103 protein-coding genes (2 of these 103 cut by a window edge) are annotated in these 115,343 nt (G+C 40.9%); 52 read left to right on the top strand and 51 right to left on the bottom strand.

The window, feature by feature from the left end; all coding sequences use genetic code 11:
- Both BM386_RS10260 and hemL read left to right on the top strand, forming a co-directional pair.
- Nucleotides 1–78, top strand: the final stretch of a protein-coding gene (locus BM386_RS10260) for an ABC transporter substrate-binding protein (protein WP_091693426.1). 1,572 nt of this gene lie to the left of the window's left edge; only the last 78 of its 1,650 coding nucleotides appear in the window; its start codon lies off the left edge, out of view; it ends in the stop codon at nt 76–78.
- Between the two features lie 3 nt (nt 79–81).
- The gene (gene hemL, locus BM386_RS10255) at nt 82–1,377 is read left to right on the top strand and encodes a glutamate-1-semialdehyde 2,1-aminomutase (protein WP_091693424.1); all 1,296 of its coding nucleotides are present in this window, start codon (nt 82–84) and stop codon (nt 1,375–1,377) included.
- Here hemL and BM386_RS23630 read toward each other — a convergent pair.
- From BM386_RS23630 to BM386_RS10245, 3 genes are read right to left on the bottom strand one after another with little or no spacing between them, the layout of a single operon-like run.
- On the bottom strand, nt 1,372–1,518 hold the full coding sequence (locus BM386_RS23630) for a hypothetical protein (RefSeq protein ID WP_170857074.1): 147 nt from the start codon (nt 1,516–1,518) through the stop codon (nt 1,372–1,374). The genes hemL and BM386_RS23630 overlap by 6 nt on opposite strands.
- Before the next feature lie 42 nt (nt 1,519–1,560).
- Entirely contained in the window at nt 1,561–1,770 is a 210-nt protein-coding gene (locus BM386_RS10250; protein ID WP_091693421.1) for a type II toxin-antitoxin system HicB family antitoxin, read from the bottom strand.
- The gene (locus tag BM386_RS10245; protein ID WP_091693418.1) at nt 1,767–2,024 is read right to left on the bottom strand and encodes a type II toxin-antitoxin system HicA family toxin; all 258 of its coding nucleotides are present in this window, start codon (nt 2,022–2,024) and stop codon (nt 1,767–1,769) included. The genes BM386_RS10250 and BM386_RS10245 overlap by 4 nt, the downstream gene beginning before the upstream one ends.
- Nucleotides 2,025–2,204: 180 nt before the next feature.
- Between BM386_RS10245 and BM386_RS10240 the strand changes: the two genes are divergently transcribed.
- A complete protein-coding gene (locus tag BM386_RS10240; protein ID WP_091693416.1) occupies nt 2,205–2,558 on the top strand; it encodes a Spx/MgsR family RNA polymerase-binding regulatory protein in 354 nt (117 codons plus the stop codon).
- Nucleotides 2,559–2,759: 201 nt separating this feature from the next.
- Here the strand turns inward: BM386_RS10240 and BM386_RS10235 are convergent, their stop codons facing one another.
- From BM386_RS10235 to BM386_RS10215, 5 genes are all read right to left on the bottom strand, one after another.
- Nucleotides 2,760–4,142 (bottom strand): c-type cytochrome domain-containing protein, encoded by a 1,383-nt coding sequence (locus BM386_RS10235; RefSeq protein ID WP_091693413.1) that lies wholly within the window; start codon nt 4,140–4,142, stop codon nt 2,760–2,762.
- Nucleotides 4,135–5,007: a sugar phosphate isomerase/epimerase family protein gene (locus BM386_RS10230; RefSeq protein WP_091693410.1), complete on the bottom strand. Its 873-nt coding sequence runs from the start codon at nt 5,005–5,007 to the stop codon at nt 4,135–4,137. The genes BM386_RS10235 and BM386_RS10230 overlap by 8 nt, the downstream gene beginning before the upstream one ends.
- Nucleotides 5,008–5,014: 7 nt before the next feature.
- Entirely contained in the window at nt 5,015–6,520 is a 1,506-nt protein-coding gene (locus BM386_RS10225; protein WP_091693407.1) for a DUF1501 domain-containing protein, read from the bottom strand.
- A 93-nt stretch (nt 6,521–6,613) separates the two neighbouring features.
- On the bottom strand, nt 6,614–9,352 hold the full coding sequence (locus tag BM386_RS10220) for a DUF1553 domain-containing protein (RefSeq protein WP_091693404.1): 2,739 nt from the start codon (nt 9,350–9,352) through the stop codon (nt 6,614–6,616).
- Between the two features lie 255 nt (nt 9,353–9,607).
- Nucleotides 9,608–10,555: an NAD-dependent epimerase/dehydratase family protein gene (locus BM386_RS10215; protein ID WP_091693402.1), complete on the bottom strand. Its 948-nt coding sequence runs from the start codon at nt 10,553–10,555 to the stop codon at nt 9,608–9,610.
- A 155-nt stretch (nt 10,556–10,710) separates the two neighbouring features.
- Here BM386_RS10215 and kbl point away from each other — a divergent pair, with 155 nt between their 5' ends.
- Nucleotides 10,711–11,907: a glycine C-acetyltransferase gene (gene kbl, locus BM386_RS10210; protein WP_091693399.1), complete on the top strand. Its 1,197-nt coding sequence runs from the start codon at nt 10,711–10,713 to the stop codon at nt 11,905–11,907.
- 191 nt (nt 11,908–12,098) lie between these two features.
- On the opposite strand, the gene BM386_RS10205 is transcribed toward kbl, so the two are convergent.
- A complete protein-coding gene (locus BM386_RS10205) occupies nt 12,099–12,821 on the bottom strand; it encodes a DUF5715 family protein (RefSeq protein WP_091693396.1) in 723 nt (240 codons plus the stop codon).
- Between the two features lie 311 nt (nt 12,822–13,132).
- Here BM386_RS10205 and BM386_RS10200 point away from each other — a divergent pair, with 311 nt between their 5' ends.
- Nucleotides 13,133–13,738, top strand: a complete 606-nt coding sequence (locus BM386_RS10200; protein WP_170857073.1) for a helix-turn-helix domain-containing protein — start codon at nt 13,133–13,135, stop codon at nt 13,736–13,738.
- Between the two features lie 15 nt (nt 13,739–13,753).
- Here BM386_RS10200 and cdaA read toward each other — a convergent pair whose 3' ends face one another.
- Both cdaA and folP read right to left on the bottom strand, forming a co-directional pair.
- Nucleotides 13,754–14,635, bottom strand: a complete 882-nt coding sequence (gene cdaA, locus BM386_RS10195) for a diadenylate cyclase CdaA (RefSeq protein ID WP_091693390.1) — start codon at nt 14,633–14,635, stop codon at nt 13,754–13,756.
- Nucleotides 14,632–15,516, bottom strand: a complete 885-nt coding sequence (gene folP / locus BM386_RS10190; protein ID WP_091693388.1) for a dihydropteroate synthase — start codon at nt 15,514–15,516, stop codon at nt 14,632–14,634. Before folP ends, cdaA begins: the two co-directional genes overlap by 4 nt.
- Before the next feature lie 14 nt (nt 15,517–15,530).
- Between folP and BM386_RS10185 the strand changes: the two genes are divergently transcribed.
- Genes BM386_RS10185 through BM386_RS10175 form a run of 3 tightly spaced genes read left to right on the top strand, consistent with a single transcriptional unit; the run spans nt 15,531 to nt 17,702 of the window.
- Nucleotides 15,531–16,076 carry a DUF1599 domain-containing protein gene (locus BM386_RS10185; RefSeq protein WP_091693386.1) on the top strand — a complete coding sequence of 182 codons (546 nt, stop codon included), beginning with the start codon at nt 15,531–15,533 and terminating at the stop codon, nt 16,074–16,076.
- Nucleotides 16,069–17,169, top strand: coding sequence for a BT_3928 family protein (locus BM386_RS10180; RefSeq protein ID WP_091693383.1), 1,101 nt, complete (start codon nt 16,069–16,071; stop codon nt 17,167–17,169). Before BM386_RS10185 ends, BM386_RS10180 begins: the two co-directional genes overlap by 8 nt.
- Nucleotides 17,170–17,171: 2 nt before the next feature.
- On the top strand, nt 17,172–17,702 hold the full coding sequence (locus tag BM386_RS10175) for a shikimate kinase (RefSeq protein ID WP_091693381.1): 531 nt from the start codon (nt 17,172–17,174) through the stop codon (nt 17,700–17,702).
- On the opposite strand, the gene BM386_RS10170 is transcribed toward BM386_RS10175, so the two are convergent.
- Together BM386_RS10170 and BM386_RS10165 are read right to left on the bottom strand one after the other, a co-directional pair.
- Nucleotides 17,692–19,197, bottom strand: coding sequence for an OmpP1/FadL family transporter (locus BM386_RS10170; protein WP_091693378.1), 1,506 nt, complete (start codon nt 19,195–19,197; stop codon nt 17,692–17,694). The two genes, BM386_RS10175 and BM386_RS10170, sit on opposite strands and share 11 nt — an antisense overlap.
- A gap of 176 nt (nt 19,198–19,373) precedes the next feature.
- Nucleotides 19,374–20,699, bottom strand: a complete 1,326-nt coding sequence (locus BM386_RS10165) for a hypothetical protein (RefSeq protein ID WP_091693376.1) — start codon at nt 20,697–20,699, stop codon at nt 19,374–19,376.
- A 122-nt stretch (nt 20,700–20,821) separates the two neighbouring features.
- Between BM386_RS10165 and proS the strand changes: the two genes are divergently transcribed.
- The 3 genes from proS (at nt 20,822) to floA (ending at nt 23,882) form a co-directional block, all read left to right on the top strand.
- A complete protein-coding gene (proS, locus tag BM386_RS10160) occupies nt 20,822–22,303 on the top strand; it encodes a proline--tRNA ligase (protein WP_091693373.1) in 1,482 nt (493 codons plus the stop codon).
- A gap of 99 nt (nt 22,304–22,402) precedes the next feature.
- Entirely contained in the window at nt 22,403–22,861 is a 459-nt protein-coding gene (locus tag BM386_RS10155; RefSeq protein ID WP_091693370.1) for an NfeD family protein, read from the top strand.
- A gap of 28 nt (nt 22,862–22,889) precedes the next feature.
- Nucleotides 22,890–23,882: a flotillin-like protein FloA gene (floA, locus tag BM386_RS10150; RefSeq protein ID WP_280141007.1), complete on the top strand. Its 993-nt coding sequence runs from the start codon at nt 22,890–22,892 to the stop codon at nt 23,880–23,882.
- A 12-nt stretch (nt 23,883–23,894) separates the two neighbouring features.
- Here floA and BM386_RS10145 read toward each other — a convergent pair whose 3' ends face one another.
- The gene (locus BM386_RS10145; protein WP_091693364.1) at nt 23,895–25,460 is read right to left on the bottom strand and encodes a WG repeat-containing protein; all 1,566 of its coding nucleotides are present in this window, start codon (nt 25,458–25,460) and stop codon (nt 23,895–23,897) included.
- Nucleotides 25,461–25,554: 94 nt separating this feature from the next.
- A complete protein-coding gene (gene hemA / locus BM386_RS10140) occupies nt 25,555–26,820 on the bottom strand; it encodes a glutamyl-tRNA reductase (protein ID WP_091693361.1) in 1,266 nt (421 codons plus the stop codon).
- Nucleotides 26,821–27,014: 194 nt separating this feature from the next.
- Between hemA and BM386_RS10135 the strand changes: the two genes are divergently transcribed.
- The 18 genes from BM386_RS10135 to BM386_RS10050 all read left to right on the top strand — a co-directional run bounded on the left by BM386_RS10135 (nt 27,015) and on the right by BM386_RS10050 (nt 44,364).
- The gene (locus BM386_RS10135) at nt 27,015–27,698 is read left to right on the top strand and encodes a ComEA family DNA-binding protein (RefSeq protein WP_091693359.1); all 684 of its coding nucleotides are present in this window, start codon (nt 27,015–27,017) and stop codon (nt 27,696–27,698) included.
- Nucleotides 27,699–27,741: 43 nt separating this feature from the next.
- Nucleotides 27,742–28,215, top strand: a complete 474-nt coding sequence (locus BM386_RS10130) for a type I restriction enzyme HsdR N-terminal domain-containing protein (protein ID WP_091693356.1) — start codon at nt 27,742–27,744, stop codon at nt 28,213–28,215.
- A 51-nt stretch (nt 28,216–28,266) separates the two neighbouring features.
- Nucleotides 28,267–28,980 carry a Crp/Fnr family transcriptional regulator gene (locus BM386_RS10125; protein ID WP_091693354.1) on the top strand — a complete coding sequence of 238 codons (714 nt, stop codon included), beginning with the start codon at nt 28,267–28,269 and terminating at the stop codon, nt 28,978–28,980.
- Between the two features lie 36 nt (nt 28,981–29,016).
- Complete coding sequence (locus tag BM386_RS10120) at nt 29,017–29,529, top strand: rhodanese-like domain-containing protein (RefSeq protein ID WP_091693351.1); 513 nt, start codon at nt 29,017–29,019, stop codon at nt 29,527–29,529.
- 88 nt (nt 29,530–29,617) lie between these two features.
- Entirely contained in the window at nt 29,618–30,382 is a 765-nt protein-coding gene (locus BM386_RS10115) for a DUF547 domain-containing protein (RefSeq protein WP_091693349.1), read from the top strand.
- 51 nt (nt 30,383–30,433) lie between these two features.
- Nucleotides 30,434–31,786, top strand: coding sequence for an NAD(P)/FAD-dependent oxidoreductase (locus BM386_RS10110; RefSeq protein ID WP_091693346.1), 1,353 nt, complete (start codon nt 30,434–30,436; stop codon nt 31,784–31,786).
- Entirely contained in the window at nt 31,783–33,327 is a 1,545-nt protein-coding gene (locus BM386_RS10105; RefSeq protein WP_091693343.1) for a 4Fe-4S binding protein, read from the top strand. The genes BM386_RS10110 and BM386_RS10105 overlap by 4 nt, the downstream gene beginning before the upstream one ends.
- A complete protein-coding gene (locus BM386_RS10100; RefSeq protein ID WP_091693341.1) occupies nt 33,328–34,794 on the top strand; it encodes a cellulose synthase family protein in 1,467 nt (488 codons plus the stop codon).
- A gap of 4 nt (nt 34,795–34,798) precedes the next feature.
- On the top strand, nt 34,799–35,491 hold the full coding sequence (locus tag BM386_RS10095; RefSeq protein ID WP_091693337.1) for a glycosyltransferase family 2 protein: 693 nt from the start codon (nt 34,799–34,801) through the stop codon (nt 35,489–35,491).
- A 128-nt stretch (nt 35,492–35,619) separates the two neighbouring features.
- On the top strand, nt 35,620–35,910 hold the full coding sequence (locus BM386_RS10090; protein WP_091693334.1) for a hypothetical protein: 291 nt from the start codon (nt 35,620–35,622) through the stop codon (nt 35,908–35,910).
- 103 nt (nt 35,911–36,013) lie between these two features.
- The gene (locus tag BM386_RS10085; RefSeq protein WP_091693332.1) at nt 36,014–36,892 is read left to right on the top strand and encodes a hypothetical protein; all 879 of its coding nucleotides are present in this window, start codon (nt 36,014–36,016) and stop codon (nt 36,890–36,892) included.
- A complete protein-coding gene (locus BM386_RS10080) occupies nt 36,889–38,232 on the top strand; it encodes an MptA/MptB family glycosyltransferase (RefSeq protein WP_139235884.1) in 1,344 nt (447 codons plus the stop codon). Before BM386_RS10085 ends, BM386_RS10080 begins: the two co-directional genes overlap by 4 nt.
- On the top strand, nt 38,222–38,818 hold the full coding sequence (locus tag BM386_RS10075; protein ID WP_091693326.1) for a hypothetical protein: 597 nt from the start codon (nt 38,222–38,224) through the stop codon (nt 38,816–38,818). Before BM386_RS10080 ends, BM386_RS10075 begins: the two co-directional genes overlap by 11 nt.
- Nucleotides 38,819–38,879: 61 nt before the next feature.
- Nucleotides 38,880–39,608, top strand: a complete 729-nt coding sequence (locus BM386_RS10070; RefSeq protein WP_139235883.1) for a hypothetical protein — start codon at nt 38,880–38,882, stop codon at nt 39,606–39,608.
- A gap of 31 nt (nt 39,609–39,639) precedes the next feature.
- Complete coding sequence (locus BM386_RS10065) at nt 39,640–40,389, top strand: DUF6503 family protein (RefSeq protein WP_091693320.1); 750 nt, start codon at nt 39,640–39,642, stop codon at nt 40,387–40,389.
- A gap of 6 nt (nt 40,390–40,395) precedes the next feature.
- A complete protein-coding gene (locus tag BM386_RS10060) occupies nt 40,396–41,613 on the top strand; it encodes a bifunctional alpha/beta hydrolase/OsmC family protein (RefSeq protein ID WP_091693319.1) in 1,218 nt (405 codons plus the stop codon).
- Nucleotides 41,610–42,650: a glycoside hydrolase family 113 gene (locus BM386_RS10055; protein ID WP_244545499.1), complete on the top strand. Its 1,041-nt coding sequence runs from the start codon at nt 41,610–41,612 to the stop codon at nt 42,648–42,650. The genes BM386_RS10060 and BM386_RS10055 overlap by 4 nt, the downstream gene beginning before the upstream one ends.
- A gap of 301 nt (nt 42,651–42,951) precedes the next feature.
- Complete coding sequence (locus BM386_RS10050) at nt 42,952–44,364, top strand: Gfo/Idh/MocA family protein (protein WP_091693316.1); 1,413 nt, start codon at nt 42,952–42,954, stop codon at nt 44,362–44,364.
- A 123-nt stretch (nt 44,365–44,487) separates the two neighbouring features.
- Here BM386_RS10050 and BM386_RS10045 read toward each other — a convergent pair whose 3' ends face one another.
- Nucleotides 44,488–45,339, bottom strand: coding sequence for a 3-keto-disaccharide hydrolase (locus BM386_RS10045; RefSeq protein ID WP_091693312.1), 852 nt, complete (start codon nt 45,337–45,339; stop codon nt 44,488–44,490).
- On the bottom strand, nt 45,336–46,145 hold the full coding sequence (locus BM386_RS10040; RefSeq protein ID WP_091693309.1) for an endonuclease/exonuclease/phosphatase family protein: 810 nt from the start codon (nt 46,143–46,145) through the stop codon (nt 45,336–45,338). The genes BM386_RS10045 and BM386_RS10040 overlap by 4 nt, the downstream gene beginning before the upstream one ends.
- Nucleotides 46,146–46,504: 359 nt before the next feature.
- On the opposite strand from BM386_RS10040, the gene BM386_RS10035 reads away from it, so the two are divergent.
- Nucleotides 46,505–48,049 (top strand): hypothetical protein, encoded by a 1,545-nt coding sequence (locus BM386_RS10035; RefSeq protein WP_091693306.1) that lies wholly within the window; start codon nt 46,505–46,507, stop codon nt 48,047–48,049.
- 143 nt (nt 48,050–48,192) lie between these two features.
- Here BM386_RS10035 and BM386_RS10030 read toward each other — a convergent pair whose 3' ends face one another.
- Entirely contained in the window at nt 48,193–48,567 is a 375-nt protein-coding gene (locus BM386_RS10030) for a PRC-barrel domain-containing protein (RefSeq protein ID WP_091693303.1), read from the bottom strand.
- Between the two features lie 341 nt (nt 48,568–48,908).
- Between BM386_RS10030 and BM386_RS10025 the strand changes: the two genes are divergently transcribed.
- Together BM386_RS10025 and BM386_RS10020 are read left to right on the top strand one after the other, a co-directional pair.
- On the top strand, nt 48,909–51,167 hold the full coding sequence (locus tag BM386_RS10025; RefSeq protein WP_091693300.1) for a helix-turn-helix domain-containing protein: 2,259 nt from the start codon (nt 48,909–48,911) through the stop codon (nt 51,165–51,167).
- Nucleotides 51,168–51,340: 173 nt separating this feature from the next.
- Nucleotides 51,341–52,042 carry an NUDIX hydrolase gene (locus BM386_RS10020; protein ID WP_091693295.1) on the top strand — a complete coding sequence of 234 codons (702 nt, stop codon included), beginning with the start codon at nt 51,341–51,343 and terminating at the stop codon, nt 52,040–52,042.
- 57 nt (nt 52,043–52,099) lie between these two features.
- On the opposite strand, the gene BM386_RS10015 is transcribed toward BM386_RS10020, so the two are convergent.
- The 8 genes from BM386_RS10015 to BM386_RS09980 all read right to left on the bottom strand — a co-directional run bounded on the left by BM386_RS10015 (nt 52,100) and on the right by BM386_RS09980 (nt 62,592).
- The gene (locus tag BM386_RS10015; protein WP_091693292.1) at nt 52,100–52,666 is read right to left on the bottom strand and encodes a pentapeptide repeat-containing protein; all 567 of its coding nucleotides are present in this window, start codon (nt 52,664–52,666) and stop codon (nt 52,100–52,102) included.
- 220 nt (nt 52,667–52,886) lie between these two features.
- Nucleotides 52,887–53,480, bottom strand: a complete 594-nt coding sequence (locus BM386_RS10010; RefSeq protein WP_091693288.1) for a hypothetical protein — start codon at nt 53,478–53,480, stop codon at nt 52,887–52,889.
- A 240-nt stretch (nt 53,481–53,720) separates the two neighbouring features.
- Nucleotides 53,721–54,854, bottom strand: coding sequence for a carbon-nitrogen hydrolase family protein (locus BM386_RS10005; RefSeq protein WP_091693283.1), 1,134 nt, complete (start codon nt 54,852–54,854; stop codon nt 53,721–53,723).
- Nucleotides 54,855–54,939: 85 nt separating this feature from the next.
- Nucleotides 54,940–57,276 carry a glycoside hydrolase family 95 protein gene (locus BM386_RS10000; RefSeq protein WP_091693279.1) on the bottom strand — a complete coding sequence of 779 codons (2,337 nt, stop codon included), beginning with the start codon at nt 57,274–57,276 and terminating at the stop codon, nt 54,940–54,942.
- Between the two features lie 165 nt (nt 57,277–57,441).
- Nucleotides 57,442–58,713, bottom strand: coding sequence for a cation:proton antiporter domain-containing protein (locus tag BM386_RS09995; protein WP_091693274.1), 1,272 nt, complete (start codon nt 58,711–58,713; stop codon nt 57,442–57,444).
- Nucleotides 58,713–59,411 (bottom strand): hypothetical protein, encoded by a 699-nt coding sequence (locus BM386_RS09990; RefSeq protein WP_091693270.1) that lies wholly within the window; start codon nt 59,409–59,411, stop codon nt 58,713–58,715. Before BM386_RS09990 ends, BM386_RS09995 begins: the two co-directional genes overlap by 1 nt.
- A 5-nt stretch (nt 59,412–59,416) precedes the next feature.
- Complete coding sequence (locus tag BM386_RS09985) at nt 59,417–61,807, bottom strand: P-loop NTPase family protein (RefSeq protein WP_091693265.1); 2,391 nt, start codon at nt 61,805–61,807, stop codon at nt 59,417–59,419.
- A gap of 197 nt (nt 61,808–62,004) precedes the next feature.
- A complete protein-coding gene (locus BM386_RS09980; RefSeq protein ID WP_091694461.1) occupies nt 62,005–62,592 on the bottom strand; it encodes a TlpA family protein disulfide reductase in 588 nt (195 codons plus the stop codon).
- Nucleotides 62,593–62,894: 302 nt separating this feature from the next.
- On the opposite strand from BM386_RS09980, the gene BM386_RS09975 reads away from it, so the two are divergent.
- A complete protein-coding gene (locus BM386_RS09975) occupies nt 62,895–65,159 on the top strand; it encodes a Tex family protein (protein ID WP_425285308.1) in 2,265 nt (754 codons plus the stop codon).
- 92 nt (nt 65,160–65,251) lie between these two features.
- On the opposite strand, the gene BM386_RS09970 is transcribed toward BM386_RS09975, so the two are convergent.
- Nucleotides 65,252–66,448 (bottom strand): ATP-binding protein, encoded by a 1,197-nt coding sequence (locus BM386_RS09970; RefSeq protein WP_091693259.1) that lies wholly within the window; start codon nt 66,446–66,448, stop codon nt 65,252–65,254.
- 288 nt (nt 66,449–66,736) lie between these two features.
- On the opposite strand from BM386_RS09970, the gene BM386_RS09965 reads away from it, so the two are divergent.
- Nucleotides 66,737–69,154 (top strand): ABC transporter permease, encoded by a 2,418-nt coding sequence (locus BM386_RS09965; RefSeq protein ID WP_091693255.1) that lies wholly within the window; start codon nt 66,737–66,739, stop codon nt 69,152–69,154.
- 158 nt (nt 69,155–69,312) lie between these two features.
- On the opposite strand, the gene BM386_RS09960 is transcribed toward BM386_RS09965, so the two are convergent.
- Nucleotides 69,313–70,305, bottom strand: a complete 993-nt coding sequence (locus BM386_RS09960; RefSeq protein WP_091694456.1) for an LLM class flavin-dependent oxidoreductase — start codon at nt 70,303–70,305, stop codon at nt 69,313–69,315.
- Nucleotides 70,306–70,520: 215 nt separating this feature from the next.
- On the opposite strand from BM386_RS09960, the gene BM386_RS24195 reads away from it, so the two are divergent.
- The gene (locus tag BM386_RS24195) at nt 70,521–70,943 is read left to right on the top strand and encodes a four-helix bundle copper-binding protein (protein ID WP_483066923.1); all 423 of its coding nucleotides are present in this window, start codon (nt 70,521–70,523) and stop codon (nt 70,941–70,943) included.
- A gap of 46 nt (nt 70,944–70,989) precedes the next feature.
- Here BM386_RS24195 and BM386_RS09955 read toward each other — a convergent pair whose 3' ends face one another.
- On the bottom strand, nt 70,990–73,737 hold the full coding sequence (locus tag BM386_RS09955; protein ID WP_091693249.1) for an outer membrane beta-barrel protein: 2,748 nt from the start codon (nt 73,735–73,737) through the stop codon (nt 70,990–70,992).
- 346 nt (nt 73,738–74,083) lie between these two features.
- Here BM386_RS09955 and BM386_RS09950 point away from each other — a divergent pair, with 346 nt between their 5' ends.
- Nucleotides 74,084–74,341, top strand: a complete 258-nt coding sequence (locus BM386_RS09950) for a hypothetical protein (protein ID WP_091694453.1) — start codon at nt 74,084–74,086, stop codon at nt 74,339–74,341.
- Entirely contained in the window at nt 74,338–75,111 is a 774-nt protein-coding gene (locus tag BM386_RS09945; RefSeq protein WP_091693244.1) for an XRE family transcriptional regulator, read from the top strand. Before BM386_RS09950 ends, BM386_RS09945 begins: the two co-directional genes overlap by 4 nt.
- On the opposite strand, the gene BM386_RS09940 is transcribed toward BM386_RS09945, so the two are convergent.
- The 5 genes from BM386_RS09940 to BM386_RS09920 form a co-directional block, all read right to left on the bottom strand.
- The gene (locus BM386_RS09940; RefSeq protein WP_091693241.1) at nt 75,101–76,189 is read right to left on the bottom strand and encodes a toll/interleukin-1 receptor domain-containing protein; all 1,089 of its coding nucleotides are present in this window, start codon (nt 76,187–76,189) and stop codon (nt 75,101–75,103) included. The genes BM386_RS09945 and BM386_RS09940 overlap by 11 nt on opposite strands.
- A complete protein-coding gene (locus tag BM386_RS09935; protein ID WP_091693238.1) occupies nt 76,176–76,943 on the bottom strand; it encodes a toll/interleukin-1 receptor domain-containing protein in 768 nt (255 codons plus the stop codon). The genes BM386_RS09940 and BM386_RS09935 overlap by 14 nt, the downstream gene beginning before the upstream one ends.
- 69 nt (nt 76,944–77,012) lie before the next feature.
- Nucleotides 77,013–77,774 (bottom strand): hypothetical protein, encoded by a 762-nt coding sequence (locus BM386_RS09930; RefSeq protein ID WP_091693234.1) that lies wholly within the window; start codon nt 77,772–77,774, stop codon nt 77,013–77,015.
- Nucleotides 77,775–77,809: 35 nt separating this feature from the next.
- Nucleotides 77,810–78,238 carry a DUF2141 domain-containing protein gene (locus BM386_RS09925; RefSeq protein ID WP_091693231.1) on the bottom strand — a complete coding sequence of 143 codons (429 nt, stop codon included), beginning with the start codon at nt 78,236–78,238 and terminating at the stop codon, nt 77,810–77,812.
- On the bottom strand, nt 78,235–79,302 hold the full coding sequence (locus tag BM386_RS09920) for an AMP-binding protein (RefSeq protein WP_091693229.1): 1,068 nt from the start codon (nt 79,300–79,302) through the stop codon (nt 78,235–78,237). The genes BM386_RS09925 and BM386_RS09920 overlap by 4 nt, the downstream gene beginning before the upstream one ends.
- A 108-nt stretch (nt 79,303–79,410) precedes the next feature.
- Between BM386_RS09920 and BM386_RS09915 the strand changes: the two genes are divergently transcribed.
- Complete coding sequence (locus BM386_RS09915; RefSeq protein ID WP_091693226.1) at nt 79,411–80,244, top strand: 1,4-dihydroxy-2-naphthoyl-CoA synthase; 834 nt, start codon at nt 79,411–79,413, stop codon at nt 80,242–80,244.
- Nucleotides 80,245–80,456: 212 nt separating this feature from the next.
- Here the strand turns inward: BM386_RS09915 and BM386_RS09910 are convergent, their stop codons facing one another.
- On the bottom strand, nt 80,457–81,032 hold the full coding sequence (locus BM386_RS09910) for a DJ-1/PfpI family protein (protein WP_091693223.1): 576 nt from the start codon (nt 81,030–81,032) through the stop codon (nt 80,457–80,459).
- A gap of 205 nt (nt 81,033–81,237) precedes the next feature.
- On the opposite strand from BM386_RS09910, the gene BM386_RS09905 reads away from it, so the two are divergent.
- Nucleotides 81,238–82,074: an alpha/beta hydrolase gene (locus BM386_RS09905; protein WP_091693221.1), complete on the top strand. Its 837-nt coding sequence runs from the start codon at nt 81,238–81,240 to the stop codon at nt 82,072–82,074.
- On the opposite strand, the gene BM386_RS09900 is transcribed toward BM386_RS09905, so the two are convergent.
- Together BM386_RS09900 and BM386_RS09895 are read right to left on the bottom strand one after the other, a co-directional pair.
- On the bottom strand, nt 82,071–82,556 hold the full coding sequence (locus tag BM386_RS09900; protein WP_091693218.1) for a VOC family protein: 486 nt from the start codon (nt 82,554–82,556) through the stop codon (nt 82,071–82,073). The two genes, BM386_RS09905 and BM386_RS09900, sit on opposite strands and share 4 nt — an antisense overlap.
- Before the next feature lie 124 nt (nt 82,557–82,680).
- Complete coding sequence (locus BM386_RS09895) at nt 82,681–84,834, bottom strand: alpha-glucuronidase family glycosyl hydrolase (RefSeq protein WP_091693217.1); 2,154 nt, start codon at nt 84,832–84,834, stop codon at nt 82,681–82,683.
- 174 nt (nt 84,835–85,008) lie between these two features.
- Between BM386_RS09895 and BM386_RS09890 the strand changes: the two genes are divergently transcribed.
- Both BM386_RS09890 and BM386_RS09885 read left to right on the top strand, forming a co-directional pair.
- Nucleotides 85,009–88,269, top strand: a complete 3,261-nt coding sequence (locus tag BM386_RS09890; protein WP_091693214.1) for a UvrD-helicase domain-containing protein — start codon at nt 85,009–85,011, stop codon at nt 88,267–88,269.
- A complete protein-coding gene (locus tag BM386_RS09885) occupies nt 88,266–91,103 on the top strand; it encodes a PD-(D/E)XK nuclease family protein (RefSeq protein ID WP_091693212.1) in 2,838 nt (945 codons plus the stop codon). The genes BM386_RS09890 and BM386_RS09885 overlap by 4 nt, the downstream gene beginning before the upstream one ends.
- 43 nt (nt 91,104–91,146) lie before the next feature.
- Here BM386_RS09885 and BM386_RS09880 read toward each other — a convergent pair whose 3' ends face one another.
- Together BM386_RS09880 and BM386_RS09875 are read right to left on the bottom strand one after the other, a co-directional pair.
- On the bottom strand, nt 91,147–91,770 hold the full coding sequence (locus BM386_RS09880; protein ID WP_091693208.1) for a hypothetical protein: 624 nt from the start codon (nt 91,768–91,770) through the stop codon (nt 91,147–91,149).
- Nucleotides 91,771–91,777: 7 nt separating this feature from the next.
- Nucleotides 91,778–93,019 carry an LVIVD repeat-containing protein gene (locus tag BM386_RS09875; RefSeq protein WP_139235882.1) on the bottom strand — a complete coding sequence of 414 codons (1,242 nt, stop codon included), beginning with the start codon at nt 93,017–93,019 and terminating at the stop codon, nt 91,778–91,780.
- A 288-nt stretch (nt 93,020–93,307) separates the two neighbouring features.
- On the opposite strand from BM386_RS09875, the gene BM386_RS09870 reads away from it, so the two are divergent.
- From BM386_RS09870 to BM386_RS09845, 6 genes are all read left to right on the top strand, one after another.
- Nucleotides 93,308–95,971 (top strand): PQQ-dependent sugar dehydrogenase, encoded by a 2,664-nt coding sequence (locus BM386_RS09870; RefSeq protein WP_091694447.1) that lies wholly within the window; start codon nt 93,308–93,310, stop codon nt 95,969–95,971.
- A 121-nt stretch (nt 95,972–96,092) separates the two neighbouring features.
- Complete coding sequence (locus tag BM386_RS09865; RefSeq protein ID WP_091693205.1) at nt 96,093–97,145, top strand: BF3164 family lipoprotein; 1,053 nt, start codon at nt 96,093–96,095, stop codon at nt 97,143–97,145.
- A 36-nt stretch (nt 97,146–97,181) separates the two neighbouring features.
- A complete protein-coding gene (locus BM386_RS09860) occupies nt 97,182–97,550 on the top strand; it encodes a hypothetical protein (protein WP_170857072.1) in 369 nt (122 codons plus the stop codon).
- A gap of 52 nt (nt 97,551–97,602) precedes the next feature.
- Entirely contained in the window at nt 97,603–98,928 is a 1,326-nt protein-coding gene (locus BM386_RS09855; protein ID WP_244545498.1) for a DEAD/DEAH box helicase, read from the top strand.
- Nucleotides 98,929–99,166: 238 nt separating this feature from the next.
- Nucleotides 99,167–99,586 carry a VOC family protein gene (locus tag BM386_RS09850; protein ID WP_091693202.1) on the top strand — a complete coding sequence of 140 codons (420 nt, stop codon included), beginning with the start codon at nt 99,167–99,169 and terminating at the stop codon, nt 99,584–99,586.
- A gap of 5 nt (nt 99,587–99,591) precedes the next feature.
- Complete coding sequence (locus BM386_RS09845; protein WP_091693199.1) at nt 99,592–99,882, top strand: GNAT family N-acetyltransferase; 291 nt, start codon at nt 99,592–99,594, stop codon at nt 99,880–99,882.
- Nucleotides 99,883–99,893: 11 nt separating this feature from the next.
- Here BM386_RS09845 and BM386_RS09840 read toward each other — a convergent pair whose 3' ends face one another.
- Nucleotides 99,894–100,154, bottom strand: coding sequence for a hypothetical protein (locus tag BM386_RS09840; protein ID WP_091693196.1), 261 nt, complete (start codon nt 100,152–100,154; stop codon nt 99,894–99,896).
- 25 nt (nt 100,155–100,179) lie between these two features.
- On the opposite strand from BM386_RS09840, the gene BM386_RS09835 reads away from it, so the two are divergent.
- Together BM386_RS09835 and BM386_RS09830 are read left to right on the top strand one after the other, a co-directional pair.
- Nucleotides 100,180–100,587 (top strand): GNAT family N-acetyltransferase, encoded by a 408-nt coding sequence (locus BM386_RS09835; RefSeq protein ID WP_091693194.1) that lies wholly within the window; start codon nt 100,180–100,182, stop codon nt 100,585–100,587.
- An 84-nt stretch (nt 100,588–100,671) separates the two neighbouring features.
- On the top strand, nt 100,672–101,784 hold the full coding sequence (locus BM386_RS09830) for a serine hydrolase domain-containing protein (RefSeq protein WP_091693191.1): 1,113 nt from the start codon (nt 100,672–100,674) through the stop codon (nt 101,782–101,784).
- An 8-nt stretch (nt 101,785–101,792) separates the two neighbouring features.
- Here BM386_RS09830 and BM386_RS09825 read toward each other — a convergent pair whose 3' ends face one another.
- From BM386_RS09825 to BM386_RS09815, 3 genes are all read right to left on the bottom strand, one after another.
- Nucleotides 101,793–102,185, bottom strand: a complete 393-nt coding sequence (locus BM386_RS09825) for a response regulator (protein ID WP_091693189.1) — start codon at nt 102,183–102,185, stop codon at nt 101,793–101,795.
- A gap of 176 nt (nt 102,186–102,361) precedes the next feature.
- Nucleotides 102,362–103,990, bottom strand: coding sequence for a chaperonin GroEL (groL, locus tag BM386_RS09820; protein ID WP_091693187.1), 1,629 nt, complete (start codon nt 103,988–103,990; stop codon nt 102,362–102,364).
- A 38-nt stretch (nt 103,991–104,028) separates the two neighbouring features.
- The gene (locus BM386_RS09815) at nt 104,029–104,307 is read right to left on the bottom strand and encodes a co-chaperone GroES (RefSeq protein ID WP_086542933.1); all 279 of its coding nucleotides are present in this window, start codon (nt 104,305–104,307) and stop codon (nt 104,029–104,031) included.
- 233 nt (nt 104,308–104,540) lie between these two features.
- Between BM386_RS09815 and BM386_RS09810 the strand changes: the two genes are divergently transcribed.
- On the top strand, nt 104,541–105,251 hold the full coding sequence (locus BM386_RS09810; protein WP_091693184.1) for a hypothetical protein: 711 nt from the start codon (nt 104,541–104,543) through the stop codon (nt 105,249–105,251).
- A 64-nt stretch (nt 105,252–105,315) separates the two neighbouring features.
- Here the strand turns inward: BM386_RS09810 and secG are convergent, their stop codons facing one another.
- From secG to miaB, 5 genes are all read right to left on the bottom strand, one after another.
- Nucleotides 105,316–105,687, bottom strand: a complete 372-nt coding sequence (secG, locus tag BM386_RS09805; RefSeq protein WP_091693182.1) for a preprotein translocase subunit SecG — start codon at nt 105,685–105,687, stop codon at nt 105,316–105,318.
- 12 nt (nt 105,688–105,699) lie between these two features.
- On the bottom strand, nt 105,700–106,998 hold the full coding sequence (locus BM386_RS23940; RefSeq protein WP_244545497.1) for a hypothetical protein: 1,299 nt from the start codon (nt 106,996–106,998) through the stop codon (nt 105,700–105,702).
- A 96-nt stretch (nt 106,999–107,094) separates the two neighbouring features.
- Nucleotides 107,095–107,634 (bottom strand): LPS assembly lipoprotein LptE, encoded by a 540-nt coding sequence (gene lptE / locus BM386_RS09795; RefSeq protein ID WP_091693179.1) that lies wholly within the window; start codon nt 107,632–107,634, stop codon nt 107,095–107,097.
- Entirely contained in the window at nt 107,618–108,907 is a 1,290-nt protein-coding gene (locus BM386_RS09790; protein ID WP_091693176.1) for a sigma-54 interaction domain-containing protein, read from the bottom strand. The genes lptE and BM386_RS09790 overlap by 17 nt, the downstream gene beginning before the upstream one ends.
- Complete coding sequence (gene miaB / locus BM386_RS09785) at nt 108,904–110,382, bottom strand: tRNA (N6-isopentenyl adenosine(37)-C2)-methylthiotransferase MiaB (protein WP_091693173.1); 1,479 nt, start codon at nt 110,380–110,382, stop codon at nt 108,904–108,906. The genes BM386_RS09790 and miaB overlap by 4 nt, the downstream gene beginning before the upstream one ends.
- A gap of 213 nt (nt 110,383–110,595) precedes the next feature.
- Here miaB and BM386_RS09780 point away from each other — a divergent pair, with 213 nt between their 5' ends.
- Together BM386_RS09780 and BM386_RS09775 are read left to right on the top strand one after the other, a co-directional pair.
- A complete protein-coding gene (locus BM386_RS09780) occupies nt 110,596–111,585 on the top strand; it encodes a cadherin repeat domain-containing protein (protein WP_091693171.1) in 990 nt (329 codons plus the stop codon).
- A 35-nt stretch (nt 111,586–111,620) separates the two neighbouring features.
- A complete protein-coding gene (locus BM386_RS09775) occupies nt 111,621–112,301 on the top strand; it encodes a hypothetical protein (RefSeq protein WP_091693168.1) in 681 nt (226 codons plus the stop codon).
- A 296-nt stretch (nt 112,302–112,597) separates the two neighbouring features.
- Here the strand turns inward: BM386_RS09775 and dinB are convergent, their stop codons facing one another.
- From dinB to BM386_RS09760, 3 genes are all read right to left on the bottom strand, one after another.
- Complete coding sequence (gene dinB / locus BM386_RS09770) at nt 112,598–113,647, bottom strand: DNA polymerase IV (protein ID WP_211482900.1); 1,050 nt, start codon at nt 113,645–113,647, stop codon at nt 112,598–112,600.
- Between the two features lie 46 nt (nt 113,648–113,693).
- Complete coding sequence (locus tag BM386_RS09765; protein WP_091693165.1) at nt 113,694–114,944, bottom strand: anthranilate synthase component I family protein; 1,251 nt, start codon at nt 114,942–114,944, stop codon at nt 113,694–113,696.
- 62 nt (nt 114,945–115,006) lie between these two features.
- On the bottom strand, nt 115,007–115,343 hold the final stretch of the coding sequence (locus tag BM386_RS09760; RefSeq protein WP_091693162.1) for a YceI family protein. It continues 386 nt past the right edge of the window; the window shows 337 of its 723 coding nt (coding positions 387–723); its start codon lies off the right edge, out of view; it ends in the stop codon at nt 115,007–115,009.

Here is a 115,343-nt window from a genome sequence, read left to right as displayed (position 1 = left end):
AATTTCCAAGGAGGACACAACAATCAATATGTGCCGCTGTTTGAGTTAGAAGCAGGCGAATTGAAACCTTTAGATTAAACAATGAATATTTCTAAGAGTAAAGAGCTTTTTTCAAAAGCCCAAAATTTCATCCCAGGAGGCGTGAACTCACCCGTTCGTGCCTTTAGAGCTGTAGGCGGAGAGCCACTTTTTATCAAAAGAGCTGAAGGAGCTTTCTTGTATGATGAGGATGGAAATCAATTTATAGAACTGATCAATAGCTGGGGTCCAATGCTTTTGGGTCACAACCATCCGAAGGTGAAGCAGGCGGTAATTGAAGCGATGGAAGATGGAACTTCCTTCGGTGCTCCTACTGCCCGTGAAGTGGAAATTGCTGAGTTGATTGTAAGCATGGTGCCATCCATCGAGAAAGTTCGTATGGTGAACTCAGGTACGGAGGCGACTATGTCTGCTATTCGTGTTGCCAGAGGCTTTACCGGACGCGATAAGTTTATCAAAATGGAAGGTCATTACCATGGACATGGTGATTCATTTTTGATAGCAGCAGGTTCTGGTGCAATGACAATGGGGGATCCTGATTCTCCGGGAGTGACCAAAGGAACAGCTAAGGATACCTTGATTGCTCCATATAATAATTTGGAAGCTATCGAAGAATTAGTAGCTGCAAATCCAGGAGAAATTGCGGCTTTGATATTGGAACCTGTTCCTGGAAATATGGGGCTTTGCTTACCAAAGGAAGGTTATCTGCAAGGACTACGTGATATTTGTACCAGAGAGGGGATTGTCCTGATCTTTGACGAAGTGATGACAGGATTCCGTTTGGCAAAAGGTGGAGCTCAGGAAGTTTTCGGTGTAACTCCGGATATGACCACCTTGGGTAAAATCATCGGAGGAGGAATGCCAGTTGGTGCTTACGGAGGAAAGAGAGAAATCATGGAGTTTGTTTCTCCAGCTGGGCCGGTTTATCAGGCCGGAACGCTTTCAGGAAATCCAATTGCAATGGCTGCTGGTTTGACGATGCTGAATCACCTGAATACGGATCCAACTGTATATGACGAGCTAACTCACATAGGAAGCAAATTAGCAGAAGGAATCAAAAAGATTAATCAGGAATTAGGGTTGAATTATACGGTAAACAGTTTTGGGAGCATGTATTCCTTGTTCTTCACTGATAAGCCAGTGTATGACTTTGAAAGTGCAAAGAGCTCCGATACGGCGTTATTTGGCAAATATTTTCAAGCAATGCTGAAAAGAGGAGTTTATTTGGCGCCTTCTCAGTTTGAGAGTTTGTTCTTATCTACCGCCTTGAAAGATGAGTTGATCGACCAGATCTTGGTTGCTCATAAGGAAGCAATGGTGGAAATATTGGGGCTATAAAGTTCTATTTGTTGACCTATCAATTCTGCTTTCAGAAACATATTCTTGAAGCTTTTCAGCAACTGTAATTGGGGGTTTTCCAGCATATTTAGTTGAGATTTTCTGAGATTTGTTTGGAGTAGTTGGATTACTTTTCTTCATAGCAGAAAATTGATTTAAATCTTTTAAAAACCAAAAGGCAGGCTAAGCATACTGTAGCTTGCCTTTTGGTTTTGGTATTTTCATCCCATCCTCTTTAGCTATTTTGACCCAAAGTTCAATTGCTTGCTGAGCATTTTCCAATGCCTCTTTTTGGTTTTCACCATGTGCTTTGATGGAAGGTAATTCAGGTACCTCAGAAACAAAACATTCATCCTGATCACTCCAGTAAACGAAGATTCCGTATTTGCTCATTGTTTTGAAAGTTTATAACCGATAATGATTTCTCTAATTTGCTTTACTTGATAAGGTTTTGCTTTTCCATCTTTGGTAGATTGAATGTTGATCATTTCAGGTACATCTTCTCTTTTGTAAATCGTATGACTACCCGCACCACCTCTTTCTTGAAAGCCTAGCTGAGTAAGTAACGTTTTTAAATCCGAAATGGATAAATTTTTATCAGATTTACCAGATAGAACCTTAAGTAAAAGTTTTTCAAACTTACTCATTTTGAAAAAGTTAATATTAAATGTAACACGAAAAGTCTTTTAAATAACAAAGTTACACCTCGTAAGATAATCACTAAGATTTGAATTTTGAACAGAGATATTGACTGTTTTTTTAAGTATTAAAAGTTGATTCCCGTTCTTTTTAGAATCAAATTCGCTGTCATAAAAAACTATTAAGATATGTCTATCAAAGTTTACGGAATTAAGAATTGCAATACGATGAAGAAGACCTTCGATTTCCTAGGGGAAAAAGGAGTGGAATATGACTTTATCGATTATAAAAAGCAGAAGCCTAGCGCACCACTTTTAGAAGGTTTTTTAGAGAAAACTGAACTGAATTCCTTGGTCAATAAGAAAGGAATGACTTACCGAAAAATGACCGACGAACAGAAAATCGACTTGGAAAAGCAAGAAACAGCCCTGCCGATTTTGATTGAAAATTCCAGTATGATCAAGCGCCCGGTAATTGTTTACACTGATGGAAGCTTAAGTTTGGGGTTTGATGCGGAAGAGATCGAGGGGAAGTTGAAGTGAGATAGCTCGCGGCGGTGCGGCGTTTTTGTCTCCCGCTAAGTCCCAAAGGCGCGGATTTCTTACTTTTGAGGGGGGTAACCCATTTAACTTTGATTTATTCTTTATTCAGTTTGGTTAAAAAATGAAAAGAAATATAAAGAGTAATGGTTGCTAAATAAATCAAAAGCTTAGCGCCTTTGCGCCTTGGCGGGAGATTGTTTTTTAATAAACAATCGTATCCGTTGGCAATGGAGGTAAGGTGAAATCTCCTGTTTCCAGATAAAAGCTGAACTGAGCAGAACTTCCAGAATCTGCCGCTGGAGATTCAAAAGCAAATACTTTTTCCAGCATTGGGTGGCCATCAAGCACTGAAAGCTTCTCTCGCGTCACCTGCGTATTGTTGATGTAAAGCAGTTTTAGAGTTTTGTTTTCCGCTAATTTCCCTAACCCAGATCCTTGGATATCAGTCTGATTAAGTTTCAATACTGTCAAGTTTGGAAGGGTAGCAATCTGCTCTAAAATGGCATCACTGATTGCGGTTCCTGTCAAGTCTAAGTACACAATTTGGTCTTTCGCCGATTGAAGCATTTGCCAATCGGAATCAGAAAATGCAGGGAAATTGATACAGCTGATCTTCAGTAAAGGAGAATCCTCTTTTATCACTTCGGCAAAGAAACCCTCATCTCTCAATTTCGAAATGGAATCCGGAGGAAGTCTAGCTACCTCAACTGCCGGGTAAAATGGGATCTCATTCTTTTTGAAAAATGGCTCTAGCAAACTCACGCTTATCGCTGATTCTCCTAGCTTGGCGTTTTCCGGAGATCCTGATTCTATCCAAGCTTTGATCAATTCAATCTCCTCTTTTCTGGGTTGTCGCTTATCCTTTGGTGGCATGTGATCATCATGGTCTTCCGGCAAAACTAGTCGAGCAAATAGCGCACTTTCTTCAGGGGTTCCAGCTTCCAGGACTGCTCCATCTTCACCGCCTTTATGGATTCCTTGGAAAGAACTCAGATCTAATTCTCCCTTAAGTTTATTCGGATTATGGCAGCTTTTACAGTTTTGATCCAAAATAGGTTGGATCGCCCCGGTATAAAACTCCACTTCTTCCCAGTTATCCGCGGGTAGTTCGAGCGGTTCATTAATGCTGGTTTCCCCTCCCAAGAAGGCTTGAAGTTCTGGAGGTAAAACCTCGGTGAAGTAATCGTCTCCATGTGTAATATTGCCGCCAAGATGACCTGTGATTGTTAAAATCACCAAAAGCACAGCTCCCTTTATTTTTAATTTCGCAGGAGTGGAAGTGGAATTTTTCAGATGATACCAAAGTCCTAAAGAAAGGAGCGTGGTAAGAATCCCCAAGATCAAGTGGAACTGCACAGTGTCCCAACCATAGCCTTCTCCTTGGTATTGAAGAAAGCCACTTACGCTGGCAAAACCTGCTGAAATTCCACCAAGCAAAAATGCTAATTGGATTATGGGTGAATAAACCGGATACTTTTTTCCCGTCCAAAAAATCAAAATCACCCCAAAAACCAAAAAGCCAATGGGCAAGTGAACCAAAACCGGGTGAAATCGCCCGAACAGCGGTAAAATAAAGTCAATCATTTGCGAAGCGGGCTTGAATGGCTTTCATGATAAATACATTGGCTTCCCATTGATCTGCGATGGGTACGTTGGAAAAGGGCACGGTAGGCAAGTAGGGTGGAGGTCCAAATTCGGTGGTAATCGTATAGACTTCCTGACCGGAATTCCGGATAATATGCTCCCAAACATCCAAGTGAGTATTTAATGCGGATTTCCATTCTGGAGCAGCTGGATTATTCACTTGAGGGCCTTCGGCAAAGCCAATCCGTGCATGAATATGATCTACACGTGGAATGATTTGCTGTAGCAAGGGATCTTTCAAACCAATCAATCGCTCATGAACCACCATCCAGTGGCTGATGTCCAAATTCAAACGTAAATCAGGGACGGCATTCACCATTTCCACAGTGAGCGGAACATTGAAGGAAAACCTACTTCGGTGAGTCTCATGAACAATTGGAATTCCGGATGCTTTGCTTGCCTTGGTTGTCACATCGATAAACGCCTTGTTTTGCACCAATGTCCAGTAATCCGAACCCGTGTGTGAGTTGATTTTGACTGGATTCCAAGCTATTATCTTTTGCAGATTTTCTTCATAGACCTTTAGTGCTTCTTCATAAGGAAGCCCCTTATTTGTTCCATGAAGGAAAATCACCTTCAAATCGTATTTTTCCAGCCCGGCTTTTAATTCTTTTTGGACGGTTTCATCGTATGGAAACCATGTTTCGATTCCATCATAACCATCATTTTTAGTGCGTTTTAGAAATTCGTCCAAGGGGAGTTTGTTTCCCCAGTCAGTTTGAAAAAATTGAAGTTGAGTTTGTGAGAAAACAGGGTGTAGCATGAGGCTGAATAGCACAGCGACCAAGGATATTCTTTTAAGCATGGAAAATCTAAGCTAGTATTTTATTGATTAATTCACCTTCCACATCGGTGAGACGGAATGGTCGGCCCTGGAAATCATAGGTGAATTTCTCATGGTCAAAACCCATCAAATGTAGAATGGTGGCATGAATATCATGTACTGATACTCTCTCCTCAACTCCTGAAAATCCAAAATCATCTGTGATCCCGTAGCTCACTCCTGGCTTGATGCCACCACCTGCCATCCACATGGTGAATGCATCCACGTGGTGGTCTCTCCCTAAGAAACCTTGAGTTTTGCCTCCTCTATTTTCCTGCATAGGAGTCCTTCCAAATTCACCTCCCCAGACAACCAGCGTGTCCTCAAGCATTCCTCTTTGCTTTAAATCCAGAAGCAAAGCTGAAATAGGCCTGTCTATTTCCCGGCATTTATTTCGAAGTCCCATGTCGATGGAGCCATCGTGATCAGTTCCATGCGAATCCCATCCCCAGTCGTAGAGCTGAACAAATCTTACTCCTTTTTCAACCATTTTTCTAGCCAAAAGGCAGTTGTTGGCGAAGGATTCTGCACCTGGCTTGGTTCCATATAATTCATGGATAGATTCTGGCTCATCATTGATGTCCATCACCTCTGGTACCTCGATCTGCATTCTGTAAGCCATCTCGTATTGGTTGATTCTCGAGAGAATCTCAGGGTCACCATAGTTATTGAACTCCTCCTGATTCACCGTATTGATGGCGTCAATTACATTTTTCTTTAAGTTTCTGCTCATTCCTTCCGGATCATCCAGATACAAAACCGGGTCACCTTTGGACCTACACTGCACTCCTTGATAGACAGAGGGCAAAAATCCTGAACCCCATACACTTTTGCCTGCATCAGGAGTTTTTCCACCAGAAGTAAGCACGACAAAGCCAGGAAGATTCTGATTTTCAGTACCCAGACCGTAGGTGACCCAGCTTCCCAAACTCGGTCTGCCAAGTCTTGCACTGCCAGTTTGCATGAAAAGCTGCGCTGGACCATGATTGAACTGATCTGTATGAACTGCCTTTATGAAAGAAACGTCATCAGCAAGTTTGGAGAAATGCGGCAAGTAATCGGAGATCCAGGCACCGGATTGTCCATGCTGAGCAAAATTCGCCTGTGGGCCAAGAATGTTAGGAGTTCCTTGGATAAAGGCGAATTTTCGACCTTCCAGCAGTGACTCAGGGCATGGCTGATTATGGTATTTTACGAGTTCTGGTTTGTAATCAAAAAGCTCCAGTTGCGAAGGTGCTCCTGCCATGTGGAGGTATATGATTGACTTTGCCTTAGCTCCGAATGGAGGAGGCAGGGGAGACAGTGGATTCAAATCCCTGTCAGTAAGATTGAGCCCTTTGCTAGTGGTGGCTGAGCCCGTATCACAACCAAACATCAAGGGAGCCAAAGCTAGCCCACCTACTTTGGAAACGCAATCCATCAGGAAGTGTCTTCTAGTTTGTTTGGAAAGCTTTTGCTGCGCAAACTCTGCGAGCATTTTGTCTAGGCTATTCATCTGATTATGATCTTATTTTTAAAGGCCAGATGGAATCTCGCATTTTCATTCTTCATCCAGCTAGTTGACGATTTACTCTTCCTCGATTTCATATCAGGGTTTGGTTATAAATTCATCCAAATTAAGCATGGCGTTTGCCACAACTGTCATGGCGGCTTGCTTTGAGGTTATTTTTTGATCTTCCCAGCCAAAGAAAGATTCAAGTTCTTCAGGGTTCTTTTGGTACTGAGCTAAAGCTTCCTCATGCAATGTTTCCAGCGCAGCTAGCTTCGGTTCAGAGATCGGTGTTAAAATCATTTTTTCGTAGCCATAGCTGATCGCTTTCTCAGGATTGGAACCTCCATTTGCCAGCATATCTTCAGAGAGATGAAAGGCAGCTTCCAGATAAACAGGATCGTTTAATGTGACTAAAGCCTGAAGAGGTGTATTGGTTACCAATCTTCTGCTTAGACATACTTCCCGACTTCCTGCGTCAAAAGAAAGGAAAGAGGGGTATGGGCTGGTTCTTTTTAGAAAAGTATAGACACCTCGACGGTGGGCATCCTCTCCTTGACTTTCTGTCCATGTTCCACCGTTATAAACCGTTTGCCAGATGCCCTCTGGTTGGGCAGGCATTACTCCTGGTCCATACATTTTGTCACTCAACAAACCTGAAACTGCTAATGCTTGATCCCGAACTTGCTCCGCACTCAACCTGAACCTTGGGCCTCGTGCATACCATTTGTTTTGTGGATCTTTGGTGTAAAGCTCTGGAGACACTACTGACGATTGTTTGTAGGTTTTGGAAGTTACGATTTCACGGATCAGGCTTTTGATGCTCCATTCGTAATCATTCATGGTTTTCCAGGCCAGGTAATCCAATAACTCTGGATGCGAAGGAGGGTCAGATTGTGTCCCCATGTCTTCTAGCGTACTCACAATTCCTCTCCCCATAAGCTGATCCCAAACACGGTTGACCAGTGTTCTTGACGTTAATGGATTTTCTTTGTCCGTAAGCCAGTAAGCAAAGCCAAGTCTGTTTTGTGGCCATTCCGGTTTCCAGGGATTGAGTTCTTTTGGAGTTTCGGGCTGGACTTTGTCCCCTAGCATCATCCAATTTCCCCGCTCGAAAACTCGGGTTTCCCGGGCCATATAGGCCGGGTTTTCAATCATAATCGGAAGCTTTGTGCCTCCGAAATTCAGGATTTCTTCCCAGCTCTTTTGTATAGAAGCATAGCCAGGTTTGTCCTCACCTTTCAGTTTTGGTACGAAGGCAAACCATATAAATCTAGCTGCAGTTTGGTCTGGTTTTGAGTTTGGATTTTTGATTTCTAAATACAAATCAATATTTCCTTCAACCTGCTCGAAAGGAATCGGACGGATGATTGTCCCGGTTTTATTAATTGGAAAGGAAGCGAGTAGTTCGCCTTCTGGTCCCCCATTTCGAATAGTCATTTTGCTTCCATCCAGACCAGCTGAATATTCTAGTAGGAGTTGATCGGATCCTTGGGTATTTACATTTCTCAGATAAGCAGAACCATTACCTTCTATCCCTAGCCATTTACTATCCAAAAGGGTGGCGTTAACAAAATCCACCGCGCTATGCGAAGGGTATTTGGGTTCCAGGAAAGTCATGAAGTCTTCCTTTGCTTCAGCTGCTTTTATACCTTCATTTTCTTTCACCCATGCTGTGATGGATTCGATTTTCGTTTTTTCCTCTGGTGAATAAAAGCGAAGCCTAGGTTCTTCGTCATTGGTGTCCTCGTCCCGGGTGTTATTGAAAAATGCAGCTGACTGATAAAATTCTTCATGCCTGATCGGATCGTAGGTATGACTATGGCACTGTACGCAAGCCATGGTAGTACTTTGCCATACTTCGTAGGTAGTGCTGACTCTATCAAGGACTGCCGCTACACGGAATTCCTCGTCTTGTGTACCACCTTCATCGTTGTTCATGGTATTGCGATGAAAAGCTGTAGCTGTTAGTTGATCCTCGGTAGGGTGTGGAAGTAAATCTCCAGCCAGTTGCTCTATAGTGAATTCATCGTAAGGCTTGTCAGCATTGAATGCCCGGATTACCCAGTCACGATATGGCCACATGGTTCGGTTTACATCTCGCTCATAGCCCTTGGTATCGGCATATCTCGCCATATCCAGCCACCAGGTCGCCCATTTTTCACCATAAGTGGGCGCAGCCAGCATTTTGTCTATTGCCTCTTCATAGGTGATATCCTTTGCGGAATAAGCTTCTATGATTTCCGGACTAGGAGGCAGGCCGGTAATGTCTAGCGCAGCTCTTCGAAGTAGTTTCAAGGAATTTTCCTCTGGAGAAAAATTTAACTCCATTTCTTCCAGCTTTTTGCCCACAAAAAAATCAATGGAATTGGACGATTCAGCGTCCTCATTTGGAGAAAGTCCAGCGGTATGTTTAGTATCAATTTCCTCAGGTTTTTGAACGGTCTGGTAGGCCCAGTGCTTACCCCATTTGGCTCCCTGCCTGATCCAGGTCTTCAAAAGTTCTATTTCATCCTTTGAAAGGGGTTCCTTTTCATAAGGCATCCTCAATTCTGGGTCAGATGAAGTCAGGCGCTTAATTAGCTCACTACCATTAGGATCTCCGGGAATAATGGCCGCATGTCCTGATTCCGTAGTGGCAAAGGCTTCCTCTTCAAAAAGTACCGAAAAGCCACCGCTTTTTTTTACACCACCGTGGCAGGTAATGCAATTCTTATTTAGGATTGGTTTGATCTCTGTGCTGAAGTCAACTTCTCTTTCATTTCCAAAAAAGAAAAAGCCGGCTATGGTAATAAGAACTGCAACCGTAAGAAAAAGAGTGATTTTTAGCTTGTTCATTTGGATAGTAATGAATCCTTAAAGTAATGAATAATTGATTGTTTAAAAAGATATCAATCAGTTATTAGTGCATAAGGACTAATACTTACGAAATAGGTATGAGCAGGAATGAATTAGAATAAAAATATCTACCAGTTGATCTGGCTCAATAGGGGCAGAAAGAGGGTGGCAATGAACCCTGACCTTTGTGTGTTTCTCTGTGCACACAGTGGTTAAAAACAAACACCCTGCTTAAGCGGGAGCAGGGTGTTAAAACTAGAACTTGTAATTAGGTAAGTTTTCCAAAATATCCTTGGTCATGGCGTCTAGATCATAGTCATGTTGCCAACCCCAATCTTTCCTGGCACAGGAATCGTCAATGCTATCTGGCCAGCTATCTGCGATAGCTTGTCTGAAATCAGGATTGTATTCGATTTTGAAGTCTGGAATATGTTTTAGAATGCTTTCATAACTCTCCTTAGGAGTGAAATTCATGGCAGCCAAGTTATAGCTAGATCGGATTTTTACCGATTCACGAGGTGCATTCATCAAATCCAATGTCGCTTTGATTGCATCCGGCATGTACATCATCGGAAGGGAACTGTCTTCGCGTAGGAAACAATCAAATTTTTCTCCAGCTAAAGCTTTGTGATAAATATCAACTGCATAATCTGTCGTACCCCCACCAGGAAGAGATTTATAACCAATCAATCCAGGGTAACGCAGACTTCTGACGTCCACATTATATTTCTGGAAATAATATTCACACCATCTTTCGCCCGCCTGCTTCGAAATACCATAGATGGTATTCGGCTCTTTGACGCAGTATTGAGGAGTATTGATTTTTGGAGTATTTGGTCCAAAGACCGCAATGGATGATGGCCAATAAACTTTGTTAAGGTTGAATTCTCTGGCAAGCTCAAGGACATGAAGCAAACTTTCCATGTTTAGTTCCCAAGCGAAAAGTGGTTTTTTCTCTCCTACAGCGGATAGAACAGCTGCTAAATGATAAATCTGAGTGATCTTTTCCTGTTTGACCAGGTTTCTTAAACCTTTCTTGTCCATCACATCGAGGACTTGAAATCTACAAAAGTCAAATTTTGATTTTGCTGCTTCGTTGAGATCTGTAGCGATTACCTGCTCTGTACCAAACTGATCTGCCAACGAACGAGTGAGTTCTGAACCCAACTGCCCTGCGGCGCCTATTACCAGGATTTTTTCCATTAATATTTCTTTCAAAATCTACCTAAAGACGAGCTCTAGGTTTTTGTTTATATTTGGGTTTGCGACTGCAAAAGTAAGAAAAAACTGCTTCCTGAGTAGGTTTTTTGATCAAAGGAATCAGACGTTTTTGAATAATATAAAATCAACTAGCTATCATGTACGATCAGTTCAGACCCAAATTACAAGAGGAACTTAAAGGAATAGAAGATGCCGGTCTTTTTAAGAAAGAACGTGTAATTACCTCTCCGCAATCAGCAGAAATCACCATCGCCGGTGGACAGAAAGTCTTGAATTTTTGTGCAAACAATTATTTAGGACTTTCTTCCCATCCAAAGGTAATCGATGCGGCTAAAGCTGCGATTGATTCGCATGGATTTGGAATGTCGTCCGTACGATTTATTTGCGGGACGCAGGATATTCACAAGGAGTTGGAGAAGAAAATATCTGAGTTCTTAGGCACCGAAGACACCATACTTTACGCAGCAGCTTTTGATGCAAACGGTGGTGTATTTGAACCGATTTTGGGACCAGAAGATGCAATTATCTCTGATGCATTGAATCATGCATCTATCATTGATGGTGTTCGCCTGTGCAAGGCTATGCGTTTCAGATACCAGCACAATGATATGGCAGATCTTGAAACTCAGTTGAAGGATGCAATCGCTAAAGGTGCAAAGCAAAAAATCATCGTAACCGATGGAGTTTTCTCCATGGACGGGACCATTGCACAATTAGATAAGATTGTCGAATTGGCTGAGAAATATGAGGCACTAGTAATGACTGACGAATGTCACTCCACAGGTTTTATGGGTAAAACTGGTCGTGGTGTCCACGAGCATTGTGGAGTAATGGGCAAAATTGACATTATCACTGGTACGCTAGGAAAAGCTCTTGGAGGTGCTTCAGGAGGATTTACTTCCGGAAGAAAAGAGATTGTGGAATTACTTCGCCAGCGTTCTAGACCATATTTGTTCTCAAATACTTTAGCACCATCGATCACAGGTGCATCCATAGCTGTATTTGATTTGCTTTCGGAAACTACCGAGTTGAGGGATAAATTGGAGGAAAACACCAAATACTTCCGAGAGAAAATGACCGTTGCAGGATTTGATATCAAGCCAGGCGAGCATGCTATTGTGCCGATCATGCTGTATGATGCAGTTTTATCCCAGAAAATGGCTGAAAAGGTGCTGGAAAAAGGTATTTATGTAATTGGATTCTATTATCCTGTTGTCCCAAAAGGTCAGGCAAGAATCCGGGTTCAGATCTCAGCAGGTCATGACAAAACGCATTTGGATCAGGCAATTGCAGCTTTCACTGAGGTAGGGAAAGAATTGGGAGTGATTGATTAACAGGACTGTCCGCAAGGAGAGTAGTTATATTATTTGTTGGATGTCCGATGTTAGGTGTCCGATGCAGAAAAGCCGGGTTTCTAATTTAGATTCCCGGCTTTTTTTTCACAAAGGATTTGTTAGAAGAATAAAGTGCGGAACTACCCTGTCCCTGATCATTGAGTTTGAATTTTGATCATTGATGATTTAAGTTACCTTACCGTCACGTGATAGCAACTTTGCTTTCTTTCTTTGATGAAGACAATTTTGTCCGACGCTTCAAATTCCTTCAGAATACTTTCGATTTTATTCTGTAGCGGCCTGCTGAAGCGTTTTTTGCCGTTCAATCGAATGTAGGAGATGTCAAATGAAACTCCATAGGAGTGTGAGCTGATTCCTTCTGTTGCATTTTTATTTCTTCTCCTGAGGCTTTTCTGCTGTTCGGGAGTCCTGGTGACAGAAGTCAATGTAAAGTAACTTTCTTTATCTGTAAGTGCTTGGAAAGCAGCGCCAAGTTCTTCTAGGACAGTTTTAGAATATGGGGTGATGTAAGGATGGCTATGTGTCAATGGCATTACTTCGTATCCAGCACCTTTATCTACGAAAACTAGTTTTTCTTCTTCTATAAGTTGTTTGAAATGACTTTCTGAATCAATTAAACCAATGCCATTGTGCTCGGCTGCAAATAAATGTTTGTCGTATTCTTTAGTAATCAGGTTCTTTGGAATAGGAGGGATTACTCTTGGAGTGGGAGTTTCCAGCTCAATTGGAGCCGCATCTTCAGGCTGAATAGTCGATTCTGGGGTATCGGAAAAAGTAGAAAAAGTATCTTTTAATTGCTTTTTCAAATCAGGGATGTATGCCTGTGTTGCCCAAGCTCCTGCCGAAAAAAGTATGAATATGGCGGCAAGCTGGATTAAAGGAAGTTTTTTCATAGGTGATTCGTACTCGTTTTTTTAGCTAGTCAGAATGGGAAGCAGCAAAGATTAAACCACAAAGACCTCTTGAAACTAATTTAATGGAATATTGGCCTGATTTCCCAGTTTTCATTTGCTTAGAAATTCCAACTTGTGTTTTTACCGAACAAATCCCAAAAGTTCTTTTCCATAAGGTGAAATGGTTTTATAAAAGGTATTTCAGGAAGAATTGGGCACTATGACGCAAGTGACATAAGAATGACGTATCCAAGTCGCAATTATTGTGGTGGCGTAAAACTACTTTTGAATTCTACAAAATGAAAATGAAAATGGATAGCAAAGCACTTGGTGTAAAATTGAAAACACTTCGGTTAAAGAATGGCTTTTCACAGGATGAATTGGCAGAATCTGCAAGAGTTAGTTTAAGGACGGTTCAGCGATTGGAAAATTCAGAAGCAATTCCAAGGATGGATACTGTGAAACGTATATTCCAGATTTTCGGTATGAGTCCTGATGAGGTACTTGACTGGGATCAAAAAGAAGATAAAAGTTTTTTGCTAGGAATGAATATTTCAGGTTTGATTTTTATAGTCTTACCACTTCTTGGTGTTGTTTTGCCTCTAATACTCTGGATGAGTCGGAAGGATAAAATTGCTGGTGTGAGTGAATTAGGACGAACTTTGGTGAATTTCCAACTTACTTGGGCTTTAGTGTATTACTTATGGACTGCTTTTTGTCATTGGTTAATTAGTTATTTTAAACTTTCTGGCAGTGGTGACGTGAGTCCTGATATTGTATATAATTATTTACATATCAGAGTTTGCGTAATATTTTTCATATACCTGATGGAGATCCTAATGGTCTGCTTGAATACCTATAGAATTAACAAGGGATTAAAAGTGAAGTATTTCCCAAAAATCAATTTCTTAAGATAAAAGAATTAGGATTGGTTATGAAGCCGACTTACTGGTCATCGCGAGCTTTCTTCGTTTTTTCAATTCGTATTCTTCAAGATCTTCGAAGCGGGAATCTACATCCAGGTTATTGAGGTAATCATTGATGGTTTCTCTGATCTCTTGGAAAGACATGTTATGAAGGATCTTTCCATTTTTGGACATAGATAATTGACCGGTTTCCTCTGAGACGATTAATACAATTGCATCGGTCGTCTCGGACATGCCAATAGCGGCGCGGTGACGAAGGCCAAATTGTGCCGGAACCTCACGCTCTGTAACTGGAAGGATGCAGCGAGCGGCTTTGATTTTGCCATTGTGAATGATTACAGCCCCATCGTGTAGCGGGCTGTATTTATTGAAAATAGAAATGAGTAGTCTTTTGGACAATTCAGCATCTAGGATATCTCCACTTTCAGCGTAAAACTTCAGTTCTGTGCTTTTTGAAATCACCATCAAAGCACCTGTATTACTGCCTGCTAAAGTTTTTGATGCATCAATAATAGGACTGATGTTGAAAAGGGAATTGTCCTTTTTTCTCCAGAAGAAAAGCATGTCTTTCCAGACATTATCATCTGATAGGAGAGAAGAGCGGCCTATGAGAAGCAAAAATTTCCTTATTTCCGGAGCAAAAATAATGATGGCTGCAATCACACCGACTCCCATGAACTGTCCTAAAATGGCAGTAAGGAGTTCCATTCGTAATGCCCGAACCAATAAATAGATTAGGTAGATGGACAAGAACCCAAGAAAAATTTTGATGGCAACACTGCCTTTTAGCAGTTTATAAACCTGATACAATAGGGCAGCCACCAGAGCAATATCAATGATATTGACTATGGAGATGTCTAAAAATCCTATTTTGAAAAGTAAGGTCAAGGGTATAAAGTGTTGTATAATTTTAATGTTTCGTTAGCTTCTTTTACGTCATGAACTCGCAGTATGTTTGCACCATGACATAAAGCAAACATATTTAAAGCCGTGGTTCCATTCAGCGCATCTCCTGCATTTATTTCAAGCGCTTTCGATATCATCGATTTTCTAGAAATACCTACTAGTATTGGTAATGAAAGCGATTGAAACTGACTAAGGTTCCTAAGTATGAAATAATTTTGTTCTAGGGTTTTAGCAAATCCAAATCCAGGGTCGATTATTACATCTATGATGCCAAACTTTCTGAATTGTTCCAGTTTTTCAGCGAAATAATACAATATTTCTCCTAAAATATCTGAATAATTCGTTTTTTTCTGCATGGTTTGGGGATTTCCTCGCATGTGCATTGCGATATAAGGCACTTTTAGGTTGGCCACCGTTTGAATCATGTCCCGGTCCAGGTCCCCTGCCGAAATATCATTTATGATATGAGCACCGGATAGGATTGCTTCTTCAGCAACTTTTGCCCGAAAAGTATCTACTGAAATTAAAATATCCGGATAGTTAGACGCGATCCATTTTATGGCAGGAATAACTCGATCTATTTCTTCCTGCACACTTACTTCTGCAGCTCCAGGTCTTGAGCTGTAACCTCCAAGATCCAGGATGCTAGCTCCATTAGAGATGTGCGAAGATGCCAATGCAGCAACTTTCTCCAGAGACTTCTCTGCTCTACTTCCTTCAAAAAAGGAATCTGGAGTCAGATTGACAATTCCCATTAGCTGAGGTTTATCCCAACTGATTAGCCTTCCATCTATTTGAAGGGTGTTTTTATGGCGAAATGATTTATCTTCGATTTCAGAAGACTTGCCCGGAAGAGGAAACATTAAATTAAAAGACTTTGGAGACGAAAACGAGTAACGAATATAAGGAAGTTATCAGCCGTTGTAAAGAACTATTTCGTAAGAAGACTATAGATTATGGTACAGCATGGAGGATTTTTCGCTTACCGTCAATTACCGATCAGATTTTCATCAAAGCACAGCGAATAAGGTCAATTCAAGAGAAGGGAAATCAAAAAGTACATGATCCAATAGAAGATGATTTTGTAGGGATTATTAATTATTGCCTGATTGCTTTACTTCAAATCAGTTATTTGAAAGATGAGCGAATGGAGATTCCTTTTGAAGAATTGGAGCCTGCCTATGATCATTGGGTGGATGAAACCCGTGGCCTGTTGGAAAATAAAAATCATGATTACGGTGAAGCTTGGCGTGAAATGCGGATAAGCTCGATTACAGATATTATTTTAATGAAATTGCTTCGTACCAAACAAATCGAAGATAATCAAGGCCAAACCTTGGTATCTGAAGGTATTGAAGCTAACTATCAGGATATGATCAATTATGCAGTGTTTTGTTTGATTAAATTAAACTACCATGGTTAAGCAAGGGTTTTTGTGGGTTATTCGGTTTCTTGTCGGAGGCCTGTTTATTTTTTCCGGACTTATTAAAGTCAATGATCCGGTGGGCACTTCTATCAAACTGGAAGAGTATTTTGATGTGTTTTCTAATGACATCGCTGGGTTCTTTGCTTACTTGAAGCCTTTTGCATTAGAGCTTGGGATTTTCTTGGTAGTTCTCGAAGTAGTCCTTGGGATAATGTTAATCCTGGGAGTCCGAAGTAAGTTTACAGTTTGGGCGCTAAGCCTTTTGATCTTGTTTTTCACATTCTTAACGTTCTACTCGGCTTATTTCAATAAAGTGACCGATTGTGGTTGCTTTGGGGATGCAATTAAATTGACTCCGTGGGAATCATTCTATAAAGACTTGATTCTCTTAGTGCTGATAGCAATTCTATTCTTGTTTCAGGCGGATTTGCCTAGAAGTTCTCCTCGCTGGGCTAAAATAGTCGCGATGTCAGCATTGATATTGTCTTTTGTTCTTGCAATCACGGCAGTTCGAAATCTTCCATTTATTGACTTCAGAGCTTATAAAGTGGGAGTTAATATCCCTAGGAATATGCAGCCTTCCGCCACTCTTGAGTATTCTTATGTGATGAAAAAGGGTGATGAGCTGGTGACTTTTGATCAATATCCTTCTGATGAAAGTCTGGAGTTTATAGAAATGAACTTGAAGAATCCTGATGCATTACCAAAGATTTCTGACTTCGCAGTGTGGAATGATGAAGGTGATTTTTCAGAAGAAGTTTTCACCGGGAATAAAGTATTGATTCTGGTCAGTAGCATGGCAAAAATAAGTGAGGCCAATCTGGATGAGATTGACCAGTTGGTTAAATCGCTTTCCGGATCTCCAGTTCAGCCGGTTTTTGTAGCGGCAGCATCTCAAGAAGAAATTAAAAATTTTACTTCAACTAGAGGCTGGGATGTGCTTTCACTTCAAGCCGATGCAACAGTTGTAAAAACTATGATTCGATCTAACCCAGGCATTATGGTTTTAAAAGATGGGGAGGTACTGGCCAAGTACCACCATAATAATACTCCTGAAGCTACTGATGTGTTAGATTTTTTTATGAAGTAGAAATGGGGAAGGAACTCAAAATAGTTTTGGTGGGGCTACCAGGATCTGGGAAAAGTACCTTTGGAAAGCAATTGGCTTCCGAGTTAAATTTCCCTTTTTATGACTTGGATAGCTTGATAGAAAGTAGATTTCACATGAGTATTCCAGAGATTTTCTCCCTTCATGGTGAGGGCGAATTCCGAAAAAGAGAGTCGAAAGTACTTCAAGAATTTTTAGATCGAGATGATTCTTTTGTTTTAGCTTCTGGAGGTGGTTGTCCTTGTTTCAATGATAACATGGATCTGATAAGTGAAAAAGCAGTGTCAGTATATCTGGATGTTCCGATTGAAGAGATTTCTATTAGACTTCGCATGTCAAAGGCTCAAAATCGGCCAATGTTTATGGATCTTGATCAGGCGGGAATTGCCCAGAAGTTAAAAAGTCTGCTAGTGGAAAGGGATTATTTTTACAGGCAATCAAAAATAAAGCTCAGCGGTGAAGATTTCTCCGCTGAGCTTTTGGTGTCTGAGTTGATTCGTTTGCTTAAAAACTGAGACCTATAGTAAGCACCCCATTGATGATATTGTTTCTGATTTCTGTTATCGGGCCTATATTTGATCCTTGTGCATCTAGTACCTGGTAGCTACTATATAGGGTATTAAACTTATCATTGACTAGTGCAAAATCAATGTTAAACTTATTTAGTTTAACACCCAAGCCCCCAGTGATTTGCTGCGAGCTACGGTCGTAATCTGAATTTGCAATAGGGTCTCCATAGTGGCCATACCCACCTCTAAGGCGGAAATTATTGATGCGATACTCTGCCCCAAACCTGAAGTTGATCGTGCTACCGTACAGGTTTCGAATTTCTAGATTATCTGGACCTTCATCAAAATCATTTGAATTTAGTCTGGCAGCACTATAGTCCACCCAATCAACATCTGCTGAAAGGAAGCCGTTTTTACCTAAGAAAACTGTGGCTCCTCCTCCGATTTTAAGTGGAGTATTTAGACTATATGAACTAATAAACACATCTGTAAAATCCTCTACTTGTCCAAGTACAATGTCCTCAGGTTCATAAGTGTAATTGTCGTAATTAGCTAGCATACTGGCATTGTATTCATCATTTAAAGCATACCAGGTTGGTGTTTGTAGGGTAAAACCAAAGTTTAGATAATCTATGGGTTTATAGATAACTCCCAAATTCACATTCACCCCGCCGCCGTTTATAAATAAATTTTCTTGCAGGTTGGTATTAATGAGAGGTCCTTCAGGAAATTCTTCATTATAAATCTTTCTTGAACTGTAATTCAACGATCTAATTCCTAGAGATCCACCGATGAATAATTTATAGTTGAAATTGGCTCCGTATGCAAAGGTAATCTGACTGGAACTCCCTTCTTGGGTAACATTCTCATCCTGAAATGGCGCAATAAACCCATTGATAGGTTCATATTCGCCTACGATTGCATTTCCATTACTATCTAATCGTGGGTTTATTTGATAGGTATTATACGCCATACCTGTTAGACCAAAATTTGCAACTTGATTTTCTGGAAAACCATTAGCATCCTGTAAGTAAAAATCGATAATGGAAGTTTCTCCTAATTGATCTGAGAAGTAACCATATTCAGTATTGAAATTAGCTATTCGTTGAATGCTTATTCCAAATGAGCCTCCCTTGAATGACCCTCGATCAAATTCGCCTTTAGGATTAGCGATCACGAAGCTTACATTTGGCAAGGAGAAATTTGTCGTATTATAGTTTCTATCTTGACCTAAGTAAGTTGTTTCTACACCCCAGTCTGAATATCCGAGTGAGACACTACCTTCTGAAGATCTAAAAAAGCCAAGTCCTGCTGGGTTTCCAGCGATATTGGAAACGTCACCGCCAAGTGACCATTGGGTTCCGCCCACTCCCATTATTCTCGCGGAGCCAGCGGGTTTAACAAGACTGAATCTGTAAGCATCTTCGTAATACCCGCTTTGAGCGAATAGTGATGAAGTTGAAATTAAGCATAGGGATAAAACCAGAATGGATATTCTCATTTAGATTTGATTTGGGTGTATGGGATAAACGTAATTAGTAGATGAAAATGTTGCCAGATCTTCTTTTTCTTTCTTCAAAATTACTCAATAAAAGGATTTTTGTGAGGGGAAGAAACGGCTAGAAACAACTAAGGCAGTGAATACACTGCCCTATAGTTGTAATATGCTTTGATTAATTAATTTCCTCTTCCACCTCTTGAGCTTCCACCTCCGCTACTTCTTGTAGCTCCACCAGTTGAACCTGAACTTCTACTTGGAGCACTCATAGTAGGAGAACTGCTTCTCATTGGTGTAGTCCTAGTTGGAGTTACTGTTCTTGTATTTGTATTACCTCTATTATAGGATGGAGACGAAGATCTTGAAGGTACGTTGCTTCTGTTATAAGATGGACTCATAGATCTTGTGCTTGGATAAGAAGATCTTACAGAACTAGGTCTTCCTGAATTAATAGATCGAGAATTTGTAGTCCCTACACTAGGTCTAGCTGATGGCATGGCACTTCTAGTTCTAGAACCTGATCTATCCATAGCAGCTGAACTAACGTTTCTACTATTTCCTTGACGAATACCTGAATTGTAATAATCATTTTGAGAGGAACTGAAATCTCTTGCTGTTACTCTTGAATTATCAGAATTTGAAATTAATCGTCTTGAGGAAGAACCATTATTTAAAACGTCTCTTCTCGCTTGAGCTCTAGCTGTACTTGGCTGAAGCGCTGCGGAAGAAACTCCTGCACCACGCGGAGATGCTGCAAGGGATGATCCACGAGTTGCTCTAGCACCTCTTACAACTCTTCGGTCACCATATTCTCCACCTGGAAGTACATAAATTGGATTGCCAGGATAAACTGGAATACCGTATATAGGATATCCAAATCCGCCCATTCCATACATTGGCATACCCCAAGGGCTCCATGGGTCATAAAATCCTCCATAGCCAAAGCCTGGTCTCATGAAAGGACTACCGAAGCCGAAACCGAATCCAATGCTCATACTAAACCCAGGTCTGAAACCATATCCCATGTATGGATTGTAAAATCCACCAATGCCCCATGGACTCATGCCGTACATCATACCCATTCCCATATTCATGCCCATGTTAAAGGCCATATTGGAATTGAAATTTGATCCGGTGTTATTTACTCGATAATTATCGTATGCATTGATATCAGCATTATCTGATTCAACAGACCCTTCATCAAAATAAACCACATCATCTTCAGAACTGAGATCTTTTGATTGATATCTTGCGATATAATCTGGATTCACATTTCTCGAACTGAAGCTTTCTTGTGGTAAAGCCTCATTAGATGTGGAAGAAAGGGTTTGGAATTGCTCCGGATTGTTGTTTTGAACAGCATACTCGGTAGCAACCTTAGCATCTGACGCCATGAAATATAAGTTGTCAGAAGTATCTGTAGTAGCTAATTTATTAGTGCTACAAGAAGCCAAGACAGCTGCTCCGAGGATAAATGATGATGTTTTGATTAAGGAATTCTTCATAGTAGAAGTTTAATAGTTACTTTCTTATACGGGTACCTGGGTGAAGGGTTATACTTTTTACTTTATATTTGCCCCGCATAAGTTAGCAAAAATAACTATAATCTGTATCTCAACCAATCACAATGAGTAAAGGACTACCTAAGAGAAGCGAGGATTATTCGCTTTGGTACAATGAATTAGTGAAAAAAGCCGATTTGGCAGAGAATTCAGCCGTTCGAGGTTGCATGGTGATCAAACCTTACGGCTATTCTATATGGGAAAAAATGCAAGCTGAGCTAGATCGCATGTTCAAAGAGACCGGTCATTCGAATGCCTATTTTCCGCTTTTTATTCCAAAATCATTTTTGAGTAAAGAAGCTAGCCATGTGGAAGGCTTTGCAAAGGAATGTGCAGTAGTTACGCACTATAGATTAAAAAATGCTGAGGATGGCAGTGGAGTAATAGTTGACCCAGAAGCAAAATTAGAGGAAGAGTTAATCGTTCGTCCAACATCAGAAACTGTCATCTGGAGTACTTATAAAAATTGGATTCAATCTTATCGAGACCTTCCGTTACTAGTTAATCAATGGGCAAATGTCGTTCGTTGGGAAATGAGAACCAGGCTTTTTCTCCGAACTACAGAATTCCTTTGGCAGGAAGGACATACTGCTCACGCTACTAAAAAGGAAGCTGAAGCAGAGACATTGCAAATGATGAATGTTTACGCCCAGTTCGCTGAAGACTTCATGGCATTGCCCGTTGTCAGAGGCAGGAAAACTGAGACGGAGCGTTTCGCAGGAGCTGATGATACACTGTGTATAGAAGCGATGATGCAGGATGGAAAGGCGCTACAGGCAGGAACTTCTCACTTCTTAGGGCAAAATTTTGCAAAAGCTTTTGATGTGAAATTCGCTACCAAAGAAGGTGGACTGGATTACGTTTGGGGTACTTCTTGGGGGGTAAGTACACGGCTAATGGGAGCGCTGATAATGGCTCACTCCGACGACAATGGCTTAGTATTGCCTCCGAAATTGGCACCTATACAAGTAGTGATTATTCCTATTTATAGAAAGGATGAGGAATTTGATGCAATCACTGAGAAGGCGAATGAAATCATGACTGAGCTTCGCAAAGCTGGGGTTTCAGTGAAATATGATAGCCGAGATACTTACAAACCAGGTTTCAAATTTGCAGAGCATGAATTGAAAGGGGTTCCATTGAGAATCGCGATTGGGCCAAGAGATTTGGAAAATGGCACTTTAGAAATAGCAAGAAGAGATACGCTTACCAAAGAGCAATTTGAATTGGCTTCTCAACCTATCTCTGAGAAGATAACAGCTATGCTAGAAGAAATTCAAGCTAGCATTTACTCAAAAGCTTTCAATTTCAGAACTGAAATGACTACTGAAGTCAATTCATGGGATGAGTTTAAAGAACAGCTGGAAGAAAAAGGCGGATTCTTATCTGCGCATTGGGATGGCACCGCTGAGACAGAGGAAAAAATCAAGGATCTCACAAAAGCGACGATACGCTGTATTCCTTTGGATAGAAAAGAAGAAGCAGGTGTTTGTGTCTTTTCAGGCAAACCCTCCAATGGTCGAGTCCTTTTTGCAAAAGCCTACTAATCAACAAGCCCGGATATTTCCGGGCTTTTTTTGGTTTATTTAGTTAGGGGTAACAAGGAAACTTGTATTTTAGACACCTATTCTTTTTCTATAAAGTCTATGACCATCTTAGTTCTATCAAGTCTATTAATTATCGGCCTAGTCCTTTTACTGGCAGAGGTACTATTTGTCCCGGGTACTACTGTTGTCGGGATCTTTGGTATGGTGGTGAGTCTGGCAGGAGTAGCCTATGCCTTCCTGAGTTTTGATTCCGAAATAGCGTGGTGGATTACTTCCATCGCCGTGATTCTTAACCTTGCTGCCATAGTCTATGGATTTAACTCTGGAGTTTGGGATCGTTTCTCACTTAAATCAGCAATGGAAGGAGGGGCTTTCGATGGTAGAACAGATGCTTTACAGGTTGGAATGCCAGGAAAAGCAATTTCAGATCTTAAACCAATTGGAAAAGCTAGCTTTGGGGAGGTCATTTATGAAGTAAAGTCTGAAAATGGATTTATTCCAGTAGAGACAGAAGTCACTATTATAAAAATTGAAAACAATAAAATTTTAGTAAAATAATATGGAGGCACTAGACCCATCAAGTTCAATGTTTATTCTCATAGCAGCCGTTGCGGGAATTGTCTTACTTTTCATCTTCTTATATTTTGTGCCAGTTAACCTCTGGATTACTGCACAATTTTCGAATGTCCGAGTAGGAATAGGAGAGCTAATCGGAATGAGAATCCGAAAAGTACCACCAAGTATTATTGTCAATTCGTTGATCACTGCCACTAAAGCGGGATTGCAGTTGACTACAAATGATCTGGAAACACACTACATGGCAGGAGGTAATATTCCCAATGTAATTAGAGCATTGATTTCAGCTGATAAGGCTAATATTAACTTGACCTTCAAGCAAGCTACCGCAATTGATTTGGCAGGTAGAGATGTGTTTGAAGCTGTTCAAATTTCTGTTAATCCAAAGGTTATCAATACACCTAATGTTGCTGCGGTGGCAGCAGATGGGATTCAGTTGATTGCAAAAGCTAGAGTTACTGTTCGAGCTAACATCGCGCAGTTAGTAGGTGGAGCAGGTGAGGAAACCATTCTTGCCAGAGTAGGTGAGGGGATCGTTACCTCTATTGGTTCTGCAGCTACACATAAAAGTGTGTTGGAAAATCCTGACAAAATATCCAAGCTTGTTCTACAAAGAGGTTTGGATGCTGGAACGGCTTTTGAAATTCTTTCTATTGATATCGCAGATATCGACGTGGGAACAAACATTGGTGCGAAACTTCAAATTGATCAGGCTTCTGCAGATCTAAAAGTTGCTGAAGCAAGAGCTGAAGAGAGACGTGCAATGGCTGTCGCTCTGGAGCAAGAGATGAAAGCTAGAAATGTAGAAATGAGAGCGAAGGTAATTGAAGCTGAGGCTGAGGTTCCAAAAGCTTTGGCGGAAGCTTTTAGAAGCGGGAAACTCGGTGTGATGGATTACTATAGAATGGAAAACATCAAGTCAGACACCTCCATGAGGGAATCAATTGCGAATCCGGATTCGGAATCAAAAGACTCCTCAAAAGGGAAAAGTGATAAGAAATAAATAAAGAGGGGTTTAGGCCCCTCTTTTGTTTTTCTTGCTTGGTTCTTCTATAATTTGAATCACGGTTGGAGTGAAGCTGTTTTTAGTGAAAATCTTATCATTTGCCCAATCAACAAGGATTTTTTCATAGGCTACTGGAATGATAATTTCCCCAGTTTCATTAATTACTCCAGTTAGACCATCTTTTTGAACTATCACAAAATCCTTTCTCTCTCTGCGTAATCCTTCAAATTCAGTTGGGATCACTTCCTTAGCTTCGCTGTCAAGAAGACCGGATTTACCCGATCTTTCAACCATGAAAAATCCGTCCGTAGTGCGATATATATCATCAAACCCTTCAGTGTTTAAGGTCGTTCCAAAGGTGTTTAGTAAGAAGTATTTGCCATTAGCTTTAGCAATAGCTAGGCCTTTCTGAAAAGGTTTTATTTCTTCCCAAGAAGCATTTGCTACTTGCTCACCGGATGAGTTTATTACCCCCCAATTATGCGTATTACGATAGGCAGCAAAATTTTCTGAAAATAGAGTTGTTTCAGCATATTGAGCTGGAATCACCCAAGTTCCTGCAGAATTCACAAATCCAAACGCTCCATTTGAACTAGCTGGGAAAAGTCCTTCGCTGCCATTTTTTATTTCTTCCACTTCCAGCATAGGTTGAACTAGCCAGCCCTTTTTACCCAATAATCCTACTTTTTCGTCGCGGAAATACACATTATAAAGATCTTTACCGACTTTTTCCACCTTGGTCATACCCACATCATCTAGTAAAATACCATCGTCTTCCATCACACGACGCAGCTTGCCGTGAATGTATTCCAGCATGATATCATTTTCAAAAGTGATCTTGTGAAATGAGTTATAGCGGATATTCGACTGAATGTCGTTTCCTTCGATCAGCAAGTACTGATCTTGGTTAAAACCGTAATAGAAATTACCATGGGTATGCTGTAATGTCTCAATAATTGGATCCAGAACATAATCACCCTCTCTATTGATCAAGCCAAATCCACTTGGCTCTTTTGCCAAAACAAACTCGCCATCATTATCCGATAGAAGTTCAAAAGTCTTGTCAGGGTTCGTTGATAAAGGCATAGAATACTCATCTCCTTTACGAATGATGATCAGCCCAGTATTAGTAATCTTTGCTTCATCCAATTCTCCCAAATAGGTTGTTTTGTTGAAACCTCTTTGAAATAGCCAGTACTCATTTCCTTTGCTTGCCAAAAGCATATTGAAGTAGGTCTGAATTTTTTCATATTCCAAAGGCAAAACCTGCTGCCCATATTCATGAAATGCACCGATCCCATTTGGTCCTTTCACCAGAATCCAAGGCTCTAAATATTGGTAGATTTCCGTTCCCACCAACGAAACAGCGGGTTTAAAATCATTCGATAAAAGCGAAAGCTCATTGCCTCTTTTACCAATTCTTACAGTTTCGCTTAGGAGATCGATTTCATCGTAAATCAAACGCGATTGAAGCTGAAGCTGTGTGTTGTAAACTTCCCAAGACTGGGCAGTGGAAGTTTCAGAAATAAAAAATGTAAGAATGAAGCTTACGAGTAGCGTAAAGTTTTTATTCATTTATGTGTAGGTTATTCGGAATGGCCTTAAAGGTAAAATGACCAAAGGTTTGATTCAATCCTTTGGTCATTTTTATTAGATATTGTAGTGCTTGCTACTCTGTTTTTACTTTTTCCAGATCAAATAGATCAGAGATAATTTGGATCATTTCCTCTGCCTGATCGCGCTGGCAAGCTGCGCGAAGTTGTACCACGGGTACTTTAAGGACCTTCTGCATCATGCTTTTCGTGATTTTGTCGATCACGGCATATTCCTTTTTATCTGCGTTTTTCATAAATCTCGCCATTTCCTCCTGACGGATTTGCTCCAGAGACTGCTTGAGCTTATTTATAGTAGGAGAAGCTATCATTTCCTTTTTCCAATCGAAAAATTCCTTGATTGTTTCTTCTATGATTTCTTCCACCTTTGGGACGGACGCAAGCCTTTTCTCAAGTGTTTCAGAAGCTTTGCTTCGAATATTGTCCACATTGTAAAGTACTACTCCGGGGACATCTTCTACGGAAGTTTCTATACTTCTCGGTACAGAAAGATCTACGAGTAGCTTATAGCTATTGATCTGAAATTTCCTCACCAGCTCCTTAGTAATAAATGGCTCAGAACGCTGAATGGATGAAACGATAACATCAGCTTCTTCCATAGCCTCAAGACAATTTTCAAAAGGAACTACCTCAAATCCCATTTCCGCTGCAATAGTTTCCGCTTTAGACAGGGTTCTGTTAGTTATCTTGACCTTTGCATTTGGCAGGTGAACCATATTCTTGGCCACATCTTCTCCAATTTCGCCAACTCCAATAAGTATTATTCTTGGTTCGAACGTATTCGAAGTTAAGCTTTCGATTAATTCTATTGCAGCATAGGATAAGGAAGCGGCACCATCTCTGAAAGCCGTTTCCTGCACGATACGCTTATTGGTGAAAAACACCGTATGCATCAATCTATGAAGGAAAGGTCCCGTCATATTCAAATCAGCAGAGGCTTGATAAGCTCTTTTTACTTGATTTGAAATCTGGATATCACCTACTACTTGGGCTTCCAATCCCATCGAAACTCGGAACAAATGCCTGATCGCGGCTTTGTCGTCATTGATGATTTCAAAATATTCAAGATAGTTTACGATATCAGCCAGACCATTTTCAAGTCCTATCAACTTGATTATCTCTGTGCTGATGTCCTGATCGTGGCTGTAGTAAACTTCAGTCCGATTACAGGTAGAAAGGATCAACGCATCATTTAAGCTAAAAAAATCCTTGATTTTCAGTAGGATACCATGTACCGCCTTTTCGTCCAGAGAAATTATCTCACGGATTTGAACGGGTGCATTTTTATGTGATAAACTGAGTGCTCTAAATTTGACTTGCATCATGCTTAAGCTTGAACTGCAAATTTAACAGACAAAGACCCGGGAAGTGTTCATTTCAGGAATCTATCTGGTAATTTGTAATCTGTCTAAATAACTATTCGCTTTTACAATGCAATACTAAGACCTATTGATTTAAAGATCCAATACTATTAACTTATGTGTTATTGATAGGGTCTATCACTTTTTGGAATATTATGAAAGCTAGATTTTTGTATTGGCTGAAAGTTTACCTGGGGTTTTCTCGCAAAGAGTCAAAAGGCTTTATTATGCTTATCCCAGTTTTGCTAGTTATTGTAATCATTCAGGTCGTTTTGAAGGAAATCAAGACAAACAAAGCGGAAAGTTTCCATCTTCGCTACGTGCAAAAAATAGACAGCCTAGAAGCTATCGGAATAACACTGGTGAGTTCGCCTCATCCTGTATTCAACCCCCAAGACACAATTATAAACAAGTCAAATTCCAAGCAACTGGAAAATTTGAATCGAATACCCTTTTCTGAGGCTGACTCTGTTACGCTGCAAATAGTGCCAGGGGTTGGTCAAAGCACGGCGAGCCGAATAGTGAAGTTTAGAGAAAGTCTTGGTGGGCTGCACAGCAAAAGTCAACTTATAGAAGTTTATGGATTGAAACCTGAAACGATAGCTGCGATTTGGGAATATTTTGACTTTACTCCGTCTATTTTCCGGCAACTAAAAATCAATGAAGTGGAAGTGGATGAGTTGAGGAATCATCCCTATTTTAGCTATGCAGAAGCTAAAGTAGTAGTTGCTTACAGAAAGCAACATGGAAATTATAAGTCTTCGGATGATTTGAAGCAAATCAAGATTTTCAAACAGGAATGGATCGATAAAATATCACCCTACCTGGACTTTCAGTAGTTGTTTCAAAATCATATTTCTAAAATTTCCCCATCTTTGATCCATGGATTCCAATCTGGATCAGATACAATTACCCAAACTCAATTTGCCGCATTTCGAGCCTCAACTTCAAGAAAAGGAGGGGAAGATGTGGATTTTTGATTCGCTTCGCAAAAAACAATTGGTCCTGACCCCTGAAGAGTGGGTTAGGCAGCATTGGATCAATTTCCTGATCAACCAGTTGAAATTTCCCAAGGGACTTTTGGCAATGGAAAAGGGGCTACTTTATAATAAACTACTCAAAAGGACTGATTTGGTGGTCTGGAATAAAAGTGGGAACCCTTACCTGCTTATTGAATGTAAAGCTCCCAAAGTGAAGTTGACACAAAAAACGATCGAACAAGCCTGTATTTATCACAAGGAATTAAAAACTCCTTTTCTGCTTATTAGCAATGGCCTGCAGCATATTTGCCTCAGTTTTGATGGCAATAGTGAAAAGTTTACCCAAGAGAAAAGCTTTCCTGAACCTCCAGTTTAAATCCTGTAGTGTAAATTTGAACTACTCCTATCTGAAATTACCTCTTTTGATATGTCTAAATCTTCTTCTTTGAATCCCTGTGATCTTTGCGCCAGCCGGAAATTTTCTATGTTTTCTGAGCTCACTGATGAGCAGGCTTGCAATATCTCAGACAACAAGAATATGATTTCCCATCGCAAGGGGCAAATGCTTTATTACGAAGGTGCAAAGCCTCTTGGCGTATTTTGCGTGAATTCTGGGGTGATTAAAGTGTTCAAAACCGCTTCAAATGGAAAAGAACAGATTATTCATTTGGAGAAAAAAGGTGGGCTTTTAGGCTATAGCGCATTACTTGGTGAGGAAAACTACACCAATTCTGCCATGGTGATCGAGGATGCCAAAATCTGTTTTATTCCTAAAGAACCATTTCTAAAAACGTTGATCAGCAGCGGACCATTTTTCAAAAGACTCACTAAAGCACTTTCTCATGAAATAGGGGTGATGGAGGAGAAGTTGGTAGATGCTTCGCAAAAGAGTATTCGTGAGAGACTGGCTTACTTACTTTTGCAATTGGCGAATTCTTATGGGTTGGATGGTGGAGATCAACAACAGATTGATTTGGTTCTCAGCCGGGAGGAAATTGCCAGCTTGATTGGTACGGCTACTGAATCTGTGATCCGGCTTCTTTCTGAGTTTAAAAAGGATAAACTGATTGAGTTGAAAGGGAAAAAGATTGTCATTCTTGATAAAAAAGGGTTGATAAAGCTTTCAGATTTTTATGCCTGAAATGAACAGCTTGATGCGTTTTCGAGTTGTGGCAATATGAATGCACCTAAAAAGACTCACTTCTTTTTTGTTTTAATATTCCTCATAAGTATTTGTGGCGTTTCACCCGAAGCTGTTGGGCAGTCCACCGCTTATAAAGCATTATTATCTACACTTTACGATTCTGATTTTCCCGTAGTCAAACCTGCTGAACTCACAGACTTGAGTAGTTATCAGGTGGTGGATACCCGGGAAAAGGAAGAATTTGAAGTCAGTCATTTGCAGAATGCGATTTGGGCCGGCTACGATACTTTTTCTATGGAAAATGTAGCAGAGTTGGATAAGAATCAACCGGTTTTGGTTTATTGCACGGTAGGAGCCAGATCACAGGAAATCGGTAAAAAGTTAAAAGAGGAAGGTTTTAAAAAGGTTTACAACCTATACGGCGGCTTGATAGAATGGGCGAATGAGGAAAAGCCGATTTATCACGGAGACTCTCTGACCAATCAAGTTCACACCTATTCCCGTTCTTGGGGCATCTGGCTGACCAAGGGAGAAAAGGTTTATTAACCGAATTTTGGTCTCGCACCCGACCAAATCTTATTTCTCTACATCTTTACTTAGCCTCTGATCGTAAATCAGTTCAAAACCCTTTCTCATGAAAACTATTAAAACCCATATTCTTCTCTTTTTGAGCATCATACTTTTCAGTTGCCAAAGTTCGGTTCCCGGAATGGCGGGCACCACTCCGCCAAGCCATAAATCCTGGAATGAATTGCTCAAAGCAAATGTGAGCGCAGATGGAATAGTGAATTATAAAGGATTTATTAAAGAAAAAGCGAAGTTGGATGCCTACTTGGAAAGTATCAGCGAAAATGCTCCAGATAGAAAAACTTGGTCAAAAGACGAGCAGCTCGCTTATTGGATCAATGCTTATAATGCCTTTACGGTGAAGTTAATCGTAGATAATTATCCAGTAGAAAGTATCAAGGACTTGGGTCCAAAATTGAAAATCCCATTGATCAAGGATGTTTGGCACTACAAGTTTTTCAAAATTGGCGGTCAGGAATCTAGCTTGGATGAGATTGAGCATTCCATTTTGAGAAAGGAATTTGAAGAACCGAGAATCCACTTTGCGATCAATTGTGCTTCCGTTTCCTGCCCGCCTCTGTTGAATGAGGCTTTCGAAGCGGCTACTATTGAGTCACAATTGAATAAGGTTGCCAAAAGGTTTATCAATGACTCTTCCAGAAATAAAATCACCCCAAACTCAATTCAGATTTCTTCCATTTTCTCCTGGTTTAAAGGTGATTTTACGAAGAATGGAAGTCTAATTGACTTTTTGAATAAGTATAGCAATGTTAAAATTAAGTCCGATGCAAAAGTTTCACATTTGGATTATGATTGGAATCTGAACGAATAGAACCAAGTTTTTGGTAAATTTCAATTTGAGTCTTATTTCAACCCCCGCCCAATGAGTTCAAATCGCCATGTAGTCATCATCGGCAATGGAATAGCAGGAATTACCTGTGCTCGACAGCTGAGAAAACTTGATGATTCGGTCAGGATTACCGTGATTTCAGGAGAATCAAAATACTTTTTTTCCAGAACTGCCCTGATGTATGTATTCATGGGGCATATGAAATTTGAGCATACTCAGCCTTATGAGAATTGGTTTTGGGAGAAAAATCGAATCGAACTAAAAGAAGAATGGGTAAAATCAATCGACTTCTCTACCAATAATCTGCTTTTCCAATCGGGTGAAAATATGAGTTATGATGATTTGGTGATTGCCACAGGATCCAAGCCTAATAAATTTGGTTGGCCGGGAGAAGATCTGCAAGGTGTACAAGGTTTGTATTCCAAACAGGATTTGGAGCTCATGGAGGAAAACACCAGAGAGGTGCAGCGAGCTGTGATCGTTGGTGGAGGATTGATTGGGATTGAGATGGCGGAAATGCTTGCTTACAAGAAGATTCCGGTGACTTTTCTAGTTAGAGAATCGGGCTTTTGGAGCAATATATTACCAAAGGAAGAATCAGAATTGGTGGGACGTCATATTCGTGAACATCACATCGACTTGAGGCTGAATGAGGAATTGGAAGAAATCATCTCCGATCCAAATGCCCGAGTAAAAGCTATCCGAACCAAGTCAGGAGAAGAAATCCAATGTCAATTTGTTGGGCTCACTGCCGGAGTAACTCCAAGTATTGATTTTCTCAGAAATACAGATTTGGAAGTCAATCGTGGTGTGAAGATCGATTTTGGTTTTAGAACCAATATTCCACATGCGTACGCTATTGGTGATTGTGCGGAATTTCATGAGGCTCCAGCTACCGACCGCAAACAAGTCGAGCAGGTATGGTACACTGGTAGAATGCATGGCGAGACGTTGGGATACATTTTATCAGGTAATAAGGTCACTTACAAACCTGGGATTTGGTTTAACTCTGCCAAGTTCCTGGATATAGAATATCAAACCTACGGGACAGTTCCAGCAAAGTGGGATACCGAAAACGTCAAATCCTTTTATTGGGAGCATGCTGATGGAAAAGTGGCTTTTCGTATGCTGATGGATCTGGAAGGAAAGATTCTTGGCGTGAATAATTTCGGTTTTCGCCTGAGACATGAGTTTTTTGATCAGGCCATCAAAGAAAAGTGGGAGGGTTCCAAAATGATTTCCAAACTGGACAAAGCGAACTTCGATCCCGAGTTTTTCGCGCCTTATTACATAGAAGTCCAAAAGGCTTTCAAGAGTCAATTCGGGGGAGAATTTAAAGTTTCCAAGAAGACATTTATCCAAAAACTATTCGGAGCAAACGTATGAAGGTAATTCAAAGTTTAGGTATTCTGTTGTTTTTGATTGGCTTGACCATATTCACAGTGATGCCTTTTTTGGGCAATTACACACTTTCACAAGAGTTGGTTTTGGCCAATACCAAGGAGATTCACCAAGAGAAAATGGCTGAAATTCTCAAGCCTATGTATGGAGAAACTTACGCTACAAACTTTTCCTTTATTTCTGCTTTCAACGAAAATTTCAGCGCCTACAATGATGCGTTAAAGGACGAGTCCAAATGGGATGAAGTTATTTGGGATGACTATAGCTTTCCCTTGGCGCAAAGTTCTCTGAGTAGTCCAGTTCGGGATAATCCTTGGCTTTTCTTCGGTTTGTCCATAGGACTTGCTGTGCTAGGTGGTTTGATGTATAATCTTCCAAAACATCAAGACGAGCCTGCAGGAGTTAAAAACAATGGAATTTTCCATTCTTCCATGAAAAACCGGGGTTGGATGGGAATGATTACAGGGGCGTACCTGATTCTTTTCTACATTATTTTGTATTGGTTCCCAGCCTATATCGTGAACCAAGTGTGGATGGTCACGCCTTTAAGCATGATTCTGAGTGGCAATCCCGCTAGTCAATGGTTTCTCTACGGCACGATTTACACGCTGGCGATTATCGTGATGGGCGTTAGGATGTTTAGAAAATACAAGGGTAATAAATACCAGCAATTACGAACTGCATCGGTGATGTTCTTCCAAACAGCCTTTGCTTTCTTGATTCCAGAAATACTCGTTTTGCTGAATCAACCCTATTTTGATTTCAAAAACATCTGGCCACTTGATTATGATTTTTTCTACGATTATCAGATTGCAACATTTTTGAGTTCGGGTGGAGTAGGGATGTTTATGTTGATTTGGGGGATATTACTGATCGTGATCGGAGTGCCTACTTTTACTTATTTCTTTGGGAAAAGATGGTACTGCTCCTGGGTTTGCGGCTGTGGAGGTTTGGCTGAAACAGTTGGAGACCCTTACCGCCAACTTTCTGACAAGTCTTTGAAAGCTTGGAAATATGAGCGCGTGATTGTTCATAGTGTATTGGTTTTGGCTGTGGTGATGACTGCGTTGACGATCGCCAATTACTTTTCCGGTTTCGCACTTTTGGGGAACGCAACGAACCAATTACATTCGTTCTATGGTTTTGCGATTGGTTCGGTCTTCGCAGGCGTAGTCGGAACGGGCTTTTATCCATTCATGGGCAACCGAGTTTGGTGTAGATTTGGATGTCCTTTGGCTGCGTATTTGGGATTGGTTCAACGGTTCAAATCCCGGTTCAGAATCACCACCAATGGAGGTCAGTGTATCTCCTGCGGGAATTGCTCTACGCATTGCGAAATGGGAATAGATGTTCGCTGGTATGCGCAACGGGGTCAGGAAATCGTAAGAGCAAGTTGTGTGGGATGTGGAGTTTGTTCTTCTGTTTGCCCTCGTGGGGTGCTGAAATTAGAAAATGGCTTGACAGAAAACCGAATCAATGAAATGCCAATAATCATTGGAAATGATTCCATCAAGATAAATGCGTAAATGATCTTCTTATATATTTTGATTGGGATTTATGCCCTGGGAATGCTGTTTATTTTCCTTTACAGCCTTGCTCAAGGGCATTTGCTTTTGAGCTTTCTTCGTTCAAAAAAGCACATGAAAGATGTAGCTCATGAAATCCCGGAATCATGGCCAAAAGTCACTATTCAACTTCCTGTTTACAATGAACTGTATGTTGTTGATCGCTTGTTGGACTCGGTTGCCAAGATGAATTATCCGGCAGATTTGCTGGAAATCCAGGTCTTAGATGACAGCACCGATCAGACGGCTGAGTTGATTCAGCAGAAAATCCAGGAGTTCCCAAATCTAAATTTCAAATACATTCATCGTATTGATCGAACTGGCTTTAAAGCCGGAGCCTTGAAAGAAGGCTTGGCAAAAGCCAGCGGAGAATTCATTGCGATTTTCGATGCGGATTTTGTTCAGGATCCGGATTTTTTACAAAAGACCATTCCTTATTTCTCTTCAGAAAAAGTTGGAATGGTGCAAACGCGATGGACACATTTGAATAAAAACTATTCCCTGCTGACGCGCTTGCAAGCTTTTGCATTGGACGCACATTTTCTGATCGAGCAAATCGGAAGAAATAGCCAGCATGCCTTTATCAATTTCAATGGAACCGGTGGTATTTGGCGGAAGTCCTGCATCATTGATGCTGGAGACTGGCAAGACGACACGCTCACTGAGGATTTGGATTTGAGTTACCGCGCGCAGCGCAAAGGTTGGGAGTTTGTCTATAGACCGGAAATAGAATCTCCTGCTGAGTTACCGCCAATTATGTCGGCAGTGAAGTCCCAGCAATTCCGCTGGACCAAAGGAGGTGCGGAATGTGCAGGAAAGCATGCTCGGGCAGTTTTGGGGGAGGATTTCTCGCTTTCTACTAAGTTTCATGCAATGGCGCATTTGTTCAATAGTAGCATTTTCATTGCAATTCTACTGGTGAGTTTAAGCAGTATTGGCGTGTGGTGGGCGGGATTGCAGGGAATGATTTCAGACGATTTATTTAGAATTGCCGGGCTATTTATGATAGGTTTTGTAATCATAGCTGGCGTGTATTTAGTGGCTTATTTCTACGAAAAGAGAAGTTTTCTCAGAAGCCTGATCCAGGCAATTTACATGTTGCCGCTTTTTCTTTCAGTTTCCATGGGTTTGGCCTTGCACAATGCTCAGGCAGTTTGGGAAGGGCTTTCTGGTAAAAAATCACCTTTTATCCGCACCCCAAAGTTCAATCTGGAAGGAGGTTCCGGCCTTGAAAGCAATCCATATATCAAATTCAAAATCCCGGCTACTACATGGATGGAAGGAGTCTTAATGCTCCTGTTTTCAGCCATGGTCGGGCTTCATGTTTATTGGGGTACTTTCGAGATGCTACCTTTTCACCTGATGCTTGCGGTAGGGTATGGCTTGGTTTTCTTTTCTTCATTTAAAGCTTATAGTTTAGGTAAATAGTCTAATGCATAATCCTCCAATTATTGATGTAATTATCCCTGCTTACAACGAGGAAAAGTCCATTCCAAAAGTCATTGGTGATATTCCAGCTTTAGTGAGAAACATCGTAGTTGCCAATAACAATTCTACAGATGGCACCGGAAAAGTTGCTGAAGCCGCAGGAGCGAAGGTGGTTTTCGAGCCTCAGAAAGGCTATGGAAAAGCTTGCTTGACTGCTATGGATTGGATTAAAAAGCAGAAAGTTCAGCCTGATATTGTTGTATTTTTAGATGGGGATTACAGTGATTATCCGGAAGAGTTGTTGGATTTGATACAGCCTATTTTGGATGATAAAGCAGACATGGTCATAGGGTCCAGAGCCTTGGGCGAGCGGGAATCCGGCTCGATGACTTTTCCTCAGGTCTTTGGAAATTGGTTGGCAACGACTATGATGAAGTACATGCAAGGAGCCAAATTCTCTGATTTAGGTCCTTTTAGAGCGATAGTTTGGTCCCGGTTATTGGATTTGAAAATGATCGATCAGAACTTCGGTTGGACAATAGAGATGCAGATCAAAGCCCACAAAGCTGGCCTCCGATACACTGAAGTTCCTGTGAATTACCGCAAGCGAATAGGAATCTCTAAAGTCAGCGGAACGGTAAAAGGAGTTTTTGGGGCTGGATATAAGATTATCTATACGATTTTTAAGTATTGGTGAGTTTGAGAAGTAAGTAGCAAGACTTAAGTATCAAGATAGGTGAGTTTATACTTAATAGTCATTAAAATTAAGATCGACAATACGATAAGTTTCGATACAAGTAGATGTGTTTTGTAGCCAATTAAAAAATGAAAGAACTAGAAAAAATCCAAGTATTTGCGGACGGAAGGACATCTCCAGAAGTTAATTCAGGTGTGCCAATACTATTGATTCAGGATGGAATTGTTCAAGTAGGAAGAATCCATCTTGGAGAAGCATATGATTTTAATATGGAGATTGAACACCCAATAAATCAATCAAAATTAGATCCAATTGCGACAAAGATAATAAAGAGCGAACAGCCCGAATACTTAAAAAGTAAAGTAAGCATAATTGTTTTCTGTCCAGAGAAAATTTCGGACATGATGAAATGGGATTAAGAAATAATCTTAGCCTAGATTCCACGATACTATCGTTTAGTGGTATTTTAATCAGTAAGGTGTCAGGGAGTCGGTTACTATAGATTTTAGTAATTTTATTGTTATGAAAAATTTATTCAATCTCGGTCTGATTCTCTTCATATTTTCTTCCTGCAATCCCACAGGCCGAAAAGCCATTAATGAGGAGCAGTTTGCTTCTCATTGGTATCAGGGCAAAGCTGAGATAAATGTGTTTGATCTGAAGCAAATGCGCTATGGAGAGGAGCGGGAAGGTAATGCCGTGATGATCTTTGTGACGGAGGATTTTTCGAAAAGAAAGCAAGTGAAAGTAGACGATCCTTCAGCTGCAGGAAAGGGTGCTATCAAGGTGATGAAACTGAATATGACCCGTGATTTTGTAACGGGCGTATATCCATATCATACCATGCTTTCTGTTTTTACTCCAGTTTACGATGATATTAATTCTCCAAAGATCACTGCTTCAATGACCGAATGGTGTGGACAGTCATTTGCGCAGTTCAATTGGAAAAACAACAAATATCAAATCAATCTTTTTTCTTACTTCGAGGCAGAGGGCGATCAGGAGTTGTCAATTAGCGCTATGGCTGAAGATGAGATTTTCAATTTGATCCGACTTAATCCGGAATTGCTCCCTACAGGTCATACTAAATTAATTCCAAGTTTGATTTTTAACCGCTTCACGCACATACCCCTGGATTCTGAAAGTGCTGTGATTTCCAAAAGGAAATCAGGTGGAAATCAAGCGGAAGTGGAGGTTATTTATTCGGAGATCGGTAGAAAGTTGCTGATCAAATATGTAGACGCTTTTCCACATGAGATCATCTCTTGGCAGGAAACTCAAAGTAAGGAAGATGGTACGGAAGAAGTCACTATCGCAGTTCGGAAAAAAGTACAGATGATGGAATACTGGCAAAAAAATGGACTTCAGGATGAGTCGCTTCGCAAAAGCTTAGGACTTTGAGTAAGCAGCTTAATCGGCGATTAATTCCATTGATTTGGCTGGTTATGGCAGTCGGGTTTTCCTATTTGGCTTACTATATTCCTAGAGAAAATTTCTGGCAGTCTTTCACGATTTACAGCTTTCTTTTTGGAGGAATGCTTGTTCTTTATTTTTTGAACGAACAGTTAAAATGGCAATGGATTTTTGTCGTAGGATTACTAACCCGTCTTTCTTTACTACTCGCAATTCCCAAATGGTCTGACGATTATCCACGATTTCTTTGGGATGGGGAATTGGTAAAGATGAACCAAAATCCATACCTGGAAACTCCTGAGTCCTGGCTTCAAAATCATCCAGAAAGTGCAAGCCCTTATTTGGAAGATCTCTTTGAAACGATGAATTCACCGCAGTATTTCTCGGTTTATCCGTCTCTGAATCAGGCGATTTTCTATTTTTCCGCAAGGGGAGCTAATCTTGATGCAAAAACAGGAGTTCTAATTCTACGAGCGATTTTGATCCTAGGAGAGATTGGAGTTTTCTTTGGTTTGCTGAAGCTATTCCACCATTTCCAACTTCCGGAAAAAAGACTTATCCTTTACTGGCTGAATCCCTTGGTTATTATGGAGGTCACAGGAAACCTTCACTTTGAAGGTTTGGTATTATTGCTTTTGCTAGCTTCTCTTTTTGCGCTGAGTAAAAACAGAAATGCGCTATCAGGAGGATTTTGGGGGCTTTCGATTGGAATGAAACTGCTGCCGCTGATGCTGATTCCAACATTTTTTTCTTTAGAGAAAACCAGAAAATCCATAGCTTTTTGGATAGGATCTGCTCTTGCGCTAGTTCTAAGCTTTGCCTGGCTTTTGATCGATGAATCCTGGGTTCATTTCCTTCAAAGTATAAAGCTATATCAAGGGAAATTTGAATTCAATGCTTCTATCTATTACCTGCTTAGGGAAGTTGGATTTTGGGTGAAAGGATATAATATCATTGGAGAAATTACCCCGATTTTAAGTGCAGTCACTTTGCTTGGGATTCTCTATTTTTCATGGAAAAGGAAACCCGAAAACCTTCCCAAACTCACAGATCTATGGGTTTTAATCTATTTGTTTTATCTGATTTTGCAGCCTGTAGTTCATCCATGGTATCTGATTCCTGCTTTTGGCTTGAGTTTATTTACTCATAAAAAAGCCTTCTTAATCTGGACTTTCGCGGTCATATTTTCGTACCAAGCCTATGGAGATCCGAACTATCAAGAAAGCCCAATTTTCCTTTTCTTAGAATATTTCATTCTCTCAATTGCAGTTTATTGGGATTATTTTAGAAATATGGATGATCTGAACACATCGACAAATGGTAGCTGAAGAAAAGCAAAACAGAATTACTGGGTATGACGTTGTCGCTATAATCTCAGGGTTAGGAATAGTTGGTTGGATTATAACTGACTTTTTTGGAGGAATGATTATTTGGATGTTTTCTTATGGCGTAATAATTTCTTCAATAGTTCTTCTATATGTTTTCTCATTTTTAGATACTTTAATTTCCTTGTTTAGAAAGGGAAAGGCGACCAGCAAAGTAAAACTTGTAGCTCACGGGACAGTACTTCTGGTAATTCTCGGATTCAATTTATACCATTCTGAACTTTTCAAATCGAAAAGTATAATGATTGCATCTTTGAAAGATGATCTCTTTTATTACCGCTTGATTTTTAGAGAAAATGGGAATGTTGAAAATCAAATTAATGGTTTCTTCGGCTTTTCTGAGACTTACCACGGGAAATATAAAATTGAAAAAGACTTGATAATATTCAGTGAAAAACCTTATGATAATGATTTTATTCCTGACACCCTTTTGATTGACAAAAGCCAGAATGCACTATTTATGGAGAAGGATTCAAATGGTGATTTTCGAACCGAGAAAAATTGGTTAAACCACTTTGAAATTGAATGAAAAGGTAAGGAATAAACATCTTCTAGAAATTGCTCCATAAATGATCTCAGTTAATAATTTCATGAATTATAAATCTCTACTCTCTATTGTCTTATCTCTATTCTTTCTCTCCTGCACTCCCAGTCCTGAAGAGGAAGCTCAGGCACTCGTTGAAAAGTCAATTGAAGCGCATGAGCTTTCAAAGAAATGGGAAAATGTTGCTGCCATAAGATTCAAGAAATTGACTCGCCTGCTGGATGAAGATGGAGCGGTCGAGAGCGAGTCAGAGCAATGGGTGGAATTTCGATTGAAACCTTACTTTGAAGCCAAACTGACTTGGGCCAAGGACAGTATTTCTCATATTGTGAATTTCAATGGAAGCAAAATGAGCTATCAAATGGGAGAGAATTCTATCCAGAATGAAGGCTTTTTGAAAGTAAAAAAAGCTGAAATTGATGCAGCTTACTTTTCTTTTGCGCAACCTTGGATGCTGGCAGATGAAGATGTTAATCTAATTTATGAAGGTCAAAAAACTTTGGAAAAAGGAGAGCTAGCGGAGTCAATCCGAATCGAACTTGGACTAGACTCAGAAAGTAAATGGATATATTTTGATCCGAATTCAGCTAGAATAGTTGCAGCAGAACGACATACTAAAGGGCAAAATAATCTAATTGAAACCATTTCTTATGATGAGACATCGGGTTTGCTTTTAGCTAAAGAACAGAAAGTTTTTAAACTAGATGGAAATGGAAATACACAGTTTTCACAAGCGGAGTATTTATATTCCGACTATCAGGTAACTTTTGAATAATTAAGTCGTGCCCTACAATAAACATCACACTATGAACTTACAATACTTCCTTGCTTTCCTTTGTGGAATTGCGATTTTCACTTCCTGTGACTCAAGAACTGATGCTGAGAAAATCGTGGACAAAGCTATTGAAGCGCATGGAGGTTCGGCCTTTTCCAGCTCGAAAATCGAGTTTGACTTTAGAGATATTCACTACACCATTTTAAAAACGTCGGATCGCTTTGAGTACATCCGGGAGTTTTCGGATTCGACTGGTAATGTCAAAGATCTTCTGAATAATGAAGGTTTTGCTCGGACAGTGAATGGCGCCAAAATAGATACGCTTTCTGAAGAATGGATTGGGAAATATTCGCGCTCCGTTAATTCTGTGGCATATTTTGCTTTTTTGCCCTACGGCTTAAATGATCCTTCAGTTTTCAAAAAGTCTCTTGGAGAGACAGAAATCAATGGTGAAAAATACGATTTGATCAAAGTGACTTTTGCTGAAGAAGGCGGGGGAGAGGATTTTGATGATGAGTTTTTATATTGGATTGGCACCGAAGATTCGATTGTAGATTACATGGCTTATAGTTATCACACGGATGGTGGTGGAGTGAGGATGAGGGAAGTAAGTGGGGTGAATGAAGTTGGAGGAATTCGGTTTCAAAATTACCTGAATCTCAAACCTGTAGATGAATCAGAACCCGTTGAAAAGATGCAGGAGCTTTATGAATCTGGAGATTTAGAGTTACTTTCAGAGATAAACTTGGAAAATATCAGAGTTGAACCGCTGAATAATTAAGCAATAATGAACCCAAAACGACTGACATTTGAAAACCGAAGTGGCTTGGAACTGGCGGCTCATTTGTATTTGCCAGCGGATCAAAAGCCTAAGTTTTTTGCGCTTTTTGCCCATTGCTTTACCTGTTCTAAAAATTTCTCGGCAGTAACTCGTATTTGTACTGCTTTGTCACAAAATGGAATTGCGGCTCTAAGCTTCGACTTTACTGGGCTTGGTATGAGTGAAGGTGAATTTGCTGAATCCTCCTTTACCAGCAACGTTAGCGATTTGCTTGATGCAGCAGCTTTTTTAGAAAAGGAATATGATGCTCCTAAAATGCTTATCGGCCATTCTCTTGGAGGTGCTGCGGTTTTATATGCAGCTGCGGAAATAGAAAATGTACAAGCGGTGGTGACTATTGGAGCTCCTGCTACGCCTTCACATGTGAGACATTTATTCAAGGATAGTGTGGAGGAAATAGAGGAAAAAGGTGTGGCTAAGGTGTCTATAGGCGGTCGCCCATTTCAGATCAGTAAGAGTTTCGTGGATGATCTGGAGCAAAAGCCACTGGCTATTTTTCTGAAAAAACTTAGAAAGTCACTTCTGATTATACATTCTCCGCAAGATGAAATTGTAGAAGTCAGCAATGCAGCGGAGATTTATAATGCGGCCCATCATCCTAAAAGTTTTATATCGTTGGATGGCGCGACTCATTTGATTTCAAATCCTCAGGACAGCGAGTACATCGCGGAAGTAATTGGAAGTTGGAGCAAGCGCTATGTGCTGGTAGAGGAGGAAAAAGAGCCCAATGATACAAGAGGTAATCAGGTTTTTGTGAGGCTCTCAGGGGAGAAGTACACGACTGAAGTAATGACGCCAAACCATCATTTGATTGCAGATGAGCCTTTAGATGTAGGAGGGGAGGATTTGGGACCAAATCCATACGACTTACTGATGGCTTCCCTTGGAAGCTGCACTGCGATGACGCTTAAGATGTATGCTGAGCGTAAAAAGTGGCCTTTGGAACAGGTTTCAGTTTTCCTCAATCATGAAAAAGTGCATTTGGCAGATAGTGAAAATCCTGAGGACCAATCTGCCAAAGTCAGCCAATTCACCAGAATCATAGAGATCGAAGGAGATCTGGATTCAGAGCAAAGACAAAAATTACTGGAGATTTCCAACAAATGCCCCGTGCACCGTACACTTCAGGAGGAGATTATTATTCAAACCATGTTGGCAAAATGAAAAAGGTCTGGTCAAGGAGATATTTGCTGAGTTCGGTTCTGGTAATACTGGGACTGGGGCTCTGGGCAATTTTTCCTTTTCAACCAGACTTGATAACCGTTGCCGAAAAATGGAAAGGCGTATGCTGGGTAGGAAGTAGATCACCGCTTTTGGGACCGGAACTGGAAGCACTGAAGGCTACTGGAGCAGATGCACTTTCGCAAACTCCCTTTGGTTGGCAAACTGAAAAGAACTCTCCTGAAATCCGCTGGAACACCCATAACGAGAATAAATGGTGGGGAGAATCGTCTCAGGGAATCAAAGCGACTTTTGACTCCTCAGCCCGTCATGGCATCATGAATATGCTCAAGCCGCACCTTTGGGTTCGTGGAAGTTGGCCGGGAGAGATTGAGATGAAGACTGAGGAAGATTGGAAGCTTTGGTTTATGAATTACCAGGGTTTTATTTTGGACTATGCGATGATGGCTGAGGAACATCAAATCCCCATGCTGTGCGTTGGTACAGAGCTGGAAATGACTTCAGAACGTGAAGAAGACTGGAGAAAAGTTATTGCTGAAATTAGGAAGGTCTATTCTGGTAAGCTGATTTATGCTGCCAATTTCACAGAGTTTGAGCATGTTAAATTTTGGGATGCGCTAGACTACATAGGTATCCAAGCTTATTTTCCACTTTCTGCGAAAGCCAATCCTGATTTATCTGACCTCAAATCTGGCTGGAAGAAGAATATATCTAGGATTGAAAAAGTTGTCCGAAACTACCAAAAGCCTGTGATTTTCACGGAAATCGGTTATTGCAATACCGTGGATGCCGCTAAGGAACCTTGGGTTTGGCCAAATGAACGTAAGGAAACGGAGCTTTCTGAGGAAATGCAGGCACTTTGTTATGAAGCTTTTTTTGAAACCGCTTGGAAAGAATCCTGGATGGCTGGGGTATTCTTTTGGAAGTGGTATCCCGATGGGAGGCACCGGGAACCGGATTTCACACCACAGGGAAAATTGGCGGAAAATGTAATGTCAAAATATTTTTTAGTTAACTGATCCTTAGTGGTTTATTTGATCTATGTCATTTTTTATGTTTTGGTTTAACCGTACTTTTGCACCGAAGAATCCAAACAGTCCTTCCTTTAAAAGTTTGTTGAAAAGTGAATAGTCACCCCTAATTTTTTGTCTATTATCCAATTTCTTCATTGTAATCCTTGCGAAGAAACTTTGATTGAATAGTCCCAAATCTGAATTGGAGATTACCGAAAGCCAAAAGCTTTCGGTTTTTTTATTTGTAAGGTGCCCGTACTTCCTTTATTTTTTTATTAATTAGCCAAATCAATTTAACACTGACACCATGAAGAATAACCAAAGAAGAGAGTTTTTGAAATCTACCGGCTTGGTGGGTTTGGGACTTTTCGGAGCGGGCAGTACCCTTGCCAATGAATTTGAAAACCTTCCTTTACAAGCCCAAAAGGGAGTTAATCGAATTCAGTCATTCAATATGAGTGGTTTTGCTGCTCCCAAAATTGACAATGTCCGCATTGGGATAGTTGGGCTTGGGATGCGAGGTCCTGGAGCTGTTGACCGATTGAGCAAAATAGAAAATGTAGAAATAAAGGCACTCTGTGACTTACTCCCTGATCGTGTAGAAAAGGCAAAAGCGCAATTGAAAGATACACCTCATACGCCAGATGGGTACTCAGGAAATGCGTATTCCTGGAAGGAAATGATGGATCGGGATGATCTGGATTTGATCTACATCGCGACGCCTTGGGAATGGCATACGCCTATGGCCGTTTATGCTATGGAAGCTGGAAAGCATGCCGCCTGTGAAGTCCCGATCGCTCGGACACTGGATGAGTGCTGGCAATTAGTCGAGACTTCTGAGCGTACGAAAAAGCATTGTATGCAATTGGAAAATTGCTGCTATGATTTCTTTGAGTTGATGACTTTGAAAATGAAACGTGAGGGATACTTCGGCGAAGTGCTACACGTAGAAGGTGCTTATATCCATGATCTTCTTGCTTTGAATTTTAAGAAGGAAGGCGGCTATCAGGACATGTGGAGGCTGAAGGAGAATTACCGTAACGGTAATCTTTACGCTACCCATGGTCTTGGTCCGATTTGTCAGATTTTGGATATCAACAGAGGCGATCAGATGGATTTCTTGACCTCAACTTCTTCCAATGATTTCTCCATGCATGCCGAGGCTAAGAAGTTGGCGGAGCAGGATAATTTCTTTGCTTCGTTTGCACAGAAAAGTTTCCGCGGAAATATGAATACTACTATGGTGAAAACTAAGCATGGCAAGACCATCATGATTCAGCACGATGTGTCTTCTCCACGTCCCTATTCAAGACTTCATGTCGTAAGTGGGACGGAAGGCTATGCCCAGAAATATCCACAACCAAAAGTGGCAATAGGACATGGTTGGTTGAAGGATGAAGAATTCAAAGATCTGGAAACTAAGTACACTCCTGAAATTATTCAGAAAGTAGGAGAGTTGGCCAAAAAAGTAGGAGGTCATGGAGGGATGGACTTTATGATGGATTGGAGGTTGATCGATTGCTTGAGAAACGGCCTTCCACTTGATCAGGATGTGTATGATGCGGCTCTTTGGAGCGCTATCTCTCCGCTTAGCGAATGGTCAGTTGCCAATAGATCTAATTCTATCGATGTGCCTGATTTTACAGGAGGAAACTGGAAGACAAATGCTCCGGTAGATATAACACTAAATGGTGGTGGAACTACTGGAGTGAGGGTTTGATTTACTTTTAATAGCAAGTAGCAAACTCATAAAGAAGCCCGCTGATCTAGTCGATTAGCGGGCTTCACTTTTTTTATCCATATCCAAAAACTAATTGATTTTGGCTTGTTTCAATGAGAGTCTTTATGGTTTTTCATCAAGTTTTTCAGAAACCAGTGCTTCTAGCTTTGCCTGATCATCTTTGATTGGATCTAGATCAATGATTCTTACCGTTCTGAAATCAATCGGATGACTTTCACTTTGTAAGGAAATCCAGCCGCCAGTAATCATCTGACCATCCACTTTTACTTTTGGGTCAACAGGGTTTACATTTCCTCCGCCCATTTGAGACTTGGTGTAGCTCAGCACCGTGTCTTTGCCTACGAGATGATGCACATCCCCATTACCCAAAACAATGAAATTGGCCGTTACCCACTGATCACCATGATAGGTTTCTGAGCTAGAGTTTACACAGTGTGAAGTGATAAGTTTGTCTTCCATCACCACATTGGTACCGGGAGTACATAGATTACAGGTGCTTCTTTTGTCCTTACCATTTCCACCTAGAAACTGTGCTTCTATTGAGATTGGGAAATCCTGATCCTTCAGCATGGTCTTAGGATCCTGGCAGTGAAGCATTGCACCACTATTTCTGGTAGCCCAGCCTTCGCCACCATTTGCCTGCTCTCCTACAAATCTATACTCTACTTGAAGCAGATAATTTGAGAATGGCTTTTTGTAGAAAATATGTCCGTACTGCTGATCAAACTGATCGTAGCCATCGTAGCGCACCTTCATCATTCCATCTTCCACTCTGAATGTGTTGGCAAAATTGTCATTTAGCTCATGGGTACGGATTTTGACAATCCAATCTTTCATGTCTTTGCCATTGAATAGCGTCTGCCAATCAGGATCTTTTGCATTTTGGGAGATCAGTTGAAAGGAAAAGAATCCTACAGATAAAATCAGTACAAGTAAGAGGGTGTTTTTTTTCATTCTTTATTGGGCTTTATTAATCGAAGGGTAACTAAAACAGGGTAATGATCAGAAAAGGGTACATCCAGCACTTGGTAGTTTACCAGCTCAAAGTGCTCAGAATCATACCATACGTAATCAATTCTTTTTCCTGCTTCTGAATCGTAAGTAGGCGTGGAGTCGTTGGCAACCAGACCAGCATCACTCCATTTTTCGCTGATGCTTTTATATTCTTCTGATTCTGGACTGAAATTCAAATCACCCACCCAAAAAGCGGGCTTAGGTAGTGAATCCGCATAGCGCATCATGGAATCGACCTGAGCCAGACGGTTTTCTGGGAATTCGTGGCAAAGATGGGTAGCACCAAAGTAAAGCTCTCGTCGTTCTCGCAATTCTATTTTGGACCATGCGGCTGCTCGTGCCTCACCTCCAACGGGTGTAGGTAGAGGCAAGGTAGTATAGTTCAACGCTTTTTTGACTAAGATTCCTTCGCCATATCCTCCTTCAGCATAATCCATGGCTTTGGCGAAATAGCTTCTATAGCCAGTTTTTTTTCCGATTTCGGCCATCCAATCTATTTTTTTTCCATAAATCCCTTCAGAGCGGGTCGTCATACTGTCCACTTCCTGAAAGGCCACCACCTCAGGTTGAAGCAAGATAATCAGGTTGGCAATGTCATCTAGGTTAGGCTTACCCAGGGAATCTGGCTTTTCACCATGGTAAATATTATAGGTTAGAACCTTGAATTCAGGGTATTTTTCTTGAGCAAACAAGCTGAAGGAAGTCCCTAGCAAAAAAATAATAACTACTAAAGATGTTTTTTTCATATTGGTATGAATAACTTTTGCGTACTTTTTAGCAAACTAAAATTAGTTCTTTTCAAAAAAAGTAAGCGAATCAAGCTGGAAGTTAATGATTTTTGAGGGTTCAAAAGAATTAAAGTTATCAGCCTATTTCCGCTTTTTATTTTTATGGTTGATTGCTGCTTGTGTATGGATTCTTTTAGCTGTAGAATGAAAATGATTTAGTTGTTATTTATACGTATCTTTTTGAAATTTTCAGTTTACAAGTCATTCTCATTTCAGATTAGAATCATCCCTTGAAAAAAATACTCTGGGCTCTCGGAATAGTTATTCTTCTAGCCTTACTATCGATTTTTATTCTAGAAAAGTGGTTAATTAAAACTTTGCCTGAGCGAATTAATGGCAAAGAAGACCGAGCCTATAATATTCTCTTTGAGGATGTTGATGTGCAGTTGTTTCGTGGAAGTATAGAGCTGCAGGGGATATCTTTAGAGCCTGTGAAAAATGACATGGCCACCAGCATTACTGGTACTATGAGGTCTTTGAGGCTGGGAGGAGTCAATATGCTTGGTTTTATCTTTGGGCATGTTGCAGAAATCGAGGAGTTGAGGTTTGAAGCTCCGAAGTTTGTTTTGGTCAGAAATGACTCCATTTCCCAAAAGCCTGCCGATGTGTCTAAGGCTTTTCAGGGGCTTTTCGGTGATCTAGTTTCTAGGGGTGTTATCCACAACGTAGTTCTAAATGAGGGTTCAGGAGAGTTTTATACCAAAACTGATTCGGTTCGGAAATTCGGGAGTTTCGAAGATTTTCGGATCTCGGCAGTTAATTTGGAGACCGATTCTGTTCGGTTGAATTATGCTATTCCTTTTAAACTGGAGAGTATTCAAACCAGTTTGAAAAATCTTCAGGTAAGAATAAATGAAGAGCAGACTTTTACACTTGGTGCGCTGAACTATGACTCCAAACAGGAAGCATTTGATTTTTTTGACATGCATCTAAAGTACTCCGAATCCAACCTTGAAGCTTCTAAGAAATCAGATGTTCAGAGGGATTTTATAGAAATAGACCTGAAGCACTTGCGGATAGAGCATATCAAAGCTCAAAGCAATATTTATGGGAGTTGGGCAATAGTAGCAGGATTGCTGACGATAGATAGCCTGCACCTACACGATGTAAGAAATAAAAATAAACCTAGGCCTAAGGAGCCGGAAAAGCCCATGTTTGAGGGCATGGTGGAGCAAATTCCTTTTCCATTGGAAATAGACACCATCAAAGTATTGAATTCTAAAATCACTTACTCCCAAATATCCGAAGGGAAAACCGAGCCTGGGAGTTTGATTTTTGAGCAACTTTCTGCCAAGATTTCTCATGCTGTATCGTTGGATTCTCTTCAGTCTGGAGAGCTGCTGATCCATGGTGAAGCTGTGTTGAACGGTTTTGCACCTATGCGCATGGATGTCACAGTTCCTTATACTAATGACAGTACCAAGGAGAATTTCCATCTGGAAGCCAGCGTAGATCCTTTTGCTCTTCCTTCGCTAAATGGGATTTTGGGTGATCTCGTTTCTGTAAATATTAACTCCGGCAGAATGGAAAAGCTAGAAATCACAATGGATGCTTCCCGCTATTCCTCCTCCAATACTATGAAGTTCCATTACAGTGACTTGAAGTTGGAGCTCAGGGATGAAGAAGCCCAAAAGAAAAAGCTCATGTCCACACTTGCGAATATTCTTACTTCAAGTAATAACCTTCCTGAAAACCGAAATTACAAAACAGCCACTTTTCAAACGGATCGAAATATATACAGAGGAACCTTTAATCTCATTTGGGAGTCACTTCGGGAGGGAATGATGGAAATTGTCCCCGGGGATGTCATGCAGCTACTGATGAAGGAGCAAGACCCCGCTGATGGAGGCAAAAGAAGGTAAGTTTTACCATCTTCAATTCGCAGCCTATAAAGCAGTCTTTTCTTTGGGGAAAGGAAAGTGAATCTCTGCTATCGCTCAAGGTTTTTGCAACTAAAAAAGGCTCCCCAAAAAGGAGAGCCTGAAGCAGATTCCGAGCGTCACGCCTATTCAATTAACGCTCTTCTTCTGCGAAATCCATAATAGGTATGTACATCATTGATGAACTCATACTGAGGACCTACCGGCCAATTGTCTTCATCAAAGCCTGGCGCATTTTCCAGCTTTTCCTTCTCGACATTTACGATGATTACATCACGTTGGTGACCGTGAAAATCAAATGCTTCCCAAGGAAGAGCTAGAAGTTTGCTGCCAAGATTTAGGAAACCCGTATCGACCGAGAGTACCACATAGGCTACTTCACCTGTTTCGGTGTCTAGCATGATGTCCTTGATCGTTCCTACTGATTCATCGCGAATAGTTTTTACTGTACAATTTGCAGCCGTGGAGCTGCTTATTGGAAAATGATAGTCAGTGTTCATGGGTTTGTTGGTTAAGTGAGTTTTACTTGTGTCAATTTATAAACCAAGGCCATGCCATGCCTAGAAAACCGCAATTTTGGCGGGTGAAGGTTCTTTTTTAAGAAATTTTATGTTCTTTATGAGGGCGATTTGGGTAAACTCTTACGCGGTTCCATTTTTTTAATGAATACCTGTGCGACTAGGTTTGGGAGTTGTCGTTAGCTTGTAAGGATGCCTTTGTGCTTGTATAGGCCAAAGTGTAATGCGTGATATTAGTTTGAAAATCCCTTATAATAGGCGATATTAGTTAGCTTGAGCCGAATGCTCCTTTTATTCATTTTTAAAAATAGTAGTTTCGTCAAATGGAAAATCAAAGTACCGACAAATTGGAGCTAGCGGCCAAATTTGTCAACAATACCGGAGCACCGATTTTTTTGACTGGAAAAGCTGGAACAGGCAAAACCACTTTCCTGAAAAATCTGGCCTTACAAACGCATAAAAACCATGTGATCGTAGCGCCTACTGGCATAGCTGCACTGAATGCCGGAGGAGTTACTATCCATTCCCAGTTTCTTTTTCCACTAGGCTTTTTCCTGCCTGTCAACGAACCAGAAGGGAATTTCTCCGATCAATACGGCTGCTTTACGCAGCATACCTTGATCAGAAAACATCCACTGAATGCGCTTCGGAAAAATGTGCTGAAATCCATTGACCTACTCGTGATAGATGAAGTCAGTATGCTTCGGGCAGATGTGCTTGACGCGATTGACTACAGGCTGAGAAGTGTAAAAAGGAATTACAATACGCCCTTTGGAGGTGTTCAGATTCTGATGATCGGGGACCTTTTTCAGCTACCACCTATCGTGAGGGAGAATGAATGGCAGGTGCTTAGTAAATTTTATCCAAGTATGCATTTCTTCGAAGCCAGAGTGCTTCAGGAATCTGGCTTAGTTTATCTGGAGTTGGATAAAATTTTCCGACAGCAAGATGAAGACTTTATTCAAGTCTTGAATCACCTTCGGGAGAATGCTGTGACAGATCAGGATATCGCATTGCTTAACAAGCACTTCAAGACTCAGGATGAAATCGCTGAAGTAAAGGACTGCATTACGATCACTACGCACAATTACAAAGCTGATCAGATCAACCGCGATCAACTGATGGCGCTCAAAGGAGAATCAAAGTTTTACGAAGCTGAAATAGAAAACGACTTCCCTGAAAACATCTACCCACTTCCCAAATCACTTGAACTGCGGGTAGGAGCTCAGGTAATGTTTATCAAAAATGATTCATCCGGAAGCCAGGACTATTTCAATGGCAAATTAGCAACGGTGGATGAGCTGACCCATGATCAGATTAAAGTTGTGCTGGAAGGAACAAGGGTAGTTTATCAGCTGCGAAAAGAGACTTGGGAAAATAAAAAGTACGTGATCAATCCAGATACTAAAGAATTGGAAGAGGAGGTGATCGGTACTTTTAGCCAATATCCTATCAAAACAGCTTGGGCTGTGACGGTCCACAAAAGCCAAGGTTTGACATTCGATCAAGCTATTATCGATGTGGGAAATGCATTTGCTCCGGGGCAGGTGTATGTTGCATTGAGCCGACTAAGAAGCTTGGATGGACTGATCCTGAGAACCAGAATTCAGAACAATGCCTTGGCTTCTGATTCGCAGGTTCAGACTTTTGTGGAGAGTGCCCAGAAGCATTCCAAACTCGATGAATTGCTGGGGGCACATCAGCAGCGCTACCTTTCTCTTTTGGTGGGTGAGACTTTCGATTTGCAAAGTCTGCTTCAGGAGATCAACAGTTTCCAGCGTAAGAATGACAGCTCGCTGGAATTTGAAGATCCCGAGATGCAAAAAGCTGTATCGGATATCGCTGCCTTGCTTCGGAATGAGGCAACTACCGCGGGGAAGTTTAGCAACCAGCTTCGCTTTCTCCTCCAGCAGGATGAAAAGGCTAAACTGATGGAGCGCTTGGACAAAGGTGCAACCTATTTTAAGGGCTTTTTAACTGATGCTTTGGAGAAAATACTCATACACCGAGCAGAAGTGGAGCGCTTTTCCCGTACGAAGACTTATGCCAACGGACTGGAGGAATTGGAAGTAAGCCTTCTGAGAAAATATGGGGAAATATCTAAGGTGAGTCGGTTGATTTCTTCGATTTTAGAAGGCAAAATTCCAAGGAAAATGAATGACCTAGAGTTGGATAAAATCAACTTAAGACTTCGACTTGCTGAGTCTGCCAAGCAGGCTGCGGCGGATAATCCGAAATTTGCCAGCACCAAAACAGGTAGAAAAAAGGCCGGAAAAGCAAATTTGAAGCGGAAAGTGGGAGAGACCTATGAAATTACCTTTGGGATGATCAATGACGGTAAAAGTATCGGAGATATCGTAGTGGCTCGTGGGTTAGCAGAATCAACCATCAAAGGACACTTGGCCAAAGGTATTCAAGAAGGCAGAGTGGAACTGGAGGATTGTTTGCCATTAGAAGTGATTTCGGAGATCAACTCCCAACTTGAGAATATCAAGAATTTGCAGGCGCTGCGAATTCATTTTGAAGGAAAATACGATTACAATACCATAAAAATGGTGGTAGCGGGGAAAAGTGATACTTAGTAGGTAGAAAAATGAAGAAAACTGTGGTCTGTTTTTATGGCTCCTTGTTTGAATAGGATTAGTGCATTCAAAGGAATTGCATAAAGTAAATCAAGGCTTTTTTGTTTTCTTGAGAAACGTTAGCATTCACTTAGTATTGAATACCAGCTATTTCAAAAACCTCACGATTGACCATGCCATTACTGCAAGAAGAATATCTGCCAAACATCGCTTATGACTCGGTCATCTTTGGTTTTTCGAAAGAGAAGCTCAAGATTTTAATTCTGGAGTACCATAACATGAAGACCTTTGCTCTGCCAGGAGGTTTTGTGAAAGTGAATGAACCATTGGATGAGGCAGTGAAGCGTGGCTTATCTGAGCGTACAGGCCTAGATGAGATTTATATGGAGCAGTTCCATACGTTTGGTTCGATGGAGCGATTCAGCCCTCAGATCATGCGCAGAATATTGGAAGAGCAAGGGCATTTTGTGGAAGATCATTGGATGTTCGGGCGGTTCATTACTGTCGGCTATTACGCCTTGATCAATTATGAAAATGTAGTTCCCACTCCAGATGAATTATCGGATTCAATTGAATGGTATGATTTTGATAAGCTGCCTCCACTCATGATGGATCATAGTGAAATTGTGCACAAAGCGCTTGAACATCTTCGTTCAAATTTGGATCAAAAGCTTTTGAGCTTCAATCTACTACCGGAGAGATTCACGATGAAAGAGCTGCAGCAAGTTTACGAGGCTATCTTGGGTGAGACTCAAAACCGGGCTAATTTCCAGCGGAGAATGCTAAGCTTGGGTATTTTGGAGCGTCACGACAAGCTGTACTCTGGCGGTTCACATAAGGCACCTTTTCTGTATAGTTTTAAGAAAAAGAAATGAAGTGATTGTAGTAGGTAAAAGTTTTTGACAGCTGAAGTAATTATGACTTTTATATTTTTAGCCGACTTTAATCCTGTATTTCCCCAATAAACCAGGCAGACCATCCAAATCGAACTTAGCAGTTTTGATCTTGTTGATTTCCGGGTCAATTGTGAAATTGGAAGCATTTCTGAAATCAGCACTGATAAGCTCCGTTCTGTCAAAAGTAGCTCCGCTAAGATCAGAATGCTGAAATTCTGCTCCAGACAAATCCCCTTGGGTAAAGTCTGCCTCAGTCATTTTGCAGGAAATAAACTTTGTTTTTTTAATCTTCAAATTGTAAAAGCTACAATAATCCATCTGACAGTCTTTGAATGTAAACTCTAGCAGAAACGGATTAGCAGCATGAAAGTGAATTCCCAGCATTTTGCACGAATCAAAAGCAACTTGCCGAAAAGAAACATCAGGCACTTTGAGATTACTGAGGTCACAATTCTTGAAAGTGCAATTTTCAAAACTGGCACTTCTGATGTTCAGTCCTGAGAATTTACATTGTGTGAAGGTACATTGCTCGTATTCAATAGCATGAAAACCTTCTAGCGTGAAGTCAATGTTTTTGTACTCCTGATTTGATTGGTAAGACATGAGGGAAAGAGAAGATCGATTGGTACACGGTGCGCAATTTTAAGGAAATTCCGCCAATCTGCGCATTGGGACTTGAAAATAACTTTCCAATTTTTAGTTAAGATGAGGGGCGATTATAGGACTTCATTTCAGAGGTGCATTTGATTTGTAGCTCATAAAAAGACCCATTGTGACTTTCAATAACTTAAGTCCAATGAGTTTTAATAAAATAGGGAAAGTATTAATCCCTAGGAGGAGTAATCATAATGTGAGCTCTGTGAGTACCTGGATCCATAATCCAAGGCATACCTGGCGCACTAGGCTTCAGGGGGAGACCAGTAGTTTCGGGTGTAGCCCATGGCAAATACACTACATATCGCAGGTAAGTATCTTTGACTTCTCCTGTATTTGTGTCGTAATTTTCCGCCTCCGCGCTGAGTACAAATAGGGTAGCTCCATCCGCTGGCATTTTGAGCTTTCCACTTTTAGCTTCGGCTTCTCTGGTATCAAAAATTTCCTGAAAAGATTTGCCTTCTTTTTTGAGTTCTCGCCCCCTTTCCATAAATGGCTCCAAATCAGATTGGTAGCAAGAAACGCTGAATCCTTTTCCACTAGGATCATCAGAGATACAAATCATTTCATTTGTACCATTTCGTAATTCTACTAATTCCCCACTTTTACTGTATCCCAATACTTTGGCAGCAGCCTGTTTCTCTTCCGGAGCGGCTAGTACAGCAGTTTTGATTTGGACGTCCGTGGATGGGATTATTACATCTTGGGCGATAGCTGGAGAAATTGCAAGGCAAACTACTGCTGTGCTTAAAAATATTTTCATGATATCAGGGTTTAGTGATAAGTTAATTTAAGGTTTAATATCAAGCTTGACAACTTGATTTTCAAACAATTAAAACTCAATTTCCTTCCTCTTGCCTTCAGTATCAATTCTTGATCAGCTTTATTGGATGCTTAATCTTCTGGGGCTGTTTGAGCTTTAGAATCCTATATATCAATTTTCCTTACTTCTTTGATCAGTTGGGGAGTAGCTAGGAGCTGAGTGGATAAAGGGGAAGATGTTTTAGAAATTCAAAGACCATACGCCGCCTTTTCCAGCGGGAATGACAGGTAGTACTTGATTATTTAGCACTACAATCGGCTGTCCTGATGGCCCTAGATCCCAAAAATCTCCTCGGAAAAATACGTTCATCCCTACCTGGGCTTTAGTCTCTTTCATGGCTTTTGGCAGACTATATTTCTCCCAAGCATCTTTATTGGATAGTTTGCCTACATCATCCAAATCTATGTTTTCAGGACTTGATATACCGTCATAGCCTTTCCATAGTGAGTGCTCTGTCTGGTTTCCTAGAAAAAATGAAGTGCTTAAAATAATTTCTGCTGAATCATTTATTGCATTTTCATATGCCATAGGATGCCAGCTGTCATTGAAAGGTATGATGCATGTTTTCCCAAAAGGCAAATCAAATACTTGTAGATTTTTGGGATCTCCGCTACTTGTATAGGCTTCTTCAGTTGAATTGAGAAAGGATTTCAAAATAGGATTACCAATTATTTTTCCATCCGGGCCAAATAGAAATGAGGCATTATAAAGCGGCCCAGATAAGTTTAGGTAGATATCCCCATCCACCACTTTGGGTTCAGGTAGGAGAATGGAGCCAGCCAGAATGTATGTGTTCGTCTCAATAGCCAGTTCGCGGAAGGTTTCACTATAAGCTTTTACCATCGCTTTGGCTTTCATTCGGATAATGGAAGAAACGTCCTTATTTGTTTCATCTCCAGTCTTCAGGTATCCCAAAAAGAAATCAAAAGCATTACTAAATGCGATTATTTTCATCACTTCATTAAAGGTTTGCTTTTTACTTAAGCTGTGTATTTCATTCAGCAAAAAGAGCCAAGTACCTATATTCTCAGGATAAACTATAATTGTGTTTTTTTTAATAAATGCTTTCCCTGTAGCGGCTACCAAATAAGAACGGATTTTACCTTTGAAAATAACCTGATTGAAATAATCTGAGACTTCCATGAAAGGTTGGATTCCCACAATGTTTCTTGAGAGTGAATCAGAAGGGTTAATTTCCTGTACTACAGATAGATAGTTTCTTGGTTCTTGCAGGGGAGTGTTTCTTCCTGAAAATGACCATATCAACCACACGAAAACAGTTAATATAAATAAGGTGATAATTCTTCTAGTCATTGGTCGAATTTAGCACTATCTAAAGGAAATCGCATCCTCCTAATGCAAAGCCGGAGCATTCATTTGGTAAATTGGGTGACGCGGATTAAAGTTCTATCTCGAAGCTTTGGCCTCGCTCAAGGTCAAGATCCATTTCTGACCCGTCGTAGTAAACCATGACTTTGCCGGTATTACCAGCTTGAATCTTACAGGTTTTCAGCTCACCTTCTTTCCAAGTCATATCTATAGTATAATTTCCTCGGGCTTTTAAGCCAGTTACACTTCCATTTTTCCATGCCTTCGGCAAAGCTGGCAGAAGCCTGATAAGTCCATCTTCGTGTGATTGAACAAGCATTTCAGCCACCCCAGCAGTGTATCCAAAATTTCCGTCAATTTGAAATGGCGGATGCCCATCAAACAAGTTTGGGTAAAGTGATTGTGAAAGTAGCTTTTGGATATGCTCATGGGCCATTTCGCCATCAAGCAATCTTGCTGAGAAATTAATCAGCCACGCACGTGACCAACCAGTCCCTGCTCCCCCATTTGCCAGTCGGTATTCCAGCGTCTTTCTGACTGCGGCAAATGCCTCAGGAGTTTCACTTTTGGTAATAGCATCTCCTGGGTGAAAGGCATACAAATGTGACATGTGTCGGTGGCCTGGCTCATTTTCTTCATAGGGCTGATCCCATTCCAAAATCCTTCCATCCTCCGCAATCTGAACTCCCGGACGAAGATTTTTTAATTGCAGAGCCACTTTTTTGCGCAGTGGAGTTTCTTTTCCAAGAAGCTCAGAAGCTTTCAGATAGTTGTTAAAAACATCCGCAATAATCTGCTGATCCATCGCAGCACCCATTGTAGCGGCTACTTTTTCTCCTTTGGCATTGATGAATTGATTCTCCGGAGAAGTGGAAGGAGAGGAGACAAGCGTCCCATCTTGGGGATACTCTACCAGCCAGTCTGAATAGAAAGCCGAGATAGTTTCCAAAGCTGGAAAAGCTCTTTCTTCTAGAAAATCCTTGTCATTGGTAAACAAATAATGATCCCAATAATGTCTGCCTATCCAACCGCCTGCACCGATCCAGCTGCCCCAATAGGCGGTGGCAGCCCGTAAGAATGCAACCTGCCAAAGGTCAGTTGTATGCGGAACCATAGATCCTGCCATGTCAAAATTCTCCCGGGCAGCATTCTTTCCATTCTCGATCACCCCATCGATAAAATCAAAAAGTGGCTGATTTAATTGGCTCAGATTAGTGACATCCGCAGGCCAATAGTTCATCTGCAGGTTGATGTTTACATGGTAATCTGCATTCCAGGGAGCAGCGATGTGCTTATTCCAAATCCCCTGAAGATTTGCGGGATTCGTTCCGGGACGACTGGAGGAAATCAATAAATACCTGCCATAATCAAAAAGCAATTTCTCTAGATGTAAATCAGTGACTCCTTCTTTTACGCGTTCTATTCTTTGATCTGTGGGGATATTGTCTGGCTCTACAGATCCCAAATCTAGCTGCATTCTGTCAAACCAAGCCGCATATTCTGTTTCATGAGATCGAAGTAATTCTCCCCAGCTTTTCAGTTGGACTTTTTCCAGTTGACGATCGGCCTCTGCCTCAAAGTCCTCATGGTAAAAGGAAGTTACAGAGACTAATTTGAGCATAAATTCCTTTACACCTGATATTACCAGTGCGGAATCAGTTGTGTTTATTTCCCCAGACTGGTGTTGGGCAAAAAGCAAGGTCCGGAATTTTACCCCATTCAGAATTTCAAGAGGTTTACTGTCTAACTGCCCTTTTCTCTGAGTGATCATTCCGGACATTTCGAGCTGCCTGTCGTTCAGGGCTGTGGTTTTTGCAGTGGCAAAACCATTATCTTCTAGGCGACTCATGGTGATTTTTCCGTTGAACCCATCTGGATGTGTCGTCTTAAACCTAATAATCAATGCATCATCAGGTGCAGAGGCAATTACCTCTTGACTCACATCAAACCCCTCGCTTTTGAATTGGGTCAGGACAGTGGCTGTTTCAAGATTTAAACTTCTCCGGTAATTTTGAGTTTCTACCCAGTCAAAGTTAAACCAGAGATCCCCCATGGTTTGATGGGATCGTGTCACTGCTTTTCTGGAGAATTTTAAAACCAAAAGTGAATCTGCTTTCTTGTTTTCTCCTGCCAATAAATAGGCTCTGATTTGATCTAGATCGGCTCTTCTGCCTTCTGCCAGTCCCCAATCCTCGTATCCTCCCGGCCAAAGAGAATCCTCATTGAGTTGGAGTTGTTCCCGACCAGGGAGACCCATCACCATTGCCCCCAGCCGTCCATTACCTACTGGCAAGCCTTCTTCCCACTCCACGGCTGGTTGATTGTACCAAAGGGTAGAAGTGGATTGGGAAATGCTTAAGTTTACTTGGCAAAGCAAGATTAGAGCGCTTAGGAAGAACTTTTTCATGGTATTTTGGGTCAAAAAATAAGATTACAATAAATCTTTGAAGTCCCCAACCGAAAATGTTCCAAAATTTCTGTTGCGCTACAAAATTGAGATCCTAAGAGTACTATTTAATAGACATTAGTAGAAGCGGATCCCTGTCTGAGGTTATTCAAAAAACCTTGGATTTTACTTGTCCTCTTCTTCTAGTACACTTGGTACTTTCCATTTTACAGCTCCCACACCTTTACTATTTGCCAAATCTACTGCTTTTGAAGAGCGTCTTTTTTCATAAATCATGGCAAAAGTCATAATCAAACTGGTGCCTATAATTACAAAAAGTAAGATTCCCGGCTCGAATCCTGCTATTTTGGCTTCCTCTGGAATCGCATAAAAAAGCAATACGGTGATCAATCCTCTAGGCGCAATAAACGCCTGCGGGGTAATGTCTTTGCCTTCAAAAATCAAGAGCAGGACTATTCTAATGCCGTAAATTGATAAAATCAACATGCTGCTGATCAATGCAACTTGCAAATTGAAGAGGGAGGTAATGGCAATAGTTAGTCCGAAAATGACAAAGAAAAGCGTCCGCACCACAAAGGCTGTCTCTCCGGTAATTGTATGCAATTCATGGTAAATTTGATGTGCTTTTTCATAGTCTAACCAACGGGAAAGTTTTCCTTTGAAAAACAATTTCATATTGGCGATTACCAAACCAAAAATCAGAATAATAATGAGCGAGGAAAGGTGCATTTTTTTGCCTAATGCATAAAGCAAAAGCAGTACTGCGATCATTAGAAAGAGTTTTACATTGCTTTTGATTTTTTGGAAGACTAATATAATTGCATAGCTGGCAATCAGAGAGATCATAATTGTCAGCATGAAATTCCCTGTAAAACCTACTAGTCCAGAGTCTTCAGCAGGATTTAATTTGCCTGTGAGGAAGTAAAAAAGCATAATGCCCAAAATATCGGAAAAGGTACTCTCGTAGATATGGAATTCCCGCTTTTTGCTTCGTAATCCAGCCACACTCGGAATAATAATCGCGCTGGACAAAATAGATAATGGAGTGGCATATAGCCATGCGGATTGCATGGTCATGTCAGGGATATAATAATAAAGGATACTCGCAGCTGCCCAGGTGGAAAGGCCAAGTCCGATCAGTGCAATAGCCAGCGATTTAAGTATTGGCACCAGTTTCTCACGCTTGAGCTCCAGCTCCAGCGCAGCTTCCAACACGATCATAATCAGCCCTACAATACCTAAGACCTCCAAAATCGGAAAAAAGTCAATCGTCTCTGAGGTGAAATAGTGCAAGACATATTGTAAAATCACACCTAGCGCTATCAGCATCAATACCGCAGGAATATTGGTTTTCTTCGACAAACCATTGAAGAGGAAGGACAGAATAATAATCACCGAAAACTCAATGATCAGATTATATGAAGAAATGATTTCCATTAGGCGTTAAAGTTTTCAGTTGAATTGGTCATGATATTATGGCCATGCAAGTAGTTGATGAAATCTTCATGTTTTGCACCTTTTATCAAGGTGTAATGCATCAGGAAGGTTTTCTTGTTAGCTAGCTCTTTTATGTTTATGGGTTTTCCCAATGCGAGGACGGGATGGTTAAAAACCAAATCCAAAAGCTCTTCTTTACTGAGCTCAGTTTGAAGATAAAGTGCCCGTTGAAGCACGTTCGTCTGATTGGAAATCAATGTAAATCCAGTTTTGTCAAAGAAATTGTACCAGACCCAGCGTTCTCCCTGATCAGTCCCGAGTACCATTCCCAAGGTGCCAATTCGATTAATTCGGCCATGGATTTTTCCTGCTTTTACCAAGGTGTCGGTGACCACCATCGGGCTGGACCGTATGAACAAGCCACTTACATAATTACCCAATTGCTTATACCCAAATACAGCCAACAACACAATAATCAACCCATGAGTCAGCGGATCCAATGCGATGAATCCGCCAATAATCACCAACCAGGCTACCGGTTTATAGAAAAGCCGGATCTTATTGATCCAAGCTAAGTACCGTTTGTTGATGCGCCTTTTTTTCAAGTATCTCGTAAACCCAAAAAAACATAGGAACAGAAATAGGTAGATCGCAAAGACGATAAGGATTAATGCGTAAAGATCATTCCAGTTATTCATATCGTTTAGGCGAGTAGTTCTTTGTATTTCAAAATTGAATAAAGATCCTGTCTTACGGTGTTTTTTACAATTAAGTAGCCATTTGGATCTCTGTCCAGGATATTGATATTCAGAAGTTTACGTATGGCTGGTTTGTATTCAGATTCATATCTGTCAGTAAATAAGTTTTTTAGCTCAAGTTCGCTGCTATAGCCAAAGAGTAGGCAGTTTTTTAAGATAAGTAGTTCTGTGGTGGACAGGAAATCGTTGAGGTGTGTTTCTTTTTCTGAAAATTGAATGGAACTGTCCTCCTGCACATCAGTACAGAATATCCAAGCCTGCAAAACGGCTCCGATATTGTAATCGAATTTTTTGGTCAGCCATCCAATCTTTTTTCTAACCTGCTCTTCACTCATCACTTTACCTTCTTTTTCATAAAGTGTACGGTGTGCTGCGCCGTGGCGAAGCATAAGCGCCCTGTAGATTTCATCAGTAGTGGATGTATCCGTGTCCAGTATGTTTGTGAAGCTTTGGGAAAATGGAATCCTCGAATCTAAGTGCAATCGGAGAGAATTGGTCATGGCCACAATAACGAAAGCTTTGGAAGCACTTAAGCTCATAAATTCTACCAATGAGGAAACATTCGTAAGCAGTGAGCGATCTGAATCTCTCCAGAGATGCAAGTCATCTAAGACAAGTATAGGTTTGGAGTTGCTGATAGACCTTCTGACAAAGCTCAGGACCTCATCCAGATTTCTACCCATTTTTAGTTTTCTGCCTTCTATGCTGATTTCATTTCCAGGTACCAGGTAGTGCACATCATTGGACTTGAATTGGTGTGTAGCAAACTCCAGAAGGGTGGACTTGCCACTTAGAGGATCTCCAACTACAGCGATAGACCTATTTTGCCCTTTCTTCCAATAAGCGATAATTTTTTCTAAGACTTCTTCTTGCTGTTTTCTCTTGACTAGAAAAAGATCACCAATGAAATTTTTATTTAGGAACAGGGAGTGGTAATGGTCAGGAATTTCTTTCTCAGTTCTCGTTTCTAATATCTCTAAAGCAATCTCTAGCTTTTGATGCGGGGTTTTCTCCTGAACGTCCTTTACTTGTTTACCTACATTTTTAAAAAGCTGCACTAGCCTGGATGAAAAATTCCTGAAGCTACTGGATTTGTTAGTAGATAAAAGTGAGAAATTAGTCTGTAAAGGCACCTTTAGGTATTCAGCGTCATGATAAATAGTTGTGACTTTGAAGTTTTGGGCAAGTTTTGCTTCTATGTGTTCTACAGCATTTGCACTTTGGGCAATGGTGTTTTTCTGTTCTAAGTTGATGGTATTCAGAGATGCGATTTCTGCATGAAAGGAGTTTAGGCGCTGGGTTTTTTTAGCGACCTGCAAACTACTTTTGATTTGAGAAGCTACATTGAGGAGATGGGAAAAATTAGCTTCCAGCCCATCCCATAAATCTGACAAGTATGGCAAAATCTCATAATCCAGCCATTTCTCGGCAGATTTCTTGAAATCAATTTTTTTCAAAACCAAATAGCCCTCACGTGTACCAACCGGCACAGACAAGGTCAAAAGTTTGTCAACAGAATCTTCCAGCTCCCGAATAGTATTTTCGGGACGAATATCTAAGCCGATTCCTGTAGCAATCAGTTCATCAAATAACTTTATCGTATTATTAAGCTGGTCTATCTCCATGATATCTTCCAGGCTATTCAGGCATAGATTGATTTTACTTGCAAATAGGGCATTTGTTCTTTGTACCTCCGCTCTCATCTGGAGCACCATTTCGCTGATCAGGTGGTATTGAGCTATAGTTTGCTCTAGTTTAGAATGGCATTGGTCAGTATCCTTTAGCTGACTAAAGATGGTTTGGAACTGCGAATGGTAGGTTTTCCATGGGTTGGAAAAGTGCTTTACAGCTTCAAGTTTACGCTTGAGTACTTCCGGTTTTTCGAGCAGACTTTTCCGCTCTACCTTGAAGTAATTGAGTGTTTTTTCAGATTCAGTTTGAAGCAGTTCTTTTGATTTTTCAAAATGATCTACAGCCTTTTGCTCCGAAGTGAGGTTTTCCAGTGTTCGCAGTTTAGCTATACTCAGTTGGAGCAAGGTGTCTCGCGCCAGTAGTATGACTGACTTGAAGCGATCTGGGTAAGAGAAGTGGAATAGGTAATAGTCAGGGTCAGTCACCTCTACATTTTCACCTGATTTCGCTAAGCATGCATCTCCCGCCTTGCAATAGGCTTCAAGTAAATCACTTGAATGCCCTAGAAGATAGGAGTAAAGTTCAGCAGCTGAAGCTTGGATTGCTAATCCCGAATTGAAATCCTGGAATTCTTGCAGCATAGAATTCATCAATTCCCCTTCGAGTACTTCAGATTCTTTTGCGGAAGGATTGTTTTCTTTCATAAATGCTGACAATGGAACTCAAAGAAAATGAAAAATGAGTTGATAAACCTAGTTGAATTCTGTTTTCTAAGAAAATTTCAGTTGGCTGATTTGAAGAGGTATTTGAGGGTTTGATGAGCGATAAAATATAAAAAAATCTACAGATAGTCATTACATCTTGCTCATTCCGGTGTTTTTAGCACCAGGATGAGTGTGGCTTATTCAGTGCTTTTGGATTGACCTATCAAAAATTCGCGAAACTCATCCGTATTGAAATTGCTCATTCCTTCCTGGTAAAAGACGATTTTACCAGCTGGATTTATCACCAAAGTAGTGGGGATGGACTGACTTTGCAGGCTATTGTTCAATCCATAACTCGCATGCGCTGTGGGGAAAGTCCAGCTTTTTCCTTCTAGAAAGCCAGCACTTTTGTTGATGTCATTATCGATGCCGATCATCAGGAATTCCAAATCAGGTTCGTTTTGCACAGATTTATACAGCTCCGAGATATGAGGCATCTCTGCACGACAAGGTCCACACCAGGAAGCCCAAAGGTTGATGAAGAGGGTTTTGCCCCGGTAGCTTTCCAGATTGATTTGTTCCCCGTCAAAAGTTTGGAACCTTCCGCGATAATCGAACTCCTGATCGGTGAGATCTGGTATTTCAATTTTAGGTTTGATCAATCCAGTAGATAACAGTACAGATTGCAAACCACCGATGATGACAGGCAGCAATCCTGTGAAATAAAAAAATGCCACTATGCTGAGCATGATTCCCCAGCTTTTGATTTCTTTTTTCCAATCTATACTCATTTCAGATAGTTGATTTACGATTTACGGGCTTTACTTGAACCTTTGAGGTTTTACAGAACCTCGAAGGTTTTACTCTTTATTGATTCTTATTGTTTTCAAGATTATTGAAATCATCAGTGTTTAGAGAGGAAGTGTTGATTCAATTTTCAAATTTTCAAATCTTTCAATTTTATAATCTTCCAATTTTACAATCTTAAAATCAGACCCTTAGTGACAAGCCTCACATTTCATACTTTTTGTCTCCAAAATGACCACTACCTTGCAAGCCAAATTACGCATTGAATTTTCTTATTGATATGAATTACGAAGTACAAATAGCCGCAGAACTCCAAATCAAGCCACATCAGGTAGATGCCACTGTGAAATTGCTGGATGAGGGAGGGACGGTTCCTTTTATTTCCCGATATAGAAAAGAAGCTACAGGTGAGCTGGATGAGGTGCAAGTAGCCGCTATTCGTGATCGCGTGTTGCAACTTCGCGAGCTAGCGAAGCGAAAGGAAGCTGTGCTGAAATCAATCGAAGAGCAAGGAAAATTGACTCCGGAATTGAAAGATAAAGTAAATGCGGCTGAGACTATGTCAAAGCTGGAAGATATCTATTTGCCATACAAGCCTAAGCGGAGAACAAAGGCGACTATCGCCAGAGAGAAAGGCTTGGAGCCACTTGCTGAGCTGGTTTTTGAGCAAAAATCCATTGATCTGGAAGCTGAAGCTGAGAAGTTTGTGGACGCTGGAAAAGAAGTGAATTCTATAGAAGAAGCGCTTCAGGGAGCACGCGATATCATGGCAGAGTGGATCAACGAGAAGGCTGAACTGAGAGAGAAGATGCGTAAGCTTTTTTTGGAAGAGGGAGTTTTTTCTTCTAAGGTTTTGCCGGGCAAAGAACAGGAAGCGATTAAATACAAGGACTACTTTGACTGGTCTGAACCTATAAAAACTGCACCTTCTCATCGGGTTTTGGCGATGAGAAGAGGTGAGAAAGAGCTTTTTTTGATGTTGGATTCTGTTCCGGAAGAAGCATCAGCCATCTGTCAGATCGAGAAAATGATCCTGGCAGATGCTGCAAATTCCTCTGTGGAGCAAGTGAGGCTGGCGATCAAGGATTGCTACCGCAGACTGCTCAAACCAAGCATGGAAACGGAGGTTCGACTGCTAACCAAACGCAAAGCGGATGAGGAGGCGATCAAGGTTTTTACAGAGAATTTGAAACAACTTTTATTGGGTGCGCCATTGGGTGAGAAATCTGTGATGGCCATCGACCCAGGATTCCGAACAGGCTGCAAACTGGTTTGTCTCGGGCCACAGGGTCAATTTTTGCATTACGAAGCTATTTTTCCCCATGAAGCTAACCGCAGGAGTCAAGAAGCTGCAATGAACGTGAAAGGATTGGTGGAGAAATATGCAATCGAAGCAATCGCGATAGGAAATGGAACTGCGGGACGGGAGGCAGAAGCTTTTGTAAAAGGGCTAGGCTTGCCAAAATCTGTTATTATCACCATGGTGAATGAATCTGGAGCTTCCATTTATTCCGCTTCGGATGTGGCAAGGGAGGAATTTCCAGATCTGGATTTGACCGTAAGAGGGGCTGTGTCCATCGGGCGTAGATTGATGGATCCGCTGGCTGAACTGGTGAAAATCGATCCCAAATCTATCGGTGTCGGTCAGTACCAACATGACGTGGATCAGAATGCCTTGAAAAATGCGCTGGACGATACCGTGATGTCCGCAGTAAATGGAGTAGGGGTGGAGGTAAATACAGCTTCTAAACAATTGCTGACTTATGTGTCAGGTTTGGGACCAACATTGGCTCAAAATATTGTGGAATTCAGAAATGAAAACGGCCCTTTTAAAAGCCGATCACAACTGAAGAAAGTGCCGAGATTAGGAGATAAGGCATTCGAGCAGGCGGCTGGTTTCTTGAGAATCAGCAAGGCAAAACATCCATTAGATTCCTCAGCTGTTCACCCTGAGCGCTATGCTTTGGTGGAGCAAATGGCGAAAGATGTAAATGCTTCGGTTTCTGATTTGATGAGTTCAGAGGAGTTGAGAAATCGGATTTCTCTGAAGAATTACGTGTCTGAAACGGTTGGTTTGCCGACGCTGCAGGATATTTTGGAAGAACTGGCTAAGCCGGGCAGAGATCCCCGTGAGAGCTTTGAGGTTTTTGCTTTCGAGGAATCAGTAAACAGCATGGCTGATCTGAAAGTTGGAATGAAGTTGCCTGGCGTGGTGACGAATATTACGGCTTTTGGAGCATTTGTGGACGTGGGAGTTCATCAGGATGGATTGGTGCATTTGAGCCATTTGGCTGACCGTTTTGTGAAGGATCCGAATGAAATTGTCTCTGTGAATCAAAAAGTGCAGGTGACGGTGATGGAAGTGGATATTCCGCGTAAGCGAATCGGGCTGAGCATGAAGTCAGATCCTTTTGCAGAGCGGGGTCGTGATTCCAAATCCCGATCAGCAGAGAAAAGACCTATTGCTAAAAAAACTCAGCGTCAAGAATCGGAAGGCTCAATGGCTGATAAATTGGCTGCGCTGAGAGGGAAATTTAGTGGGTGAGGCTTTTAACCGCAAAGTTCGCTGAGGTTGCGCAAAGAAGGCGCTGAGGATTTTAAAATGTGAGTGGAGACAAGCACATGGGCGATGGTGTTTCAATACATCATTCCAAAAACCCACAATGGCACTTTTTTGCCAAATCCATGCTCGATCTCATCTGCTGCAATCAGATAGTTGTCTATATGATTGATTTGGGAGGCGTCTTTGTTTTTGCCTCCAACTTCTATCACTAGATCATCTACTTGAAAGTCACCAGATTTAGGTAGTCGAACTTCTTTTTTGATGTTTTTGAGTTGGTTTAATAGGAAGGTTTCCCTCACCGAACCTATCTCTGGATTGGCCTTTAATGCGTAGGAAAGGTTTGTGTTTTCCAGGTACACCTTATCCGGTTTTTGCAAAAGAGAAACTCCCTTTCCCGCTGCGATGAGGAAGTTGAGCAATCTGGCTTTTTCCAATTGTGTGAGCCATTCATACACCGAATCCCGGCTGGTTTCTACTTTTCTGGCAATGGAGGAAACATTAGGTTTGAAAGGAACGGACTCTGCTAATACGCCAAGTAGTTTTTTGACTTTATAGGCTGTGCCAGCATTGTAATCAGCGATAAACGCCAGATCAGATTCTACTACCGTATTAATAATCTGCTGGAGGAAAACCGGGATAGTTTCAGGGTTTGATTCGGTTATGATGGGAAGATAGCCTCTTTTGAGATACTCCTTGAATGCTGGTAGAGGCTGAAGGAGCGAGGTGATTTCAGATGAGATTTGAGAATGAGTGTTCTGAATTTCCGTAAGAGAGACAGGTTGGAAATTTTGGTTATGGGTCAAGTTCAGGTATTCACGAAATGACATTCCTAGCAACTCATAAGTAATCACTCGTCGGCTCAAATCGGATTCACCCCTATAAATATCCAGTGCGGAAGATGAAGAGAATACCACTTTCAGTTCAGGATATGAATCATAAATATTCTTGAGCTCTCGGGACCAATTTGGATATTTGTGTACCTCATCAATGAACAAAAAACGCCCACCGTTTTGATAAAAAGTATGGGCGGTCTCTACTAGATTATGGGTATAAAACCAATAGTGGTCTGCAGAAAAGTAAAGTGCTTCGTTAGCTTGAGCTTTTATGCCGAATTTGATTCTTTGAAGAATAAAAGTGGTCTTTCCAGAACCTCTAGGACCTTTAATGGCAATCATTCGCTGATTCCAGTCTATTACCGAGAAAAGGTACCTGAAGAATTTGTCATCAGTTTGACTGAGCAGGTTTTGGGAATTTGAGAATAAGATGTCCATAAATTGTCGAATCTATTCTGCAAATTTAAATGTATTTTGTCGAATTAAAAATACAAAATTGTTAATGTTTTGTCGATTTGGATCGACAAAAATATCCTGAAAAAAATAGGCTGAAGGTGTGAACTTAGGGTTTGAAATACTTAGTCATCGCCCGAAGGCGAACAAAAATGTTCGGGTAACTCTACACGATTTTCAATAAATCTTCATTCTGAGCCTATATGGGCCTGTTTTTTCTGGTTTGATCTTGGATTAAATGCTGTAGATCAGAAAAATTTGAATACCATACCTATGTGGAAAATTTACTCTAAAATTGCTTGGCGAAATCTTAAAAAAGGCAAGCGTGTCGCGTTGATTAACATTTTTGGTTTGACTCTGGGAATCACTGCTGCCTTTTTGCTTTTCACGGTAGTAAGCTACGAACTCAGCTACGATAATTTTCAGTCCAATTCGGATCAGATCTATCGCGTAGTGACTCAGGATGAGTACTCCGATGGAATGAGCTACACGCCGGGCGTATCTCCTCCCATGCCAGAGGCGTTGAAAGCTGATTTATCAGGAATTGAGGCAATCGTTCCCGTAGTGAATTCATCGGTTTTTGTGACGCTGGATGAAGCTGTGACAGGCTCAGGAGAAAATAATTTTGTAATCGAAGATGCCTTCTTTACCACAGCTGATTACCCTTCATTATTTGATGTGGAGGTCTTGGCAGGAAATCTAAATTCCTTAAATGATCCGGGCCAAGTGGCGCTTACGGAGACAGAAGCCAAGAAACTTTTTGGCACTTGGGAAAATGCTTTCGGCAAACCACTGTTGTTGTCCAAACGCATAGAAGCTTCCGTGGGAGCGATCGTTGCAGACCTTCCAGACAACAGTAATTTCCGGTTTGATATGTTGGTGTCCTATAAAACGATGGAGAGTAATGAGGAGATATTTGATACCTATTTTGACGAGTGGGGAAGCTTTGGTAGTAATTTTCAGGTGTATTTGAAGCTTCCTGAAGTAGGGAATCCAGCACAAATCAATCAGCAATTGCAAGCCTTTGCAGATAAAAACTACAAGGACAGGGGCACTTCGAAGAAGTCCTTTTTCCTACAGCCAATGAATGATATTCACTTTGATACTCGCTTTGATCCGATCAGTGGGGAAATGATTCGCAAGGCAACGATTTATACTCTTGCATTGATTGGTGTCTTCATTCTGCTCATGGCTTCGATCAACTTTGTGAATCTTTCCACTGCGCAAGCAATCGGGAAAAGCAAGGAAGTGGGCATTAGAAAAGTGATGGGCGGAAGTAGGGGACAGGTCGTTTTCCAATCTTTTGGGGAAACTTTTATGGTCGTATTTATCTCTGCCACCATTTCTACGCTCGCAGCGACGATTTTACTTCCTTACCTCAGTAAAGTGGCCGAAGTGCCAGAAACCATTCAGTTGATTACCCCTACCTTTCTATTGTTTTCAGTTGCTATAGTTCTGGGAGTGACTTTGCTGTCGGGGCTTTATCCGGCATTGATTCTTTCGGGATTTCAGCCGATTCAGGCATTGAAAAATAAGATTCAGGTAGCTCAGATCGGAGGAGTTTCTTTGCGAAGAAGTTTGGTCGTGTTACAGTTTGTGATTGCACAGGTGCTTATGATCGCGACGGTGATTGCGGTTAAGCAGATGACGGAAATCCAAAATGCTGATCTAGGTTTTTCGAAAGAGGCCGTGTACTATTTTGATCTTCCCTCTGACGAACCAAGAGATGGGAGGCTGGATGTGCTGAAGCAGCGTTTGGAAGCAAATTCTCAAATCAAAAGCGTCAGTATTTCCAGTGATGTGCCCTCTTCCAATAACAATTGGGCTTCGAATTTTTGGTTTGATGACAAAAGAGAAGATGTGCCGTTTATGGCTTCCCTGAAGTACGGAGACGCAGATTACTTTGATAATTATGGGTTGCAGTTTGCTGCAGGAACCGGTTTTTCTGAAAGCGACACGCTCAAAGAAGCGGTGATCAATGAGACCATGGCGAAAAGACTCAATGTTGCTAACCCGGAGGATGCCGTAGGCAAAAGGATTACGATTGGTGGTGGAGAGCCTTGGATGAGGATCACCGGAGTAGTGAAAGATTTTGCGCAAAATTCTTTAAGGGAGGAAGTGAAACCCTTCATCATCGCTACGGAACGGGAGTCTTACTACGTCATGGGAATGAAACTGGATAGTTCGGCAGGTCAGCAGACGCTGGCGAGTATAGAAGAAGAATTCAAAAACATCTATCCAGACGCGATTTATTCCGGGGAGTTTCTGGATGAGACGATTGCGAATTTCTACCGTAGGGAAAACCAACTTTCACTGGTTTACAAAGTCTTTGCTGTGCTTTCGATAGTTATTTCTTCAATTGGTTTGTATGGGTTGATTTCTTTCTTGGTGGGGCAAAAGCTCAAGGAAATCGGAATCCGAAAGGTGCTTGGAGCTTCGATATCCCAAATCACATTTTTGCTTTCAAAAGAGTTTATCTATCTGGTGCTGATCGCTTGTGTGATTGCTTTGCCGCTAGGTTATTACCTCACAGATCAATGGTTGCAGAATTTTTCCTACAAGACCACTGTGCCTGTAGGCTTGTATGTATTGGTAATGCTTGTTTCCCTTTTGATCACTGCCGCTACGGTGGGATTTAGAGCGGTGAAGGCTGCTTTGGATAATCCGGTGGATAGTTTGGCCGATGAGTAGTAAATTAGTTCCCGCAGATGAACAGCTGATAACTGCCGCAGATTTTCGTAGATCTCTTGCTTTATAATTTGACTACAAAACCTAAAAAATCAGCGATTATCAGCGGATTTTTCAGCGCAAATCTGCGGGAAGAAATTTATGGAAAAACAAGCTTCGAATTACCCCAATACCTCAGCCGTGATCTCCAATGATCTTAATCGCCTCTCAGGATCATAGATATTCGTAGATATCATCAGCTCATCCACTTCTACCTGTCGGAAGAAGCTCTCGAATTGTGGTTTTAGACTCTCTTTAGTGCCAATAAATGTACAAGCCATCATATTCTGGATAGCGGCTGCTTCTGGTTCGGTCCAGATTCCTTCCATGCTTTTTACCGGTTTTTTCATAGGATAAGATCTGCCACGAATGATTCCCAGGGCAGTTTGATAAAAAGAGGTGGCCAAATAATGGGCTTCCTCGTCAGAATCAGCAGCGATCACATTCACACAGGAGATAAAGTATGGCTTCTCCAAATGCTCTGAGGGCTGGAAGTTTTCTCTATAATGCCTCGAAGCGTTGATCAAATACCCCGGTGCAAAATGACTTGCGAATGCGTAAGGCAATCCCTTCTCCGAAGCAAGCACGGCACTGCTCATGCTTGAGCCAAGTAGGTAAATAGGAATATCAAGTCCTTCTGCTGGGAAAGCCCGGACTTTGGAATCAAGATTATCTTCAGAGAAATAGCGATGTAGATCATCCAGATCATTTGGGAATTCTTGGACAGATTCATGTCTGCCTCTCCGAAGTGCTGTCGCTGTAGTCTGATCCGTGCCTGGCGCTCTGCCCAGTCCCAGATCAATCCGGTTTGGGTACAAAGTCGCAAGCGTTCCAAACTGCTCGGCAATGATCAGTGGACTGTGGTTGGGTAGCATGATTCCTCCTGATCCTAGGCGGATTTTGGAAGTTCCGTGTGCTAGGTAGCCAATTAATATCTGTGGAGAAGAGCTGCCTACATTGGCCATGTTGTGATGCTCGGCAAGCCACATTCTAGTGTAGCCCAACTTTTCGGCATGTTGTGCGACTTGTAAGCTTCTTTCGTAGGCGTCTTTCGCATCAAAGTCTTCACGGATGATGGCAAGATCGAGTAGGGAGTATGGTTTGGTCGTTTTCAAAATGGGTGATCGCTTATAGTTAGTAAGCAAATTGAAAATCAATCAGGAAAGTTTCGTATAGGGCATAATTACTTAAGTTTTGCTGATGTGGCTATCCACAAGTTGAGTCAGGAATTCCTCATAGTTCCTTGGTAAACAGTGTTATTTAAAGGGGAAGTTTGTTTTCAGGCAATTAGTAAGACTAATTGGCAAGTGGCTGCATTTTTGTATTTTTTATGACACTAATTCTCAGTCAATGGGAATTAATTTCAATGCTAATCCTATCAAAATTGTTGAAATTCGATAGCGGTGATCAACTAAATTCAATTATTATGAGCACAGTAACTAAATTAACAAGCAATCTCATCGGATCTTGCGAACAATGTATTGACGCTTGTTTATCATGTATTGATTCATGTAAAGACAGGCCTGGTATGGGCGATTGCATCAAGTATTGTGAGCGATGCATCGATGCTTGTAAAGATTGTATCTCTGTAAATGAAAGCAGTTCATTAGATCGAGCAATAGCAATGCAGCAATGTGTTGATGCATGTTATAACTGCGCCAAGGAATGCGAAAAACATGAGCATGAGGCTTGTATCAAATGCGCTGAAGCTTGTAGAAACTGTCTAACTGAATGTGAATCGCTATTAGCTTAGACTAAAAAAGGAGGCCTGATGGAAACTAATTCATCAGGCCTTTCTATTAATTGTTATAAAGTTCGTTGTAGTCATCCATATCCGTCCCTTTGTTGAAATGGCGGATGTTGTATGTGAAGGAAAGCATAAAGTAGCGCTGCATCACATTGTTTTGACCATCTTCCACAAAAGCATCCGTGACATTTCTATACACACTTCGGTTTTGACCAAGTAAATCGTACACGTTGAGTGAGATTTCTCCGCGTTGATTTGCAAATACTTTTTTGCCTAAACTCATATTCATCAGTACTACATTAGCATCGAATCCTTCGGATAGTCCAGAGTTCAATTGATGATTTACATCCAGTCGGTATATAAAACCCTCCCAAATAATCCAACTTAGGTTTAATCTGGAGCGCTGGTTGTAAAAATTATTGTTTAGGCTTTCGTTTAGCGTATTTTCCACATTGTTAAATGAAAAACGTGTGGAGATGTTAAAGTCAATTTGATCTGAAATGTTGCTGCTCAAGGAAATCCCAGTACTGATGCGTTGGGAGTTATTGAAACTTATCTGGTTATTCACCATTCCAGGTCTTTTTGTGCTGCTGAATCCTCCGTTGATATTGAAGTTGGATTTGACAAAATCAAGTGGGATACCGTAACTCACCCAGGATCTAAAATCCTTGTATCCGTCCAAGTTAACCGGTCTGAACAGCTGAGAACCTTTTTCTAAAATAATTCCGCCTGGCAATTCTGTGGCTTCTTCAGCCGTAAAAGTACTGTTGGATACTGCATTATCTGTTAGGTTATATTGGGCAAAAACAAACCAAGAGCGATCATTTTCGGGGTTATTGCTGCGAAATCTAAATCTTATTCTATTGGAATAAGACTGGTCTAGATTAGGGTTACCTGTTCTTAATTGAAGAGGGTTGGAATTATCGATCACATTCTGGAGGTCACCTACAGAAGGTGCATCCACGTCAGTATCGTAATCAATCTCAAAGTTGGTTGTAGGAGAAATTGTATAATCAAATCTCACTGTCGGCATGAAGCTTTCGAAGGTTCTATCTATGGTTCCTACTGCAGGGAAAAGTTGATCGTTTTTGAGGTTCGCGTTCTGATATTGGATTTCTGCCTGAAACTTCAGTTTTTCCAATTGGTATTGGTAGCCAAGTTCTACTTCCTGTCTCAGGTATTTGCTTTCAAATGAATTACTCAAAGCAGTATCCAGTGAAAGATCCGGATTGGAAATGTCATCATTTAAGATGTCAAAAGTTAGCTGATCAGAATCGTTAAATCTATTCCCGATTTCATATTCAAGCTCCATCTGGCCATTTTTACCTAAAGGCTCGGTATAAGATACACCAGTTTCCCAATCGTAACCAGAGCGGTCTCTGGTGATATTTTGGTTGATGATTTCTGTACGCTCATCGGGTTGAAAATAGATATTTGTTGCTGTGCGCAGTGCATTATCGTTGTTTCCATGACTGCCTGTATTTGCGCTGAGGGTTATTGTTCTTCCTTCCTTACTGAACTTGTGGCTATAGAACAATCGATGAAACATGTCATAATCCTCGTTCTTAGCAGTTCTTACATTTTCTGTCTGATTCAATGGTCCTTCAGCATTCACACTTTCTCCGAAAAAACCGGAGTTTTCTGTTTCAAAGCTTGCCGAAAGTCGAGGACGATATAGAATTCTATTATTTTCATTGATATTGTATTCCAGCCTCATGTCGAAGCGGTGATCTTGTCTGGTACGGGTCTCTCGGCTGTCTTCCGTATAGATTTGTCCGGAATTAGCACTTGTTACATATTCTCTGATCAGACTTGATTCATTTGTGTTTTTGCGGTGATTATACTGATAGCTACCACTGACTTTTATTTTTTCACCCCAGTTATCCGAGTAGTTGATTCCGAGGATGTTAGTGTTTACGATGCCGTTTTGAGGTCTATTGTTGCTTTGAATATTAGCATCGCTGGAGTAATCCAGCACGTTGATGTTATTACTCAGGCCTGTAAAAGTGATTCGCTGATCTTCATTGAAGGAATTGATACTTGCTCCGGCCAGATACCGGTCGTCAGTTCCGTACCCCGCTGTAGTTTTTCCAAATATCCCTTTGCGTCGATTTGGTTTTGTGATGATGTTTATGGTTTTCATTCGTTCCCCATCATCAAAGCCACTAAGCAATGCCTTGTCACTTTTTTGGTCAAATATCTCAATCCCCTGAATTACCTCTGCTGGAAGATTTTGTAATGCAGTATTTACATCACCTCCGAAAAACGGTTTTCCATCCACTAAAACCTGAGTAATGGCTTCTCCTTGAGCTTGTAGGGAACCGTCCATAGAGATTACACCAGGAAGTTTTTCAATCAAGGTCTGGGCACTCGCGTCCTTCATCGTTTTAAAAGCATCCGCATTGAATAGGGTAGTATCTCCCTTTTGCTCACCTTGTGACCTTCTGGCACTTATAGTCACTTCGTCCAACGCCGTAGCTTCCTCTTTGAGACTCAATGCACCAAGGTCTAAATCTTGAGTGACATTGATAGATTTGTAAAGATCTTCAAACCCTAAGTATTGAATTTTCAGAAGATATTCACCGTTTTTTACATTGCTGATTTCAAATTCTCCATCCAGGTCAGAAATCATCCCATCCACTTGTATGGAATCAGGTAGATTTTGAAGTAAAATGGTTGCATTCGGAATGGTAATTTCGGTACCTGCCTCTTTTACCCTGCCTTTGATCGAATAAGTTTGGGCAGAAACTTGAGTGACTGTTACTAGTAAAAAAAATAATAGGTAGAGGTAATATTTCATTGGTGTAGGTTAGTTGGATACTTTCAGAAAAGCATATCTCCCATTCATAGAGAGAATATTTGGTGGTACTGTTTCGATATTTATTAATACAAAAGAAGGAACTTTTGTTCAGGATAGAGAGTCATAATAGGCTAAGCGGTCAAATGGCGTATTGAGTAGTAGATAAGGTATTTATATATATGGCGTTTCAAAGAATAAACTGATTTATTTGAAGCTTCAGCAAGCTGATTCGTTAATTGATTTTTGTTTTTGACAATTTGCGTCAGAGTAAAATGTTTATTTTTCATTCATCTATATGTTTATAAAAACAACATTTCTATCTTAGCTGATGTTAAAAGAATCAGTTATGGAAAATCAAGAAAAGATCAGTATCACCACAAAGACTTTGGCATCAGGGAATTGCCAAGTAAAATTTTTCATCGAGGACGAGGCAAAACCGCAGTACGGTTACTTGCTTGTGAATGGCCCAAAGCCTGTAGGAGAAATAATAGATGAAATCAAACAGCGTATGGAAAGAAGGAGAAGTGCTGCTTTGAATATGAATCCTTTTTTTCCAATACCTTCCGCACCTGAAGACCACAACTTTTACCTGTATTCCGCATGAAATATCTGTCTTCAAATCTCCGGTTTTTGCGTAAGCAAAAAGGCATCACACAAAATGATCTAGCAGATCAGCTGGATGTGCAGCGTACGATGATTTCTGCCTACGAAGATGGTAGATCGGAGCCTAAGCTATTAACGCTTGGCAAGCTCTGTGATGTGCTGGAAGTCGGGATGGAGGAGCTTTTGAATCATGATATCGAAAGCAAAGGCAGGAAGGCAATTCAAAAAAGAGGAATTAATATTCTTACCATTGCCTGTGATGAGGATGAGAAGGAAAATATCACTTTAGTGGGACAAAAAGCTTCTGCGGGATATTTGAATGGATTTGCTGATACTGAATACATGGAGAGCCTACCACAGTTCCAGATTCCTACACTTTCGAAGCAAGCTACGTATCGGGCTTTTGAGCTAGCAGGCGATTCCATGTTGCCGCTGACTTCAGGTACCATCGTAATTGGTGCCTATGTGGATCAGCTGAAAGATATCAAAAGTGGAAAAACCTATGTGTTGGTAACAGAAACAGAAGGCGTGGTTTACAAGCGGGTTTTCAATTACCTCAGCGACAACGGGAAGCTATTTTTGGTTTCAGATAATGAACATTACAAACCTTATGAAGTGAAGGGAGAAACTGTCATAGAAGTTTGGGAGGCGAAAGCTTTTATTAGCACAGATTTTCCAAATCCCGGTGACAAGAAAAAGCCCTTGACCTTGGAGGATCTTGGAGAAATGATCTCTGATATTCGGGCTGACCTGAGGACCCTTAGGGGTTAATTCTTTTCAAAGTAATAGGACTACTTGATTCCAAGTCAGGAAAAGAAATACTCCCAGACCAACTCTCTCCATCTTCGGATGGTGATAAATTAAGCTTACCATTTATTTGAACCAGTGAATTAAAATAATCTGCGGAAAGTTGATTTTGGGTGATTGAGCCAGTGCCTTGTCCTATAGCTACATTGAAAACATTGTACTCGATAAACTCGAAGTCCTTTTTATTTTGATTGAATACTAGAGTACTTGTGTTTCCTTGATTGTCAGATAAGAGCCAATAACCATGAATAGCAGTTACATCATTTGATTGTGAACCAGATAAATTTTCATAGATTTCATTTCCTGAAGGATTTTCTTCCCTTAATGCATTGATATCTGCCTGGCTAAGCTCATCATCTACCGACTCATTTTGATCATTATACATAGTATTTGAGCCATTTAAACCCTCCTGAAATCCTTTCTGAAAATCTTCACTGCTGATTATGATGATCATTAATACTACAAAAATCCCAAGTACCCAAAGGTAGTTTCTGCCCCACCAGCTTTTCTGTGGTTTGGGAATAGGAAGTGGTCTTGGACGTGGAGTGGGTTGTGGCTCTGGTTTCTTTTTTCTAGGAATAAGTTTGGCAAGTGCTTCTACTAGCACGCCTAGGTCATATTTCCATCTTGTTATAGAGATTTCGAAGGTTTGCAGATCGGCCAATTCTTGCAAATCTTCAGGAAGCTGATCGGCAGTGGGCCTGCTTGCTCCCTTGAGCAATAAGGGGATCACTCGTGTATCTGGTCTTGCCAGCGCAGCACTAACTTCCCTATGTACCCAATCTTTGGGTTGGAAGAGCCGCGTAACGCCATTTTCATCTGGATCACCAAACCAATCGGGGCCAATTGCGACTAGCACGACTTTACTTTCCTTTAATGCTTTATCAATGGCATCTGCAAAACGAATTCCTGGTTCAAGATTTTCTATATCCAAGAACACAGCGTCTTCACCAAACTCTTGTTCTAGCGTTTCTCTGATGCGGTGACAATCACTTTGCGTATCTGAATGTCTGTGACTGAGAAAAATTTTATTCTTTTCCATAAAAAGCGGGTAATTCGGTAATAAGATGATTGCATGGAGAATCAATTATATAACCATATCCATAGTCATCATAAGGATATTCTTCCTCTGCGCAGCTATTAATTGCGATTACGAAAATGATAAAAGCAATTATATAGTATTTGTAAGCTTTCCAAATCCCTTGCAATGAACTGAAATCTTTTGGTTCCTTAGATGATTTAAATAGGTTGCCTAGTTCTTTGGATTGTTTGAATAAATCGTTTGCATCGAATTTCTGATTCGAATTTGCTGCTCCGGATTTTTGAGTTATTTTTTTTAATACAGTGATTAGATTTTCGACATCAGTTTTCCACCTTTTAATAGATATTTCAGCCCACTGCACATCTGCCAAAGCTTTAATGTTATTTGGAAGTCGATCTTTTGATAGTTGTGAAGCGTTTTTAACCAAAACTGGTATTACTATAGTCCCACTTTCGTTTAAACTTAGTGCCATAGCCACCTCTCTTCTTACCCAGTCATTGTCGTTGAAAAGACGCAAATTTCCATTTTCATCTTTCACCTCTGTCCAAGTAGGGCCAATTAGAACTAAAACTACTTTACTTTGTTTAATTGTTTTTTCAATTGCTTGAGCAAAGTTTAATCCTGGTTCAAGAGTTTCTATGTCAAAAAAAACATTGCTCTCTCCAAACACTTCTTCAAGGTTTTCTTTGAGTCTACTTGCTTCACTTTGGGTGTCACTTTGTCGATAACTGATAAAAATTTTTCCGTTTTGCATAAAAAAACCTGATTCGTTCTAGCTAAAGTTAAGCGAATCAGGTTCTTAATTGCAATGTGAGGGGTGATTTTATTCTTCGATTAAATTTTCAAACCCATCTTTTATCCTTCCAACAGCATCAAAGGAGGTATCAATGTTAATAACGCCTTTTCCAAGCTCATGCCAATACCCGTCTCCACACTCTATGTAACAACCACGCTTGGTACCCGCAGTTTCTTTTGCTATTTCGTAGTTATAGTCCGGGGAAAATACCAATTTCAATAGCTGAACAGCGTACTCCCAGTTGATTATTTTGGATTCATTTTTTGCAGTGAAAACCGCCTCTCGATTCGAGAAATTCATGGTAATCGAGCAGTCTATGCTTTCTTCGTTTGTGACTTGACGGTAGTTAACCGTAAGAGGAGCTTCTTTTTTTGAGGTTTCATAGATGGCTTGAATTATATCCTGAGCCAGCATTTGCCATGCTTCTTGATTTACAGGAGCTTTTGCTGGGCCGGGCTTTCCATTTTCCAGAGCAGAAATCATCAGACCGCCTTCTTCTAGTTGTCTGCCGCTCCATTTTGCCTTTTCAAACTCTACGGAAACTACCTTTTTCCAAACGAAATCAAGCGTGCCTTTGAAACTGAAATCATCATTTAATGTAAATCCTTCGTCAAGGATTTCGTCCTCGGTCAAATCTTCTCTGTCTGTGTAGTGCAGCTCCAATTCCGCCTTCAATTCAAAATTGCTCCAATCAAGGGTCATTCTATACACATGACTGTAAGGAGGTGGGATGATTCCCGAATCGAATTCAATTACAATTCCGCTCGCGTGTTCGTTACTCTTCTTCATTGATGCAAAAGTAGGTCTTTTAGCTTGAAAAAGTTTTAGCGTAAATCAATTTCGAAACGAGTGGTGCTGCCTGAGGATACTTTTTGGCTGCATTTATCAAATGAAGGTACTCCAAAAAGTAAGCTTGGATTGTTAGAAAAACCAAAGGAATCGACAGGATAGCCGATTTTGTTTTTACGGATTTTTCCGTCCTGATCATGGTCATGAAAAACTGTGATTGCATATTTTCCTGAGGGCACATCCGGGATGGTTTTCTTAGCTATTCCATTTTTGATGGGTATGGTTACCATTTTCCAAGCCTTATCAAGCGACTCCGGCCAGCCTTGATCCTTATCAAAAATCAAAATCTGGATCACTCCATCATCTGAAGAAGTTTCTTGTATGATCAACTCAATAGTTCCCAAATCTTTTTGTGTTTGGGATAATGTAACTAGCATAAGAAGGCCTATAAGTGCCAATTTCATATTCGTTCGATTGTTTTTGGTCGATTTATTTTTCCGCTTTTTGTTCTGGAAAACGCCGGGATGATGAAGGTGTTTTTCGGGACTTCGTATCTATCCACGTCCAGTACTAATGCCTTCTTCAACTGCAGTAAGTTTTCTTTGGTGTCATTAGTGGATTCTATAGCCATGCATAATTTTTCTCCTAGTTTATCATCTTTCATGCCGAAAAAGAAAAAAGCTGAATTCGGATAAAAGCGATGAATAATCGCTTCTGCCTTTGCTTCCAATAGCTCCGGATGAAGCTTGACTCCGCCGGAATTGATCACAAAATCAACTCTTCCCAGCCAATGAAAGGAGTGCTGATCGATTGTGTCCACCGCATCGTTGGTTTGCACCAGTTCATTGTTACTGGCTGCCGATTTTACCCAAATCGCATTTCGATCATCCGTACCAATTTCTACTCCCGGCAGTGTCCGATAAATCAATTCTCCTGCTTCAATTTTTGCCAAGGCGATGTGCGAAACCGTCTCTGTCATCCCATAGGTTTGAAAAGCCTGAATTTCGTTTGTGATTAGCTTTTCTCTCAAGCCTGAACTAATCGGCGCTCCACCAATAATGAGATGTTTGATTTTCTTCAACTTCTCACGGGAAGTTTTATCCTGAATACAAGAATCAACTTGAAGCGGAACCATCGCTACGAAATCCGGAATCTCATTTAACTCCAACAGCGGATTTGACTTTGGTTCAATTAGCTCAGTTTTGGCATTCCAGACCATGGCTCGCACCAGCATCATTTTGCCTGCGATGTAATTTGGATCTAGGCAACAGAGCAGAGTTGTATTTTCGTCAGTCTCGAAAAAACCTTGTGTAGCCTTTGCGCTGGCGATCATCTGATCCCGGCTGATCTCAATTCTTTTTGGTGTTCCAATTGATCCCGAAGTTTGCTGTTCAAAGATCTTTTGGCCTGAAATCCAATCCTTACAAAATTGAATGGCAGCTTTGGCAAAGTCAGGAAAATCTGCTGTGTCTATCTCAAAGTCTTTCTTAGTCTGGAATATGTGATTGTCGAAAGTAAGTTGAAACATTGCTGATAGCTTTTTGAAATCCTTTATCGAAGATAACCATCCTCCTTCAAAATTCAGGGAAGGCTGTTATCTTGCAAAAGAATTAGATTTTTACCCAAATCGAAAGATATGAACTGGATCACTGCGAAAGAATACGAAGATATTACCTATAAAAAATGCAATGGCGTAGCGAGAATCGCTTTTAACAGACCTGAAGTCAGGAATGCCTTCCGCCCAAAAACCACTGCTGAACTCTATGATGCTTTCTACGATGCGCAGGAAGACACTTCCATCGGGGTTGTTTTATTGAGCGGGGAAGGGCCTTCGGCAAAAGACGGAGGCTGGGCATTTTGCTCGGGCGGAGATCAGAAAGCCAGAGGAAATCAAGGTTATGTGGGAGAGGATGGCTACCACCGACTGAATATTTTGGAAGTGCAGCGTTTGATCCGTTTTATGCCAAAAGTCGTAATAGCTGTCGTTCCTGGCTGGGCAGTAGGAGGAGGACATAGCTTGCATGTGGTTTGCGATCTGACTTTGGCTAGTAAGGAGCATGCTATCTTCAAGCAAACTGATGCGGATGTGACCAGCTTCGATGGGGGATATGGTTCTGCGTATTTGGCAAAGATGGTTGGGCAAAAGAAAGCCCGGGAAATCTTTTTCCTAGGAAGAAATTACTCCGGCCAGGAAGCCTATGAAATGGGAATGGTAAATGCCGTGATCCCGCATGCTGAACTTGAGTCAACGGCTTATGAGTGGGCTCAGGAGATATTGGCTAAGTCGCCGACTTCTATCAAGATGCTGAAATTTGCGATGAACCTGACTGATGATGGTATGGTAGGTCAGCAGGTTTTTGCCGGTGAAGCTACTCGTTTAGCTTATGGCACTGAAGAGGCTATAGAAGGGAGAAATGCCTTTTTGGAGAAGCGAAAGCCGGATTTCGGGAAAAATAAGTGGATACCTTAAGGAGACAAAAGTAGTAAGACATAAGTATCAAGTAGCAGAGTTTTAGAGCCAAGAAGTTACAGCCAAGATTTTAGACAAAGAGCCAAGAATCAAGATTTGTGAAAGTCTTGGTTCTTGGCTCTTTTGTTTTAATAAAACTCACTTTGATTGAAATTGTCTTTGGTGATATTTAGTCAACATCGGTAACCGGTCATGCGACACCAAACACTCTATCAAATCTCAATTTTCGCTCCCAATACTTTCAAAAACTCCCGAATCCAAGCTGGATGACCAGGCCAAGCTGGGGAAGTCACCAGATTGCCATCCACATAGGCATCTGTAGCTGGGATGTCCTGATACTCACCTCCTGCGATAGTCACTTCCGGGCCCACAGCCGGATATGCGGTTAGCTTTCTTCCTTTTACCACGCCAGCAGCAGTAAGAATCTGAATGCCATGACAAACTGCCGCCACAGGCTTGTTGGTGTCAAAGAAGTGCTTCACGATCTCCAATAGTTTTTGATTTAATCTAAGGTACTCCGGAGCTCGCCCCCCCGCTATGGCCAGTCCTACGTAATCATCCACATCGACTTGATCGAAGGAATAGCTTAGCATAAAATTATGGCCTGGCTTTTCGGTGTAGGTCAGATCTCCTTCAAAATCATGGATGGCAGTTTTAATCGTTTCCCCTTTTTTCTTACCTGGACAAACCGAATGAACTTCATAGCCTACCATTTCCAGCATTTGCACGGGAACCATGGTTTCGTAATCTTCTGCAAAATCTCCGGTTAGAAATAATATCTTTTTCATTTTTTTTAGTTTAGTTGGTTAGAAAAATGGGTAGATGACCTGACTTTTATATGTATCTCAAGGTAAGAAAATGAAGGTTGAATAAGATTAATCAAGAGTTAAGTTTTCCTAAAGCGGTTGGTAACATGGCGTTTTAAGTATCAGCTCCTTTTTGTAGATTCTTTTTTTCCGTGCATCTTATGTTTTTATTCCCAACACTTTCAAAATGAAACACCTAGAAACCAGCTATAAAACGCATGATGGCATAGAATTGTACCTCCAAGCCTGGATGCCTGAATCACCCAAGGCGAGCCTTTTGCTAGTTCATGGTCTTGGCGAGCATAGTTCGAGGTATGCTCATTTGGTAGAAAAGCTGACTGAGATCGGCGTTTCCGTTTTCACATTTGATGGAAGGGGGCATGGGAAATCAGTGAAAGGAAAACCAACGGCTTACTTTAAATCCTACGAGGATTACCTAAAAGACATTGATGCTTTATTTGGGAAGGTAAAAAGCTATGTGCCAGATGTACCGGCTTTCTTGTATGGACACAGCATGGGGGGAGGGTTGGTTGCAGCTTATGTGCTAAAATATCAGCCCAAAGCAGATGGAGTGGTTTTGAGTTCGCCGGCTATTAAAGAAGCAGAAGGAACGTCCCAAATCCTGATTGCGCTTTCCAGTGTCATCAGCAAGTATTTGCCAAAGCTGAAAGCTTTAAAATTGGATGCGAACAAAGTTTCAAGGATTCCCGAGGAAGTAGAAAAATATTTGAATGATCCACTGGTTTATACGGAAGCAATTCCTGCCAGGACCGCGTACGAGGTATTGCAGGTCATGCGCTTCGTACAGAATTTGGGTAGTTATTTTGAAACTCCTTTACTTTTGATTCATGGTTCTGATGATGGATTGACTAATCCAAAAGGTTCAAAATTGCTGTTCAAAAAGGCTAAATCAAGTGATAAAACCCTCAAGATTTTCCCAGGCGGATATCATGAGCTGATCAATGACCTAGATCGGGAAGAGGTGATGGACTTGATCGTGAATTGGATTAAGGAAAGAACTTAAATCTCAGCCAAAAGCCCGTTAATGTCCAATTGCCTGGTGTACATATGGATGCTTCCATCAGGATTCTTTGGCCAATCTTCACGTGGCCTGTCCCAATACAGCTCTACGCCGTTTTCATCCGGGTCATCCAGGTAAATCGCCTCAGAAACTCCATGATCCGCAGCTCCGGTAAGCGGATACTTAGCATCAATCAATCGCTGCAGCAAAACAGCCAAATCACGTCTAGTGGGTAGCAGTATCGCCGTATGAAAAAGCCCAGCGTTGTTTTTTGGCGCGGGCTTTCCTCCTTTGCTCTGCCAGGTATTCAGGCCGATGTGATGGTGATATCCTCCTGCGGAAATAAAGGCCGCATCTTGGCCGTACATCGTTACCAATTCAAAGCCAAGTAAGCCCTGATAGAAATCCAATGAGCGTTGTAAGTCGGAAACTTTCAGATGAATATGGCCAATACGTGTGGCTGCGGGAATAGTGTAAGGTTCCATAAGTTAGTCATAAGCACTAATTTCACTTCATTATTCGAAATTCATCATTCACCATTCGACATTTCAAAACCATGAATGAAGAACGTTGAATGATGAATTTTGAAGTGATTTCAAATCTCAAATTCTATATCCCCGGTGCATTCGGGAACCGCAGACTTTTATAATACTCCAAATCTCCTTCTGGCTGCTCGATATCAGCTGGGAAAGGACGCTTAGAGAAAGTCTGGAAATAGAGCAGACAAGCATTTCTCCACCATTCTGCTTCTTGCTCCTGAACCTCTAGAAGTTGACGTACGTGATCGAATTCTTCTGGGTCGATTTTCGATTCCAATGAAGCCCAGGTTTGCTGCATTTGTCTTACTTCTTTCACACCACGATCATAATGATAGGCGATTCCTTCCCAAAGGGTATTTCCATCTTTTAGCTGGTAATCCCATGGCAAATGATGAAACCAAAGCAGGAATTTCTCAGGAATCTGATTGGGATCGGACCATTTTTCCACTATCTCCGGCGCATATTGGGTAAGTGCACCGCTGCCATCGGCTGTACGGTCAAAGCCGATTCCTAGACTGTCTGCCTGATGGTAATAGGGAGCGGTCCAATCCGCTCTACCGCCCATCACCCAAGGTCCCGGACCGTAATGATGGCTTCTGCCCATGATGTGATGCAAGCCTAGTGGGGTCATGTAGTCAACTGCTGTTTCATGGGATTCTAGTAGGATTTCACCGACTTTGGACACGACTTCCGAGTCTTGACCGAAAGTCAGTTTTGTCCATTCTTCTGCGATTTCCTCTGAAGTCACCTCTGGATTCCAAGCCATTTTTCCAAAGGCAAACCAATTGGACTGGGCGAAGAGATGACCTGTCCAGTTGCGGTCTGTACCGATGTTCGAGACTCCTGCGATCAAAGTCATTTTCTGACCTGTTTCCTTTCCTTCCAAAATGCTTCCCACAGTTGAGTTCGCACTAGGCTTGTAGGTTTTGCTTTTCAAAACTTCCTCCCACATCGGAGCGAGGTAAACCAAATTAGTGGCTTGCCCCAAGTATTCCTGTGTGATCTGAAATTCCATGCCCACGTTTGTTTCATTGATGGCACCATACAGCGGATGAAAAGGTTCACGTGGCTGAAAGTCTATTGCCCCGTTTTTGATCTGTATGATCACATTGTCTTTGAACTTTCCGTCCAGCGGTTCAAATTCATTATTCGCCTGCATGTGTCGATCCACTTCATCTTCGTGTGAATAGACGAAAGCCCGCCAAATCAAAACACCTCCGTGAAGAGCTAATGCATCCGCAAGCATGTTTGCCCCCTCGGCATGATTTCTTCCATATTCGTGAGGACCCGGCTGTCCTTCGGAGTTGGCTTTGACGAGAAATCCTCCAAAATCAGGAATGAAAGAATAGATCTCATCGGTTTTCTTTTTCCAAAATGCCTGTACTTCTGGATCGAGTGGGTCGGCAGTTTTCAAGCCTTCCAATTGTATGGGGGCAGAGAAGCGAGCGGTGAGAAAAACCTTGATTCCATAAGGTCTGAAAACGTCTGCCAAGGCCTTCACTTTTTTCATAAAATCAGTAGTCAAAATCAACGCATTTGCATTCACATTGGTCAGTGAAACAGCATTGATTCCAATAGAGGCATTGGCTCTTGCATAGTCGATGTATCGCGGATCTATGTATCCGGGAAGTCTGTGCCAATCCCAAATGGAGAAGCCAGCATAGCCTCTTTCGACAGTTCGGTCTAGGTTGTCCCAATGGTTTAGCATTCTAATTTTAATCTTCGGACTATCAGATATTTCAGTTCCTTTATCAAAAGTGTTGCTTTGAATGGAATTTATCCAATTATATACTCCGTAAAGTGTGCCAACAGGTTGATTTCCTACGATGGCATAGAATGATTTTCCGTCTAGTTCCACCGTTCCTCTCCAGTATCCATCTTCACCTAAGGCTTTGATTTCAGCTTGCTGATCCAGGGATAGCACTTGAGAAAGTTGGTCTCTGGTACCGATCCAGAGTTTGGTGTTTTGAAGTCGCTCTTTCGAGTAAATCGGAGCTTTGCCCAGCATACTTTTGGAGGCAAGATCCAGCTCGTTTTTGATAGCTTCGAACGTTGGATTTTCTCCAAAGAAATAGACTCCGCCAAGTAGTGATTCAACTTCCGATTTTAACTGGGATTCTTCAATGGGCTGATAGTCCAGCCAAAGTTTGTAGCCATCATTGGCAATTGAATTCATAGAAATGCAGATCCAGAGTAGGACTGCTAGGAAAGTAGGTTTGCGCATAGGTTTTGGGTTTGAGGCTCAAAAGATCGAAAAATCAGCGCTAAATCCAAGGGTTTGATTTTGAATACAGTACTTAAATACTTGATTTTTATCCCGACAATTTTCGTCAAATCCTAAAATTGAATGGGGGAAAGCTATTGCTCTTCCTTATCTTAGTTGCCTTACTTTTTCTCTATGGAACAAAGACCTTTCATCATTTACAAATCTTCTGCTGGCTCAGGAAAGACCTATACATTAACGCTGGAATACCTTAAACTTGCCCTGCAAAGTCCGCATGCTTTCAAACAGATCTTGGCGGTGACTTTTACCAATAAAGCCACCCAGGAGATGAAGGAGCGGATTTTAAAGGATCTCACCCGTTTGAGCAGAGAGATCATACCCAGTGAATTTCTAGATCAGGAACTGATGAAATTCCTAAATATGGATGAGCAAGGTTTACAACATGCTGCTCGGGAAACATTGCTGGATATTTTGCATGGCTATGGATATTTTGCTGTCAGTACGATTGATTCTTTTTTTCAGCGTGTGATCCGATCCTTTGCCAAGGAGATGGATCTGCAGGCAAAATTTGAGTTGGAATTGGATCAAGCTGCTGTGCTGGATAGATTGGTAGATAGGGTAGTGGAGCAGGTTTCATCGGATCAAAATCTGAAAAAATGGTTGACAGAATACGCCGAAGAGCGGATAGAAGAAGGAAAAAGCTGGGATATTCGGTCGGCATTGAAAGGGTTGGGAAGTGAGATATTCAAAGAAAATTTCAAAGGATTTCAGCCAATTTTTGAAGCTACAATAGCTCATGATGGGTTCCTAGCGGATTTTAGAAAGGTGATTGTAGGAAAGAAAGAGGAGTTGATTGATGAGGCGTTGGATATTAAGAATAAAGCCCATGAAATCAGAGTAAGGTACGGACTGGAATGGACAGATTTCTCTGGAGCTGGCGGAACAAATAACTTTGCTATAAGGCTTGATCGATTAGGGAATGAGAAAAACCCTATTACATCTCCTACTGAAAGTCAATTATTAAAAATTGAAGGAGTTGAAACTTGGTACACTAAGACGAGCAAATTAAAAAATGAAATAGAATCAGCAGCAGATGCTGGCCTTAGAGATTTGTTGAAATCTCTTCCTGGGATGCTTACCCAATGGAATACGCTGATGGCTCTGAGCAGAAATCTGAATGCTTTTGGAGTATTTAGAAACCTGATCCATGAGCTTCGGGAGCTGAAGGACGAGGAAAGTATATTGATGATTTCGGATGTAAATGACTTTCTGAAAGGGATCGTGGCAGGAAATGAAGCACCGTTTATTTATGAGAAAATCGGAAACCAGTACCGCAATTTTCTGATCGATGAATTCCAGGATACCTCAGAATTTCAATGGTCAAGTTTCAAACCGCTTCTGGTCAATTCTCTCGGGACTATGAATACCAATTTGCTCGTCGGAGATGTGAAGCAATCCATTTACAGGTGGCGTGGAGGTAGATTGGAATTGTTACTTCATGAAGTACAGGAGCAGATTTCAGATAAGTACCAGAATATCAAAAACCTATCTATAAACTTCAGAAGCTTACCGAATGTTGTTTCTTTCAATAATTCACTCTTTTCATCGCTTCCCGAATTAATGCAGGAAGCTATCAGTTCCGAGTTTAAAGTTGATTCGCTGAACTTGCTTTCTGATGCTTTCAAAGGAGTTAGTCAGGACGTGCCAAAGAAAAAGCTGGAGGTTGATTTCCAGGGAAAAATCCATGTGGAGTTTACTCAAAAAGCTGCAAAAAATTCTTTTGATACAAGCGAGGAAGAAGAGGAGGATGAGGAGGGTGATCAAAATTCTGTTTTGGACAAACTCGTTCCAATTGTGAAAGAGCTTCAGGACAGAGGTTACGAACCAAGAGATATTGCTTTTCTGGTCAGGAAAAACCAGCAGGGTGCTGACATAGCTGATAAACTGATGTCATACGCTCAGGAAAATCCTGATTCTGGTTATCGTTTCGATGTGTTATCTGAGGAGTCACTTTTTTTAAGCAAATCGGCTGCTGTAAAAGCTGTAATAGCTTTACTAAACTATCTGGGAAATCCTGCCGATCTGGTGCCTCTCAAGACTTTTTGGTTCTATTATGCTTTGATCCATGAATTGGAATACAGCCATGAGCTTTTTGAGAAAAATTCCCTTCCCATAGAACTTTTAACAAAGCAAAAATACCTCGTCGAGCATCTCAACCGTTGGCTTCAACTACCGCTAATGGAGCAGGTAGAAGAAATCATCAAGTTTCTGGATGTTTATGAGCGCAAAGTAGATTTGGCTTATGTTTCAGGAGTAAAAGAAGCGGCATTTGATTTTGTGAAGAAAAACCGGGCGGATTTGCAGGGATTCTTGGATTGGTGGGAGCTGAACCAGTTCAAGCGAACCGTAAAGATTCCGGAAGACCACAATGCCATGCGGATTTTGACTATTCATAAATCAAAAGGCTTGCAGTATAAAGCTGTCATTGTGCCTTATTTAGATTGGAAGATTGTTGCCAATGGACCTATGGCGCCTATTATTTGGAGCGAATATGCCATTTCAGATTCTCTCAAAACTGTTTTGCCTTTGACTCATCAGTCTTCGCTGCTAGATTCTGAATTTGTCGGCATCTATGGAGACGAGGTGAGGTTGGCCTATTTGGACACCCTGAATATGCTCTATGTGGCTTTCACCCGTGCAGAGGAAGTTTTATATGGGTTTGCTGATTTTTCTCAAACTTCAAAGGGTGTCATCAATCTGAAGCAATCCGGAAATATACTTTATACCTTATTTGCCCAAGGATTTTCCTTGCCTACCCATCCTTCTAAGTATTATTGGGATGAGGAAAAATTAGTGTTTGACTGGGGAGAATGGCCTGTGTCAACATTAGCCAAGGAACTAGTGAAAGCCACAGCAATCGACTTGAAATGGGATTCTGTTGACTGGAGACAAAAGCTAAAAACGCGGGAATATGCCTGGGATTTCTCAGAGTCTGGAATTCAAGCACGTGAGCACCGAAGGTTAGGTGTGTTGATTCACGAAATATTGGAGCAAGCACAATCGCTGGAAATGGCCATAGAAATGCTGCAGAGCTTTGTTTTTGATGGAAGAATAGACAAGGAAACCCAACAAACGATAAGCACTCAACTCATTGAGTTGTTTGAATTACCTCAGTTCAAATATTGGTATGCAGATGATCTACAAGCCATGTCAGAGCAGGGAATATTACTTCCTGGCGGAAAACAGAAGCGTCCTGACCGTATTTTGGTAGGAGAGAATCAGGCAATGGTGATTGATTTTAAAACTGGGGAAAAAGCTTCCAAACACGAATTGCAGGTCAAAGAATACATGGAGCTGGTTCAGCGGCTTACTGATCTTCCTACGCAAGGATTCCTTTGCTATTTAGAACCTACAGAAATTTTTGAAATCAAATGAATAGCTTTTTAAAAAATACAGCGGAAGAGCTTTTAAACTCGGGTCAATCGCTCAAAGATATGATCGTAGTCTTGCCAAATAGGCGTGCTGGGCTCTTTTTTACCCAACATTTGGGCTCTTTGATCGAGTCGCCTACCTGGATGCCTGAGGTGAAAACTATAGAAGAAATTTTCTATGGTCTAGCCGGAGAAAGACCCTCGGATGAGCTGAGTTTGATCTTCGAATTGTATCAAGTTTATAAGACACTTCAACCTAATCCTGAAGATTTTGATCGCTTTTATTTCTGGGGTGAACTGATTTTGAAAGATTTCAATGACTTGGATCAGTTTCTGGCCGATGCTAAATGGGTTTACAGCAATTTGGCAGACATCAAGGAATTTGAGACTGATTTGAGTTTTCTTTCGGAGGAGCAAATAGCGTTGATTTCGCGATTTTGGAAGTCTTTCAAAAAACAGTCTGAGGTAGAGCGGGAAAAGTTTTTGAAATTCTGGCAAATCCTCGATAGGCTTTACGTCCAGTTCCAAGTTAATCTCACTACCACTGGTATGAGCTATTCTGGTAGAATCTACAGAGCTGTCGCAGAGAACTTAAACCAGATTCAAAAACCTAAAAAACAGGTTTATTTCCTAGGATTCAATGCTTTTACCTTGGCGGAAGAAAAGCTCATCAAGCATTATGTGACCGAGTTCGGTGCCAAAATCTATTGGGATCTTGATGGATATTATCTGGATGACAAGCGTCAGGAAGCAGGATTGTTTTTCAGGGATTACAGAAAAGATTCTGTGCTGGGAGCTACTTTTCCTGAGGCTATCCCAACAAGAATTAAAGCAAAAGCAAGTCAAATAAAAACGTATTCGATCCCGCTCAAGATCAATCAAGCAAACCTTGTTTCCAAGATCGCGGAGTCTATTCCCGGTGATGAGCGATTGGAAGAAACGGTGATTATTCTGCCGGATGAGCAATTGCTTTTCCCAGTTTTGCATTCGCTTCCCGAGTCTATACAGAAGTTGAATGTGACGATGGGATATCCCATTAGAAATGCGCCGATTTTTTCATTTTTGGATGCTGTTTTGGATTTGCAGCGCTATATGAAGATTAAAGAGGACGGTGTCTTTTTCTATCATAAGCCCATCACAGACTTGTTATCATTTTCGTATTTGAAAGAGGGAGATGCAAAGTTTGTAGAGGGTATGCTGAATGATATCAAGGCGAAAAATCTGGTGGAAGTTAGTGCTGCGAATCTTGCAAAAGGTGGTGATCTGTTTCAATTGATTTTCAAAGAAGTAAAGTCAACTGAGTTATTCGCTTATTTGGGTGATTTGATGCAGTTTCTTGCCCAAAGTCTAAAGGATGATGCCATACAGCGAAGTTATCTTTTTCAGGCGTTTAAGCAGTTGACCCGGATTCAGGATGTGTTTGAAAAGAATGCTCCCGGAAATGTACGATCCGATTTTTACCTGAAGTTATTCCGCCAACTTTTCCGGGAAATTAAGTTGCCTTTTGAAGGAGAACCATTGGAAGGATTGCAGATTATGGGTGTTTTGGAATCCAGAAATTTGGACTTCAAAAGAGTCATTATTTGTGATGTAAATGAGGGTAGTTTTCCGCCGGGGGGAGGGATCAATTCCATGATTCCTTTTAATCTCAGAAGAGCGTTTAGCTTGCCTGTACAGGAGCAGAACGATGCGATTTATGCTTATACTTTTTATCGACTGCTCCATCAGGCGGAGGAAGTTCATTTGATTTATACGACTGCTTCAGATCAGGGAAAAGCCGGTGAAATGAGTCGGTTTATTCAACAAATGCAAGTGGAGCTGGGGATTGCTGCTCCTTCTGCAGTTTTGATACCGGTGGATTTGACTCCCGGAAAGCCAATTACAATTCAGAAAACTCCAGACATTTTGGATAGTCTGAAGCGATATATTTTGTCTAATCCTGATCCGGAAAAGCAGATGGCTTTCTCTGCTTCAGCACTCAATACTTACCTGGATTGCAGGCTTAGGTTTTATTTTCGGTATGTGGCAGGCTTGAAAGAAAAGGAAGAAGTCGTGACTGAGATCGATCCATCCACCTTCGGCTCAATGCTGCATAAGGCGATAGAGTTGCTTTACAAACCTAGGGAAGGAGAGCCATTTCGATTGATTGATACGCACACGATTGAACGTCTGAAAGTGGCGATTCCGACAGCGGTAGATAATGCCATCGTAGATTTTTATCAAGCGGAATCTATAGAGAAACTTACGCTAAGCGGTCAGTTGCAGATTGCCAGAGCAATTATGATCAAGTACATCAAGGCGATTTTGAAATACGATCAGGCAAATGGGGGGTTCAAAGTACTGAATTTGGAGCGTAAATACCTCGCTGGAATTCCTGTGGAAACTAGCGATGGAAAGCAAAACATCGCGATTGGAGGTTTTATCGATCGGGTGGATGAGAAAGATGGAGTGATACGGCTGATTGATTACAAGACTGGGAAGGACAATAAAAAGGTGACGACAATTGAGGCGTTCTTCGATAGAGATGATAAGAAGCGGAACAAAGCTGCCATGCAGACCATGCTTTATGCGAAGCTTTTTCAAGCCGAAAACCCGACTATAAGAAAACCTTTGAAGCCCGGTATTTTCAATATCAAAGAAATCTATGACCCGAATTTCAATCCGTTTTTGATTTTAGACAAGGAGGAAATTCAGGATTACCGGGAATTTGCCGAGACTTTCGAAAGTGAACTTTCAGGATTGATCGGTGAGATATATGATCTCGAAAAGCCCTTTGATCAAACTACAGACCTGAAAAAATGCGAGTATTGTCCTTATAAGGAGATCTGTGGGAGGTGATTTATTATTCTAATCATTTGCAGGATTAAACAGATTCAAAAGGTCAATACATTATCCCAACTCGGAAAACCATGCTTCTATACAAATGTTCGGTTTCGTTTAAAGAGATAAATCCAGGTGGAAGTTGATCGGAAACAATGGTTTGAGCACCAGTTCCGGCCAAATTCCCCTGGAAATAGGAGAAATCCTGCCTTCTGTAGGCGATGCTGAATGTAAGCGCAGTATTGCCTTTGCGGGCAGGGAAGCTCACACCTACAGAAGGACTGAACAATAATCCACCGCGGTACCAACTTTCACTCCACTCATTCTTTACTTTTTCCTCCAAAATGGCAGAACCATATCCAAGATCCACTCCTCCAAAAAGCTTAGGCTTTCCTTCTTTTCCCAGAAAACCCCGATACCCAAAGGCAAAAGGTAAAATAGGAACGCCATCGTATTGATCCAATCCTACGGAAAATCCCACCACATGATTTCTGCTGATTCTCGCCCCATGAAAACTCATGAGCGTCAAATCTGTTCGATTTTCATGGTTTCCGTCCCATTGGGCTACGCCCCGCCCCACGAGCAATCCGATTTCTGTCTGTCCAAAGTATATTTTTTCCTGCGCCAAACCCTCTAGATTGATCAATAGAAGAGCTACGAAGAAAAGTGTTAAAGATTTGTACATCGGGAAATCAATAAAAATTGACTGGATTGTTGACCTGAATGCAGCTGAGTTTTTTGAGTTTGGCTGGATCGCTGTAATCATACTGACATACACCATCTGGGCCAATGACAATCAATGATTTTGGCCCTGGAATCAGATCAACTGACCCTTGATTGGTCAAAAACTCCAATTGATTTTGGTCTATGTCCATCACATCAGAGACGTTGAAGCTTTTTAAGCCGTGGACACCTTCAGCTATATAAAGAAAATCTCCCGCCAAACCCAGTCCATGTGGGTGCAGCATGGGATATGCCTTTTTGAGGGTGGGGCTATAAGGATTTTTAATATCGATTACATGAAGTTCATTCACCCCGTTACAAACTGTCCCAACCCGAAGTGTCACAAAAGCATGATCTTCATTCACTACTACAGGATCGCAAGCTTGTACGTGCTCATATACAGCCATGCGCTTAGGAGAACTTGGTGTGCTGGCATCGTAAATGTGCATGCCAAAATTGGAACCTATGAATAGCTTATTCTGAAAAGGGAAAATAGTTTCTATGCCCCAGCCAAGATCGATTGGTTTTACAAAAGTGGGATTTTCTGGATTTTCCACATCAAAGACCCGTAGCGTAGATTCATCTACTGCGTAAAGATGTTCATTGGAAAGCGTGAATCTAGCCATAGAACCGCCAGTGCCGTAGCTTTGAGCTGCTGCAGAATAGTTAGCCGAAAAACTCATACTGGCATCCATCATCCATACGCCTCCCCCTTGCCAGGCTGGGTTTTCGGAAGTTAGTACGGTATCCTTGAATGTGATGATCTGACCTGTTTCATGGTAATACATGTGTGCGAAGACGTCTTCCACACGCTTGATCAGCTGAATGTTTGCGATTTTACTGATGTCAAATGCTAATAAATCCACATAGCTATCAGCGTAAAGGATATTTCCGTTTACTGCCATGTCCACGTTGCCTGCTATTGGGATAAAGCTCAGGTTGATTGGATTGGCAGGATCGGTATTGTCTAAAATATGAATTCCCTTGGTAGGCTCGTTGATAAAAAGATAGTCTTCATAAATGTAGATTTTACCAGGATTGTCAAGAGGCTGTGCTGGCTCGGTGCTGATGACTCTTGCTCGGATATCACTCATTTCATAATACACGGGCATCATGGTGTGGTAGGTGTACGTGGAAGTTATTTCATCTTGGCAGGATGAAAATGCCAAAATTGACAAGATGAGAAGTGCAGAGGAGTAGAGGGATTTCATATGGCTGAATTTTAGTGGTATAAAAGTATGTATCTGCTAGACGAAACCAAATTATAAAGTGCTACACAACTAAATGTTAAAATATTACATTTTTTCAATTAGACTTTAAGCTCAATCATTCTTTATGCTTTTTCAACCGATCCATATCTTTAAACATTAGCGATTTTGAACCGTTTTTTTGCTGGTGAAAAGCGCTCTTGTCTTAAATTCAAACCTTTGATCATATTATTGGTGCGTGTTTTTCAGTTTTCTATACCTTCACGACTAGTAAAAATTAGATTAAGCCCTATGAGAAAGTACCTGCTCCTGTTTGCAGTTTGTAGTTTGAGTTTTTGGAGTTGTGACAAAACGCAAGAAGATCCATTTGCAACAGTAAAACCGGATGAATCCAGATTCACTAAGATTCATTTAGCCGGCAATTTCAATGAACCCATGGAAATCGAGGTGTTGGACAATGGAGATGTGTTGATAATCGAGCGCCATGGCTTACTTAAACTTTATCAAGCAGAGACAGGAGAAACAAGTGTAGTTGGCGAATTGGAGGTCTTTCCAGAGCGGGAGGACGGCTTGATGGGAATGGCAAAGGATCCCGATTTCGAGAAGAATAATTGGTTGTATCTGTATTATGCTCCCGCAAATGAAGCTGCTTTGAATAGAGTTTCCCGATTTGATTTCGTTGACAATAAGTTGGATTTGGCATCAGAAGTGAAAATATTGGACATCGATCTTTTCAGAGGTTGCTGTCACTCTGGTGGTGGATTGGAATTTGATTCCCAAGGCAATCTTTACTTAGGCATAGGAGATGACTCTACACCTTTTGAGTCCAGTAATTTCAATCCTATCGATGAGCGTCCCGATCAACCCAAAAATGTAGATGCGCAGCGAAGTTCTGGAAACACCAATGATTTACGGGGCGCAATTCTTCGGATCAAACCTAATCCAGAAGGCGGTTACTCCATTCCTGAAGGAAATCTATTTCCCGAAGGAACACCCAAAACCCGTCCTGAAATCTACGTCAAAGGCAATCGAAACCCATTTCGATTTTCTATAGATAGTCGAAATGGCAATTTGTTTTGGGGTGAAGTGGGCCCTGACGGATCAGAAGACAAAGAAGGACGTGGACCTAGAGGCTACGATGAAATCAATGTCGCAACTGAACCTGGATATTACGGCTGGCCCTATTTTGTAGGAAATAATGCTGCGTATTGGAAGTATGATTTTGCTACTGGAGAAAGCTTGTATCAGTTTGATCCGAAAGCTCCCAAAAACACTTCTCCCAATAATACAGGGAAGGAGATTTTGCCAGAGGCAAAACCAGCTTTGATTTATTATCCCTATGCTGAATCTGAGGATTTTCCAATGGTTGGCCAGGGAGGAAGAAATGCCATGGCTGGTCAGGTTTATTATCGGGAAGATTATGAAGCTTCGGAAGTTCGGTTCCCAGGATATTACAATGAGAAATTGTTTATCTACGACTGGATGAGAAACTGGATTTTCACGGTCAGCCTGACTGAGAATTTCGAATACGATACCATGGAGCGCTTTATGCCAGAAACTCACTTTGAGAAGCCAATGGATATGCAGTTTGCCAAAGACGGTTCCTTGTATGTGTTGGAATATGGTACTTTTTGGAGAGCTAACAACGATGATTCAGGTTTGTATAGAATTGTTTTTTCCGAAGGAAACAGAAAGCCAACGGTTAAAATCTCAGCTGATCAGACTCAAGGTGCAGCACCTTTAAGGGTCGCTTTTTCATCAGAAGGGACAGCGGATCCGGATGAGGGGGATGAAGTGAGTTTTCAATGGAGTTTTGGTGAAAATGGCCCCACATCCTCCGAGCCAAATCCTTCGCACAGTTTTGAATCTCCGGGGATTTATAAGGTGACACTTACTGCTACTGATCAATCTGGGGAGTCCGCACAATCATTTTTGGAAGTGAAAGTGGGAAATGAGGCGCCAGAAGTTTCCATAGCTTGGGAAGGAAATCGGAGTTTATATTTCGGACAGGAAGCGATCAATTATCAAGTGTCAGCTAGGGATAAGGAAGATGGGGAGATAGCCCCATCTCAAATTAATCTGACAATCGACTACTTGGAAGGTGGATACGATATTATTGAAATGGGGCATCAAGAGGAAGTCTTGAGTATAGGCGAAACTTACATCAATGAGGCGGGTTGCAAAGCTTGTCATGGCATCAGCGATGAATCTGTGGGACCTGATTATACTTCAGTTTCTGAGAAATACAAAAACGATCCAAACGCAAAAACCTATCTAATCGATAAAGTAAGAAATGGAGGCGCAGGCGTATGGGGTGATCAAGTTATGCCAGGACATTCCCATTTGGATGAAAATAGAGTTGGACAGATGGTCGATTTTGTGTTGGGAATTGCTAATCCAAATGCAGTTTCAGGACTGCCAGCTTCTGGCACATATGAGATTGAAAATACGGAAGATCCCGAAGGCTTTTATTTGGTTCAGGCTTCATACACGGATCAGGGAGCAAATGGAATACCAGCGATCAAGACTACGGAGCAGTTGAAGTTGAGGAATACCACTGTTGCTGCATACCGCGCTGATGGTTTGCAAGGAGCGGCTCGTGCAAATCCTGAAGACGAGCATTATGTACAATTTACAGAATCAGGCTCTTGGCTGTTATTCAGAGCTATTGATTTGAGTCAGATTAATAAAGTAACTCTTTCCATCATGCCTGGAAATACAGTGGGTAAAATTCAAGTTAGGGCTGGATCACCGGATGGTCAAGTTTTAGCTGAAACGGGCATTTTGAGCAAAGATTCCCGGCCTGCATCTGGTCCTAAAACGGGTTGGTTTGAAGTGCCGTTAACTGTTCCTGAATCGGATTTTTACGGGGATCTATATATTGTGTATGTGACGGAAGAGCCAATTACGATCTGGAATACGTTCAATCTCAATACGATGAAGTTTTACAAATGAGTTTAATAAAACCAATTAGTTTGAATGGATTGTTTTTCAAACTAATTGGTTAACTTAGAAAATGTTCAAACTACAAATGAACATTTGATTTTTTCTAGTCAACGATATAGGTCATAATAGTATGAGGAAATTCAGATTGACAACATTTTTACTCGTGTTTTTTGTGGCTTTTGCTTGCGAGAAAGCACAAAATAAAGCTTCAGAAGAAATTGAATTCAAAGTTGAATTGGATAAACAGGAAACCGGAATTCAAGTCCTCAGCAGAGGAAATGTTAATTTGCTTGTAGTCGATACACTTCTTATCGTGCAAAAGTCTACGGAGCCTTTTTTGGAAATCTATGACACGAATACTCATAAACTGATGACTACTTTCGGAAAACATGGGGAAGGTCCAGGAGAAATGCTAGTCCCAGAATTGATTAATCAGCGAGAATTTGAAAACGGATCTCCAATAATTACAGTATTTGATTATGAGCGAAGAATAGTTAATAAGATTAATCTCAAAAACCTCATACAAGAAAATGAACCAGTTTTAAAGCAAAATCCCTTACCATTTAAAGGTAATTATGTGGTTTATTTCTTTCATGCTGACCAGGATTTTATCCTAGGGACGACAGAAGCAAACGGTAGATTTACCCATTACAGTTATGAACATGACAGTGTGCATTTTATCCCGTTTGTCCCAACGCTTGAGATTGATGTTGACGAAAGAAATAAAAGTCATATTTTTCGATCCAGTGTAACAGTCAACAAAAACAAGGGGCTTATAGCTGCATTTCCTATACTTTTAGGGTCTGTTAATTTCTTTGATTTAGATGGGGAATTGCTAAGAAATACCAATTTTGATGATCCGGAAAAATTTTTACAGGGGTTTGAAGAAAAAGATGAGGACGAGAGATCACTTGTTAATGTATTTGTTAGAGATTCTGACTCAGATGACGCATATATCTATGGGTTAAATCTTAATAATCGATCTTCGGATTTGACAGGAAGTATTTTACCGAAAAAAATGCAAATAGAGGTATTTGACTGGGAGGGGAGCCATATCAAACAATATGTGCTTAATGATGATCTTCCTTCAGAGTCATTTGCATTCGATGAAAAGCATAACCGATTTTACACCTATTGTAGGGAATGTGAGGACAGCAATCTTAGTTATTTTAATGTGGAGTAACAGCGATAGATTAACTTACTTCAAACTTTTTAGCGTATGGCAATTGAGAAAAAATACTGTTTGAACTGCAATGCAGTGATCCAAGGGAGAATCGATAAGAAATTCTGTGATGATCAATGTAGGAACACCTACAACAATCAACAGAATGCTTTTTCCACTAACTATATCCGGCGGGTAAATCACAGCCTGAAAAAGAACCGAAATATTCTGGAAAGTATCATTCCTACTGGTGAGGAAATGGGCAAAACCACCCGGGACCGCTTACTCAGGGATGGCTTTATCTTCAAATATTTTACCCATATCTACGAAACCAAAAAGGGCAATATTTATCATTATTGTTACGATTACGGGTATTTGGAGCTGGAAGGAGACTGGTTTTTGGTGGTGAAAGGAAAGGAAGTTTAGCGCCAGGCAAGGAATAGAACGCTTACCTCAGAGTTAATTGGTACTTTTGTGCGTGTCAGAAAAACAACAAGATTCCACCGCCCAGTATCTCAAAAGCCTTTCGATTGACAGTCTCAACGAAATGCAAGCAGAGTTTATCTCCAGAGCTGCCAAAAATCCCCATATCGTACTTTTATCGCCGACTGGTTCAGGTAAAACTGTCGCATTTTTGATCCCTCTACTCCATTCATTGAAAGAAAATGTAAGAGAAGTGCAGGCATTGATTATTGTGCCTTCACGCGAATTGGCAATTCAGATCGAGCAGGTTTTCAAAGGAATGAAAACCCCTTTCAGAGTAAGTACAGTGTATGGTGGACATTCTTCAAAATTGGAATCCAACAGCCTTGGAGAAGCACCAGACGTGATCATAGGTACTCCAGGAAGACTAGCTGATCATATAGAAAGAGAATCTTTTGATCCCAAAACTATTCAAGCGGTGGTTTTGGATGAGTTTGATAAATCACTTCAGATGGGCTTTCATGAGCAATTGAAAGTGATTTTTGGCGCATTGAATGGACAACAAAGACATTTGCTTACCTCTGCAACTGTGCTTAAACGTTTGCCGGATTTTCTGCCATTTGTAGATCACCGCACGGTCAACTTTTTGAAAGATGTGGTGGAGTCCAAACTTGAGCTGAAGATCGTTCACAGTTCCAGCAAGGAAAAAGGGGAGACTTTAATGCGATTGGTCGCAGGGTTTCAGGATGAATCTTGCATCGTTTTTTGCAACCACCGGGATGCAGTGGATAGACTGAGCATCTTATTGAATGACTACGATTATTTCCACTCTGTTCTTCATGGTGGCTTGGAGCAAATAGATCGGGAAAAGAACCTCATCCGCTTCCGAAGCAAGGTCACTAACCTATTGATTGCAACTGATTTGGCTTCTAGAGGATTGGACATTCCTGAGATCAAGCATGTGGTGCATTATCAGCTTCCTCCGAAGGAAGATGCTTTTATCCATAGAAATGGGAGGACTGCGAGGATGCATGCAGAAGGTATGTCCTATCTGATTTTGGCAAATGATGAGTCTCGACCTGAATACATAGCTGAATTCATTGAGGAGTTTAAAGTGGGTGAAAAGTTAGTACCACCAGTTCGTCAGGAATGGACTTGCCTATATGTAAGTGCAGGGAAGAAGGACAAGGTCAGCAAGGGAGATATAGTTGGTATGCTTACGAAGAAAGGAGGCTTGACTAGTGCAGAAATGGGTCTGATTACGATTATGGACTTTGCTTCCTATGTAGCTGTGAAAAGTAATCTGGTACAAAAGCTTTTGCCAAAACTGAAGAACGAGCGCGTGAAGAAAGTTAAGGTGAAGGTTGAAGAAGCGAATTAGCCTACAGTGGTCAGTCGCAGTGATCAGTTTTCTGGATAAATACTTATACCTATTTAATTTTGAGATGCTGTTGATGTGACTCCCCTTTTCCTAAAGGGGGTAATGGGATTTTAACTAGAAGTTGGGAGCCACTCATCACCTTACTAAAGAGAGTTTTTTCTTTTTTGAAAATAAACTTAGAGCGTAAGTAGTTTCATTTTTTCCTTATCTTAATATCTCACAAAAACGATGTATTCGGATGAATAAACGGGTAACAGGAATAGGAGGCATATTTTTTAAAGTAAAGAACCCAAGCAAGACCAAGGATTGGTATCAGAAACATCTTGGATTGAGCACGGATGCCAATGGATCTACCTTCGAATGGAGAAGCTCCGAGGATCCTAACCAAAAAGGCTTCACGCAATGGTCACCTATGAAGGATGATACAACCTACTTCAAGCCTTCCGAAAAGGAATTTATGATCAATTATCGTGTAGAAAATCTGGTAGAACTGGTGAAGGAGCTAATAGCCGAAGGAGTTACGATTCTGGATGAAATCGAAGAGACGGAATATGGGAAGTTTGTGCATATTCTCGACCCGGACGGTCACAGTATCGAGCTGTGGCAGCCAGTAGATGAGGTTTATGATGAAATGGTAGAAGGAAGAACTAAAAGCTAATCACTATGAGTAAAGCTGAAATCAAGCATGAATTTGATGGAAAAAGAGGTTCTTTTTTCATAGAAGAAGGTGCCAGGAGATTTGCCGAAATGGTCTATGTAATGGCTGGTCCAAAGAAAATGATCATTGAGCACACCGAAGTAGATGAAAGTCTGCAAGGACAGGGAGTAGGTCTAAAACTTTTGAAGGAATTGGTAGAATACGTCCGTAAAGAGGAGATCAAAGTCATCCCTCTTTGCCCATTTGCGAAAGCGATGTTTCAGAAAAAGGAAGAGTTAAGAGACGTGCTTAGCTAAAACTAATCGGTTCAGAAAAATAGGATATATAAAATCCAAAGGATAATAAGTGTGACTATTCCAGCAAAGAAATACCCACTATTCACATACGAATTTCGTCGGCTCATTCTGAAATTTATGCTGTCCTCAATGCTTTTGAGATCAGCTTTATCCATATTTTCGGCTCGTGAGATTCCATCATCCCGTGTTGCTTTGGGACGGATTTTCGCGAGGTTTCTATTGTCCTTCGAAGATTTATTTGCTGAAGATATAAAACCAGCTCCTCCTGTCATAGTTAACTAATTGTCTTTTAAGATAATGATTTCATACGAACTTGAAAAGAATTTCTCGATACAGGAATTTATTTATGTCCTAAGAGAGTCAGGTTTGGGTGAACGTAGGCCCATGCATGATGTGGATCATCTGGAGCGAATGCTTCTGAATTCCAATTTGGTTGTGGTAGCGAGGGAAAGAGGGGAAGTCGTCGGGGTTCTTCGAGCGTTGTCAGACTTTTCGTATCGTACTTTTATTGCTGATTTGGCTGTGATCTCGGCTAGGCAAGGTGAAGGAATTGGTCGTGGGATGTTAGAGTTTGCAAGAAGTTTAGCCCCAGAAGCAAGACTGATTCTTTTTGCTGCGGAAAATGCCACGGGGTTTTATCAAAAATTGGGTTTTCAATTACATGAGCGCTGCTATCAATTGAAACCAGAAGAGCCCTTTCGATAACTTTTTATAGGTTTTTTTAAACTAGTTTATCGATTTCCTATCTAAGTTGAGATTGAATTTATGTATCTTTTTAAAAAGTGATCTATGCTGAAATTACCCAAGGCCAAACTCCTACTTTTCTTTGGATGTGGATACCTGACATTTTTACTTGTGTCCTGCGCTGAAGCCCAAAAACCTGCTATTAATCCTTCAAGTTTATATTTTCCACCAAACGAATCTTCAATTTGGGAAGAGCGATCTGCATCTGAATTGGGCTGGGATGGGGTGAAATTAGCTGAGTTTTTGGCTTGGCTACCGACACAGGATACAAGGGCTTTTATGATTTTAAAAGATGGGAAAATAGTAGTCGAGGAATACTGGGGGGAGAAGTTGACTGGGCTTGGCGAAATGGACCAAAATTCCTATTGGTATTGGGCGTCTGCTGGAAAGACGCTTACAGCAACTTTGGTAGGAATAGCAGAAAATCAAAAGTTGCTGAAAACTAATGATAGAACTCAGAAATACTTGGGAGAAGGCTGGACCTCACTTACAAACAGTCAGGAACGCGATATTCGGTTGATTCATCATTTAACTATGACCACTGGCTTGGATGATGCCGTAGCTAATCAGGATGATACCAGTCCCTCGTCATTGCAATATCTAGCCGAGCCTGGTGAGAGATGGGCCTATCATAATGCACCCTTCACCTTGTTGGAGAAGGTGGTTCAAAATGCGTCTGGTATGAGCTATCAAAAGTATTTTGAAGAAAATCTCGGTAGAAAGATCGGAATGAAAGGATTCTGGCAGCAAACGGGTTTGAATAATGTCTTCTATAGTGATGCACGATCTTTCGCAAGATTTGGGCTTTTGCTGCTTGCGGATGGGAATTGGAATGGAGATGAGATTTGGTCTGGAGATTTTTTTGATGAGCTTTCACAATCTTCTCAGGCTCTCAATCGAAGCTATGGTTACCTGACCTGGCTAAACGGAAAGAGCTCCTTTATGATACCGCAATCTCAGACGATTTTTCCGGGCATGTTAGTTCCTAATGCGCCAGCAGATATGTATCAGGCTATGGGGAAAAATGGACAGTTTCTGATGGTTGTTCCTTCGGAAGGATTGGTAATCGTGAAAATGGGTGGTTCAGGAGATAATGCGCTTGTTCCTTTTTTGCTTATCCGAGATATCTGGGACAGATTAAATCCAATAATTGAATAATTATCGAGTTATTCGGCTTCGTATTTTTCCATCTGAGTCTTTATTTTATCTAGAGTCAGTGGTTTCTCCAGAAAGCCAGATACGATCTCATAGCCTTTAGCTTTTGATCTATCTTGATAGTCAATAGAGCTAGATAGAATAACGATTTTGTCGGATCTGTTCGAGTGGGTTTCCATGTATTTGTTGAGAAATTCCCATCCATTCAATACGGGCATATTTATATCCAAAAAAATCAGCAGGGATACCTCAGGATCAAAATCGTTGAGTTTAAGCAGAGCCTCTTCTGCTTCGAGAAATTCCATAACGTTCTCAGAAATACCAACTTTTCCAAGTAACCTCTTATTGATAAGGTTATTTATTGGGTCGTCATCCACTAGAAAAATGGTGTCAAATTGGATCATCAAGAGGTTAAAGATTGAAAAAGGAATAATTGACTAAGCCAAAATACAATTAATACTGATCCAAGAAAAAAGTTTAACTACCTTTTTTAACATATATCAATAGAACTACTAATACTCAGGCAATAAAAAAGGAGGTTCGTGGGAACCTCCTTTTAAAGTATGGTGTGCTTTGAGGATTACATCATGCCACCCATTCCTCCGCCGCCCATTGGAGGCATTGCAGGAGAATCTTCTTTCACATCTGCTACTACACACTCAGTAGTCAAAAGAAGCGCTGCGATAGACGCTGCATTCTCAAGAGCTAGACGAGTTACTTTAGTAGGATCGATTACACCGGCTTTGAACAAGTCTTCGTAAACGTCAGTTCTAGCATTGTAACCATAGTTACCTTTATTTTCTCTGATCTTGTTGATCACTACAGAAGGCTCACCACCAGCATTGGAAACGATAGTTCTCAATGGAGATTCGATAGCCTGTCTGATGATGTTGATACCAGTATCTTCATCTTCGTTAAGACCTTTCAGGTTGTTAAGTGCTTCAGCAGCTCTTACAAGAGCCACACCACCACCTACTACAACGCCTTCTTGTACGGCAGCTCTAGTTGCGTGAAGTGCATCATCAACACGGTCTTTTTTCTCTTTCATTTCTACTTCAGTAGCAGCACCGATATAAAGGATAGCTACACCGCCAGAAAGTTTAGCAAGTCTTTCCTGCAATTTCTCTCTGTCGTAATCAGAAGTAGTTTTATCAATCTGAGCTTTGATTTCAGCGATTCTGCCTTTGATAGCAGCTGCATCACCAGCACCATTTACAAGAGTAGTATTGTCCTTGTCAATGTTGATTTTCTCTGCTCTACCAAGCATGTCGATAGTAGCGTTTTCTAGTTTGAAACCTCTTTCTTCAGAGATAACTGTTCCGCCAGTAAGGATAGCGATGTCTTCCAACATTGCTTTTCTTCTATCACCGAAACCTGGAGCTTTCACAGCTGCCACTTTCAAAGCACCTCTGATTTTGTTCACTACTAGAGTCGCAAGAGCTTCTCCATCTACATCTTCAGAGATGATTACTAGACCTTTTCCTGACTGAGCTACTGGCTCAAGTACTGGTAGCAATTCTTTCATCGAAGAGATCTTCTTGTCGTAGATCAAGATATAAGGCTGCTCCAATTCTACTTCCATTTTCTCCGTGTTAGTCACGAAGTAAGGAGAAAGGTAACCTCTGTCAAACTGCATACCTTCTACAGTTTTTACTTCAGTTTCAGTACCTTTTGCTTCTTCTACAGTGATTACACCGTCTTTACCTACTTTGTCCATTGCGTCAGAAATCATTTTTCCGATTTCCTCGTCATTGTTAGCAGATACAGTCGCTACCTGAGCGATTTCCTTAGAAGTAGAGATTTGCTTGGAATCAGCTTGAAGTTGCTTAACAACAGCAGCAACTGCTTTGTCAATACCTCTTTTAAGATCCATTGGGTTAGCTCCGGCAGCTACGTTTTTGATACCTACGCCGAAGATAGATTGAGCTAGTACAGTTGCAGTAGTAGTACCGTCACCTGCATTGTCAGCAGTTTTGGAAGCTACTTCTTTTACCAACTGAGCTCCCATATTTTCGATTGGCTCTGCCAATTCGATTTCTTTCGCTACAGACACACCATCTTTAGTAATAGTAGGTGCACCGAATTTTTTATCGATAATCACATTACGACCTTTTGGTCCCAATGTCACTTTTACTGCGTCAGCAAGTGCATCAACGCCTTTCTTCAGTTGATCTCTTGCACTTGTGTTGAAAAATAATTGCTTAGACATAGTGTTACTATTTTGAGTTAACGATTAAGGATGATTTATTAAAGTATTGCAAAGATGTCAGACTCTCTCATGATAAGATAGTCACTGCCTTCTACGCTTAGCTCAGTTCCGGAGTATTTTCCGTACAATACTGTGTCGCCAACTTTAACAGTTAAAGGCTCATCTTTTTTGCCATTTCCTACTGCTACTACAGTACCTTTTTGTGGCTTCTCTTTAGCAGTATCTGGGATGTAAAGGCCAGAAGCTGTTTTCTCTTCAGCTGCAGCAGGTTGTACCAAAACTCTGTCTGCAAGAGGTTTGATGTTCACATTTGACATAATATAAATTCGTTTAAGGTTAGATTAAAATGTACTTGCCTAATAGCACTTCCTGTGCCAATGAAGGAATACGGCTAAAGGCTGACAAATCGGCTGTTATTGGGGTGAAAATTGTGTCTGATCCTCGTTTTTTTTGGCAGTAAGGACTGCCATTTTTGCTCTAGCCATTTCAAAATTGTCAGAATTTTGTAAATTAAAATCAAACCTATTTCCTATAATCAAACCTATTCCTAATGACAACACTTCCAAAAAACTGGATTACAGAAGGCCTGATAGATTTTGAGTATAAAAAATATCAATTGTTGGCCTATTTGCAGGAAACCAGCAAACACTTCAATGCAATGAAGCTATATCCTGTCCTTGCTGAATTGATTGATCATTACCGAGATTTAAATGAATTGAAATCGGGTAAAAAGGAGCTGACAAAGCTGTTTCCAAAAACCTTAGATTCTATTGACTTCCAAAAGGGAAAGCTGAATTATCAATCTAAGGTGAGCGATGATGGATTAATGAAAGAGCTTGCCTTGATCACTGAGTTTGCCCTTCCAAAGATCGTTTCTAAAATAGAAGAGGGGAGGACGATTTATGATTTTGTAGAAGAGCAACTTGAATTTGAGCCCGTGGGAATTGTGCCCATTTATAATCAGGAAGGCTATATTTTATTGTCGAGGGAAAAAAAGCAGGAAATTCATGCTTTTCGCTATAAGTCGAGTTTGTTGCATTTTGCAGGCGAAAAGTTCCGAAGTATTAGTATGTGGCTCGTTGGGGTGTTTCAGCGCAGTTTGGTAAATACCCTAGAAAAAATTAAAATGGATTTGGTGCGCGAGATCAAAGAGCTGCCTAACCCTGCTACTTGGAGGATTCATAGCCAAAAGGAATTCCCAATCGAAGAGACCTTGGTTCCGATTAGCAAGCGACTTTTACTTAAGACTGTATCGGCTTAGGCAGTAAACGAGAAAAGTCTGCCCTTTGCGGAGCAGACTTTTTAATTTTTATGATTTTTTCTACTTAGTTGCCAGAAGTAGTGTCGGTCTCAGCTGGAGTTTCAGTTTCCGATGGAGCCTGTGGAAGAAGACTTTCATCTTCACCAAAAGTAGGAGCTACTACCTGCTGCTTTGCATTCTCAATATTTGGAGAAGAGAACTGGTTAGACTGTGCTCCTGTGTAGAAAGCTGAAGAAGCCAAAGACAAAACAAGGATAGAGACTGCCAATACCCAGGTAGCTTTTTCAAGGACATTTCCGGTACGGGTCACACCCATAATTTGCGAAGCACTTCCGCCAAATGCAGCGCCAACTCCGCCTTTAGAATTCTGGCCTAGGATCACTAAAATCAGCAAAACAGCCAAAATTAGAATAATTGTAATCAATAAAGTAAACATATACTATGGGTGTTAATCTTTCAGTTTTTCAATCAAGTCCGCAAAGTAAGTCCTTTTATCCGGGAATTTCAATATCAACTTCTCATAAATTTGCTTTGACAATTGCTTCTTTCCCTGTTTGGCTAGAATCTTAGCATAAGATTCTGAAATCATGTTGTCGTTTATTTGAGTGCTAGCTGCTGCCAGATTCTCGGTATTCTGGTTTGCTTCGATCTCTTTGATGGTTGCCAGCTTGATGGATTTTTTGCTGAAAGCCTTGATTAGATCGATCTGCTCTTTCTTTTTCTCATCCAGAATTTCTTTTTTATCCTTCTTTTTGATCATTTCGATCAAATCATCCTGAGGAGGTTTTCTGCGTCTGGGTTTAGGTTTTGGAGGTTCAGGCTTTGCTGCTGCGGTTATTGGTTTTTCCGCTATAGGCTCTGATTTTTCAGCTTTTACTTCAGGTTTTGGAGAAGCTGATTTTTGCGCAACAGGTGCTTTCGCATTTCCTTCAATCAACGTTTTGAGCCAGATCCTATCTGGGCTAGTGATTGCGGCGTATCCTACATATTGGGCATCTTCTATTCCATTTTTTTGAAATTCATAGCGAGCAGTGAGCACATGAGGGATTTGAAAATAGGGGAAATTTTCAGACACCTTTTGCACTTGAAGAATATCGCTGCGCTCTAAGGAGTCTGATTTTTTGATTAGTTCTAAAAATTGGGATGCATTCACTGGAATAGTTCTTTTGGATTGAATAGTGGGAAAATAAACGATTGAGTCAGTTGCTGTGAATATTTCTTGAATGATTGTGAAAATCTCCTCCAGCATCTTTTTTTCCATAACTGGGAAAGAAGTTGTAGTCGGATCATAATCTTTGAAAAACGTGAAGGTGCTTTCTAGCGCCTCTTCCTCGTTTTCTGCATTAATATAGGCTACATCGATGACAATTGTTAATCGCATTGTAGCATCACTAAGATTAAATTTAATCTCTTTACTGCCAAATGCTTTTTTTTCTTTACGCTCTTTAGCCTCGATATCTTTGATCGATTCTAACCTGATTTCCTTTTTACTTATGCCTCTAATAAGGTCTAAAGGCTTCTTTTCCGTATCTTCTTTTACCTCACCTGTCTCAGTATTTTTCCTCGTTTGGGGAAATATCTTGTCTTCGATTAGCGTTTTGAGCCAGATCCGATCTGGACTGTTGATCGCTGCAGATCCTCTTGAGGAGGTGTTTTTTGTTCCGACTTTTTGAAACTCATGCCGGGCTGTGAGTACATGTGGAATTAGAAAGTAGGGGAAGTTTTCCTTCACCTTTTCTAATTGCACTAGCTCAGTATTACCTAACGAATTTGCTTTATGGATTATTTCTAAAAATTGGGCTGAGTTCAACTGGATAGTTCTTATCTTCTGAATATAAGCAAATTACCAGTTGGCGACAGTCGCGGTAAAGATATCTTGGATGATACTAGTAAATATCTCATCTACCAGTTCATTTTCAACATCGAGGAAAGTAGTCGTCCTCGGGTCGTAATCTTTGAAAAACGTAAATGGTCTCTTCAGATTTTCCTCTTCATTGGTAGTATTGATATATTCCACCTCAACTACGATAGTCAGACGCATGGTACCCGCACGATCCGGGCGGTTAGGATCGTTACTTGATACAGCGGCTTGTGGAGTATTAGTATAGCGGGAGATAGCCCCCATGAACTGTAAGTTTCCATTTGATCTTACCAGTTCCAATTGTGTGTTTCTCTGGTAATACTCTTTTAGTGCTTCGGTGAATTGCTGTTCAATGTTTGGAGGTCCTCCTCCAGAATCGTTGAAGAAATTCTCAACCGTAAATGTCTTCACTTGGTCGTAATCAATGTTAGTACCTGTGAAGCTGTATTTAACCGAGCAACTCTGGAATAAAAATAGAGCCAATCCGCAGATTAGGACATTGAGTTTATTGGTCGATTTCATACTGTTTGATCTTTCTGTAAAGTGTTCGTTCTGAGATGCCCAAGTCACTTGCCGCGTATTTTCTTTTATTGTTATGCTTGCGCAAAGCTCTTAATATCATCTCCTTTTCTTTCTTTTCCAGAGAAAGAGAATTGTCATCTTCCTCATGAATGATGTCTTCTATGACGTCATCTTCGTACTCTTCGTTGTTTGAAGAGTTTGATTTTTGAGAATCCAGCACCAAAGGCACGTAGCTTGGATTGGATTCTGTACTTTCTGGGCTTCCAAAACCACTGTCCATATCTTCGAAAAGGCCTTGATGCTTTTGGATGATTGTCTGGTTTAGCCCTCCGTTTTTATACGATTCTAGCACAAGTTTTTTCAACTCATTCATGTCTTTTTTCATGTCAAAAAGCACTTTATACAACAGATCTCTTTCAGAAAAGTCTGAGGATTCACTGTTTTTTGACATGCTCGGAAGTGTCATCGGAAGGCGGGTGTTTTCAGAAGGCAGATACCTGGCTAAAGTTTCCGCATCGACTTCACGCTCACTTTCCAGTAAAGAGATCTGCTCAGCAATATTCTTCAGCTGACGAATATTGCCAGGGAAGGAATACCGCATTAGTGCGACTTGAGCTTCATTGTCTAATGAAATTGGGCGCACATGGTATTTTTCTGAAAAGTCCGAAGTAAACTTTCTGAAAAGTAATACCACATCTTCACCTCGTTCTCTTAATGGGGGAACAAAAATCGGAACGGTATTCAGTCTATAATAAAGGTCTTCTCTGAACTTGCCTTTTTCTACTGCATTGAGCAGTTTGACATTGGTGGCAGTGATTACCCGCACGTTTGTTTTGAGAACTTTCGAAGAACCCACTTTGATGAATTCGCCATTTTCCAGCACGCGAAGCAGTCTAGCTTGGGTTCCCAAAGGCATTTCACCTATTTCATCCAGGAAAATAGAGCCTCCATCAGTTACCTCAAAATAGCCTTTTCTGGCCTCGTGAGCACCTGTGAAAGAGCCTTTTTCATGTCCAAAAAGCTCGGAATCAATCGTGCCTTCAGGAATAGCACCGCAGTTAATAGCGATGAATTTACCATGCTTTCGTAGGCTCAGCGAATGTATGATTTTCGAAAAACTTTCTTTACCACTTCCACTTTCCCCATTGATCAGCACAGTCATATCGGTAGGCGCGGCTTGCATGGCTACCTGTATAGCGTGGTTCAAAAGCGGACTATTTCCTATGATCCCAAAGCGTTGTTTTACGCTTTGTATTTCCGGGTTATCAATCATTTTAATGCAGGATTTATTTCAATTACCTCACCAAAAAGTGTTGCAGGAGTGCAATCGGTAATTCTCACTTTTAAGTAGTCACCTGCAGAAAAATTGCCCGCAGGGACGATTACCACTTTATTTGCGGAGTTTCTTCCTTTAAATTCATCTGCTGATTTCTTCGAGGCACCTTCTACAAGAATCACCTGCTCTTTGCCCAGATCAAGCTTATTTCGATTCAGGGAAGTAGCGCTTTGTTTTTTGATCACTTCAGCTAAACGTCGTTTTTTTATTTCCATTGGAATGTCGTCAGCATATTTTTTTGCCGCCAGCGTTCCTGGTCTTTCGGAGTAAAAGAACATGTATGAAAAGTCGAATTGCACGATGTCCATCAAGGAAAGCGTGTCTTGATGCTCTTCTTCCGTCTCAGTGCAGAATCCAGTAATCATGTCGGAAGAAATACCACATTCTTCACCTAATATCTCACGGATTTTAGAAACTCGCTCCAAGTACCATTCCCGATCGTAGGTTCTGTTCATCATTTCCAACACGCGGGAATTGCCACTTTGAGCGGGCAAATGGATGTATTTGCAGATGCTGTCGTACTTCTTCATCGTGTACAGGACGTCATCAGTAATGTCCTTCGGATGAGAAGTGGAGAATCGTACTCTCAGCGAAGGATCTACTAGAGCCACCATCTCCAGCAAATTGGCAAAATTCACAACTGCACTTACTTCCTCTTCTTTTTTGTTCAGCCTAGCCTTATTATTCTCTTCCGGGGACCATTTGTAGCTATCGACATTTTGACCAAGCAAGGTCACTTCTTTGTATCCTTTGGAGAAAAGGTCTTTTGCCTCCGCAACAATGGAATGTGGATCACGACTTCTTTCTCTTCCACGGGTAAAGGGAACTACGCAGAAAGAACACATATTATCACAGCCACGCATAATCGAAATGAATGCTGTGATTCCATTGGAATTCAGTCGGACAGGGGAGATGTCCGCATAGGTTTCCTCACGGGAAAGAAAGGTGTTTACAGCTTTTTGTCCATCTTCAGCCGTGGAAAGTAGGTTAGGCAGGTCTCGGTAAGCATCTGGACCCACGACTATATCCACTATTTTTTCTTCTTCGAGAAGCTTTTCTTTTAGCCGTTCTGCCATGCAACCTAAGACTCCTATGGTCAGTGAAGGCTTAGCTTTTTTGGCTCTCTGGAAGTCTGTTAGGCGTTTTCTTACAGTCTGCTCAGCCTTTTCACGGATGGAGCAGGTGTTGAGGAAAATAGCATCTGCCTGATAAAAATCAGAAGTGGTATCGAATCCACCTTCTTTCATGATGGAAGCCACTACTTCTGAATCTGCGAAGTTCATCGCGCAACCGTAGCTTTCAATGTATAGTTTTCGGGTTTTACCTGTATTCTCATCCACAGTGGTTTTGAAGTCGCAAGCTTGTGCTTCTTCCCCTGAGATGATATCTATGTCTGCAATCAAATTGTTCATGTAGGGTCTTCTTTCCTTCTTTCGGATGGCGAAATTACGAAAATGCGGACAAAATGGCAGAAAGTTTCTGGATTTAGTTTTTTGTTTTAATACAACCAGTTTCTGGTTAGATATTGCTGTTTTCTAAAGGAGTACCGCCTATTACTAAATCTACGTGGTCTATAATTAACCTTTTCTCCAAATTTGATCATTTCCTAAACAAACGTATTAACTATGAAATCACTACGGCTACTACTTCTTCCTTTAGTACTATTGATGACCGGTTGTCCCTTTGGGGGAGATGAAAATCCGGACACAGATGAAAACTCTGCACCGATAATTTCCAATCAAGAATTTTCGGTAATTGAAAATGCCAGAATTGGAACAATTGTCGGGATTGTTACCGCATCAGATGCTGATGGCGATGATCTAGCGTTTTCGATTTCATCGGGTAATATTGATGGAGCATTCCAAATAAACCAAGACTCAGGGGAAATCGAGGTAGCCTCCTCCGCACTACTTGATTTTGAAAAATACCCCGTATTTAGTCTTTCAGTAAGTGTGACTGATCAAGAGCTTTCAAGTTCTGCAACTATAACAATTAACCTCAATAATGTAGATGAGGTTTCCAATGACCTATCTTTCAATGGGACTAATTATACCTTTATAGATGGTTTAATAGAAGACTATGGAAATTATAATCCAATTGATGATGAGGGGGACCTTTCAACTCATTATAACTATGACTTTATCATAATTGATGATGAAATAAAAATAACGACTGTGGAAGAAAACGGCGAGAGTTATACGGAATATAATGCTGAAAACGCTACAATTTCCGTTTATGCCGAGCTCTTCTCTCCAAATGCAAATTCCTTTCAGCCGGGAACATTTGAATTCACGAATCTTGAAGGTATTACAAAAGAAGATGTGGTAGGTGATTACTTTTTTAGATATATGGGATTGGAAATTGACCCTAATTCAGAAATGGAGGATAATTATTATGAAGCTATATCTGGAATTGTAGTCGTTGTTGAGAATTCCAACTTAAATTATACAATAACCTATGATGTCACAGTCAAAAAACTAGATGAAGTTACTTTGGAATATATAGAAGGAACTGAACAAGCAATTTCGTTTTCATATACAGGTGACTTTCTTTATCATGATGAAAATGAAAGCACAAACGCAAGAATAGCTAGCGTAAAAAGGAAGAAGAGATAGAATAAATACCAAAAAAAGATAAAAATTATTATGTCATGAAATTATTAAGAATAGGGTGGGTTCCATTTATTTTATTGCTTACTGCCTGTCCTTGGGGCGAGGGAGAGGAGCTCCCAGATAACGATATGGATGACCCTACCAATGACCTTAACTTTGACCTTGCCTTAGATGGGATTAAGTATACCTTTTTAGATGGAGTGATAAATGACAAAGGTAATTACAATCCATTTGATGATAGGTGGAATAGTTTTGATGAGGGAGATCTTTCAACTCATTACAGTTATGGGTTCACCATTGCGGATGATGAATTGGAAATAATAAAAGGTGGTGAAGGCGATGGTGTTTGGACACAAATTCACTCTGAGAATGCTAAAATTTTTGTTTATGCTGATCTCTATGCTTTAAACGAAGATTCCTTTCAACCGGGTACATTTGAATTCACCAATATTGAAGGTTTAGAAAAAGAAGATGTGAAAGAAATTTTCTTTTTCCCATCTGCGGGGATATACATTTTTGAAGATCCAGAGGGGGCTTTTTTAGGAGTTGAGTACAGCGCTATATCAGGAACTGTTATCGTTGTTGAAAATTCCAGTATAAATTATACCTTAACGTTTGATCTTACAGTCAAAAAACATCATCAAACCACTTACGAATTAATAGACGGAACGGAACAGAATATTTCGTTTTCCTATACTGGTGACTTTGATATTAAATAGCTAAGGTCAAAAAGAAGAAGAGATAGAATATAAACATAACATTAGCTAATTATTGAATGCGCCTGCTTAATCTAGTGGACCAGAAGTTGCCAGAAACTTCTGATCTATCTGTGTGGGCGCACTCCTTTTATCAATGTCTAGTTTTTTCGACAGCTGGTGAAGCTCTTCTCTTTACCACACCAGTTATGCATGGGATTGGAACTTGTCACAGTCTTTTGGCAGTATGTCCAAGGATAACTCGCATTATACCCATGATTCTCTTCGGTTTACTTAGGTATTAATAAGTGTTAGATGTATCAAATTCCTTCAAATGGTATCTTCAACTGCTCACCAAAATGCTGATGTTCTTCGGTGATATTGAGATTTGAAATCCCTAGACCGAGTAAGCGAATAGAATTAACGAAAGGCTCTTGAGCCAATAATTCTTGGGCAATTTCCCAGATAAGTTCTTCCTCAGGATATTGTTCCTGGGTTTTACTCCGTGTTTGCTGGGTGAAATCAGAATATTTGATTTTCAGCGTAACAGTTCTGCCTTTAATCCCGGATTTCTTAATTCGCTTAGTTAATTCATCATAGATTTTCTTTAACTCGCCTAGAAGCTCTTCGTTATTCAGAAGATCCTTGGCAAAGGTATTTTCAGCACTGAGTGATTTGCGGATTCGATGTGGCTGGACTTCTGAGAGATGAATTCCTCTAACGATATTGAAATAGTGGATGCCGGATTTACCGAATTTTCGGGTGAGGTATTGAAGTGAAAACTGCTTCAGGTCTTTTCCATTGTGTATGCCTAAACTTCCCATTTTCTCGGCAGTTACTTTCCCAATCCCAAAGAATTTCTTGATGGGTAATTTCTCTAAAAACTTTTCTGCTTCCTCTGGAAGAATTACTGCCTGTCCATTAGGTTTGTTCAGGTCAGAGGCGATTTTTGCCAAAAACTTATTGTAGGAAACTCCCGCAGAAGCATTTAATCCTGTTCGTTCTTTGATCTTTTGCCTGATTTGCTTGGCGATCAAAATGGCTGATTTCAAACCCATTTTATTTTCCGTCACATCCATAAACGCCTCATCCAGAGAAAGAGGTTCGACTAGGTCTGTGTATTCATGGAAAACTTCTCTGATCTGACTGGAAATCTCCTTGTAGCGATCAAATCTAGCCGGTGCAAAAATCAGTTGGGGACACTTCCGTGCGGCCAAGACTGATGGCATAGCTGAATAAACCCCAAACTTCCTGGCTTCATAACTTGCGGCAGCTATGACACCTCTAGCAGCATTTCCCCCAACCACCAGGGGTTTCCCTCTCCATTCTGGATGATCCAGCTGCTCCACGGAGGCATAGAATGCATCCATATCCACATGGATTATTTTCCTTATTGGATAAAGTTGTATGTCTTTTTCATTTTCCACTGAGCACTTCTAGAATTGCCTTGGCTTTGAGCTCGCATTCATCGTATTCCTGAGCTGGATTTGCGTCGAACGTGATGGCACTCCCCACACCAAAGTAGAGTTTTTTCACCTCCAGATCTGCGATAATACTTCGAATGATTACTGAAAAGTCAAAATCTCCATTTTCCTCGATCACACCAAAAGAACCTGAAAACCAGCCTCTCTTGAAGCTTTCCAGTTCTTCGATGATTTCCATCGTCCGGATTTTCGGCGCGCCTGTCATGCTTCCCATCGGGAAAGTAGCTTGTATGATTTCTGAAAAATTCCCTTGAGGCTTTAATTCCGAAGCTATTGTGCTGATCATTTGAAAGACTCTTGGAAAAGGATAAATACCAAACAGTTCTCTGACTTGTACAGATCCGATCATAGAGACTTTGGAAAGATCATTTCTCATCAGATCGGTAATCATGAGGTTTTCGGCCTGTTCTTTTTCGCTTTTTGCTAGCGTTTCTCTATTCACTTTGTCCTCAGTTTCGTTTGCTCCTCGCTTTATGGTTCCTTTAATAGGCTGAGCTATAAGCCGATTTCCAGCTCTTTTCAGAAAACGCTCTGGGGAAGCCGAAATTAACCACTGTGATTTGGCTTTGAAAAGGGTCGAAAACGGCATGGGAGAAAGGCTATTCAATTTGAAATAAGCGGCTATTGGATCCCAGGACTCGAATGAACCTGAATATGCCTGACAAAAATTGCTCTCGTATGTGTTGCCCTCAATAATATGATCCTGAATAGTTTTGACAGTTTCTAGGTATCTCTTCCTTGTAATTTGAGGCTGGATATCACATCGGGTAATTGACTTCTTCGGTAGAATTATATCTTCAACTTCTTTCCAGAATTCTTTAGTCAATTCAATCTCTGAATGAATATTTTTCACATCAAAATCCAGTGTGAAAGTTGGGGTGAAAAAGCAAAGTTCTGGAAGTTCGAGAAATGCTGGATTTTTACTTTTCAGCTTTTCCAATCGGTTTTTGAAGTCGTAACCGATGATTCCAACTTTTTTAAATCCGGCATAATCGCTCCAGAGTTCTTCCTCAGTTAATTGTCTATTCCCGGCATAGAATTTTGTAGCAAATGAGCCTTCTGGATATTGGTGTTCATTTCCATTGGTGTAGGCGAAAAAGTCAAAATGAAGATCAGCCCATCGACATAGCTTTTCGATCCAAAAGAGGTTCGGAATAGGGTAGGTGTATGAGGTTAATTTCATTGCTAGCACAAAAAAAGAGGAATCCTGTGAAGAATTCCCCTTTACTACTGAGTTTGTTTGTATTAATTGGTTTTTACATCCAAGATTACACCTACTGTGTTGTAGATGAATTTGTCTTTTGCTTTATCAGCTACACTTGATTCGTCTTGGTAAGAAAGTCCCCAATCGGTTCTGTCAATGTTAAATCCAGCTTTAGCTGACACTGTTCCGTTGTTGATGCTCACTGTAGCAGGAAACTTGATGTTTTTAGTGGTTCCTCTCATTGTAAGGTTGCCACTGATCCAATGAGTTGGAGTCTCAGGATTCAATTCAGTGGTTGACTCTGGAGTATTTTCAGTTTCAAATTGCTCTTCTTCTGTGATTGTATCAGAGGAAGTAAATGGTTCTACAGAAGTGATT

It is taken from the genome of Algoriphagus locisalis, assembly GCF_900116615.1.
Classification (GTDB): Bacteria; Bacteroidota; Bacteroidia; order Cytophagales; family Cyclobacteriaceae; genus Algoriphagus; species Algoriphagus locisalis.
This window is presented reverse-complemented; position numbering and strand designations above follow the sequence as displayed.

What these genes read in the sequence shown, in the direction of transcription:
- hemL (WP_091693424.1), top strand. Translation starts at nt 82, where the DNA reads ATGAATATTTCTAAGAGTAAAGAGCTTTTTTCAAAAGCCCAAAATTTC.
- BM386_RS23630 (WP_170857074.1), bottom strand. Translation starts at nt 1,518, where the DNA reads ATGAAGAAAAGTAATCCAACTACTCCAAACAAATCTCAGAAAATCTCA.
- BM386_RS10250 (WP_091693421.1), bottom strand. Translation starts at nt 1,770, where the DNA reads ATGAGCAAATACGGAATCTTCGTTTACTGGAGTGATCAGGATGAATGT.
- BM386_RS10245 (WP_091693418.1), bottom strand. Translation starts at nt 2,024, where the DNA reads ATGAGTAAGTTTGAAAAACTTTTACTTAAGGTTCTATCTGGTAAATCT.
- BM386_RS10240 (WP_091693416.1), top strand. Translation starts at nt 2,205, where the DNA reads ATGTCTATCAAAGTTTACGGAATTAAGAATTGCAATACGATGAAGAAG.
- BM386_RS10235 (WP_091693413.1), bottom strand. Translation starts at nt 4,142, where the DNA reads ATGATTGACTTTATTTTACCGCTGTTCGGGCGATTTCACCCGGTTTTG.
- BM386_RS10230 (WP_091693410.1), bottom strand. Translation starts at nt 5,007, where the DNA reads ATGCTTAAAAGAATATCCTTGGTCGCTGTGCTATTCAGCCTCATGCTA.
- BM386_RS10225 (WP_091693407.1), bottom strand. Translation starts at nt 6,520, where the DNA reads ATGAATAGCCTAGACAAAATGCTCGCAGAGTTTGCGCAGCAAAAGCTT.
- BM386_RS10220 (WP_091693404.1), bottom strand. Translation starts at nt 9,352, where the DNA reads ATGAACAAGCTAAAAATCACTCTTTTTCTTACGGTTGCAGTTCTTATT.
- BM386_RS10215 (WP_091693402.1), bottom strand. Translation starts at nt 10,555, where the DNA reads ATGGAAAAAATCCTGGTAATAGGCGCCGCAGGGCAGTTGGGTTCAGAA.
- kbl (WP_091693399.1), top strand. Translation starts at nt 10,711, where the DNA reads ATGTACGATCAGTTCAGACCCAAATTACAAGAGGAACTTAAAGGAATA.
- BM386_RS10205 (WP_091693396.1), bottom strand. Translation starts at nt 12,821, where the DNA reads ATGAAAAAACTTCCTTTAATCCAGCTTGCCGCCATATTCATACTTTTT.
- BM386_RS10200 (WP_170857073.1), top strand. Translation starts at nt 13,133, where the DNA reads ATGGATAGCAAAGCACTTGGTGTAAAATTGAAAACACTTCGGTTAAAG.
- folP (WP_091693388.1), bottom strand. Translation starts at nt 15,516, where the DNA reads ATGTTTCCTCTTCCGGGCAAGTCTTCTGAAATCGAAGATAAATCATTT.
- BM386_RS10180 (WP_091693383.1), top strand. Translation starts at nt 16,069, where the DNA reads ATGGTTAAGCAAGGGTTTTTGTGGGTTATTCGGTTTCTTGTCGGAGGC.
- BM386_RS10175 (WP_091693381.1), top strand. Translation starts at nt 17,172, where the DNA reads ATGGGGAAGGAACTCAAAATAGTTTTGGTGGGGCTACCAGGATCTGGG.
- BM386_RS10170 (WP_091693378.1), bottom strand. Translation starts at nt 19,197, where the DNA reads ATGAGAATATCCATTCTGGTTTTATCCCTATGCTTAATTTCAACTTCA.
- BM386_RS10165 (WP_091693376.1), bottom strand. Translation starts at nt 20,699, where the DNA reads ATGAAGAATTCCTTAATCAAAACATCATCATTTATCCTCGGAGCAGCT.
- proS (WP_091693373.1), top strand. Translation starts at nt 20,822, where the DNA reads ATGAGTAAAGGACTACCTAAGAGAAGCGAGGATTATTCGCTTTGGTAC.
- BM386_RS10155 (WP_091693370.1), top strand. Translation starts at nt 22,403, where the DNA reads ATGACCATCTTAGTTCTATCAAGTCTATTAATTATCGGCCTAGTCCTT.
- floA (WP_280141007.1), top strand. Translation starts at nt 22,890, where the DNA reads ATGTTTATTCTCATAGCAGCCGTTGCGGGAATTGTCTTACTTTTCATC.
- BM386_RS10145 (WP_091693364.1), bottom strand. Translation starts at nt 25,460, where the DNA reads ATGAATAAAAACTTTACGCTACTCGTAAGCTTCATTCTTACATTTTTT.
- hemA (WP_091693361.1), bottom strand. Translation starts at nt 26,820, where the DNA reads ATGCAAGTCAAATTTAGAGCACTCAGTTTATCACATAAAAATGCACCC.
- BM386_RS10135 (WP_091693359.1), top strand. Translation starts at nt 27,015, where the DNA reads ATGAAAGCTAGATTTTTGTATTGGCTGAAAGTTTACCTGGGGTTTTCT.
- BM386_RS10130 (WP_091693356.1), top strand. Translation starts at nt 27,742, where the DNA reads ATGGATTCCAATCTGGATCAGATACAATTACCCAAACTCAATTTGCCG.
- BM386_RS10125 (WP_091693354.1), top strand. Translation starts at nt 28,267, where the DNA reads ATGTCTAAATCTTCTTCTTTGAATCCCTGTGATCTTTGCGCCAGCCGG.
- BM386_RS10120 (WP_091693351.1), top strand. Translation starts at nt 29,017, where the DNA reads ATGAATGCACCTAAAAAGACTCACTTCTTTTTTGTTTTAATATTCCTC.
- BM386_RS10115 (WP_091693349.1), top strand. Translation starts at nt 29,618, where the DNA reads ATGAAAACTATTAAAACCCATATTCTTCTCTTTTTGAGCATCATACTT.
- BM386_RS10110 (WP_091693346.1), top strand. Translation starts at nt 30,434, where the DNA reads ATGAGTTCAAATCGCCATGTAGTCATCATCGGCAATGGAATAGCAGGA.
- BM386_RS10105 (WP_091693343.1), top strand. Translation starts at nt 31,783, where the DNA reads ATGAAGGTAATTCAAAGTTTAGGTATTCTGTTGTTTTTGATTGGCTTG.
- BM386_RS10100 (WP_091693341.1), top strand. Translation starts at nt 33,328, where the DNA reads ATGATCTTCTTATATATTTTGATTGGGATTTATGCCCTGGGAATGCTG.
- BM386_RS10095 (WP_091693337.1), top strand. Translation starts at nt 34,799, where the DNA reads ATGCATAATCCTCCAATTATTGATGTAATTATCCCTGCTTACAACGAG.
- BM386_RS10090 (WP_091693334.1), top strand. Translation starts at nt 35,620, where the DNA reads ATGAAAGAACTAGAAAAAATCCAAGTATTTGCGGACGGAAGGACATCT.
- BM386_RS10085 (WP_091693332.1), top strand. Translation starts at nt 36,014, where the DNA reads ATGAAAAATTTATTCAATCTCGGTCTGATTCTCTTCATATTTTCTTCC.
- BM386_RS10075 (WP_091693326.1), top strand. Translation starts at nt 38,222, where the DNA reads ATGGTAGCTGAAGAAAAGCAAAACAGAATTACTGGGTATGACGTTGTC.
- BM386_RS10070 (WP_139235883.1), top strand. Translation starts at nt 38,880, where the DNA reads ATGAATTATAAATCTCTACTCTCTATTGTCTTATCTCTATTCTTTCTC.
- BM386_RS10065 (WP_091693320.1), top strand. Translation starts at nt 39,640, where the DNA reads ATGAACTTACAATACTTCCTTGCTTTCCTTTGTGGAATTGCGATTTTC.
- BM386_RS10060 (WP_091693319.1), top strand. Translation starts at nt 40,396, where the DNA reads ATGAACCCAAAACGACTGACATTTGAAAACCGAAGTGGCTTGGAACTG.
- BM386_RS10055 (WP_244545499.1), top strand. Translation starts at nt 41,610, where the DNA reads ATGAAAAAGGTCTGGTCAAGGAGATATTTGCTGAGTTCGGTTCTGGTA.
- BM386_RS10050 (WP_091693316.1), top strand. Translation starts at nt 42,952, where the DNA reads ATGAAGAATAACCAAAGAAGAGAGTTTTTGAAATCTACCGGCTTGGTG.
- BM386_RS10045 (WP_091693312.1), bottom strand. Translation starts at nt 45,339, where the DNA reads ATGAAAAAAAACACCCTCTTACTTGTACTGATTTTATCTGTAGGATTC.
- BM386_RS10040 (WP_091693309.1), bottom strand. Translation starts at nt 46,145, where the DNA reads ATGAAAAAAACATCTTTAGTAGTTATTATTTTTTTGCTAGGGACTTCC.
- BM386_RS10030 (WP_091693303.1), bottom strand. Translation starts at nt 48,567, where the DNA reads ATGAACACTGACTATCATTTTCCAATAAGCAGCTCCACGGCTGCAAAT.
- BM386_RS10025 (WP_091693300.1), top strand. Translation starts at nt 48,909, where the DNA reads ATGGAAAATCAAAGTACCGACAAATTGGAGCTAGCGGCCAAATTTGTC.
- BM386_RS10020 (WP_091693295.1), top strand. Translation starts at nt 51,341, where the DNA reads ATGCCATTACTGCAAGAAGAATATCTGCCAAACATCGCTTATGACTCG.
- BM386_RS10015 (WP_091693292.1), bottom strand. Translation starts at nt 52,666, where the DNA reads ATGTCTTACCAATCAAATCAGGAGTACAAAAACATTGACTTCACGCTA.
- BM386_RS10010 (WP_091693288.1), bottom strand. Translation starts at nt 53,480, where the DNA reads ATGAAAATATTTTTAAGCACAGCAGTAGTTTGCCTTGCAATTTCTCCA.
- BM386_RS10005 (WP_091693283.1), bottom strand. Translation starts at nt 54,854, where the DNA reads ATGACTAGAAGAATTATCACCTTATTTATATTAACTGTTTTCGTGTGG.
- BM386_RS10000 (WP_091693279.1), bottom strand. Translation starts at nt 57,276, where the DNA reads ATGAAAAAGTTCTTCCTAAGCGCTCTAATCTTGCTTTGCCAAGTAAAC.
- BM386_RS09995 (WP_091693274.1), bottom strand. Translation starts at nt 58,713, where the DNA reads ATGGAAATCATTTCTTCATATAATCTGATCATTGAGTTTTCGGTGATT.
- BM386_RS09990 (WP_091693270.1), bottom strand. Translation starts at nt 59,411, where the DNA reads ATGAATAACTGGAATGATCTTTACGCATTAATCCTTATCGTCTTTGCG.
- BM386_RS09985 (WP_091693265.1), bottom strand. Translation starts at nt 61,807, where the DNA reads ATGAAAGAAAACAATCCTTCCGCAAAAGAATCTGAAGTACTCGAAGGG.
- BM386_RS09975 (WP_425285308.1), top strand. Translation starts at nt 62,895, where the DNA reads ATGAATTACGAAGTACAAATAGCCGCAGAACTCCAAATCAAGCCACAT.
- BM386_RS09970 (WP_091693259.1), bottom strand. Translation starts at nt 66,448, where the DNA reads ATGGACATCTTATTCTCAAATTCCCAAAACCTGCTCAGTCAAACTGAT.
- BM386_RS09965 (WP_091693255.1), top strand. Translation starts at nt 66,737, where the DNA reads ATGTGGAAAATTTACTCTAAAATTGCTTGGCGAAATCTTAAAAAAGGC.
- BM386_RS24195 (WP_483066923.1), top strand. Translation starts at nt 70,521, where the DNA reads ATGACACTAATTCTCAGTCAATGGGAATTAATTTCAATGCTAATCCTA.
- BM386_RS09955 (WP_091693249.1), bottom strand. Translation starts at nt 73,737, where the DNA reads ATGAAATATTACCTCTACCTATTATTTTTTTTACTAGTAACAGTCACT.
- BM386_RS09950 (WP_091694453.1), top strand. Translation starts at nt 74,084, where the DNA reads ATGGAAAATCAAGAAAAGATCAGTATCACCACAAAGACTTTGGCATCA.
- BM386_RS09945 (WP_091693244.1), top strand. Translation starts at nt 74,338, where the DNA reads ATGAAATATCTGTCTTCAAATCTCCGGTTTTTGCGTAAGCAAAAAGGC.
- BM386_RS09940 (WP_091693241.1), bottom strand. Translation starts at nt 76,189, where the DNA reads ATGGAAAAGAATAAAATTTTTCTCAGTCACAGACATTCAGATACGCAA.
- BM386_RS09935 (WP_091693238.1), bottom strand. Translation starts at nt 76,943, where the DNA reads ATGCAAAACGGAAAAATTTTTATCAGTTATCGACAAAGTGACACCCAA.
- BM386_RS09930 (WP_091693234.1), bottom strand. Translation starts at nt 77,774, where the DNA reads ATGAAGAAGAGTAACGAACACGCGAGCGGAATTGTAATTGAATTCGAT.
- BM386_RS09925 (WP_091693231.1), bottom strand. Translation starts at nt 78,238, where the DNA reads ATGAAATTGGCACTTATAGGCCTTCTTATGCTAGTTACATTATCCCAA.
- BM386_RS09920 (WP_091693229.1), bottom strand. Translation starts at nt 79,302, where the DNA reads ATGTTTCAACTTACTTTCGACAATCACATATTCCAGACTAAGAAAGAC.
- BM386_RS09915 (WP_091693226.1), top strand. Translation starts at nt 79,411, where the DNA reads ATGAACTGGATCACTGCGAAAGAATACGAAGATATTACCTATAAAAAA.
- BM386_RS09910 (WP_091693223.1), bottom strand. Translation starts at nt 81,032, where the DNA reads ATGAAAAAGATATTATTTCTAACCGGAGATTTTGCAGAAGATTACGAA.
- BM386_RS09905 (WP_091693221.1), top strand. Translation starts at nt 81,238, where the DNA reads ATGAAACACCTAGAAACCAGCTATAAAACGCATGATGGCATAGAATTG.
- BM386_RS09900 (WP_091693218.1), bottom strand. Translation starts at nt 82,556, where the DNA reads ATGGAACCTTACACTATTCCCGCAGCCACACGTATTGGCCATATTCAT.
- BM386_RS09895 (WP_091693217.1), bottom strand. Translation starts at nt 84,834, where the DNA reads ATGCGCAAACCTACTTTCCTAGCAGTCCTACTCTGGATCTGCATTTCT.
- BM386_RS09890 (WP_091693214.1), top strand. Translation starts at nt 85,009, where the DNA reads ATGGAACAAAGACCTTTCATCATTTACAAATCTTCTGCTGGCTCAGGA.
- BM386_RS09885 (WP_091693212.1), top strand. Translation starts at nt 88,266, where the DNA reads ATGAATAGCTTTTTAAAAAATACAGCGGAAGAGCTTTTAAACTCGGGT.
- BM386_RS09880 (WP_091693208.1), bottom strand. Translation starts at nt 91,770, where the DNA reads ATGTACAAATCTTTAACACTTTTCTTCGTAGCTCTTCTATTGATCAAT.
- BM386_RS09875 (WP_139235882.1), bottom strand. Translation starts at nt 93,019, where the DNA reads ATGAAATCCCTCTACTCCTCTGCACTTCTCATCTTGTCAATTTTGGCA.
- BM386_RS09870 (WP_091694447.1), top strand. Translation starts at nt 93,308, where the DNA reads ATGAGAAAGTACCTGCTCCTGTTTGCAGTTTGTAGTTTGAGTTTTTGG.
- BM386_RS09865 (WP_091693205.1), top strand. Translation starts at nt 96,093, where the DNA reads ATGAGGAAATTCAGATTGACAACATTTTTACTCGTGTTTTTTGTGGCT.
- BM386_RS09860 (WP_170857072.1), top strand. Translation starts at nt 97,182, where the DNA reads ATGGCAATTGAGAAAAAATACTGTTTGAACTGCAATGCAGTGATCCAA.
- BM386_RS09850 (WP_091693202.1), top strand. Translation starts at nt 99,167, where the DNA reads ATGAATAAACGGGTAACAGGAATAGGAGGCATATTTTTTAAAGTAAAG.
- BM386_RS09845 (WP_091693199.1), top strand. Translation starts at nt 99,592, where the DNA reads ATGAGTAAAGCTGAAATCAAGCATGAATTTGATGGAAAAAGAGGTTCT.
- BM386_RS09840 (WP_091693196.1), bottom strand. Translation starts at nt 100,154, where the DNA reads ATGACAGGAGGAGCTGGTTTTATATCTTCAGCAAATAAATCTTCGAAG.
- BM386_RS09835 (WP_091693194.1), top strand. Translation starts at nt 100,180, where the DNA reads ATGATTTCATACGAACTTGAAAAGAATTTCTCGATACAGGAATTTATT.
- BM386_RS09830 (WP_091693191.1), top strand. Translation starts at nt 100,672, where the DNA reads ATGCTGAAATTACCCAAGGCCAAACTCCTACTTTTCTTTGGATGTGGA.
- BM386_RS09825 (WP_091693189.1), bottom strand. Translation starts at nt 102,185, where the DNA reads ATGATCCAATTTGACACCATTTTTCTAGTGGATGACGACCCAATAAAT.
- groL (WP_091693187.1), bottom strand. Translation starts at nt 103,990, where the DNA reads ATGTCTAAGCAATTATTTTTCAACACAAGTGCAAGAGATCAACTGAAG.
- BM386_RS09815 (WP_086542933.1), bottom strand. Translation starts at nt 104,307, where the DNA reads ATGTCAAATGTGAACATCAAACCTCTTGCAGACAGAGTTTTGGTACAA.
- BM386_RS09810 (WP_091693184.1), top strand. Translation starts at nt 104,541, where the DNA reads ATGACAACACTTCCAAAAAACTGGATTACAGAAGGCCTGATAGATTTT.
- secG (WP_091693182.1), bottom strand. Translation starts at nt 105,687, where the DNA reads ATGTTTACTTTATTGATTACAATTATTCTAATTTTGGCTGTTTTGCTG.
- lptE (WP_091693179.1), bottom strand. Translation starts at nt 107,634, where the DNA reads ATGAAATCGACCAATAAACTCAATGTCCTAATCTGCGGATTGGCTCTA.
- BM386_RS09790 (WP_091693176.1), bottom strand. Translation starts at nt 108,907, where the DNA reads ATGATTGATAACCCGGAAATACAAAGCGTAAAACAACGCTTTGGGATC.
- miaB (WP_091693173.1), bottom strand. Translation starts at nt 110,382, where the DNA reads ATGAACAATTTGATTGCAGACATAGATATCATCTCAGGGGAAGAAGCA.
- BM386_RS09780 (WP_091693171.1), top strand. Translation starts at nt 110,596, where the DNA reads ATGAAATCACTACGGCTACTACTTCTTCCTTTAGTACTATTGATGACC.
- BM386_RS09775 (WP_091693168.1), top strand. Translation starts at nt 111,621, where the DNA reads ATGAAATTATTAAGAATAGGGTGGGTTCCATTTATTTTATTGCTTACT.
- dinB (WP_211482900.1), bottom strand. Translation starts at nt 113,647, where the DNA reads ATGGATGCATTCTATGCCTCCGTGGAGCAGCTGGATCATCCAGAATGG.
- BM386_RS09765 (WP_091693165.1), bottom strand. Translation starts at nt 114,944, where the DNA reads ATGAAATTAACCTCATACACCTACCCTATTCCGAACCTCTTTTGGATC.